Annotated in this window: 83 protein-coding genes (2 of these 83 cut by a window edge); 28 read left to right on the top strand and 55 right to left on the bottom strand. The window is 33.3% G+C overall.

Annotation, left to right across the window (positions count from 1 at the left end):
• The 14 genes from C8P67_RS01835 to C8P67_RS01770 form a co-directional block, all read right to left on the bottom strand.
• A protein-coding gene (locus tag C8P67_RS01835; RefSeq protein ID WP_115809766.1) for a glycosyltransferase crosses the window boundary here: on the bottom strand, positions 1-245 show its beginning. The gene continues 838 nt to the left of window position 1, outside the view; only the first 245 of its 1083 coding nucleotides appear in the window; the start codon lies at positions 243-245; the stop codon falls past the left edge of the window.
• A 63-nt stretch (positions 246-308) separates the two neighbouring features.
• Positions 309-1211 (bottom strand): hypothetical protein, encoded by a 903-nt coding sequence (locus C8P67_RS01830; RefSeq protein WP_115809764.1) that lies wholly within the window; start codon positions 1209-1211, stop codon positions 309-311.
• Position 1212: 1 nt separating this feature from the next.
• Positions 1213-2256 carry a glycosyltransferase gene (locus tag C8P67_RS01825; RefSeq protein WP_115809763.1) on the bottom strand — a complete coding sequence of 348 codons (1044 nt, stop codon included), beginning with the start codon at positions 2254-2256 and terminating at the stop codon, positions 1213-1215.
• Complete coding sequence (locus C8P67_RS01820; RefSeq protein ID WP_115809762.1) at positions 2253-2903, bottom strand: DUF1919 domain-containing protein; 651 nt, start codon at positions 2901-2903, stop codon at positions 2253-2255. Before C8P67_RS01820 ends, C8P67_RS01825 begins: the two co-directional genes overlap by 4 nt.
• A 3-nt stretch (positions 2904-2906) precedes the next feature.
• The gene (locus C8P67_RS01815; RefSeq protein ID WP_115809760.1) at positions 2907-3446 is read right to left on the bottom strand and encodes an acyltransferase; all 540 of its coding nucleotides are present in this window, start codon (positions 3444-3446) and stop codon (positions 2907-2909) included.
• 4 nt (positions 3447-3450) lie between these two features.
• Positions 3451-4311, bottom strand: a complete 861-nt coding sequence (locus C8P67_RS01810; protein WP_115809758.1) for a glycosyltransferase family 2 protein — start codon at positions 4309-4311, stop codon at positions 3451-3453.
• Positions 4312-4336: 25 nt separating this feature from the next.
• On the bottom strand, positions 4337-5692 hold the full coding sequence (locus C8P67_RS01805) for an MATE family efflux transporter (protein WP_245980356.1): 1356 nt from the start codon (positions 5690-5692) through the stop codon (positions 4337-4339).
• Positions 5671-6669 (bottom strand): acyltransferase family protein, encoded by a 999-nt coding sequence (locus tag C8P67_RS01800; RefSeq protein ID WP_115809756.1) that lies wholly within the window; start codon positions 6667-6669, stop codon positions 5671-5673. The genes C8P67_RS01805 and C8P67_RS01800 overlap by 22 nt, the downstream gene beginning before the upstream one ends.
• 72 nt (positions 6670-6741) lie before the next feature.
• Positions 6742-8154: a UDP-glucose 6-dehydrogenase gene (locus C8P67_RS01795; RefSeq protein ID WP_115809754.1), complete on the bottom strand. Its 1413-nt coding sequence runs from the start codon at positions 8152-8154 to the stop codon at positions 6742-6744.
• A 57-nt stretch (positions 8155-8211) separates the two neighbouring features.
• Complete coding sequence (gene gmd, locus C8P67_RS01790) at positions 8212-9333, bottom strand: GDP-mannose 4,6-dehydratase (protein ID WP_115809752.1); 1122 nt, start codon at positions 9331-9333, stop codon at positions 8212-8214.
• 99 nt (positions 9334-9432) lie between these two features.
• Positions 9433-10386, bottom strand: coding sequence for a GDP-L-fucose synthase family protein (locus C8P67_RS01785; protein ID WP_115809751.1), 954 nt, complete (start codon positions 10384-10386; stop codon positions 9433-9435).
• A gap of 80 nt (positions 10387-10466) precedes the next feature.
• Positions 10467-10805: a hypothetical protein gene (locus C8P67_RS01780; protein WP_115809749.1), complete on the bottom strand. Its 339-nt coding sequence runs from the start codon at positions 10803-10805 to the stop codon at positions 10467-10469.
• Between the two features lie 43 nt (positions 10806-10848).
• Positions 10849-11850 carry a mannose-1-phosphate guanylyltransferase gene (locus tag C8P67_RS01775; RefSeq protein ID WP_211319879.1) on the bottom strand — a complete coding sequence of 334 codons (1002 nt, stop codon included), beginning with the start codon at positions 11848-11850 and terminating at the stop codon, positions 10849-10851.
• On the bottom strand, positions 11850-12275 hold the full coding sequence (locus tag C8P67_RS01770; protein WP_115809745.1) for an adenylyltransferase/cytidyltransferase family protein: 426 nt from the start codon (positions 12273-12275) through the stop codon (positions 11850-11852). The genes C8P67_RS01775 and C8P67_RS01770 overlap by 1 nt, the downstream gene beginning before the upstream one ends.
• Positions 12276-12861: 586 nt before the next feature.
• Here C8P67_RS01770 and C8P67_RS01765 point away from each other — a divergent pair.
• Positions 12862-13329 (top strand): UpxY family transcription antiterminator, encoded by a 468-nt coding sequence (locus tag C8P67_RS01765; RefSeq protein ID WP_115809743.1) that lies wholly within the window; start codon positions 12862-12864, stop codon positions 13327-13329.
• A gap of 91 nt (positions 13330-13420) precedes the next feature.
• Here the strand turns inward: C8P67_RS01765 and C8P67_RS01760 are convergent, their stop codons facing one another.
• From C8P67_RS01760 to C8P67_RS01740, 5 genes are all read right to left on the bottom strand, one after another.
• Positions 13421-13624 (bottom strand): helix-turn-helix domain-containing protein, encoded by a 204-nt coding sequence (locus C8P67_RS01760; protein ID WP_115809741.1) that lies wholly within the window; start codon positions 13622-13624, stop codon positions 13421-13423.
• A gap of 135 nt (positions 13625-13759) precedes the next feature.
• Positions 13760-13990 (bottom strand): helix-turn-helix domain-containing protein, encoded by a 231-nt coding sequence (locus C8P67_RS01755; RefSeq protein WP_115809739.1) that lies wholly within the window; start codon positions 13988-13990, stop codon positions 13760-13762.
• Positions 13991-14639: 649 nt separating this feature from the next.
• On the bottom strand, positions 14640-16847 hold the full coding sequence (locus C8P67_RS01750) for a hypothetical protein (protein WP_115809737.1): 2208 nt from the start codon (positions 16845-16847) through the stop codon (positions 14640-14642).
• Entirely contained in the window at positions 16844-17581 is a 738-nt protein-coding gene (locus tag C8P67_RS01745; RefSeq protein ID WP_115809735.1) for a hypothetical protein, read from the bottom strand. The genes C8P67_RS01750 and C8P67_RS01745 overlap by 4 nt, the downstream gene beginning before the upstream one ends.
• Positions 17582-17588: 7 nt before the next feature.
• Positions 17589-18014 carry a T9SS type A sorting domain-containing protein gene (locus tag C8P67_RS01740; protein ID WP_170141388.1) on the bottom strand — a complete coding sequence of 142 codons (426 nt, stop codon included), beginning with the start codon at positions 18012-18014 and terminating at the stop codon, positions 17589-17591.
• 1168 nt (positions 18015-19182) lie between these two features.
• Between C8P67_RS01740 and C8P67_RS01735 the strand changes: the two genes are divergently transcribed.
• From C8P67_RS01735 to C8P67_RS01720, 4 genes are all read left to right on the top strand, one after another.
• On the top strand, positions 19183-24504 hold the full coding sequence (locus tag C8P67_RS01735) for a polyketide synthase (protein ID WP_115809731.1): 5322 nt from the start codon (positions 19183-19185) through the stop codon (positions 24502-24504).
• A 79-nt stretch (positions 24505-24583) separates the two neighbouring features.
• A complete protein-coding gene (locus tag C8P67_RS01730) occupies positions 24584-28543 on the top strand; it encodes a non-ribosomal peptide synthetase (protein WP_115809729.1) in 3960 nt (1319 codons plus the stop codon).
• A gap of 285 nt (positions 28544-28828) precedes the next feature.
• A complete protein-coding gene (locus C8P67_RS01725; RefSeq protein WP_115809727.1) occupies positions 28829-32782 on the top strand; it encodes a non-ribosomal peptide synthetase in 3954 nt (1317 codons plus the stop codon).
• Positions 32760-33563 (top strand): 4'-phosphopantetheinyl transferase family protein, encoded by an 804-nt coding sequence (locus tag C8P67_RS01720; protein ID WP_115809725.1) that lies wholly within the window; start codon positions 32760-32762, stop codon positions 33561-33563. Before C8P67_RS01725 ends, C8P67_RS01720 begins: the two co-directional genes overlap by 23 nt.
• 100 nt (positions 33564-33663) lie before the next feature.
• Here C8P67_RS01720 and C8P67_RS01715 read toward each other — a convergent pair whose 3' ends face one another.
• Together C8P67_RS01715 and uvrA are read right to left on the bottom strand one after the other, a co-directional pair.
• Positions 33664-33915: a helix-turn-helix transcriptional regulator gene (locus tag C8P67_RS01715; RefSeq protein ID WP_115809723.1), complete on the bottom strand. Its 252-nt coding sequence runs from the start codon at positions 33913-33915 to the stop codon at positions 33664-33666.
• Positions 33916-34606: 691 nt separating this feature from the next.
• Positions 34607-37402, bottom strand: a complete 2796-nt coding sequence (gene uvrA, locus C8P67_RS01710) for an excinuclease ABC subunit UvrA (RefSeq protein ID WP_115809721.1) — start codon at positions 37400-37402, stop codon at positions 34607-34609.
• A gap of 205 nt (positions 37403-37607) precedes the next feature.
• Between uvrA and C8P67_RS01705 the strand changes: the two genes are divergently transcribed.
• The 9 genes from C8P67_RS01705 (at position 37608) to C8P67_RS22020 (ending at position 52764) form a co-directional block, all read left to right on the top strand.
• A complete protein-coding gene (locus tag C8P67_RS01705; RefSeq protein WP_115809719.1) occupies positions 37608-40409 on the top strand; it encodes a triple tyrosine motif-containing protein in 2802 nt (933 codons plus the stop codon).
• Between the two features lie 244 nt (positions 40410-40653).
• Positions 40654-43701, top strand: a complete 3048-nt coding sequence (locus C8P67_RS01700; RefSeq protein WP_115809717.1) for a SusC/RagA family TonB-linked outer membrane protein — start codon at positions 40654-40656, stop codon at positions 43699-43701.
• A gap of 10 nt (positions 43702-43711) precedes the next feature.
• Positions 43712-45190, top strand: a complete 1479-nt coding sequence (locus C8P67_RS01695; RefSeq protein ID WP_115809715.1) for a RagB/SusD family nutrient uptake outer membrane protein — start codon at positions 43712-43714, stop codon at positions 45188-45190.
• Between the two features lie 12 nt (positions 45191-45202).
• Positions 45203-46810 (top strand): hypothetical protein, encoded by a 1608-nt coding sequence (locus C8P67_RS01690; protein WP_115809714.1) that lies wholly within the window; start codon positions 45203-45205, stop codon positions 46808-46810.
• Between the two features lie 14 nt (positions 46811-46824).
• On the top strand, positions 46825-48483 hold the full coding sequence (locus C8P67_RS01685; RefSeq protein ID WP_115809712.1) for a glycoside hydrolase family 16 protein: 1659 nt from the start codon (positions 46825-46827) through the stop codon (positions 48481-48483).
• A gap of 74 nt (positions 48484-48557) precedes the next feature.
• Positions 48558-50846, top strand: coding sequence for a glycoside hydrolase family 3 protein (bglX, locus tag C8P67_RS01680; RefSeq protein ID WP_449403981.1), 2289 nt, complete (start codon positions 48558-48560; stop codon positions 50844-50846).
• Positions 50847-50852: 6 nt separating this feature from the next.
• On the top strand, positions 50853-51608 hold the full coding sequence (locus C8P67_RS01675; RefSeq protein WP_115809710.1) for a glycoside hydrolase family 16 protein: 756 nt from the start codon (positions 50853-50855) through the stop codon (positions 51606-51608).
• A gap of 376 nt (positions 51609-51984) precedes the next feature.
• On the top strand, positions 51985-52569 hold the full coding sequence (locus tag C8P67_RS01670) for an RNA polymerase sigma factor (RefSeq protein ID WP_115809708.1): 585 nt from the start codon (positions 51985-51987) through the stop codon (positions 52567-52569).
• A 51-nt stretch (positions 52570-52620) separates the two neighbouring features.
• Positions 52621-52764: a hypothetical protein gene (locus C8P67_RS22020; RefSeq protein WP_170141386.1), complete on the top strand. Its 144-nt coding sequence runs from the start codon at positions 52621-52623 to the stop codon at positions 52762-52764.
• Between the two features lie 97 nt (positions 52765-52861).
• On the opposite strand, the gene C8P67_RS01665 is transcribed toward C8P67_RS22020, so the two are convergent.
• Entirely contained in the window at positions 52862-53515 is a 654-nt protein-coding gene (locus tag C8P67_RS01665; RefSeq protein WP_115809706.1) for an endonuclease III domain-containing protein, read from the bottom strand.
• A gap of 176 nt (positions 53516-53691) precedes the next feature.
• Here C8P67_RS01665 and bcp point away from each other — a divergent pair, with 176 nt between their 5' ends.
• Entirely contained in the window at positions 53692-54144 is a 453-nt protein-coding gene (gene bcp, locus C8P67_RS01660; RefSeq protein ID WP_115809704.1) for a thioredoxin-dependent thiol peroxidase, read from the top strand.
• A gap of 56 nt (positions 54145-54200) precedes the next feature.
• Here bcp and C8P67_RS01655 read toward each other — a convergent pair whose 3' ends face one another.
• From C8P67_RS01655 to C8P67_RS01645, 3 genes are all read right to left on the bottom strand, one after another.
• A complete protein-coding gene (locus C8P67_RS01655) occupies positions 54201-54965 on the bottom strand; it encodes a LytR/AlgR family response regulator transcription factor (protein WP_115809702.1) in 765 nt (254 codons plus the stop codon).
• Between the two features lies 1 nt (position 54966).
• On the bottom strand, positions 54967-56958 hold the full coding sequence (locus C8P67_RS01650) for a sensor histidine kinase (protein WP_115809700.1): 1992 nt from the start codon (positions 56956-56958) through the stop codon (positions 54967-54969).
• 336 nt (positions 56959-57294) lie between these two features.
• On the bottom strand, positions 57295-58758 hold the full coding sequence (locus tag C8P67_RS01645; RefSeq protein WP_115809698.1) for a TonB-dependent receptor: 1464 nt from the start codon (positions 58756-58758) through the stop codon (positions 57295-57297).
• A 97-nt stretch (positions 58759-58855) separates the two neighbouring features.
• Here C8P67_RS01645 and C8P67_RS01640 point away from each other — a divergent pair, with 97 nt between their 5' ends.
• Positions 58856-59620 carry an MBL fold metallo-hydrolase gene (locus tag C8P67_RS01640; RefSeq protein ID WP_115809696.1) on the top strand — a complete coding sequence of 255 codons (765 nt, stop codon included), beginning with the start codon at positions 58856-58858 and terminating at the stop codon, positions 59618-59620.
• 6 nt (positions 59621-59626) lie between these two features.
• Positions 59627-60127: a hypothetical protein gene (locus C8P67_RS01635; protein ID WP_115809694.1), complete on the top strand. Its 501-nt coding sequence runs from the start codon at positions 59627-59629 to the stop codon at positions 60125-60127.
• An 85-nt stretch (positions 60128-60212) separates the two neighbouring features.
• Here C8P67_RS01635 and C8P67_RS01630 read toward each other — a convergent pair whose 3' ends face one another.
• The 4 genes from C8P67_RS01630 to C8P67_RS01615 all read right to left on the bottom strand — a co-directional run bounded on the left by C8P67_RS01630 (position 60213) and on the right by C8P67_RS01615 (position 64587).
• Entirely contained in the window at positions 60213-60860 is a 648-nt protein-coding gene (locus C8P67_RS01630) for an alpha/beta hydrolase (RefSeq protein ID WP_115809692.1), read from the bottom strand.
• Between the two features lie 28 nt (positions 60861-60888).
• Positions 60889-61218 (bottom strand): hypothetical protein, encoded by a 330-nt coding sequence (locus C8P67_RS01625; RefSeq protein WP_115809690.1) that lies wholly within the window; start codon positions 61216-61218, stop codon positions 60889-60891.
• Between the two features lie 51 nt (positions 61219-61269).
• Positions 61270-62523 carry a dihydroorotase gene (locus C8P67_RS01620; protein ID WP_115809688.1) on the bottom strand — a complete coding sequence of 418 codons (1254 nt, stop codon included), beginning with the start codon at positions 62521-62523 and terminating at the stop codon, positions 61270-61272.
• Positions 62524-62658: 135 nt separating this feature from the next.
• The gene (locus C8P67_RS01615) at positions 62659-64587 is read right to left on the bottom strand and encodes a vWA domain-containing protein (RefSeq protein WP_115809686.1); all 1929 of its coding nucleotides are present in this window, start codon (positions 64585-64587) and stop codon (positions 62659-62661) included.
• A 110-nt stretch (positions 64588-64697) separates the two neighbouring features.
• Between C8P67_RS01615 and C8P67_RS01610 the strand changes: the two genes are divergently transcribed.
• Positions 64698-65891, top strand: coding sequence for a lactonase family protein (locus C8P67_RS01610; RefSeq protein WP_317125437.1), 1194 nt, complete (start codon positions 64698-64700; stop codon positions 65889-65891).
• A 94-nt stretch (positions 65892-65985) separates the two neighbouring features.
• Here the strand turns inward: C8P67_RS01610 and C8P67_RS01605 are convergent, their stop codons facing one another.
• The 6 genes from C8P67_RS01605 to C8P67_RS01575 all read right to left on the bottom strand — a co-directional run bounded on the left by C8P67_RS01605 (position 65986) and on the right by C8P67_RS01575 (position 76940).
• Positions 65986-67335 carry a DEAD/DEAH box helicase gene (locus tag C8P67_RS01605; protein ID WP_115809684.1) on the bottom strand — a complete coding sequence of 450 codons (1350 nt, stop codon included), beginning with the start codon at positions 67333-67335 and terminating at the stop codon, positions 65986-65988.
• A 160-nt stretch (positions 67336-67495) separates the two neighbouring features.
• Positions 67496-67921: a response regulator transcription factor gene (locus tag C8P67_RS01600; RefSeq protein WP_115809682.1), complete on the bottom strand. Its 426-nt coding sequence runs from the start codon at positions 67919-67921 to the stop codon at positions 67496-67498.
• A gap of 616 nt (positions 67922-68537) precedes the next feature.
• Complete coding sequence (locus tag C8P67_RS01595) at positions 68538-70763, bottom strand: DUF4838 domain-containing protein (RefSeq protein ID WP_245980355.1); 2226 nt, start codon at positions 70761-70763, stop codon at positions 68538-68540.
• Between the two features lie 23 nt (positions 70764-70786).
• On the bottom strand, positions 70787-72079 hold the full coding sequence (locus tag C8P67_RS01590) for a YaiO family outer membrane beta-barrel protein (RefSeq protein ID WP_115809680.1): 1293 nt from the start codon (positions 72077-72079) through the stop codon (positions 70787-70789).
• Positions 72079-75882 carry a sulfatase-like hydrolase/transferase gene (locus C8P67_RS22315; protein WP_245980354.1) on the bottom strand — a complete coding sequence of 1268 codons (3804 nt, stop codon included), beginning with the start codon at positions 75880-75882 and terminating at the stop codon, positions 72079-72081. Before C8P67_RS22315 ends, C8P67_RS01590 begins: the two co-directional genes overlap by 1 nt.
• Positions 75879-76940, bottom strand: coding sequence for a HEAT repeat domain-containing protein (locus C8P67_RS01575; RefSeq protein WP_115809678.1), 1062 nt, complete (start codon positions 76938-76940; stop codon positions 75879-75881). The genes C8P67_RS22315 and C8P67_RS01575 overlap by 4 nt, the downstream gene beginning before the upstream one ends.
• A gap of 202 nt (positions 76941-77142) precedes the next feature.
• On the opposite strand from C8P67_RS01575, the gene C8P67_RS01570 reads away from it, so the two are divergent.
• A complete protein-coding gene (locus C8P67_RS01570) occupies positions 77143-78504 on the top strand; it encodes a DUF2971 domain-containing protein (protein WP_115809676.1) in 1362 nt (453 codons plus the stop codon).
• On the opposite strand, the gene C8P67_RS01565 is transcribed toward C8P67_RS01570, so the two are convergent.
• Both C8P67_RS01565 and C8P67_RS01560 read right to left on the bottom strand, forming a co-directional pair.
• Positions 78481-79245 (bottom strand): TIGR02757 family protein, encoded by a 765-nt coding sequence (locus C8P67_RS01565; RefSeq protein WP_115809674.1) that lies wholly within the window; start codon positions 79243-79245, stop codon positions 78481-78483. The two genes, C8P67_RS01570 and C8P67_RS01565, sit on opposite strands and share 24 nt — an antisense overlap.
• Before the next feature lie 6 nt (positions 79246-79251).
• Positions 79252-79926, bottom strand: coding sequence for an ABC transporter ATP-binding protein (locus C8P67_RS01560; protein WP_115809672.1), 675 nt, complete (start codon positions 79924-79926; stop codon positions 79252-79254).
• A 136-nt stretch (positions 79927-80062) separates the two neighbouring features.
• Between C8P67_RS01560 and C8P67_RS01555 the strand changes: the two genes are divergently transcribed.
• Entirely contained in the window at positions 80063-80362 is a 300-nt protein-coding gene (locus tag C8P67_RS01555; RefSeq protein ID WP_115809670.1) for a hypothetical protein, read from the top strand.
• A gap of 9 nt (positions 80363-80371) precedes the next feature.
• On the opposite strand, the gene C8P67_RS01550 is transcribed toward C8P67_RS01555, so the two are convergent.
• From C8P67_RS01550 to C8P67_RS01525, 6 genes are all read right to left on the bottom strand, one after another.
• On the bottom strand, positions 80372-80677 hold the full coding sequence (locus C8P67_RS01550; protein WP_115809668.1) for a DUF6787 family protein: 306 nt from the start codon (positions 80675-80677) through the stop codon (positions 80372-80374).
• A 132-nt stretch (positions 80678-80809) separates the two neighbouring features.
• On the bottom strand, positions 80810-81244 hold the full coding sequence (locus C8P67_RS01545) for a DUF6146 family protein (protein WP_115809666.1): 435 nt from the start codon (positions 81242-81244) through the stop codon (positions 80810-80812).
• A 173-nt stretch (positions 81245-81417) separates the two neighbouring features.
• On the bottom strand, positions 81418-81978 hold the full coding sequence (locus tag C8P67_RS01540; protein ID WP_115809664.1) for a DUF937 domain-containing protein: 561 nt from the start codon (positions 81976-81978) through the stop codon (positions 81418-81420).
• A 110-nt stretch (positions 81979-82088) separates the two neighbouring features.
• Positions 82089-83039 (bottom strand): D-2-hydroxyacid dehydrogenase, encoded by a 951-nt coding sequence (locus C8P67_RS01535; protein WP_115809662.1) that lies wholly within the window; start codon positions 83037-83039, stop codon positions 82089-82091.
• Positions 83040-83153: 114 nt separating this feature from the next.
• Complete coding sequence (serC, locus tag C8P67_RS01530) at positions 83154-84224, bottom strand: 3-phosphoserine/phosphohydroxythreonine transaminase (protein WP_115809660.1); 1071 nt, start codon at positions 84222-84224, stop codon at positions 83154-83156.
• 178 nt (positions 84225-84402) lie between these two features.
• Positions 84403-85461 carry an acyl-CoA reductase gene (locus tag C8P67_RS01525; RefSeq protein ID WP_115809658.1) on the bottom strand — a complete coding sequence of 353 codons (1059 nt, stop codon included), beginning with the start codon at positions 85459-85461 and terminating at the stop codon, positions 84403-84405.
• A 145-nt stretch (positions 85462-85606) separates the two neighbouring features.
• Here C8P67_RS01525 and C8P67_RS01520 point away from each other — a divergent pair, with 145 nt between their 5' ends.
• From C8P67_RS01520 to ychF, 3 genes are all read left to right on the top strand, one after another.
• Positions 85607-85957 carry a 4Fe-4S dicluster domain-containing protein gene (locus C8P67_RS01520; protein ID WP_115809656.1) on the top strand — a complete coding sequence of 117 codons (351 nt, stop codon included), beginning with the start codon at positions 85607-85609 and terminating at the stop codon, positions 85955-85957.
• Between the two features lie 168 nt (positions 85958-86125).
• Positions 86126-87289 carry a hypothetical protein gene (locus C8P67_RS01515; RefSeq protein WP_115809654.1) on the top strand — a complete coding sequence of 388 codons (1164 nt, stop codon included), beginning with the start codon at positions 86126-86128 and terminating at the stop codon, positions 87287-87289.
• Between the two features lie 239 nt (positions 87290-87528).
• Entirely contained in the window at positions 87529-88623 is a 1095-nt protein-coding gene (gene ychF, locus C8P67_RS01510; RefSeq protein ID WP_115809652.1) for a redox-regulated ATPase YchF, read from the top strand.
• 90 nt (positions 88624-88713) lie between these two features.
• Here the strand turns inward: ychF and C8P67_RS01505 are convergent, their stop codons facing one another.
• Together C8P67_RS01505 and C8P67_RS01500 are read right to left on the bottom strand one after the other, a co-directional pair.
• Positions 88714-89853: an aldose epimerase family protein gene (locus C8P67_RS01505; protein WP_170141385.1), complete on the bottom strand. Its 1140-nt coding sequence runs from the start codon at positions 89851-89853 to the stop codon at positions 88714-88716.
• A 36-nt stretch (positions 89854-89889) separates the two neighbouring features.
• Positions 89890-91029: a glycoside hydrolase family 76 protein gene (locus tag C8P67_RS01500; RefSeq protein WP_115809648.1), complete on the bottom strand. Its 1140-nt coding sequence runs from the start codon at positions 91027-91029 to the stop codon at positions 89890-89892.
• A 481-nt stretch (positions 91030-91510) separates the two neighbouring features.
• Between C8P67_RS01500 and C8P67_RS01495 the strand changes: the two genes are divergently transcribed.
• From C8P67_RS01495 to C8P67_RS01475, 5 genes are all read left to right on the top strand, one after another.
• A complete protein-coding gene (locus C8P67_RS01495) occupies positions 91511-92032 on the top strand; it encodes an NADPH-dependent FMN reductase (protein WP_115809646.1) in 522 nt (173 codons plus the stop codon).
• 402 nt (positions 92033-92434) lie between these two features.
• The gene (locus tag C8P67_RS01490) at positions 92435-95962 is read left to right on the top strand and encodes a PAS domain-containing sensor histidine kinase (RefSeq protein ID WP_115809644.1); all 3528 of its coding nucleotides are present in this window, start codon (positions 92435-92437) and stop codon (positions 95960-95962) included.
• A 5-nt stretch (positions 95963-95967) separates the two neighbouring features.
• Positions 95968-96354: a response regulator gene (locus C8P67_RS01485; RefSeq protein WP_115809642.1), complete on the top strand. Its 387-nt coding sequence runs from the start codon at positions 95968-95970 to the stop codon at positions 96352-96354.
• A gap of 192 nt (positions 96355-96546) precedes the next feature.
• Positions 96547-98415, top strand: a complete 1869-nt coding sequence (locus C8P67_RS01480; RefSeq protein ID WP_115809640.1) for a DNA topoisomerase IV subunit B — start codon at positions 96547-96549, stop codon at positions 98413-98415.
• 189 nt (positions 98416-98604) lie between these two features.
• A complete protein-coding gene (locus tag C8P67_RS01475) occupies positions 98605-101319 on the top strand; it encodes a DNA gyrase/topoisomerase IV subunit A (protein WP_115809638.1) in 2715 nt (904 codons plus the stop codon).
• 101 nt (positions 101320-101420) lie between these two features.
• On the opposite strand, the gene C8P67_RS01470 is transcribed toward C8P67_RS01475, so the two are convergent.
• From C8P67_RS01470 to C8P67_RS01425, 10 genes are all read right to left on the bottom strand, one after another.
• Positions 101421-102155 (bottom strand): rhamnogalacturonan acetylesterase, encoded by a 735-nt coding sequence (locus C8P67_RS01470; protein WP_115809636.1) that lies wholly within the window; start codon positions 102153-102155, stop codon positions 101421-101423.
• Between the two features lie 20 nt (positions 102156-102175).
• Entirely contained in the window at positions 102176-103525 is a 1350-nt protein-coding gene (locus tag C8P67_RS01465) for a glycoside hydrolase family 28 protein (RefSeq protein ID WP_115809634.1), read from the bottom strand.
• A 12-nt stretch (positions 103526-103537) separates the two neighbouring features.
• A complete protein-coding gene (locus tag C8P67_RS01460; protein ID WP_115809632.1) occupies positions 103538-104548 on the bottom strand; it encodes a pectinesterase family protein in 1011 nt (336 codons plus the stop codon).
• Positions 104549-104560: 12 nt separating this feature from the next.
• Positions 104561-106192 (bottom strand): glycoside hydrolase family 43 protein, encoded by a 1632-nt coding sequence (locus tag C8P67_RS01455; RefSeq protein ID WP_115809630.1) that lies wholly within the window; start codon positions 106190-106192, stop codon positions 104561-104563.
• 69 nt (positions 106193-106261) lie between these two features.
• The gene (locus tag C8P67_RS01450; protein ID WP_115809628.1) at positions 106262-107497 is read right to left on the bottom strand and encodes a glycoside hydrolase family 88/105 protein; all 1236 of its coding nucleotides are present in this window, start codon (positions 107495-107497) and stop codon (positions 106262-106264) included.
• A gap of 87 nt (positions 107498-107584) precedes the next feature.
• Positions 107585-108553: a DUF4861 family protein gene (locus C8P67_RS01445; protein ID WP_115809626.1), complete on the bottom strand. Its 969-nt coding sequence runs from the start codon at positions 108551-108553 to the stop codon at positions 107585-107587.
• A 23-nt stretch (positions 108554-108576) separates the two neighbouring features.
• On the bottom strand, positions 108577-109512 hold the full coding sequence (locus tag C8P67_RS01440; RefSeq protein WP_115809624.1) for an alpha/beta hydrolase: 936 nt from the start codon (positions 109510-109512) through the stop codon (positions 108577-108579).
• A gap of 101 nt (positions 109513-109613) precedes the next feature.
• Positions 109614-111320, bottom strand: coding sequence for a RagB/SusD family nutrient uptake outer membrane protein (locus C8P67_RS01435; RefSeq protein WP_115809622.1), 1707 nt, complete (start codon positions 111318-111320; stop codon positions 109614-109616).
• Positions 111321-111331: 11 nt separating this feature from the next.
• Positions 111332-114538 (bottom strand): SusC/RagA family TonB-linked outer membrane protein, encoded by a 3207-nt coding sequence (locus tag C8P67_RS01430; RefSeq protein ID WP_115809620.1) that lies wholly within the window; start codon positions 114536-114538, stop codon positions 111332-111334.
• Between the two features lie 50 nt (positions 114539-114588).
• Positions 114589-115343, bottom strand: the 3' portion of a protein-coding gene (locus C8P67_RS01425; RefSeq protein WP_115809618.1) for a glycoside hydrolase family 28 protein. 694 nt of this gene lie beyond the right edge of the window; the window shows 755 of its 1449 coding nt (coding positions 695-1449); the start codon falls outside the window, past its right edge; its stop codon occupies positions 114589-114591.

Here is a 115343-nt window from a genome sequence, read left to right as displayed (position 1 = left end):
ATGTACTGTGTTACTTTAGTAAGACGAAGCTGTGATGAGGTACTAGCCGGTATACGTAAAACAGGTATAGCAGTGCCTTCACATTTCTGAGATTCTTCACTAATGACAATTTTACTATTATCGTTTAATGCTATAATAGCAGCTTGGTGTCCTTTCCTGATCAGTTCTCCAGCCAATCGACGGGTGTAATCTCCAACTCCATCAAATCCGGGTTCTAAAGAACCACATAGAAAAAGTATTTTCATTTGTGTTATTTAATTTTTGCTATAAGCAACAAAGCTCTTTTCAAATTACTTTTTAATGTGGTATTACCCAAGTATCCTTCCAATTATAGAAGCTAACTTAATATCAATTTTTTTCATCTTTAATTGTGATTCTGTATAAATCTTAATAGGATGCTGGCAGTAGTTAAAAAACATTTTTGCAGCAGTACTAGGTTTAAAACCATTTACAATTAATTGTTTGACAAAATTGTTTTTCCAGGGTTTTATACTTTCAACAGCATGTGCCATCAAATATGCGGGATCTGTAAATCCCATTCCTTCACTTCCTATGATGCTAAAAGAAATATCTGATGATATAGTCATTGCCGCATTCAGTAAATCCTGGTCTCCTTTAAAAGCACGAAAACCATCTTTTTCGAATTTAGATATATCTCCATTGCTGGCTTTATAATTGTCCGTAAGCAGAATCCATCGGTCTAATAATTTAAAACTATCTGCGTGTATGCCAATAAAGCCGCTGTTTACATAATAATTTAACTCAGATCTCGACTGATTATTTGCTAGTCTTTGCCATTCTTTTCTCCAAGGATGATTTTGGTGTACAAAGGGAAAACAATTATCAAGGCAGACTGAAACTCCAATATCTGTCCAAGAGGATATAAATGACCAAGGAGCATTTATCACAATATCAGGATCGAAATAATATATATTGGTCACATTAGGATTTTCTTGAATAACCTTTTTCATGAAGGAAGGTTTATAATATCCAAAATGCATATCAACTTCTAACAACTCAAAAACTAACAGAACATCATTGGAAGCCTTGAAATTTTGACCTGATTTTTCTAATTGATTTATCCATTGCGGTAGGCTTCCTCTATATCCGATATAAACAATTCCTTTAAAAGAAGACTGAATTAAAGAGTTAACTAAAGCTCCGACGCCTTTTTCATAATGCCCTTCAAAAAGTGTTGTAACAATCTCCATTTTAATTTGACGGTCTATATTGAGCGTTTAGTGCAAATAATCTAGTGTCCAAAAAGCTGTCTCTTTTATTATTTTTGACTCTAATAGTTGTTTTCAAACTGCCCAAATTCGTGTATAGCTCTTGTGTTAAATCTAAAATCTGGTACTCGCTTTTTTGAAGAATTTTCTTTTGATAAATGATTTTAACATACACTGAAATTATGTTTTTGATATTTCTTAAAGAGATGTATCTATAATCATTTTTAAAATTTATTGGTTTAATTTTATCTAAATCATATCCAATCAGAAGTGGGCTTGATAGGCCAAAACCCAAAAACAATTTTTTATAATAATTAATTTCGGTTCTGCTTCTAGGAATATAATGATGAAATTGTAATTTTTTTGTCCATGAAATTTTATAACCGATCATTATTAACGCTAAACACAGCTCATGGTCTTCGCCGCTTATTAATGATGTTCCAATTCTGCCTGTAGTTTGAAATTCAAATTGGTACTTATTTTTTAGTTCTAAAAAAGCATTTTTATTTAATATCATGCCTGCGGAATAAACCACTTTTCGAGTATTAGTTATGTCGCCTTCTTCTAAATACTGCGCACCAAGTGCTAATGTATGATATTGGTTTTCCCAAAAACAAGGAGGCTCTTGTCCTTCAAATACTGGTATGCCATACGCTCCAATTACCCCAATATTTACATCCTCTTTGATTAAGGTTAATGCTTCATATAAATATTTTTCAGAAAGCCAATTATCATCATCGCAAATTAATGAATAATCAAAAACAGAATTCTCTATTCCGCATAAAAGCGCTGCAGATTTGCCAGGGGTTAATTCTTTAAGGATTCGAAAATTTGGGCTGTTTTCTCTTTTTCCATTTTCCCATAAATTGCGGGCAAACTCAAAGGTGTCATCGGTTGAAGCATTATCTATCACTATTACCTCCCACTGATCTTTATCAATACCAACTTGATTTAATAAGTGTTCAATAGTTGGTTTTAATCTATTGACACTATTATAACAACAAACTATTACACTTATTCCCATCATGGTTTTCTCATTTTATATTTGAATTTGGCAAGCAAAAATCTCAAATAGCGTTTAGTTGAAATCTTCTTTACATTCCATAAATTCCCATTTGAATCTATCCATTTGTCAACATCAAAATAGTCTTTTGATAATTTATATAAAGCTTTTCCATCGGTAACATAATCATTAAAAGATTCACGAATCTGGATTAGATTATCAATTTCAATTCTTTTTTTGGCCGAAAAGAAAATTTTATTATAAGGAATTGAATTCCATAAACCGGTATATTCTGCCCAGTTATTAATTTCTCCATCACAAGCTTTGATAAACCAATTGGATGAATCTTTTGGCATTCTGTCCAATCGTCTGTTCCATTTTGAGATTGCTTCATTTTCATCTTTGTAGTGCAGAAAATGAATCTCAATATCATCTAGCAAACCAATAGGGTATTTCTCTTTTGAATGGAGCTTTTCGTATTCTTTACACTTTGTTTCTTTTACAAAAACTAATTCCTGATTAAGATATTCGGGCAGATCATTTGCCATTTTAGCAAACTGCAGGGGAGGAATAAATAATCCGACAAAGGGTGAATTATATTCGATATTTCGCTCAATATAAAACTCAGCGCCCCAGCAATTATTTGATATGATACAAAATTGACTATTCATGATTTATTGAAATAACCTTCTGTATTTTGCGCTATAATCAAACTTATCCGCTCTCATTTTAATAAATTTCGCAGGAATTCCGGCAACGACATTACAAGTTGCAACATCTTTTGTTACTGTTGCTGAAGCTGCTACAACTGCACCAAAGGCAATATTTGTTCCAGGTAATATCATAGCTCTTGTTCCTACCCATACATAATCTTCGATTGTTACCTTTTTATCACGTGCCTCAGTGATATCAAATAATTCATCATGATCTGCAGTTAAGATGACAACATCTTCAGAAATAGATACATTGCTTCCTATTTTTACACTGCCTCTGGTGTCAATTCTGCAGCCACCGTTTATAACAGAGTCAATACCTATTTCTAAACCTTTGGTCGAATCAAATCTGCAGTTCATATAAATTGTGCTTCCTTTCCCAATCTCAAATCCCATAGCCTTGCGATAGTAAAACAAACGTATGGAATGACTTGGAACATGAGATATTACATGATTACATACATACAGTCTAAATTCGGATAAAATATTTCTAATTTTCATAAAATCAAATTGTTGCAAATCGAACCATATTAGAAAAAAGTTTGTAATTCCAAGGGCTTCTGCCTTTTATAGTTGATTTTATGTAAAATATTGCTCCAATTAGAATGCCTTTTCTATATTTAAAACCAAATTTTTTAGAAAGCTTTGAATGCCATATAGGAAGGACATCGTTATAATAACTTTTTAATTCTCCCAGCGGAATGGTTGAATTGTTCGTTTCATGAATTCTGTAATATCCAATTACTTCATCACAATAATACAAAGTTCTGTTTTCCGCATATCGCAGCATTAATTCGGCATCGCAAACTTGAGTATCTAAAAATAGCTTACCATTCAGTTTAATTTCATCTAATTTTTGTTTTCTGAAAATTGTAAAAATTATATGAAAAGGATTCTCGAATGCAATTTTTTCAAATGCATTTTCAATATATCCCGATTTTATGAATTCATTTTTTAATGTGTATTTCGTAATGCTTGTTTTTTCAAAAAGCATTTTATACTTAAATGAAATAAAATCGATGTTTGAATCTGATAATTTTTCTACTCCTTTTTCGATAAATGTATTTTCATGAATATCATCGGCATTTGCAATGACAATATATTCGCCTGTTGCTTTATCATAAACATTATTCCAATTGGGACCAATTCCTAGATTTTTTTCATTTCTAAATAATTTTACTTTGGATTGCTGAGAAAATAAATTATTGAGTATCTCCCACGTTCCGTCAGCCGAATAATCATCTTGTATTATTATCTCAATGTTTTCATACGTTTGTGAAAGAAAACAATTTACTGTTTGTTCAATATATTTTGCTGCATTATAAACAGGAATGCAGATGGACACTAATGGAGCAGTATTATTCATATCACAAAAATTAAAAATTATGGAACTAAATTGATTTTAACTGCCGAATCTTAAATAGTGTATAAAATGAATATATTAAAGTTTGAATAACCGAAATAAATATATTGAAGCGCAATACACCAATCAAGCTTGAAACATCAAAAAGGAAAATACCAATTACGATACATAGTAAATTAGTTATAATATATATGTAAGGATTAATAAGCCAGCCTCGGCTTGAACTTAGAGAAAATAATAAACCAGTCATTAATCCCAAACAGCTTCCTATCACATTCAAAACTAGTGCAGCATCGAGACCTCTATAATTTCCGCCTAATATCCATAAGAATTGAGTCGAAAAGAGTGAAATTCCCAAAACAACAAACAGACATATTACTATTAAAATTAGGATATTCGATAAAAACTGATTCAATAGTACTTTGTATTCATTTTTCTGGCGGGCAAAACGAGGCACTAATAATGTGGAAAAGATTGTAGCAAATAATCCTAATAACACAGATACTCTTCCCAAGGCACCTACTTGCGCAACTGATGTGGCGTTTCCAAAAATTGAAATCAGCCAGACAGTAATCTGTCCAGATAAACAATAGTAGATTGCACCAGGCAATACACGTTTAACAACAGTTAGGATTTCTTTTTCGATAATTGGATCAGGAATCTGCTTATTATCGACAAAATTTTCTGCAATTTTTCGAAGCTTTATGTTTCCATAAATTCGGGGAATTCCTCCTGCCAAAACAGCAACAAACGTCCATGGAAAAATAAAAATTGTCAATCCTGTCAGAACAAGCCGTCCAATTCCTACTGATATCTGGTTCTTCTGTAATGGTAGTATATCCTGATGCAGTTTTGGAAAAATTTCCAGCAAAGAATCGGATAAGGCTGCAAAAAAAGCAGGAATTAAAGAAACAACAATTAATATAGCAGTTATCCAGTCTGCATCATTTCGCAATAACAGATAAATTAATATAGGAATTGCAAACAAGAGGCTTCCTAATGCAAACTTGCGCCGTAAATTTAACCCAGTAGCCAGAATAACACCCAGCTTTTCCTTGTCCTGCCAAACTTTTCCCCCTTGTGACAATACTCCTGTGCCAATTCCTCCATCAGCCAACAGCGTCATAGTTCCCAGCATAGTATTGGACAAGGTGTACAATGCATATTCATGAATGGGTAATAAGTGTATAATCAAAAGACCACTTGCAAAACCGACTCCTTGTACGATGATTTGTGCAGAGCCAGTAATAGTTATTAGCTTTCCCCATTGCAGTGCCTTATAATACTGTGGATGTCCTTTTATCCTATTTAGCATACTTCGATTTAAAATAAGATTCATTTGAAAAATATTCTGCTGTGTTTTTACATTCTCTTCGAAACCCATTTTTTTCTTAATTTATCTAGCGGCATATCATAATATTGATAGACTAAAATTGAAAATAAATAAGTAGCAAGCAGATAGCCCAATGTATAGGGAATTCTATCTATTTTGGTAAGGTCTTTTATATAATAGTTATATGGTATTATAAACATCCAATGGCTTAAATACAGGACATATGACATACCGCCTAATAAAACATCTTTGGAATCACTTTTTCTTACTACACTGTTTGCCAGCAGAGGTATTAAGAATAAAGAAATTAAAATATTGAAAAGTTCATTGTAACTAATATTCGATTTGACCATTGCAAATAAATCAGGAATTATATAATGCAATATTAAAATCCCTATGAATAAAGCATTGAATACAGTCTCTGTCTTTGGTTTAAATTCTATTTTAGATTTATAGATTTCTATTCCTATTAGAAAAAAAACTAAATATTTAAGTATCGTTTTACAGATGAATAATTCTGTGAATAAAAAGGAGAGTACCAATGTTAAAATAAAACTGATACTTATAAATAATATTCTTTTTTTTCTTTGCTGTAAAAACAGCAGAAAGATTGGCAGCAACAAATAAAACTGCAATTCAATATCCAGAGACCACGCTGGAACTAATGGTGCAAAATTAAGCTGATTGTAGCCTAACATAAAAATATTAATGAGGGCAAAACCAATGCCGCTAAATGATGTAAAATCTATTCTTTCTATAGATTGTATATCAAATATAAAAAGCATTATAAATGTTAAAACACTTATTAAGTAATAAACGGGAAGCAGGCGAAAAATTCTGCTGCAATAATAAACCAATAACGGCTGCTTTGTTTTGCTATATTTTGTCTCATACATTAAAGATACCCAGTATCCGCTCAGGATAAAGAAACAATATACAGCAAGATGTCCAATAAAAACGAACTTAGTAATATGAAAAAGGACCACTAAACTTGCTAAAGCAAAACGAACTAACCCTGGTTTTATCATAAACTTAATTTTATTTATCTCATCGTTAGAAACATCAAATCGTGATTTAATTAAAGGAGGTCTGCAGAATTCTTACCCTTTGCCGATTCCTTTAATTTCAAATCCTATGGCATGTAATTTTGCGGCATCTAAAATATTACGTCCATCGAATATAAATGCAGGCTGGTACATTTTAGTGTAAATAGTTTCCCAATCGTAGGTTTTAAATTCATCCCACTCAGTAAGAAGGGCAACAGCATGTGCTTCATCAAGGGCTTCCATCGGATTGTCGTAAACAAAAATCTGATTTAATTTAGAAGCTATTTTATGTTCTGAAAGTCCGTTTAATTCCCATAAATAGCGCATGTCAGCTTTAATTTTGGTTTCCGAAACTTTTGGATCATATACATGGATTTCGGCACCGTCTTCAATTAGATGATCTGCTACATAAATAGCAGCCGATTCGCGGGTATCATTGGTGTCTTTTTTAAATGCCCAGCCCAAAAACACAATTTTTTTTCCGCTTACGGTATTAAAAAGAGAGCTAATGACTTTTTTAGCAAAACGGTATTTTTGGTAATCATTTATAATAATTACTTGTTCCCAATAATGAGCCACTTCGGGTAAATTAAAATAACGGCACAAATACACCAAATTTAAAATATCCTTTTGAAAGCAGGATCCTCCAAATCCTACTGAGGCTTTAAGAAACTTTGGGCCAATACGGCTATCAGTTCCTATGGCATTTGCAACTTCATCTACATCAGCTTCGGTAACTTCGCACAAAGCAGATAATGCATTAATCGACGAAATTCTTTGTGCAAGAAATGCGTTGGCAGTTAATTTTGATAATTCCGAAGACCATAAATTCGTAGTTAAAATTTGTTTTGGCGACAGCCAATGTGCATAAACATCAACTAGGGACTGAATAGCTTTTTTACCGCTTTCTGTTTGTTTTCCGCCTATTAAAACTCGATCAGCATTTAATAAATCTTCTATTGCTGTTCCTTCTGCTAAAAATTCTGGATTTGAAAGTACTTCAAAATGAACACCATTTCCAGTTCTATCCAAAATTGTCTGCAATGTTTGTGCAGTTCGTACAGGAAGAGTCGATTTTTCGACTATAATTTTATCATTTTTAGCTATGCGGGCTATTTGTCTGGCACATAATTCAACAAACTTGAGATCTGCTGCCATTCCTTTTCCTTCGCCATAGGTCTTGGTAGGAGTATTTACCGCTATGAAAATCATGTCTGCAGCTTCGATTGCACTGTCTACCTCGGTAGAGAAAAATAAATTACGTCCTCTTGCCTGATGAATGACCTCGGCAAGTCCAGGCTCATAAACAGGCAATTTTTCTAAATTTTCGTCATTCCATGCCGCAATCCGATTTGTATTTAAATCTACAACGGTCACTTTAATTTCTGGACATTTTAATGCGATTACTGACATTGTTGGGCCACCAACGTAACCAGCTCCTAAACAGCAAATATTTTTGATCTTCATTTCAATATTTTTTTGAGAGGTAGAAATTGTATGTTATAAATTATTGGCTTTTATGTACTATTCAAAATAATTTAAAATAGTGTAACCTCCTTGTTTCAAATATTGGTCTTTTCTCATAAGTTTTAAATCAGACTGCATCATGTCTTTTACCAAGTCTGCTAAGTCATATTGACATTCCCAACCCAATTTTGTTTTGGCTTTTTCGGGATTGCCTATTAGTAAATCTACTTCTGTAGGTCTAAAATATTTTGGGTCAACTGCTAATACTTCTTTTCCTATTTGAACTTGATATTTTGGATTACTGCAGGATATGACATAGCCTTTCTCTTCGCTGCCTTCGCCTTTAAATTCCAATTCAATTCCCACTTCGGCAAAGCTCATTCTTGCAAATTCGCGGACGGGAGTAGATATTCCTGTAGCAATTACCCAGTCTTCTGCTTTATCAGCCTGCAAAATCATCCACATCATTCGCACATAATCCTTGGCATGTCCCCAATCGCGTTTTGCATCTAGATTTCCTAAATATAATTTGTCCTGCAATCCCAGAGCAATTCTTGCAGTCGCCCTAGTAATTTTGCGAGTCACAAAAGTTTCGCCGCGAATAGGTGATTCATGATTAAACAAGATGCCATTGCAGGCATACATCCCATAAGCTTCTCTATAATTTACGGTGATCCAATATGCATACATTTTGGCTACTGCATAAGGAGAACGCGGATAAAAAGGAGTCGTTTCTGATTGTGGAACTTCTTGCACTTTTCCATATAGCTCCGAAGTCGAGGCTTGATAAATCCGGGTTTTCTTCTCTAATCCTAATAAGCGAACCGCGTCCAAAAGTCTCAAAGTCCCTAATCCATCTGCATTTCCTGTATATTCTGGAGTTTCGAATGAAACCGCTACATGACTCATTGCTGCCAAATTATAAATTTCATCAGGCTGAATTTCTTGAATTAAGCGAGTTAAATTTGTACTGTCAGTCATATCACCATAATGCAGAATAAAGTTTCTGTTTTCTACATGAGGGTCCTGATATAAATGATCAATTCGATCTGTATTGAATAGGGAAGTACGTCTTTTTAAACCATGGACGATATAGCCTTTTTTTAATAAAAATTCACTTAAATAGGCTCCGTCCTGTCCTGTTACTCCCGTAATGAAAGCTGTTTTTTTTAGACTCATAATTTAATTATTAGACACAAGGCATTGTGGCGCAAAATCGCAAAATTTATAAAGTGATATAAAGGTATTTTGAAGGTAATAGATTGAGGAATTAAGCTGCTAATATTCCTTTTGTTTGAAATTTGTGATGTTTTCTAAAAACCAGGTGTAAGTTTTCTGGATTCCTTCTTCCAAATCTACCTGGTGTTTCCATCCAATTTCATTCATTTTTGAAACATCCATTAGTTTCCGCGGTGTTCCGTCAGGCTTAGTATCGTCCCAGATAATATCTCCGGTGTGGCCTACAATTTTTTGGATTGTAAGAGCTAAATCTTTTATGGTTAAATCTTTTCCGGTTCCGATGTTGTATAAATTATCTGGAAGTTCGTTTTCTAAAGCAAAAACTACTGCCTCTGCCATATCATCGACAAATAAAAATTCCCGCATCGGTGTACCGGTTCCCCATAGGACCACTACTGCATTATTGTTTTCTTTTGCTTCATGAAATTTCCGGATCATGGCAGGCAGAACATGAGAGCTGTTCAAGTCAAAATTGTCGTGAGTACCATATAAATTTGTTGGCATCAAACTCACAAAATCTTTATCGAATTGTCTGCGTATAGCTTCACATAATTTTACACCAGTGATTTTTGCCAAAGCATACCATTCGTTTGTTGGTTCCAAAGAAGCTGTCAGTAAATATTCTTCCTTTAGGGGCTGAGGAGCTAATTTTGGATAAATGCAAGAACTTCCTAAAAAAATGAACTTATCTACACCTAGTCGGTGGGCCTCATTAATAAGGTTATTTTGAATCTGCATGTTTTCCATCAAAAATTGAAACGGAAAATTATTGTTTGCCAGTATACCGCCAACTTTTGCAGCTGCATCGATAATAACATCAGGTTTTGTTTTTCGGATATAATCGCGGACTGCTTTTTGTTTTCTTAAATCCACTTCTTTGCTTGTGGCCCCGATTAGATTAGTGTAACCTTTCGCAGTCAATGTTCTCCATATGGAGCTTCCTACCATTCCGTTATGCCCGGCAATATAAATTATAGAATTTTTATCAATCATTGTCGGTTTTATTTTTTTAAAAGTAATCAATTCTAATTTAGAATTGCGATTTATGTCTTTAATCCATTTAGGAATTCTATTTATCTAATTGAATGAGAGATCATTAGTTTTTTTAGCAAATTCAATGACATGTGTTCATGTCCTTTTAAGAGCTTTATTTTATCATAGTCAATAGTTTCCAGAAGATGTCTGTCCATAGCCTTTAAATCTTCCCAATGGAGTGTCATGGCATAATACATCTGATAATATTTCTGGAGCACCCGAAAAGTATTTTCTTTGATATCTCCTTGAATATTGACTTTTTGATCCTTAGCTAAAACATCTTTTAATTGCTGGTCTAACTGCAGTTTATAATCTGCAATAAGGCGTATGGCTAAATCAAATTCTTCAGAGGTAATAATCTTTTTTTCTTCTGACATAGTAATTCCAAACTAATTTATTCACGAACCATTTACATGTGTTTTATAGTAGGGGAGAAGCAATAGATTCTAATTGCTGGTAAACTTGTTTTACCTCCTGAGAATTTTCCTTCTGTAAGACCATCAAAGCATCATCTGTATAAATCAAAATACAATTTTTAACACCAATAAAGGTGGTGTGCTTTGTAGTTCCAATCACAATATTTCTGTTTGCATCGGTTGGGTGGTCTTTCTGAATTAAATAATCATAAACTGATTCAAAAGAGCCTAAATCCGACCAATCAAAATGAGCAGCTACCACTTTAATGTTTTTACTGCGTTCCATTACTGCATAATCAATGCTTATTGAAGGAATATTTAGCGATAATTCATAGTCCAAAAAACCATTTTTATTCGCCTCCCACACAGCTTTCGATGCTAGATAAACTTCGGGTTCCTGTTTTTCGAGTTCTGCTAAAAACTTTCCTGATTTGAAACAGAAAAGTCCGCTGTTCCAGAAATAATTACCATTTTCCAGATAAGCCGCTGCTTTTTGTAAATTTGGTTTTTCATGAAATGCAACGACATTTTCATTTTCAAATTCTATATAGCCATACCCAGTTTCCGGTTTAGTAGGTTTTATGCCAAAAGTTACAAGATAATCCTGATTAGCTAATGCGATTGCCTGTTGTAAAGCAAAATCATACAATTCAGTTCCTTCTATTAAATGATCTGATGGTGTAACTAATAAAATATCTTCAGGTTTTGATGCAAAAGCAGCAAAAGCAATCGCAGCAGCTGTATTGCGCGGCACCGCTTCAACAATATGAGTAAAAGGTTTGTTGAATTTAGACATAATGGTATTACTCATTTCGTAATTTTCAATATTTCCTACAACTATCGTTTTATTGGAAATATTTTCATTGCGCGCCACTGTTTTTTCAAAAAGCGACTGACCATCAAAAAACTCAAGATATTGTTTTGGCTGGCTTTTTCTGGAAAGAGGCCACAATCTGCTGCCAATTCCGCCTGTTAAGATAACATGAGTAATGATGGCAGCTGACATCAGATTACTTTTAAAAGTTCTTTTTGATATACCTCTTGACGCAGGCCAGTACTCGAAAAGCGATGATCTCTAGTGTTAAAATAAAGCTCAATGCCTTTTTGTTCACAATATGATCTGCCTGTAAAATCTCTGTCTTTATATTCATCACCCACAATGCGTATATTAATTGTAAATGATCTTAAAACATCTTCTAAATCCTGCTCGGTAGCATAAGGAACTATTTCATCAACAAATTTGCACGCTTTTAATTGTATATAGCGCTCGACAACTGTTTGAGTCGGTTTGTTTTTTGTTGGGCGGTCCAAGGTTGGATCTGTCTGTAAACCAACAATTAAATAGTCACAATGCAGTTTCGCTTCTTCAAGCATTTTAACGTGCCCAGCATGTAATAAATCAAAAGCACTAAAAGTTATTCCAGTTTTCATCTGTTTAATGTTTTAAATTAAAAATCGGTTTTGATAATGTAGTTTGATTTGTAAAAAATATTGTAAACCATTTTAGTGAGGTTTTCATGTGTTTTTTTTGAAAAATGCATAAGGGTACCCCGTGAATAGTTACATTTTAACTATCCAAAAAAGAAAAATAAATGGTGTAAAAATTAAAAAAAATCATTTCTTAATTGCTACAATATGATCTAAACCTCTGGAATAAAAAGCAAGAAATTTAAATCGATATTATCATAATCTTAACAATGATAATAATGATAAAATTAATGCAGTGATGAGTATAAAGAACAAAATTTTAGTTGCTAAAAGTCCTTAATCAGGAAAAAAAAATATTAAAACAATAAACAAATAATGTGGAGTGAATTTAACTTTACAATGATAACTCCAGCGATACTTTTGATTCTAATCTTTTTAATAAAAATTGCAATACAATAATAGTCAGTGTGCAATAAAATAGAACATATAATTAGTATTCTATTTTTTCTATCAATTGAGAAAAGGAATTGTCCTTAAAAGTTAACTAAGAAATGTATGCAAGTAATTATGAACTAAAAAAATTATGATTATGAAATGGTACGTAGTTTACACAAAACCCAAATGGGAAAAAAGAGCCACAGAACAATTAACTAAATTTGGAGTGAATTGTTATTGTCCCTTAATCAAAAAAGTTCAACAACGATCAGACAGAAAAATAAAGGTAGAAGTTCCATTATTCGATCATTATATATTTGTACAATTAGCGCAAAAAGATAGAAATTTGGTGTTTCATTCTCCTGGAGTTGTTAGATATTTATTTTGGTTAGGAAGACATGCTATTGTAAGAGACCAAGAAATTGAAACGATCAAAGAATGGCTGAATTGTGGAGATACTGCCAAAGAAATATCAGTTATGCAGTATCAGATTGGGGACAGAATACATTTGAATTCGGGTCCTTTCTGCGATCAAAATGCTGTGGTCAAAGACATCACAAAAACGCATTACGTTTTAATTTTAGAATCTTTAGGATATGTTTTAAAAGTAAAACATCAATAAACGAAAAAATAGAGTTTAAAAAACAATCTAATATGCAACTTTTGAACTCTGTTTTTTTTCCGAAGATAGTAATGAATGTAGTATGAAAATATTAATTTTCCAATTTGAAAATTTCACTTTTTTTGACTCCTAATATCTTAACAAGTCTGTCAAGTTTAGATAATTTAAGATCAACCATTCCATTTTCAATATTTTCGTAATTTTTTATACTAATTTCCATTTGAATAGCTATATATTCTAGAGTATGGTTGTTTTGCAATCTATACTCTTTAATTTTTGAATAGTAGTTTTCCATAGTCTTATTTTTTACTTATTTAATTCATTTATTTGAAAAAGATTGTAAAAATTTCAAATGCTGAGATCTTATAATTGTCTGCAAAATTTAAAATACTATTTTGATAAATAATTACATTAATTATCTCAATGTATTTTATTGGGTCTCATTAAAAAAAATTGAAACATCGAACTTAAATATAAACTCAGTTGAAACCTGTAAAACTTTTGAAATTTCGATTAATTTAGAAACTGTTAAATCAACATCGCCTCTTTCAATTTTACCATAACCACTTGCGCTCATTTTTAATTCAGCCGCTACAAATTCTCTAGTTAAATTTTTTAATTCTCGGATCTTTTTAATATTTTGATATACACTATATTTCATAAAAACTAAGAATATAAATAATTCATATTTTTAATTACTCCTTTGATCTTTAAGATTGTTAATAAAATATAATCTGATAAATCAATAATTTGTTCTTGGTTTTGTCCGTCAAAAAAATAAACCTTTTGCAGTAATTATTTGACAACTTATAAAGCTGTATGACAGCTTTAATTCTTCAGCCCGTTTTAATTTTCTGTTAAAATTATATAAGGTTTTCAAATTTTAATAATAAATCTGTCCAAACGATTTTAAAAACCGATTAAGTACAATATATTAATTTAATGGCTGTCAGTTACTTATATTAATGAAAGAAAAGGTTTATATTGTCTGGTATTACTAGGGTTGATATATTTTTTTATAACACTTAAAGGATTTTTTTAAGACAGAATTGAAATTCGGATGTCAAATTCAGAATTGTTTTAGAGAGAAATTAAAAGCGGCAGTTAATTTTTGAGATGTTATATAATTACAGAAGCAGATTTTGAAAAAAATCTAAATGTATTTTATAATAGTCAACTCATGAATGGTAAAAGCGAGATGAATCTAAAAAAAAACAAAGGTCCAGATTAATTGTGCTTAATCTGAACCTTATTGTGTGGTATTTGTAATTGAATTATTTAGTTGTGCTTGCTTTTTTTGAGCATATTGTTTACTGAGTTACTAATATTTGCGGATACGGAGTTGAACTTGTATTTATGATAGTTGTCGGAACATTTTCCTTTAAGTTCACTAATAATTTGCTATACTCTGGGTATGATGAAAAAGTACTATTTACAAATATACCATGAGTTTTTACAGTTGCGCCTCCAAAACGCCCATTAACTGTTGAGTTTATTATATTGTGATTTTCTTCATAATATATTGTATTTGCAAATACTGTAATATTATCTAATAAGTTACAGCCTTCCATCGTTGTGCTTTTAGAATTGAATACAAAGGCAGCGGTATTATTTTTAAAATTACAAGAATAATAACTTAAATCACCATTGATAACGGCATTCTCTTTATAAGTATAATCTCCTAGGCTCCCACTAGGTGCTGATCCTTTGTTATTAGTGAAATCACAGTTGGCTGCAATCGCAAAATTCTGTCCTGAAGTATTTAAAGCTGTGTTATTGCCATCAAATTTACAATCTACCCAAGCATTTAAATTATCTGCTCTTGTTGCTCTCATAGAAACTGCCATTTCGCATTTTATGAATTGATTTTTATAAAACATAGTTTTGTCTACAAAACTTGAAGTATCATTATCATTTGCCCATGGAGTAAGCGGATCTTGAAAGAAGCCAATTTTACAGTTCACAAAGCCTAAATTTTCAAGGAAATTATTATCAAATCCTCTTATTCTTCTTAACTGTATACCGTAAGTTTGATTTCTGAATACTACAAACTTCATTTTTTGCAGTGCCATATGCTGTGTTCCAAATTCTTGCGAAGAATACACACCAACGCTTCCTCCTTGAAGTGTCAAATTAGCTAATGTAAAATTAGTATCCTGACCGCCAGTAAGAGATATTAGCGGAAAATCATCCGTTAAGCCGACAATAACTGTTTTGCCAGTTCCTTGACCTACAATACCGTGATTGGAATCTATTGGTAGTTTTAAAGTAGTTTTTATATAAAAAACGCCTTCTGGTAATTCTGCAATTCCTTTACTGTTAATTAAATCTTGGATATATTTTGTCTGGTCAGGTTTATTTTCTCTGTTTTTTTTCCAATCCGCTCCAAGTGGATCTGGTAATGTTTCCCAATTTGCTCTGGTCCATGGCTTGTATTGAGATCCTTTTATAGTATTTGTCAAAGTACTAACTAATGAAGTATTGCTTATAGCTGCTTTTTGTTCTACTCCATTATACTTTATTGCATTAGTTCCATCGAGATTTGCTAAAAGGTCAAACCCTGTAACGGTTCCAGGTTTTCTTACATAGTTGCCTAAACCAAATACTAAAAACATATTACTTCTTAAAGACAAAACATCTTTAGCAGTTCGTAGAAATTTATTGTAAAAGAAAACATTCTTTGCATCAATATCATAAGATGGAGTTGGATCAGATTCGTAACTGCCGCCACCAAAATCAGTTATTCTAACATCTCCCATGTTTTTAGCCGAAAACATTGCTTTTGTTCCTTCACTTAAAAGATTCCATCCTTCAGCATCTAAACCAACAAAAGTAGCAGACTGCAGTCCGTCAAGTTCAGTTGTGTCTCCATGAGGAGTTAGGAAATTAGTGTGTAAATGCACATTACCGTAGCTTGGCGTAGTAGTATTACCTTTCATGACAAGGAGATTGGAAACTGTCCCAGTCTGATGTTTGATTATCTTATTATTTCTAAAATAGCCTGACTGGCTGCAATCGATTCGTATTGGTCCTCCAAAGTCTATAAATGAATTTCCATCTATCGTTACATTTGTGCCCCGTAAAGTGGCCCATTTAATTGTTTTAAAAGTGCATCCCGAAATAATACCGCCTGATTCAAGTGTTATGAACTTATCAGATGGGAATAGATTCTCTAAACGAACATTCTTACTTCCTGCTTTAATTGTTATATTTGAAACTTTTGTTAATGATGGGTGTCCATAAAGTTTTTGACCATCTTTCATTATGATATCAACTCCAGAATAATCTCCCTTCTCCAATCGTACCGCACCGTATTTGTCTAATGCAGCCTGAATGGTTCCTTTTTGTGCAATTGGTAGTAAATATGCCTTAAAATATTCGATTTCTTCTAGTTGATTGCTAACTCCTGTCCCTGCCTCTGGAGGTGTAGGTACAACTGGTGCCTCGTCAATAGAATATTGATAGTTTTGTGAAAAAACTGCGGTTGTAAAAAATAAAAAATAAATTAAATGTTTCATTGTCCTGATATAATATAGGAATCGAGACCTGTTTTTCTAAGAAAACCAAATCTTACGTTTCCAGCAACACTGCTAAATTTTGCAGTACCCGTTGCATTATAGTTGATTGTCACGCCTGAAGATGCCTGTATTGTTAATACCGCACCATTATGAGCTTCTAAATTAATAGTATCACCAACCGCCATAGACCCAAACCCGGATGATAAGGTTAACGTGGCCGATGATGTACATTCTATTGTGTTATTTATATCTGCTGCTGTAATGTTTCTAGAAGCAGTAAAGGGAATAACAACAGCTTTATCATTTGTTGTTCCGCTTGCGCCTATAATTCTGTCAGCAGTTTTTGCATGTAATGCATAAGGTACACTCAACAGCTGTGTAACTCCTATAATATTATAATTAACACCACCAGCTACATCAACTTGCGTTTCTATAAAATATGGACCTTTTTCCCAAGCTATGGTACTAAAATTTCCTGTGATATTATTTCCTGTTCCAATTTCAAGAGAAACTAAACCATTATTATTTGTGCTAACGGTATGAGTTTCTTGGTACGTTTTAGTTCCTGTTGCTGTACCTTGATGTATAATAATCTTAAGACTTATGTTTGAGTTAGTTACCAAGGTGTTGTCTTGTGCTCTAATAATTGCTTGATAACTCATTTTTTCTGGTGACTGTGAAAATACGTTTAGTGTAACAGTCACAAATAATGCGAGGGTAAGTGCAAGTTTCATTGTTGTTTTATTTTTTTAATATTTTAAATGTTTTCGAAACTTTGTTGTTTATATTTACTCGGAGCATATAAATAGATGGACTAAGGCCATTTAAACTAATTTGAGTTTCGGTTTGATTAATTGTGTTTTGCTTTAAAAGCCTTCCTTGTATATCATAAAGCTGATAGGTACGCTTTTGATTATCATCTGCTTCAATTCCTTTCATGTTCACATTCACAAAATCTGCTGTTGGATTTGGGAAAATAACTATTTCTGTTTTAGGTTCAATAATTTCTGGAGTACCCAGAGTTTCTTTTATTTCTTGATGCTGTATACCTTGAGCCACATTGTAAACTGATTCTCCTATGTAAGTATAAAATATCTGTCCGATTGAGTAGGTTACAGTTCCAGAACTTCCTATAGCATTGCTGCCGGAGGTAATTATAGTTTCCATAATTTCATTATTAACGGTCTGAGTATTTTGGCTGATACTTTTAAAAGAAAAAAAGAACATCGTAATAAGTAGTAGGTTGAAAAATTTTAAATTGGGATGCTTCACAGTTTATTGACTTTTAATTAGTTGAAATTATTTCGGCGGCAAAATTATTTAAATAATGAAATAAAATCGAATAATTCCCATTTTTTTCGATAAACTACACAATATGTAATTGTTTAACGGTTAATTACTTACGTATACGGGGGAATTTACATGTTTTTGACGCTCAATAAATCTTGTGTAGAGTTTTTTAATAAGGAAATGTTTAAGGTTATAAATTGAAATTTTTATGTATTCGCTACATTTTCATGTATTTAAATAATAACGTCTGTTTATTTGATTAATTATTCGGACCTGTCCTTTTTATTTAATCTTTATAATACTGGGTCATATTATTTTTATTTTACAATTAATACTGCCTTTAATAGCATATTTGGTATTTAGTTAACACATATTTAGTTTATTTGAACGATTTGGATAAGATGAAAAGCACGAAAAATTATTTTTTGTAAGAATATGTGGTCGATAAAACCTTTTTACTCAAAAATAATATACCTTTTTAAGAAAATTAATTTAGAAACCTCCGTCATCTTCCTGGTCGAAGACTCCCACACTAGTAAAAAATCAATTGGATATAAAGAAATTATTTGTTTTAAAAACTTTGGGCAGCATTTTCATTCTTTAATTATATAATGAGTATGGAGTGAAGCTATTTAGGTGAGATGTAATTGCAAAAGTCTAATAATTGTTATAAAGCTTCGCTGCAGATAATTTATGCAAAAAGGCATTGTCAGATTTAACAAAATTGTTTTAACCAATTTAAAATATGCTATTCATCGATTATAAAAGCTTTATACAGAAAATGCAAGTTTTAGTGAAAAATTTTTCCTTTTTTTGATTAACTTATTGAATAATAGGGTGTAAAACTAATTTAAAAAACATCAAAGTATAGAACAAAACTAATTATAATTCTTTCTAGCTATTTATTGATTAAGTAGGTAATTGTAAATTAAAAATGTTTTCCTTCTGCACTAATTGAACTGAAAGGTTGAGATCTATTTAACGCTTTTATAAGTTTAACTTTAATTTTTATCACTTACCCAACTTTAATTTTAATCTACTTAAAATGAAAAGAACTGACAATAATAGTTTATATAACGAGATAAGTTGGACTAAAATGTCTTATCCCAAAAGTACATTGCATGAACTTTTTGCAGAGCAGGCTGCATTGTCTCCAAATTCGATAGCGACCGAATTTGAGAATAAAAAGTTCACATATGGGGAATTAGACAAAGTGATAAATCAAATGGCAAATTATTTTTTGGATCAAGGTTTGCGTCCTGGACAAATTGTTGCTGTTTCTCTCGATAGAACCCCTGAATTACTTGTAATTATATATGCAATTTTGCAATGTGGTGCAATTTACCTGCCGTTAGATACGGAGTATCCTGAAAAACGTATTAAAAATGTTATTTCAGATTCTGAGGCTTCATTTTTTATAAGCCGATTTTCGGAAGTTATCCCTCAAAATATTAAATTTATTGATATCGAATTGTTATTCAAAGAAATAAATAATTTTTCATCAGCTCCTCTAAAAATTAAGACTTCACCAGAATCTATTGCTTATATCATTTACACTTCAGGCTCCACAGGACAGCCGAAAGGCGTTCAGATTTCTCACAGCAATGTAGTAAATTTCAGCTATTCGATGAAAAAAACGATGGGAATAAATGAAAAAGACAGATTTTTATCTGTAACCTCTATTTCATTTGATCCAATGGTTTTTGATGTATTTGTTTCTCTGCTGCTGGGATCACGTGTTGTGTTTATTGATAGAGAATTGATAAAAGATGGCGGTTTGTTATTAGAAAAAATTATAGAAAATAAAATTACAGTAATTGCAGGTACTCCAAGTTTATGGCAGATTCTATTAGATTCTGGATGGAAAACGCAGCTGCATTTGAAGGCCATAACAGGAGGAGAAGTACTGCATAAATCTTTGGCAGATAGACTGCTTTCTAAAAGCAGCGAATTATGGAATCTATATGGACCAACAGAAACAACTGTAGCTTCTTTTGTTTCGAAAATTTCTAAAGATGATGAAATTGTAACAATTGGAAAACCAATTGATAACACTTTTGCATATTTATTAGACAATAATAAAATGCCTGTTGATTTTGGGGAAGTTGGGGAAATTGCAATTGGAGGAGATGGTGTTTCATCAGGTTATTTAAAACAGAAAGAGCTTACAGATAAGCAGTTTATTAAAAACACTTTCAATGATAACGCTTTTAATAAATTATACTTAACTGGTGATTTGGGGAAACTTTTACCTAATGGAGACTTACAATATGTAGGCCGTTTTGACCAGCAGGTAAAGATAAGAGGACATCGAATAGAATTAGGAGAAATTGAAAAAGCAATTGCATCACTATCAAATATAAAAACTACTGTTGTTTTAGTTAATAAAGATTTTGGAGAACCAAGATTAGTTGCTTATCTAGAATCTATAGGGGATAATCAAGATTCTAGTGAAGTTAGCAGAAATCTTAAAATTATTTTACCAGATTATATGATACCCTCAACTTTTATGTGGGTTGATAAATTTCCTATTACCAAAAATGGTAAGATAGATAAAGAAAAGCTTCCTAAGCCAGAATACATAAGATTGGATTCTGCACCAATTTTTAGAAAACCTAGAACAAAGTTAGAAAAGGATATCGAAGAGATTTGGAAAGAGCAGCTGCGGTTACCTTTGATAGGGATAGATGATAATTTTTTTGAAATAGGAGGGACTTCTATTTTAACACAGCGTGTTGCTACTAGTTTGAAAGAACATCTTGGCCAGCCGATAGCAGTTACAAAAATTTATCAATACCCTACTATTGCTGCCTTATCTGAATATTTAGAAGAAGATAATAAATCTACTAATCTATCTGGTTTTGAGAAACCGAAAGAAGATAGAAAATCAAGCGATGTCGCTATTATTGGAATGGCCGGGAGGTTCCCTGGAGCACAATCCATAGATGAATTATGGGATGTTTTAAGAGAAGGAAAAGAAACGACTTCGTTTTTCAAATCGGAAGAAATAGATCCTAGTATTTCAGAATCTTTACGGAATGATCCTTTGTATGTAAAAGCTCGCGGTATTTTACCTTCTGCAAAAACATTTGATGCTGAATTTTTTGGAATAAATCCAAAAGTTGCTGAAGCTATGGATCCTCAACAGCGCATCTTTTTAGAAATTGCATGGGAAGCACTTGAGTCTGCAGGGCATTTGCCAAAACATTATAAAGGCAGTATAGGAGTTTATGCTGGAACTGGAACTAATACCTATTTTAGAAATAATATATTTCCCAACAAAGATTTGCTTGACCAAGTTGGTGCTGCACAGCTTGAAATGGTAAATGAAAAAGATTATATATCCTCTAGAGTTTCCTATCATTTGAACTTGAAAGGGCCGGCCGTCAGTATTCATTCTGCTTGCTCAACTTCTCTGCTTGCTATCGCACAAGCAGTCGAAGCAATTAGAAATGGTCACTGTGATACGGCACTTGCTGGAGGTTCTAGTGTAACTGCTCCTATTTTTAGCGGAAATCTTTATCAGGAAGGTTCGATGTTAAGTTCTGATGGCCATTGCCGTGCTTTTGATGCATCGGCAAAGGGAACGGTGTTTTCCGATGGAGCAGGAGTTGTTCTTCTAAAAAGTCTGGATGCAGCCCAAAAAGATGGTGACAAAATTTATGGACTCATCAAAGGGATAGGAATTAACAATGATGGGGGAAACAAGGGCAGCTTTACTGCTCCTAGTACAGAAGGGCAGGCTGGTGCCATAATGAAAGCAATTCAAGACGCGCAGGTTTCACCTGATTCAATCAGTTATGTAGAAACGCACGGTACAGCAACACCACTAGGCGATCCTATAGAGATTGAAGGGCTTAAAATGGCTTTTGGCAAACAATCGAAAAAAAGTTTTTGCGCCATTGGCTCCGTAAAAAGTAATATGGGACATCTAACAGCAGCAGCTGGTGTAGCTGGATTGATTAAAACAATCTTGGCTATGAATAACAAGCTCATACCGCCTTCATTAGGTTTTGAGAAACCTAATCCGGTAATCGATTTTGAAAACAGCCCATTTTTTGTCAATTCTAAGTTACGCAATTGGCATACAGATGGACCATTAAGAGCAGGGGTGAGTTCCTTTGGCGTTGGCGGAACTAATGTACATCTTGTTGTAGAAGAATATCCCTTTGAGCAAAAAAAAGCAAGTCCAGTTCGGCCGCTTCAGTTATTAATGTGGTCTGCAAAAAATCAAAACAGTTTATTGGGATATGAAAATGCATTGAATGACTTTATAGATGCATCAAAAAACACAGCATTAGCTGATATAGCGTATTCATTGAATGTAACTAGAGAAGACTTTAGCCATCGAAGCTTTTTAGTAACGGATTCTGCGAATGATACTTCCGAAAAATTAATTTCTCAGAAAGCAAAAAATATTAAATCCTCAATAGTAAAGGTTGTACCCAGCGAAATGGGATTTCTTTTTCCAGGACAAGGGGCTCAGTATTTGCAAATGGGTAAAACACTTTATGATAACGAAAAAGTATATCGTGAAGCTGTAGATAAATGTGCGGAACTATTGATGGAAGATTTAAAATTAGATATCCGTGATATAATTTATCCAGAAATTAACTCTAGTCATGCTGAAGAGCTTCTAAAAGATACCCGCTTGACACAACCTGCTTTATTTGTTACAGAATATGCATTGTCACAGCTGTGGATGAGCTGGGGAATAAAACCAACTTTTCTTTGCGGACATAGTATTGGCGAATTTGTGGCTGCACATTTAGCGGGAATTATGAATTTACAAGATGTATTGCATATAGTTGCCGTGAGAGGCCGTTTGATAAGCGAACTTCCTGGCGGAGCAATGCTTGCAGTTCGCGTTCCGGTAGAGAGATTATATGAATTGCTTCCTGATACGCTTTCGGTTGCGGCAATAAATTCTAATCAGTTTTGTGTTGTATCAGGAACTAAACAAGATATTGATAGTTTTAATCAGAATCTTGATTCTCTGGATGTCCCAAACAAAATACTTCTTACAAGTCATGCATTTCATTCTTTCATGATGGATCCTATTTTAGATTCTTTTAAAGATGAGCTGGAAAAAATAAAACTAAATATTCCTCGATTACCGATTATTTCAACAGTGACAGGAACTTGGCTTACTGATATAGAAGCTACGCAGTCAATTTATTGGGTTAATCATTTAAAAAACACAGTAAGATTTGCAGATGCTATGGATACAGCATTTGAATTAGATGATTATATATTATTAGAAGTAGGTCCTGGCCAAACTCTTACTACTTTGGCTCGTCAGCAGGCTGTTGGTAAAGTTATATCTGCTTTTCCGAGTTTAACTTTTCCTAAGGAAGATAATGAAAATGAATATTCAACTTTGTTAAATGCTCTAGGAGAGTTATGGATTAGAGGTATAAGTCCTGATTGGAATTCCTTTTATAATCAGCAGCAAAGACAAAAAGTAAATCTGCCAAGTTATGTTTTTGATCGTAAACCTTGCTGGGTTGAACCCTTAAGCATCATAGAAACCACGGTTATACGAAAAGAAGTAATTTCAGATGTTCCTTTAATTTCAAACGCTTCTCTCGATTCAATACCGAAAGATAACACCATCAAAAAACATGATTCAAGAAAAGATTCTGTTCTTTTTAAGATATCAGATATTATAAAAAATGCCTCAGGTATCTCATATGAATCAGATGCAGTTTCTAATACATTCTTGGAATTAGGTTTAGATTCATTATCTCTAACTCAATTATCGGCAAGATTGAAGAAAGAGTTTAATTTGCCAATTACTTTTAGACAGCTGAATGAAGGACTTACATCTCCATCCCTTTTAGCTGATTACATAGATTCTAATCTTCCCGAGGAGAATCTTGCTGATTTTGTAGAAGGAAATGAAATGATTCCAAGTAAAACTGATGCATCTAATATTTTGGCAGAAACTGTACAATCAGAGTCAAATCAAAATCAGATTTCACTAGAACTAATTGCTCAGCAAATTCAGCTTTTGAACCAAAAATTAGGACAGTTACAAAATTATCAAGACACTTCATTAAATGGGACAGCTTCAGTTGATAGTACAAATGCAGCATCTTTAGATTCAATTAAACTGCATAATGGGAATGGGAAGCGAATTAAAACAAATGGAGCTTTAAAACTTGAAAATCCTTTTGACATTTCAAAGATTAACGGTCAGCAGTTAGTTGAGAATAATATCTCAGAAAAAAAATATATCATAATGGCTGATGAACCTCCTGTTCCTGGCAGTAAATTGGGACGGGATGAATACGGAAATCCTGCCTGGTTTATCGAAGATTCTAATCAAAAAGGAAAATTCGTGAAGGTTAAGTTATTAGAATAATATGAGCAAAATCCAATAAGTGACGTTTTTTTAGATTGTCAATTATAAACCTGTACAATTATATATTAAAAACTGAATAATGAAAAATCAATCTCAAATACAAGTCGAAACTGAAACTCAATTTAATCCGTTTTCATCTGAAATTGAAAGAATAATTTATTCGACAAATTCTCAATTGGAGATTTGGACAGATTGTATTTTTGGAGGGAGTGATGCCAGCAAAGCTTATAATTTATCTGTTTCTATTAAATTAAGAGGGAACTTAGAAATAGATTCGCTTGAATATGCTGTAAATACTTTAGTGCAGCGTCATGAATGTTTGAGAGCTAACTTTAGTCCAGACGGACGCTTTTTGTGTATTTATAACGATCGAAGCATAGAAATTTCTCATATTGATCTTTCAAGCTTAACAGCAGCTAAAAAGGAAGAAGCTATAGATACTTTGGCAAAGGAAGAAGTTAATTTTATTTTTGACTTTGTCAATGGTCCTTTACTCAAAGTCAGCTTAATTAAAATCGAGGAATTTGAATATATGCTGACCTTAACATTCCACCATATTATTGTAGATGGAGTAAGTTTCAAGATAATATTTGAAGAACTTGGTGTACTTTATTCTGCACATATTGAAAATAAAGAACCCAACCTGCCAGATCCAGAACGATTTAGTGAATATGCTGAAAAAGTAAATTCATTTATGGATAGCAGTGAATATAAATCCTTAGATGATTTCTGGCTTTCTATCTATAAAGAATCGGTTCCTATTGTAGAATTGCCAATAGAAAGTTCAAGACCTTCCTTGCGAACATATAATAGTCATTGTATTGATTTTCCTCTTGATGACAGCACTATAAACTCATTAAAAGATATTGGAATAAAAGCTGGCAGCAGTTTAACTACCACTTTATTTGCTGCATTTGAGGTTTTTTTATCTAAACTCACTGGTCAGAGTGATTTAGTAGTAGGATTTCCTTTTTCTGGAAATACATTATACGATATGAAGCAGTTAATTGGCAATTGTGTGAATATGCTTCCTATACGCAGTAAAATTAGTCCAAACATTAGCTTCTTTGATTACTTACAGCAAAAAAATCTGCAGTTTTTTGATGCTTATGAACATCAGCAAGTTAGTTTTGGCCATCTCCTTAAAAGTTTTGCTATTCCCCGTGATCCTTCGAGAATTCCTTTAATTCCAGTGGTATTGACAGTTGATTTGAATCGGGATATAGAAAGTGATTTTTCATTTACGGGTCTTTCTCATGAATATAAAATTAATCCTCGACAATACGGATCATTTGAAATTCAAATTCATGCTTTTAGAACTAAAAATGGATCTTCATTTCACTGTACTTATAATACCACGCTATTTAAGGAGGAAACAATAAATAAAATGATGATTGAATTTGGAGAGATAATTACTGAACTGTTATCTAATCCAGACAATCCTCTGTCAAATATAATTGGAGGTAATTATCTAGCTGATTATAATGCGATAAATAATACTGAAGTCTCTTATCCAAACGTGACCTTAACGGAATTACTTAGAAAGCAAGCAGTAATTACACCTAATAATAACGCTTTAGAATTTCATGATTCGAAAATTACTTATGTTGAACTGCATAAAAAAGTAAATCAGCTGTCACATTATTTAAAAGCACAAGGTGTTAAATCTGGTGATTTTATTGCAGTTTCTTTTGCACGCAGTCCGGAGCTGCTTTACACTTTACTGGCCATTATGCAATGTGGGGCGGCTTATCTTCCATTAGATCCTGAATATCCAACAGCTCGTTTGGAATTTATGCTCCATGATTCTGATGCAAAAATTTTATTAACTAATAAAAAACTAGCTGAATCGTTGCCAGCATGGCCTAATACCCTTTTTATAGAAGATGCCATGGATTCATTAAACCAGTATTCTATTCTGCCGGTTCTTTCTACGATCTCTTCAGATGATGTTGCATATATACTTTATACATCTGGATCAACGGGTAATCCCAAAGGCGTTACAATTACCCATAAAAATTTGGTTAATTTTCTTTACAGTATGGCTTTAGAGCCGGGTATTACTGAAAATGACAGATTGCTTTCAATTACCACTATCTCCTTTGATATTGCTGGCTTGGAATTATATTTACCCCTTATAAAAGGTGCAGCATTAATACTTGCTGACCATGAAACCGCTAGAGATGGCAGGCTGTTATTAGATTTAATAAAAAAGAAAAATATAAATTTTTTACAAGCTACGCCTACAACATGGTTAATGCTTTTAGATTCTGGCTGGTCTCTGCCATTACCGTTAAAGGCTCTTTGCGGAGGTGAAGCCATGCCCGCAGATTTAGCCAAAGAACTTCTAGCTAAATGTGATACTCTTTGGAATATGTATGGACCGACAGAAACTACAATTTGGTCCTCCATTAAGCAGATAAAAGCTGACGATTTTATAATTACTATTGGTAAACCCATTGCAAATACACAATTCTTCATAATTGATGAAAAAGGCCAGCTTGTAGCACCAGGAAAGGTTGGTGAAATTGCTATTGGCGGTGACGGTGTTGGAAAGGGCTATTGGAATAGACCTGAACTCACTTCGGAAAAATTTATTGAGAACAAATTTTCCGCTGCAAAAGGAGATATAATGTATCGTACAGGGGATTTAGGCAAATTGCTTCCGAGTAATGAAATCGAATGTTTAGGGCGTTTAGACCAGCAGGTTAAAATTAGAGGGCATCGTATTGAACCTGGTGAAGTAGAACAGGCTCTGGTATTGCTTGAGGGTGTAAAATATGCAGTTGTATTGGCTAATGAAAATTTTCTTGTAGCCCATATTGTACCAGATTCCAGTATAGAAAATGCTGAAATTCAAATACCATTATGGCGTGAAACTCTGTCTTCGCAGCTGCCAGCACAATTAGTTCCGCATGACTTTAATTTATTGGAGAAAATGCCAACAACGCTAAATGGCAAGATTGACCGCAATGAATTATTAAAATATAAAACTAATAAACAGCTCAAATTTACAGCGCCTAGAACAGAAGAAGAAGAAATAGTTGCAGACATCTGGAAAGAAGTCTTAAATATTGATGATATAGATGTTTTAAGTAACTTTTTTGTTATGGGCGGTCATTCGTTAATAGCTGTTAAGGTTATGAACAAATTAGAACAAAAAACGGGAAAAAGACTGCCGCTTTCTGTTTTATTTGAGCATTCAACTATTGAGAAGTTTGCTAAATTATTAAGTCCAGATAAGGAATTTTATTCTGATTGCCTGGTTCCAATAAAACCTAATGGAAAAAAGGCACCGCTTTTTATCGTTCATGGAGCAGGACTTAATGTTTTAAATTTTGTTAACATGAGTAAGTATTTTGATGAAGATCAGCCTATTTATGGTATTCAAGGTACGGCCAAGGAATATAATGAGTGGTATGAATCGATCGAAGCAATGGCAGCTCATTATGTAGAAGCTGTTGTAAAAATACATCCGGAAGGTCCCTATGCTCTTGCTGGTTTTTCTTTTGGCGGTATTGTTGCCTTTGAAATGACCCGTCAGTTAAAAGAACTTGGAAAAAAAGTCAGCCTGACAGCTTTACTCGATTCGTATGTTGATTCTTCTTATTATTATGAAACTTACAGACAAAAAAAACTAGTTAGGTACAAAGAAATGGTTTTGAGTTGGAAAACTTTCAAGATGCGTATCAATGAGAAAAAATATATATTAAAAAGGTTTTTTGGACATAATAACGCAATGATTGAGCAAAAAGTTTTGACACTTGAGGAACTTATAGAGACTGACGGCAAGGTTAAAAAAATCATTGACCGCTATCATCTTAAACCGCAAAACTTTAAAGTAGATTTATTTAGATCCAAAGATGATATGCATTATAAATTGGATCCTACGCATTTAGGATGGAAAAAAGCGGCATTAGAAGGAATCACAATTCATAATATTCCAGGCAATCATTATGATATTGTCGCACCGCCAAATGATAGGGTACTAGCGAGAATGCTTCAGGATATTTTAGATAATAGACATGAAAACTGCTGAACTGATTTTTGATTTTACAAAATCTTAATAAGCTGGAAATTATAAATATACGCGCCTTAAAATATAAATGTTATAAAAACTAAGCCTATAGAAATATAATTACTTAAAATAAACAATCCTTTATACACCTACTTATATGTGATTATTTATCAAATAATAGCTTTTACTATTTTACAAAATTTAACCATTTTGCTTTTAAACGAAATTTAAACAAATTAAAAATAATTTACTTTAAATGTATGTCTGGTTAAACGAGTAAAAATCCAACATAAAACTTATTTGAAAATGAAATATCAATCTCACAATCAAAATAAAATTCAATTCGATCCGCTTCATGCTGAAATTGAAAGTGTTATTCGTATAACAAACACTCAATTAGAAATATGGATGGATTGCTTAATTGGAGGTAATAATGCAAATAAGGCATACAATTTGTCTTATTCGATTAAGTTTATTGGCAGCTTAAGTTTTGAAGCATTAGAACATGCAGTAAATACCATAGTACTTCGTCATGAAAGTTTGAGAGCTTCGTTTAGTTCGGATGGAATTTTCATGAATATATATAAAGATCTTCTAACAGAAATTTCTCAGAATGATATTTCACAGCTTGAAACAGCTGAAAAGGAAAAGGCTAAGGAAACGATAATTTATGAAGAAGTTAATTCCCTTTTTGACCTTGTTAATGGCCCATTATTTAAAGTTAAATTAATAAAAATTGAAAATTTAGAAAACATATTAGTGATAACTCATCATCATATTATTGGTGATGGTTTAAGTATCAATATAATATTAGAAGAGCTAAGTTTACTTTATTCCGCATATATCGAGAATACAATACCAAATCTGAAAAGCCCTGGAACTTTTAGTGAATATGCCGAAAAAGTAAATTCTTTAATAGAATATAATGAATATGAACAGATAGAAGATTTTTGGCTCAATATTTATAAAGAATCAGTTCCTTTAATTGACTTGCCAATAGATTATTCAAGACCGCCTTTGCGGACTTATAATAACGAGCGCTTCGATTTTCCTGTCGAAAGCGATCTCATAAACGAACTAAAACATCTAGGGAACAGTGCAGGCTGCAGTATCGCAACAACTTTGCTCGCTGCATTTGAAGTATTTTTATATAAACTCACTGGGCAGAATGATTTAGTAGTTGGGTTTCCAGTTTCAGGAAATTGGAGATACGGCATGAAGCATATGATTGGAGACTGCGCCAATCTGCTTCCGTTACGAAGTAAAATAGACAAAAACATTAGTTTTTTAGATTATCTAAAACAAAGAAATCCGCAATTAGTAGAAGCTTATAAACATCATCAGGTTAGTTTTGGGCATCTGCTTCAAAAATTAGCAATTGCCAGAGACCCTTCAAGGGTTCCTATGGTACCAGTTACATTAACCGTTGATTTAAATCGGGATATAGAAAATGAGTTTTCATTTACTGGACTTACTTATGAATTCAATATTAATCCCAGAAAATATTCAGCATTCGAAATTAAAATGCATGCTTGTATAGCTAACAAAAAGCCGACTTTGCAATGTTCTTATAATTCTTCAATTTTCAAGGAAGAAACGATTAATCAAATGATGATTTCATTTGAAGAAACATTACATAAATTAGTTGCAAAACCAGACTTCCCTGTAACAGATCTTATAAAAAGTGATTATTTACCGGATTATAGTACTCTTAATGATACAGAAACATCATATCCGAATGTAGCTTTAATTGAATTGCTAAATAGACAGGTGGCAAGCACTCCTAATAATGTAGCTTTGGAATTTCACGATTCGAAAACTACTTATGTTGAGTTACATAACAAAGTAAACCAATTGTCACATTATTTAAAAGCACAAGGTGTTCAGTCTGGTGATTTTATTGCTGTTTCTTTTACACGCTGCAGAGAACTTCTTTATACTTTGCTAGCCATTCTGCAATGCGGTGCGGCCTATCTGCCATTGGATCCTGAATATCCTAAAAGCCGTTTGGAATTTATGCTCATTGACTCTAGTGCAAAAGTTTTATTAACCAGTAAAACACTCTCTGGAGTTTTACCATTGTGGCCGCATACTCTATATATAGAAGACGCCATGGATGCATTAAGCTATTATTCTACCATGCCGCTTCCTTTTTCTGTAAGTCCGGATGATCTGGCGTATATACTCTATACATCTGGATCAACTGGCAATCCAAAAGGTGTCGCCATTAGTCACAAAAATTTGGTTAACTTTCTTCACAGTATGGCTTTAGAGCCTGGAATTAGTGAAAAAGACAGACTGTTATCAATTACAACTATTTCCTTTGATATTGCCGGTTTGGAATTGTATTTACCTCTCATTAAAGGGGCTACATTAATACTTGCTGACCATGAAACAGCTAGAGACGGAAGGCTCTTATTGGAATTAATAAAAAAAGAAAATATAAACTTTTTACAAGCCACTCCTACAACATGGTTAATGCTTTTAGATTCCGGATGGTCTCAGCCATTACCGCTTAAAGCTCTCTGTGGAGGTGAAGCTATGCCGGCAGATCTTGCCAAAGAACTTTTAGCTAAGTGTGACACTCTTTGGAATGTGTATGGACCAACAGAAACTACAATTTGGTCATCTATTAAGCAGATAAAAGAAGATGATTCATTAATTACTATTGGTAAACCTATCGCAAATACGCAATTATATATAATCGACGATCATGGTCTGCTAGTGGCACCTGGAAAGACTGGTGAAATAGCTATTGGTGGTGACGGTGTTGCAAAAGGCTATTGGAATAGACCAGAACTCACTGCCGAAAAATTTACTGTAAATAAATTTTCTGACAATAATGATGAGATACTGTATCGTACAGGTGATTTAGGTAAATTGCTTCCGAATAATGAAATAGAATGTTTAGGGCGTGTAGATCAGCAGGTTAAAATCAGGGGCCACCGTATTGAACCTGGTGAGATAGAACAAGCTCTTTTATTGCTCGAGGGTATAAAATATGCAGTTGTATTGGCCAATGAAAACTTCCTAGTAGCCCATATTGTACCAGATTCCAGTATAGAAAACGCCGAAATTCAAATACCATTATGGCGCGAAACTTTGTCTTCGCAGCTGCCAGCACAATTAGTTCCGCATGATTTTAATTTATTGGACAAAATGCCAACAACGCTTAATGGCAAAATTGACCGCAATGAATTATCAAAATATAAAACTAATAAAAAACTCAAATTTACAGCGCCTCGTACAGAAGAAGAAAAAATCGTGGCATCCATCTGGAAAGAAGTTTTAAATATTGATGATATTGATGTTTTAAGTAACTTCTTTGAAATGGGCGGGCATTCTGTAATTGCAGTTAAAGCCATGAATAAGTTAGAACAAAAAACGGGAAAAAGACTGCCGTTATCTACATTATTTGAATATTCGAACATTGAGAAATTCGCTAAGCTGTTAAACCCAGATAAGGAAATTTATGCAGATTGCTTGGTTCCAATAAAACCTACCGGGCAAAAATCACCGCTTTTTATTATTCATGGAGCAGGACTTAATGTTTTAAATTTTGTTAACATGAGTAAGTACTTTGATGAAGACCAGCCTATTTATGGCATTCAAGGAACGGCTAAAAGATATGATGAATGGTATGAATCGATAGAGGCTATGGCTGCTCATTATGTAGAAGCTGTTGTGAAAATAAATCCGGAGGGTCCCTATGCTCTTGCAGGTTTTTCTTTTGGCGGTATTGTTGCTTTTGAAATGACCCGTCAGTTAAAAGAACTTGGAAAAAAAGTTACCCTGACAGCATTGCTCGACTCATATGTTGATTCCTCTTATTATTATGAAACTTACAGACAAAAAAAACTAGTCAGATACAAAGAAATGGTTTTGAGCTGGAAGGCCTTTAAAATGCGTGTTAATGAAAAGAAATATATATTAAAAAAGTTTTTTGGACGAAACAGCACAATGATTGAGCAAAAAGTATTGACACTCGAGGAACTTATTGAAATTGACGGAAAGGTTAAAAAAATCATTGACCGTTATCATCTCAAACCGCAAGACTTTAAAGTAGATTTATTTCGATCAAAAGATGATATGAGCTATAAATTAGACCCTACACATTTGGGATGGAAAAAAGCAGCATTAAAAGGTATTACAGTGCATAATATTCCCGGCAATCATTATGATATTGTAGCACCGCCAAACGATAAAGTGCTGGCAAGGCTGCTTCAGAATATTTTAGATGAAAAAAATGCAGACAGCTAAACTTTTTATTTCATTTTCAGATTTAATGGAGGTTAAATTAAACCTGGATAAAGAATGTTCTTTAGACAATAATGATGTCATCATTTACAGTATTTATTTGCCTAATTTCATGGACTTAAAAGCTGATTTAGTTCAGTTTCTTAATGCCAAAGAGCTGATTAAAGCCGAACGTTTTTACAAAGAAATAGATCAAAACCGATTCATTATATACAGGTCGATTTTAAAATTTATTTTGGCCGCTCATACTAAATTAGAGGTAAAAAATATTGATCTGGATTATCATCTCAATAAAAAACCATATTTAGCCTCTCATCCTTGGCTGCATTTTAATATTTCACATTCCGAAGATTTTGCTGCTATTGCTGTTTCTTATAAAAAAGTTGGAATAGACATTGAGTATATGTCGGGAGACTTTGACTTCACAAACATTCTTCCTGATATTTTTGACGATAATGAAATTTTTGAAATTAAAAATGCGTTCAATAAAAAACAAGCTTTTTATACTTCATGGACACGCAAAGAAGCTTTTGTGAAAGCACTAGGAAAAGGTATTGATGAAGATTTTAAATATATTCCGTGTTTAGATGGCCAGCATAATATTGATTCGATTTTGTTAAAGAATAAGGAAGACTGGCAAATGTATAGTTTTGCCCTTACTGAGCATTATTTAGGCGCAGTAGCTTTTGAAGGTTCTTCTGCTGTTTGTAAAAATTTAATGCATTGTAGTATGCCAAATACTATGAAAGATTTATTGGAAATGACTCAAATGAGAAACGGCTAATTTTTCAATAGAAACGCAATTTGGCTATTGTATTTACTGCCCTGATAAATTTTAAGCTTTGGTTATGTTAAATACATTTATTTTAAATACCATGGATTTTTTAACTTGCTTTGTGCGCTTGTTGCGCAGTATCGTTAAAAAAAATAGTAACATCAAATTTGAATATAAATTCAATTGAAACATCTAAAACCTTTCCAATTTGAATCAATTTATTTACTGTTAAATCAACTTCACCCCGTTCAATTTTTCCGTATCCGCTCATGCTCATATTTAATTCTTCTGCAACATATTCTCGAGTTAAATTTTTCAATTCTCTTATTTTTCGGATATTTAAATATACTGTAGATTTCATAACAAAAAAATAAATAATTAATTATTGAATTTAATTGAACAATATTCTGATTCGGATATAAACTAATTATTTGAATAAGAATATAGCATAATTATTGTCTGTGTTTAAACAAACAATTGCCATCTTTAAGTGAAATGTTATCTTTTTTCAAACCTAAAACACAAAGCATCCAGTTATTTTCTAAATTTTATAAGTTATTGAATCATTATTTTGCCTTTGTCTTCAACTTATTTAATTTAGAAACTTCAGTAATAAAAATATATTAATAATAAAAAAAGCATCTTCTTTTTTGTGTAATATCATTATAAAATAATAATATTAAATTGTTAACAAAAATGATTAATAAATGCCTGTTTTAATTTAAAATTCATTAAATTAAGTAAAATGATATTGAATTTTTAATTTTTTATAAAAATATGACAAATAGAGTAATGTGCAATGAATTAAATTATTAATCTGTTTAACTAACTATAATATCCGATTAAATACTTTTCTGAATGCCTTTCTCTTCTTTAAAAATTGAATTTGAAATACGTAAAATAAATGTGAATGAAAATTGGTTTTTAAACCATTATAAAGTGATTAGCAGATACTTTAAGAAAAGTTTTAAAAAACAAAAAAGTCTTTAAAATTATTTAAAGACTTTTTTCACAATTAGGTGAAAATAAAGTTTACTGGGACTAGGTCAGCTCTAGAGTTTTTCTTTTAAATATTTTGCCGTGATAGATTTTTTGTCTTTTACAATTTCTTCTGGAGTTCCTTTTGCAAGCAGTAATCCGCCGTTCTCTCCTCCTTCGGGACCAAGATCAATTACCCAGTCGGCACATTTGATTAAATCAAGATTGTGTTCTATTACCAGAATAGAATGTCCCTTTTCGATCAGAGCATCAAAAGAAGCCATTAATTTTTTAATATCATGAAAATGCAATCCTGTTGTAGGTTCATCGAAAACAAAAAGGGCTTTTTCTTTAATAGTTCCTTTGACCAAAAAAGAGGCAAGTTTGATACGCTGCGCTTCACCGCCGGAAAGTGTAGAAGAGGATTGGCCTAATTGTACATAACCCAAGCCAACATCCTGCAAAGGCTGTAGTTTTTGCGTGATTTTTGTCTGCTTGTTTTTTTCAAAGAAAGCAATAGAATCATCAATAGTCATCGTTAAGATGTCATTGATGTTTTTGCCATCAAAAAATACTTCTAGTACTTCTTTTTTGAAACGTTTTCCGTTACAGGTTTCGCATGGCAATTGAACATCTGCCATGAAAACCATTTCTACGTTTATGGATCCTTCTCCTTTGCAGGTTTCACATCTTCCTCCATCAACATTGAATGAGAAATGTTTGGCTTGGTATCCTCTTACTTTAGAAAGTTTTTCTTTTGCATATAATTCACGAATATCGTCATAGGCTTTGATGTAAGTAACAGGATTCGATCTGGAACTTCTGCCTATTGGATTTTGATCAACATATTCTATATGTTTTATATGTGAAAAAGACCCTAATAATTCAGTAAACTGGCCTGCCTTTTCACCTGCATTGTCTAACTTTTTTTGCATAGCAGGAAAAAGAATTTTCTTCACTAGCGTACTTTTTCCGCTGCCCGAAACTCCTGTAATTACAGTTAAAACATCAAGAGGAATTTTTACATCTATATTTTGTAAATTATTCTCTCTGGCACCTTTTATTTCAATGAAATTTTTAGATGACCGTCTTTTCTTCGGAACAGTAATTTCTAGTTCGCCATTTAAATATTTAGCTGTAAGCGAACTTGATTTTAAGATCTCGTCATAAGTGCCTTGTGCGACAAGATTTCCTCCATGTGTTCCGGCTTCGGGGCCAATATCGATAATCATGTCGGCAGCTTTCATAATATCCTCATCATGCTCGACTACAATCACTGTATTCCCTAAATCACGCAATGATATAAGCACTTTTATTAAACGCTCAGTATCTTTTGGGTGTAAACCAATACTTGGTTCATCTAGTATGTACATGGATCCAACGAGACTGCTTCCTAGTGAGGTAGCCAAATTAATACGTTGGGATTCTCCTCCAGAAAGTGTTGATGAGTTTCTGTTTAAAGTGAGATAATTCAGTCCAACTTCGGATAGAAAGGAAAGCCGATTGTTGATTTCTATTAATAATCGTTTAGCAATTTGTTTTTCATACTCATCAAGATTAATGTTTTTGAAAAATTCAATTAAATGTTTGATTGGTAAATCAACTAGATCAGAAACCGTTTTTCCATTTATTTTTACATAAGAGGCTTCGGCTCTGAGACGTTTTCCTTTGCAGACATGACATTTCGTTTTTCCTCTATAACGCGAAAGCATTACTCGGTTTTGAATCTTATAATTTTTTTCTTCGAGTTCTTTAAAAAAAGCATTAAGTCCTTGAAAATATTTATTTCCTGTCCAAATGATATCCTTTTGTTCTTCGGTAAGCTGAAAGAAAGGTTTGTGAATCGGAAAATCAAATTTATAGGCATGATTTACCAATTCATCTCGGAACCAGCTCATGCTTTCGCCTCGCCATGGAAAAATGGCATTTTCAAATACAGAAAGAGAAGTGTTTGGAATAACTAAATCACTATCAATTCCTATAATATTTCCATATCCTTCACAAGCAGGGCAGGCACCATATGGATTGTTGAAGCTAAATAAATGAACATTTGGTTCTAGGAAAGTGATTCCGTCTAATTCAAAATTATTAGAAAATGAAAGTCTTTTATCTGAATTTAATTCTTGTAAATAACAGATTCCTTTTCCTTCAAAGAAAGCAGTCTGCACAGCATCAGATAATCGGTTGTAAAATTCCTCTTCGTCTTTAACAATAATTCGGTCAATAATAAGCAGAATGTCTTTGTGGTCTAATGAATGCTGTTCTTCCAAAGTGAAATCATCTAAACGAACCATATCATTATTAACCAAAATTCTTGCAAATCCTTGCTGCAGCAATACTTTTAGTTTTTCTTCTAATTGTCTTCCTTCTTCGAGATGAATAGGAGCTAGGAGCAGCCATTTGCTGTCAAGTTCAAGATCTTTTACAGCGGAAACAACATCAGTAACTGTGTTTTTTTTGACTTCTTGTCCAGATACAGGAGAGTAGGTTCTTCCAATTCTGGCAAACAGCAGTTTTATGTAATCGTATATTTCGGTCGAAGTTCCTACGGTTGAACGTGCATTGGTTGTATTTACTTTTTGCTCAATAGCAATAGCAGGTGCAATTCCTTTAATATATTCTACTTTTGGTTTATCTAATCTGCCTAAGAACTGTCTGGCATACGAAGATAAACTTTCTACATAACGGCGCTGTCCTTCGGCATATAAGGTATCGAATGCTAAACTGGATTTTCCAGAACCTGAAAGTCCTGTTATAACAACGAGTTTGTTTCTAGGAATTGCTACGTCTACATTTTTTAAATTATGTACTTGTGCTCCTTTTATGATGATGTTTTTTTTCGGGTCGAGTGTGGAAATATCAATTGACATACTAAAAATGAATTTCTACAAAAGTACTCAATTTTGATCTGAGAATGCCCAAAGAATTATAATCAAAAATTCGATTTTTAGTCTATTTTTGTTTTTCAATTTGTATTTTAATAATAGTTGTGATTGCATTAAATTACTATTTTTTAATCTGTATGGATGAATTTTTTATTCATAATCAGTCACTAATCTAAATACCGCATCTCATTTGAAAACAAAAATTACTTTTCTGTTATTTTTTCTGTGTGCAAATGTTTTTTCACAGGAACTTCCACCAATTGTTAAGTATACTCCAAATTTATATGGAGCGGCAAATCAAAATTGGATGATCTCGCAATCGCAAAACCAATACGTTTTTTTTGCTAATAATGAGGGGCTTCTGGAGTTTAATGGTTCTAATTGGCAATTGTATGCTTCTCCGAATGAAACAATTATCAGGTCTGTAAAAGTGATCGATAATCGTATTTATACCGGCTGTTATATGGAATTTGGTTTTTGGACAAGACAGTCCAACGGCAGCTTAAAATATACTTCGCTTAGTGAATCCATTAAAGGTAAAATCTTGGATGACGAACATTTTTGGAATATTTTGAATTATGACCAATGGGTGATTTTTCAATCCTTAAATCGTATATATATTTATGATACTAAACTAAGAACATTCAAAATAATTACTCCTGACAGTACTATTACAAAGTCATACGAGACGAGTAATTCCATTTATTTTCAAACTGTAAATGGAGGATTGTTTGAATTGCAAAGCGGGAAAGCACATTTAGTTTCCAGTAGTCCGATATTAAAAAACAATAGAATTATAAATGTTTTTGCGATATCTGAAGGGCTGCTTATTCAAACTCAGCTGAATGGTTATTATAAAATAATAGGAACAGCGGTATCTAAGTTTATCACCGAAGCTGATTCAAAGATTGAAACCAGCAGTGTTTATAGCAGTTTAATACTTTCGGATGGAAGCTATGCAGTGGGAACTGTTTCTCACGGTGTTTTTATTTTGACTAAAGAAGGAAAATTGAAATACCATATTTCTCAAAATAAAGGGTTAAGTAACAATACCGCTTTATCATTATTTGAAGATGTGGATAATAATCTTTGGGTTGGCCTTGATAATGGAATAAACTGTATCAATTTGCAATCCCCAATTCAGAGTTATACTGATGATACGGGGGCTTTGGGAACCGTTTATACAACGAAATTGCATAATGGGAAATTGTATGTTGGGACTAATCAGGGATTATTTTATAAAAATTATAAAACTAAAGATGATTTTAAGTTTATTGCAGGCACTAAGGGGCAGGTTTGGTCTTTATTTATGTACAAAGGAACCCTATTTTGCGGGCACGATACAGGAACTTTTATTATTAACGACGGATCAGCCAAATGTATTTTTTCTCAGTCTGGGACTTGGAAATTTGAACCCATGCCAAAGCATGAAAACATGCTGCTCCAGGGGAATTATTATGGAATATCGGTACTGGAAAAAGTAAATGATCAATGGGTTTTTAGAAATAAAATAAAAGGATTTAATTATTCTTCTCGCTATTTTGAGGTCACAGATTCACAGGAAATTTATGTGAGCCACGAATATAAAGGCATTTTTAGATTTCAGCTGGATAATACATTGTCGAAAGCTAGTTCGTTTACAGCCTATTCTAATCCTGCAAAAGGAAGATATTCTAGTTTAATTAAATTTAATAATCAAATTTATTATGCTTATAAGGAAGGGATTTTTAAATTAAACCTCAAAACAAAGCAATTCAATAAAGATCAATTACTAAGTTCAGTATTTGAAAAAGACGAGTATACATCTGGTAAATTAATTGTAGATGATTCCAATAAAATCTGGCTGTTCTCCAAAAATTATATTCATTATTTTTCGTTAAGTAAATTAAGCAGTCAGTTTAGGAAAAATGTAATTCCGATTCCATCCTCATTAACAAATTCTATGCTGGGTTTTGAAAATATATCTCAAACATCCAATTCTGAGTATTTGATAGGAACTACAGATGGTTTCTATTCCATCAATATTAATGATATGAGTTTTAAAAGTTATTTAGTTGGAATAACGAATGTTGGGGCTAATAAATTAAATGAAGAAACTATAAACTTCGCCATCAATGAAGAAGGAAGTTTTGCATACGACGAAAACAATATCACCTTTGGCTATACTGTTCCAGAATATAATAAGTACATCAATGCCGAATACCAGTATTTATTAGAAGGTTTTCAAGATGAATGGAGCGACTGGAACTCGAAGACAACGGTCAATTTTAAGAATCTTCCTCCTGGAGATTATAAATTCAAAGTAAGGGCAAATTTTGCTAATACTACTTTGCAAAATATCGCCGCTTATAATTTTACAATCTCAAAACCGTGGTATAATACAAATCTTGCCGTTATAATTTATTTTTTATTATTTCTAAGTGCGGGTCATTTTATAAATAAAGCATATTTAAATTATTACCGCAAGCAAAGGGAAAAGCTGATCGAAGAAAATAATTTACTGCTGGAAATTCAAGGGCTAGAAAATGAAAAGCAGTTAATGAAATTGAAAAATGAACAGCTTTCTCAAGATGTCGATTCAAAAAATAGAGAATTGGCTGTTTCTACAATGAGTTTAAATAGTAAGAATGAATTATTGGCTTTCATTAAAGATGATTTAAAGAAAACGTCTGAAAGCGGGGTTAGTAATGTAAAATCGGTAATTACCACTATTAATAAAAATATTACAGAAGAAGATTCCTGGAGTATTTTTAAAGAAGCTTTTGATAGTGCAGATAAGGACTTTTTGAAGAGGATTAAATTGGCACATCCTTCTTTGACTCCAAATGATTTGAGACTCTGCGCATATTTAAGATTGAATCTTTCATCTAAGGAAGTAGCTCCTCTATTTAATATATCAGTTCGCAGTGTTGAGATAAAAAGATATCGTTTGCGTAAAAAAATGGATTTAACGCATGAGCAAGGCTTAGTTGAGTATATTATGGAGGTATAGGTCTCTCTCTATTTTAAAAAATCACCTATACATCACCACAACATTAATGTTATTGTTGTGGTTTTTTTATGTTTTATATAGAAATAAAGAGTCCTGATTTCTTTAAGTTTCTTTAGTTTTTTATGCGATATTGATAATTAAATTACGATTTTTTTAAATTGTATATTTTTTGTTGAGGTTCTTTTTACGATTTCTTTAACGCTTCATAATATGTTTGTAATTCACTAACTAAAACTTATAAATTATGAAGTCAAAACATTTATTAATTATCTTTTTGCTTTTTTCAGCTTTTGGGTTTGCCCAAAAAAAGGATCTTGCAGGAACAGTAAAAGAACGAAGTACAGGTTTACCCTTGTTTGGCGTGAATATCAAAGACAAGAATTCTGGGAATTCAGTGTCGACAGATTTTGACGGGAAGTTCACCATAAAAGGGGTTTCAGCTGGAAATATTCTGTTAGTTACCTATGTAGGTTACAAATCAACGGAGTATGTTGTCAATGCGGGCGATTCTAACATAATAATCAATATGGTAGATGAAGCTAAGACATTGAATGAAGTTGTTGTGATTGGTTATGGAAGCGTAACTAAAAAGCAAGTTACAGGAGCTGTAAGTGTAGTCGATAGTAAAACAATTGATGCGATACGACCTGTAAAGATAGAACAAGCTTTGCAGGGAACGGTAGCAGGAGTTAATGTTACTACAGTGGGTGGCGCTCCGGGAGCTGATATTAGTGTGCGTATTCGAGGTATTGCAACGAATGGAGAAAATAAACCTGTAGCAATTATCGATGGATATCAAGGAGATTTGAGTACTCTAAGTCCTAATGATATTGAATCGCTTACTGTTTTAAAAGATGCTCAAGCAGCTATTTATGGAACAATAGGAGCTAATGGAATTATTCTCGTAACTACTAAAAAAGGTAAAAGAAATTCCAAACCAAAAATTTCTTTTAATTCATCAACAGGTATTCAGGAAGCGAGCAGGGTATTGCCAGTACTGAATGCTACTGAATATGCTTTGTTATTAAATGAAAGTTATGCAAATGGCGGTAAAAGTCTGCCATATCCTAATGTTTCTGGACTAGGCGAGGGAACTAATTGGCAAAAAGAGATATTAAACCCGGCACCAATCATCAATTATGATTTGTCTATCTCGGGTGGTTTTGATAAAGCCAATTATTCAGCTAGTGCTTCACATCTAGAGCAGGATGGAATAATTGGAGACGACAAATCTGGTTTCTCAAGAAATACTGCTCGTATATCTTTTGGTGCAGATGTTTCGGATAAGCTGAAATTAAAGACCAATGTAATTTATACGAATCAGGCTCGAAAAACTTTAAATGATAATGGATTAGGATCTGTTTTATTTAATGCTTTGAATGTGCCTGCTACACAAAGCCCGTATGATATCTATGGAAATTATTCGTTAGTGCCAAGTACTACTGGATTAGGATTTGAAATTATTAATCCATTAGCCCAAATAGAGAATACCTATAATGAATATGAATTAAGTAAGTTTAATGGGAATCTTGGATTGGATTATAAATTGACAGATGCGTTTGTAGTATCTGGGGCATTTGGTTTTAACACTCAAAATGGACAATCTCGTACTTTTGCAAAACAATTAGATTATGGAAATGGTAAAGTTTTCAATGTTAATAGAAGTTCTGTAACTCAAAGTGCTGTTTTTGACAATAGTTATTCTCTTGATTTCTATGGTACTTATTCTAAGAAAATAGGAAATCATAATTTAGTAGGGACGTTAGGTACAACTATTTATAAAGAATTTGGAAATGGGCTTTACGCGACTGGTTATGACGTTCCTTATAATTCATGGGATTATGCCGATCTTAAATTAGCGATCGGATTGCCAACAACAGCACCAAATACTTCTTATGTTTATGATGAAAGAAGATTATCCTATTTTGCCAGAGCTCAATATGATTTTAAAGGAAAATATCTTTTGTCTGCCATGCTGAGACGTGATTCGTCAACTAAGTTTGGTCCTGCTAATACAGTTGCTTATTTTCCATCAATGACTTTGGGATGGATTATTTCTGATGAAAATTTCTTTGGAGGAAATGAGGGATTTGTAAATTTTTTAAAATTTAGAGGAAGTTATGGAGTGTTAGGAAATGATCAAATCCCAAACAATGGTTATAATTCTTTATTAAATGGTGAAGCAACTTACGTATTTAATGGTTCTATTGTTAGCGGTTTAGCTTCGGGTCAAATTCCAAATCCAAGCTTGAAATGGGAAGAAGCTAAAAAGTTTGATGTTGGTGTGGATCTTAAAATGTTTCAGAACAAGATTAATATTGTAGCTGATTATTTTATTGATACTAGAAACGACCTTTTGATTCCATATATTCCTGTTTCTGGTACTTTGGGAGCAGGAGCTCCTGGAGCACAGTCACCAACAATCAATGCAGGAACAGTTAGAAACTCAGGTATTGAGTTTGCTGTGGATTATAAAAATACATTTGCAAATAAACTTTCTCTGAGTTTAGGATATAATGTGACTTTCATTCAAAATGAAGTGACCGCAGTAAATAATGGAACGGGATTCTATGAAGGCGGTGCATTTGGAGTAGGTCAGCCTGCTCCTTCAAGAATGCAGGTAGGAAAACCAATGGGGTATTTCTACGGTTACAAAACCAATGGAATTTTTCAGAACCAAGCCGAAGTAGATGCTGCTCCTTCTCAAATTGCTCTCGGTGCCGAAGCTCAAGCAGGAGATATTCGTTATGTTGATGTCAATGGAGATGGTATAATCAATACCTCAGATAAGACAAATATAGGCGGTCCAATTGCTGCATCTACTATGGGATTCAATCTGCAGTTAGATTATAAAAATTTTGATTTTGTAGCTTATGCATTTGCCTCAATTGGAAATGAAATGGTAAGAAATTATGAAAGAACACTTACCGATGTAAATCATTTGGATTATGTTCTTGACAGATGGACAGGTGAGGGTACAAGCAATACAGTGCCTAGAGTTACTACAAGTGCAACTTCAAATAATGTTTTTTCTGATTATTTTGTTGAAGACGCTTCTTTTGTACGTATTCAAAATATACAGTTGGGTTATTCTGTAGATTCTAAATATTTTGAAAAGGCGGGAGTATCTAAATTTAGAGTTTACCTAGGAGCTAATAATTTGTACACTTTTACAAAATACAAGGGATATGATCCGGGTGCTTCTAGTGGAGCTCCTATTGGAGGGGGAATCGATTACGGTTTTTACCCAATTCCAAGAACTTATTTGTTAGGTGTAAATGTTAATTTTTAATAAGTAAAAAATGAAGAAGTATATATATAGTACAGTTATCTGTATGACACTTTTTTCTGCAGTTTTGGTTTCGTGCAGTGATAGTTTTGTAGATCGTGATGTTGAATATTCAATCGATTCAGAGAATTTTTTCAATGCTAAGGAAGATTATGATAAAGCTTTAATAGCAGTTTATGATCCTCTTCAATCTACCTATATTAATGTATTGATGGGAGAAATTGCTTCAGACAATACCTTAGCAGGAGGAGAGAGTCCTACAGATGTAATAGGTTTTCAGCAGATTGACGATATGATTCATACACCAGTAAATGATAATCTAAAAAATCTTTGGGATTGGATGTTTGGGGGTGTTCAAAGAGCGAACTATATTCTAGAGTTTAAAGATAAAATTGATTTTGAAGGAAAGAACCAAATAATTGCTGAAACTCGTTTTCTTAGAGCGTATTATCACTTCGAATTAGTAAAATGGTTCGGAGGAATTCCATTGAATGGTGATAAAAGATTTGTTCCAGGAGATGAGACAAAGATACCACGTTCTTCGGTTCCGGAAGTATACGCATCAATTGAAGCAGATTTGATTTATGCTGTGGCTAATTTATCGCCTGATGCTTCGCAGACTGGAAGAGTTACAAAGGGGGCGGCTCTTGCTTTATTAGGAAAGGCATATTTATATCAAAATAAATTTTCAGAAGCCGCTGCTGCTTTAGAGCAGGTAATTACATCTTCAAAATATTCTTTAGTTAATGATTATGCTTCGATTTTTGAAATGGCTGGAGAGAATGGACCAGAATCGATTTTTGAAGTACAGTATACTGATGTGGAAGGTGCCGGTTTTGGGTGTCTGCAATGTAGTGAGGGGAATGTGGCTGTTGGATTTAGCGGTGTTAGAAACTACACAGGACCAAAATATACATCTGGATTTAGTTTCAATGTGCCAACGGAAGAAACTTACAATTCATTTGAAATAGGAGATTCAAGATTAGATGCTTCCTTGCTGGATATTGCTGCGTGGGCAGCTGCAAATAATGCGACCTATGGTAAAGGAAATGAGGATACAGGTTACTTTAATCAAAAATATTTGCCAAGAGTTAGGAGCGGTGAGGCTGCAGGTGATTTGAATTTAACAAATCCTAATAATTACAGAGCAATCCGTTATGCAGATGTTTTGTTAATGGCTGCTGAAGCTCTTAATCGCGGAGGAATAAACGATAATAAAGCTTTAGGTTATTTAAATCAGGTAAGAGATCGTGCTTTTGGAGATACTAATCACAGAATAACTTCTGTTGGGGCTGCATTAACCGATGTAATTTGGAAAGAAAGAAGAGCTGAATTTGTTGGAGAAGGTTTCCGATTTTTTGATTTGGTCCGAACAGGAAAAGCGGCTGCTGCCATCACTGGTTTTAAAGCTGGTAAAAATGAATTATTCCCAATCCCTTTACAGGAAATTCAATTTTCAGCTGGTAATTGGAGTCAAAATCCTGGGTATTAAAAAACTATTATTATGAGAAAAATATATTATATTATAAGTCTTTTTGTCCTTGCAGTCGCAATTGGTTGTACTGATGACAATAGTTCGGTTGATTTAGATGCTGTAGCAGCACCAACTAATATTTCTGCATTAACTACCGTTACGCAGGATAATACAGGAAAAGTAACTTTCCTCCCAAAAGGAGAAGGGGTTACCCAATATGAAATTTATTTTGGAGATGGAACTTCAGAACCTGCAATTTTAAATCCAGGGGAAACATATTCTCATGTTTATAAGGAAGGAATATATCAAGCGAAAATTGTAGGTAAAACTTTGAATGGTAAATCAACAGAAGTTATGCAAGAAGTTGTAGTTTCTTTCAAGGCACCAGAAAATTTAAAAGTTGTTATTACAAATGATTTATCTGTTTCCAAAAAAGTAACAGTTACTGCTACAGCTGATTTCGCATTATTTTATGACGTGTATTTTGGTGAAGCTGGAAAACCAGAACCAATTTCTGCTAACAATGGCGAGTCAGTTTCTTATGTTTATCAAGCTGCTGGAGTGTATACCATAAGAGTGGTGTCTAAAAGTGCAGCTATCCAGACAGCAGAATTTGAACAGGAGTTTGAAGCTATTCTGATCGAGGGGCCAACTTCAGCAGCGCCGATTCCGTCAAGATCTGCTGCAAATGTCATTTCAATGTTTAGTGATTCCTATTCAAATGTTGCAATGAGTACATGGAGAACAGATTGGTCTCAAGCTACAAAAGGAGAGAAAGTTATAGGAGGAAATAATATAATACAATACTCAAATTTAAATTTTGTAGGTGCTGAACCTGCAGCAACGATTAATGCTGGAGCAATGACATTTCTTCACGTAGATGTCTGGTCTTCTGACTTTGCAGAATTCAGAATAAAATTAGTTGATTTTGGAGCTAATGGGGTTTGGGAACAAGGAGGAGATAATGTTGAACACGAAGTTAAATTTACTTCTCCTGCACAAGGAAGCTGGGTAAGTTTAGATATCCCTTTAAGTGATTTTACAAATTTAACCACGCGTGAACATATTGCACAGTTGATTTTCTCAGGAAATCCTAGCGGAAGCCATACTATTTATATTGATAACGTTTATTTTTATAAAGAGCCCGCTGCCTCATCTGCATTAGTGGGAACTTGGAAAATTGCTCCTGAAGCCGGCGCCCTAAAAGTTGGACCAAGTTACGGCAGCGGTGATTGGTGGGCAAATGATGCACAAGCAGTAATTGATAGAGCCTGTTACTTTGATGATACTTTTGTTTTCTCAGCAAATGGGGATTTTAGTAACGTTTTGGGAGCCGATACATGGCTTGAGAAATGGCAGGGAGTAGCGAGTGAGTCATGCGGAGCTCCAGTTGCTCCCCATGACGGTTCTGGAGCTGCAACTTACCTTTATGATGCGGGAGCAAAGACTCTTAAAATTAATGGGGCGGGAGCATATCTAGGACTTCCTAAAGTAAATAATGCAGGAGAATTACCCACTGTAACTGTTCCATCTTCTATTATATATAATGTAACTCTTACGGATAACAATAATACTATGAATGTGGTTATTGAGGCAGGTGCAGGAGTGTTCTGGTCATATAAACTAGTTAGAATTTAATTAAAAAATAAAAAATGAAAAAAATATTTATAAATATAGTAGCCCTTTTTAGTTTGCTATTAATGGTCAACTGTCAAGAAGATAATTTTTCTTTTGGTGATCCTAGCGCTCCCTCAAATCTTCAGGTTGCAGTAGATATTGTTGGAAAAACAGCCGATGCTCCAAATGGAGATGGGTCAGGTTTGGTAAAGTTTACTGCTAAAGCAAATAATGCTATTTCATATAAGTTTATTTATGGTGATGGAATAGTAGATAATACTTCGGGAGGAGTTGTCGAGCATCCATTTACAACTGTCGATGTAAATACCTATACAGTGACTGTAATTGCTTTTGGAAAAGGCGGAGTGTCAACCACTACTACTGTAGAAGTTACAGTTCTTAGTGATTTCAGTGACGAGAAATCTACATTATTGCTTACTGGCGGAACTGCCGCAGGTAAAAAATGGTATATAGCAGCAGCTGAGAATGGCCATTTTGGTGTAGGCCAAAATGACGCTGATGCAACCAAAAATTATTATCCAAATTATTATCAGGCAGGTTCTTTCGAGAAAGCCGCAACTTGTTTCTATGATGGTGATTATACATTTGCATTAGTAAACGGTAAAATCGAATACAAGCAGGACAATAAAGGGAATACTTTTTTTAATAATTCATACAAAAGTGTTGGAGGCGGTACAAATGGAGGTGATGACCAATGTTTAGCATACAATACTACTGCAACAAAAATTGTTGCTTTAAGTCCATCATCCTCTTTTGTTTCAAAGAATCCTGAAGCCAAAAAAGTAACTACAGGAACAGTGATGAATTTCTCAGATGGAGGGTTTATGGGTTACTACGCTGGTGCAACTCAATATGAGATTATGTCAATTACCGAAAACAGAATGCAGGTGCGTTTTGTTCAAGGAAATAATGCGACATTAGCTTGGTATATTACATTTACCACTACACTTCCAACAACTGATACTGACGATACAACAGATTACACAAATTTGGTATGGTCTGATGATTTTAATGTTGATGGAGCTCCAGATGCTACAAAATGGACATATGATCTTGGCAGAGGGGATAACGGATGGGGTAATGGAGAAAAACAAAATTACACTAATCTTGCCAAAAATGTAAAAGTTGCTGGAGGAAATCTTGTCATAACTGCGGTTAAAGAATCTTCTGGAGGAGCTGAATATTCTTCTGCAAGAATAAAAACACAAGGTTTGTATGACTTTAAATATGGTAAAATAGAAATGAAAGCCAAAATGCCTACTGGTGCGGGAGTATGGCCGGCTTTTTGGTCACTAGGAGCTTCAGCTGGATCATGGCCAGCTATAGGAGAAATTGATTTTATGGAATTTGTTGGTGCAAAACCATTGCAAACTCAATCGGCATTGCATTTTCCAGGAAGTTCTGGAGGAGATGCAAAATTTAAAACAACAGCAATTGCAAATGCTGCTTCGGAGTTTCATATCTATAAAACTATTTGGTCGCCTAAAACCATTCGATTTTTTCTAGATGATGTTTTGTATTTTACTTTTAATAATTCGGATACAGCATTGCCATTTCATAAAAATTTCTTTATGATTATGAATGTGGCGATGGGTGGTTCGCTTGGAGGAGCAATAGATCCAGCTTTCGCACAATCGTCTATGGAAGTCGATTATGTAAAAGTATACCAATAAAATTTTTGAATTAGTAATTGGGAATAAGAAGATTGGATATAATTCAATCTTCTTATTTTTTAAAAGAATAAGTTATGATGCAAATAATTAGAAAACCCTATTTGTTTTTAGCTGTTGGATTATTCGTAATAGGTTCTGTTGAAGCACAAACGAAGGTTGAAAATAATATTTCTTTAGATAAAAAAGTAGAATCACTTTTGAAGAAAATGACGCTTGAAGAAAAGGTTGGGCAGCTTAATCAGTATAACGGTTTTTGGGATGTAACAGGGCCCACTCCAAAGGAAGGTTTAGCAGCAAAAAAATATGATGATCTTAAAAAAGGACTGGTAGGCTCGATGTTGAATGTAAAAGGCGTAAAAGATGTAAGAGCTTTGCAGAAAATAGCTGTAGAGCAAACTAGATTAGGTATTCCGCTTCTCTTTGGTTTTGATGTTATTCATGGATACAAAACAATTAGTCCGATACCGCTTGCAGAATCGGCCAGTTGGGATCTAGAAGCTATTCGTAAATCGGCAGAAATGGCTGCAGAAGAAGCTGCAGCTGTAGGCATAAATTGGACTTTTGCACCTATGGTTGATATTTCCCGAGATGCCCGCTGGGGACGTGTGATGGAAGGCGTAGGGGAAGATCCATATTTAGGAAGCCGAATTGCCGAAGCCCGTGTTAAAGGTTTTCAAGGAGATCTTAGTTCTAATAAAAATATTTTGGCTTGTGCTAAACATTTTGCTGGCTATGGTTTTGCCGAATCTGGGAAAGATTATAATACGGTAGATGTGGGAGAATCAACATTGCAGAATGTTATTTTTCCTCCTTTCAAAGCATCTTCAGATGCTGGAGTTCGAACATTTATGAACTCTTTCAATGAACTTAATGGAATTCCGGCTACTGCGAATTCATATCTGCAAAGACAGATACTCAAAGGAGATTGGAAATTTCAGGGATTCGTAGTCTCAGACTGGGGTTCTATGCAGGAAATGAAAGCTCATGGATATGCCAAAGACGACAAACATGCAGCTGAATTAGCTATAAATGCCGGTTCCGACATGGATATGGAGTCTAACGGTTATGTTGATTACTTAGCGCAATTAGTTAGAGAAGGCAAAGTAAAAGAAAGCACTGTTGATGATGCTGTAAGAAGAGTTCTAAAAGTGAAATTTGAATTGGGTTTATTTGATAATCCATATAAATACTGTGACGAAACAAGAGAATTAGCAACCGTTGGAAAACCGGAATTTCACAAGGAAGTTTTAGATATGGCAAAAAAATCTATTGTATTACTAAAAAACAATAATAACTTATTGCCTCTAAAAAAATCTGGACAAAAGATTGCTTTGATCGGAGCATTAGCAAACGATAAAACAAGCCCGTTGGGAAATTGGAGAATTGCTGCTGATGATAATACGGCAGTTTCTGTTTTAGAAGGACTGCAGTCATATAAAGAGAATCAGCTGACTTATGCAAAAGGAGCTGATGTTGCTCTTGGAAATCCAAAATTCATATTTGAAACCAAAATAAATACTGCCGATAAATCAGGTTTTGAGGAAGCTATTACTGCTGCAAAAAGCGCTGATGTTGTAATACTCGTTTTAGGCGAGCATGGTCTGCAGTCGGGTGAGGGAAGGAGCAGGGCCGATTTAGGTTTACCGGGTGTGCAGCAGGAACTATTGGAAGCTGTTTATAAAGTAAATTCAAATATAGTTTTGGTGCTTAATAATGGCCGTCCGTTGGCTATTCCTTGGGCAGAAGAACATATTCCTGCAATCGTAGAGGCTTGGCAGCTAGGAACTCAAAGCGGTAATGCCATAGCACAGGTATTATATGGAGATTACAATCCTAGCGGAAAACTGCCTATGACTTTCCCTCGAAATGTTGCTCAAGTGCCTATTTATTACAATTACAAAAGCACAGGACGACCAGTTATGAATGAACCCGAAAGTGTTTTTTGGTCACATTATATAGATGAAAAAAATACGCCTTTATACCCTTTTGGATTTGGTTTGAGTTATTCTAAATTTGAATATTCGGATTTGAAGTTATCATCTGCGTCTTTTTCTAAAAATGGCAACATTGAAGTTTCAGTCTCAGTAAAGAATATTGGAAAAGTAATTGGTAAAGAAGTTGTTCAGTTGTATATTAGAGATTTAATAGGAAGTGTTACCCGACCGGTTTTAGAATTAAAAGGTTTTGAAATGATTGTAATAAAGCCTGGCGAAGAGAAGAAAGTGACTTTTGTTATTAGCGAAAAAACAATTGAGTTTTTTACTGCCAATTCTAAATGGGAAGCCGAAGCGGGAGATTTTAAAGTCTTCATTGGTGGCAATTCTGTAGAAACATTAAAAGGAGATTTTCAATTCTTAAAATAAAAAACAATGAATAAATTTATAATAATTTTATTGATCAGCGGGTCAATATTCGGACAGCAGACTGAACGAAAATTAGTTTGGGAAGAGAATTTTGATGGTAAAATCTTGAATGATAAAGTTTGGAATATTGAATTAGGTGATGGCTGTCCCAATTGTGGCTGGGGAAATAATGAGCGTCAGCTCTACACTGACAAAAATCACAGACTAGAAAACGGGAATTTAGTGATTACTGCCAAAAAAGATGAAAACGGCTATACATCCACTCGAATTACAACAAAAAATAAAAAAGAATTTCGATACGGGCGTTTGGAAGCTAGAGCAAAATTGCCTGTAGGTCATGGATTGTGGCCGGCTTTCTGGATGTTAGGGGCTAATTTTTCTGAATCAGGATGGCCTGTATGTGGTGAAATAGACATTTTAGAATACATAGGGCGTGAACCTCATACAGTTTATACAACTTTGCATACGCAGGATAGTCATGGAAATTCTGTTAACAGCAAGAAAACAATAATACCGAATATTGAAGAAGGTTATCATGTGTATGCGATAGAGTGGACAAAAGATAAAATAGACTTTTTTGTAGATAAAGATTTGATTTATACTTTCCAGCCAAAAAATAAAAACGAAAAAACATGGCCTTTTGACAAGCCTTTCTTTTTTTTAGTTAATATGGCCATCGGAGGGAATTTTGGTGGCCCAGATGTAGATGATACTATTTTTCCAAAGGAATTTTCGATTGATTATATCAAAGTTTATCAGTAAGAAAAAAGGCGTAGGGTTTTAATTTTTGAAGTTCAGGCAATACTTTTTTAATTTGTATTTTGTAAGTGGAATTCGCATTTTGTTATATAAGTATAAAAATTTATTGCCGTTTATTTTTATTTAGTGTTTGGTCATTAATATTGAAAAAGCCCATATAAAACAATACTTTATCTTCTGGATACATAAAGCATTTTATTTAAAAAAAGCGGTTTTTAATTTTTTAAAATAATATTTCTTGTTTTTTTTCTTGCTTCTTTTAATAATAATTTGTTAAATTTGGCAAATATCTAATCTTTAACAAAATTTTGTAAGCCTATCGCATAGAACTACCTTTTAGAACACTCCCCAAGTACTAACAATCTAAAAAGGAATAGATATGGCAAATTTACAAAAAACAGATGCTTTACTGGTAAAGGAATATATAGCAGGTGATGAAAACGCATTAGCTGCATTAATAAAAAGACACGAGTCCAAAGTGTTTGGTTTCATTTATTCAAAGGTTACAGATAGAGACGTTTCCAATGATATTTTTCAAGATACTTTTATAAAAGTAATCAAAACATTAAAATTAAATTCATATAACGAGGAGGGGAAATTCCTGCCTTGGGTAATGCGTATTGCCCATAATTTAATTATTGATCATTTTAGAAAGTCCAAAAAAATGCCGATGTACAGAGAGACAGAGGAATTTTCTATTTTTTCTATAATGTCCGATGATTCTCTTACAATTGAAAATCAAATTATTGCGGATCAAGTTGAGGTTGATATCCGAAGACTTGTAGAAGAACTCCCTTTTGATCAGAAAGAAGTTTTAATGATGCGCATGTATCAGGATATGAGTTTTAAAGAAATTTCAGAAACTACAGGGGTTAGCATCAATACAGCATTGGGCAGAATGAGATATGCTATAATGAATTTGAGAAAAATTATTGAGAAACATCAAATAGTTTTGACGAACTAATAATAAAAAGATAATTACTCCGTTATAATATAAATTAAACTTTATATTGATATGGAAAAGAATTACTCTAAAGAATTAAAAAGAATAAAAAAAATAAAACCGGATAAAGAAGTGGTTTCTTTTTTATTAAACTATTCTAAAGCATTGAAAATAGTTAAAATAGAAGAAAAGGTTTTTGAAATTATAGCTAATTAATTCTTGCAGGAAAAAGTACTCTAATATTAAAGTGATTGGAGTATACAAATTTCACTAGTTTTTGCATAAAGCTGGTGAAATTTGTTATTTATATACCTCACTGTTTTTTAGTAAATTCATTCAAAACTGATTTTCTTCCAATAGTTCTGGTGATAATATCTTTTTCCAGACTCCAGCCTCTTGCTGGTGAATATTCTCGGCCATACCAAATAATCTGCAGGTGTAAATCATTCCAGATTTCCTCTGGGAAAATCCGTTTCGCATCTCTTTCGGTTTGAACTACATTTTTGCCATTAGTCAAATTCCATCGGTACATTAAACGATGAATATGTGTGTCTACCGGGAATGCAGGGACTCCAAAAGCTTGAGACATAACCACACTGGCAGTTTTGTGCCCAACAGCAGGCAGTTCTTCCAAATGCTCAAAACTTTGCGGTACCTGTCCGTTGTGTTTGTCAATCAAAATTTGTGACAAGCCATGAATTCCTTTCGATTTCATTGGTGATAAACCGCAAGGGCGGATAATTTCCTTAATTTCTTCCACAGACATTTTAACCATATCATAAGGATTATCAGCCTTTGCAAAGAGCAGAGGAGTAATCTGGTTTACACGTACATCTGTACATTGTGCAGAGAGTAAAACAGCGATTAACAGTGTATATGGATCTTTATGGTCTAGGGGAATAGGAATACTTGGATAGAGTTCGTTTAAAGTATTTATAACAAATGTTACGCGTTCTTGTTTGGTCATTTTTTTCTCTATGTTACTAAGATTCTAAGTGGCTAAGTTACTAAGTTTTTAAAATTAAACTACAGAACATGATTCATATTTAAGGAACAATCTCAGAAACTTAGAGTCTTAGTAACTTAGCAACTCAAAATAATCTTAGTATCTTAGCCACTTAGTAACTTAGTATCTTAATAAAAATGACTACATTAAAAATAGGAGATCATGCGCCACAATTTTCTGGAGTAGATCAAGATGGGAAATCTCATAAATTAGCCGATTATACAGGTAAAAAATTAGTGGTTTTCTTTTATCCAAAAGCGTCGACACCTGGATGTACGGCAGAAGCTTGTGACTTAAGAGATAATTATGAGCGTTTTCAAGCTAATAATTACGCACTGCTGGGGGTAAGTGCTGATAGTGCCAAAGCCCAGGCAAAATTTAAGGATAAGTATGAATTTCCTTTTTCATTATTAGCTGATGAGGATAAATCTGTTATTAATGCTTTTGGAGTTTGGGGACCAAAAAAGTTTATGGGAAGAGAATATGATGGAATTCACAGAACGACTTTTGTGATTGATGAAAACGGAATTATTTCTGATGTTATTTCGGAAGTAAAAACAAAGGCTCACGCAGATCAGATTTTGAAATAAACTAAAAATGCCACAAGGAAAATACTTTGTGGCATTTTTTTTTAATTAGGATGATTCTAAAATAATCCGAAATACTCTTTTATGTTTTCTGAATAACTTCTTCCTGAAGTAATGCTAGTGTTTTTAACGTCATTGAGTGTAATAATATATCTGCTGTTAAAATATTTTTGTGCTTCTTTTACATAGTCTTTGTTAATTATAGTACTTCTATGAATGCGTAAAAAATTGTCGGGTAATTTTTTTTCCAAGCTTGAAATAGATTCAGTACTTAAGAACGTTCCAGATTGCGAATGTATTGCGGTATAATTAGTATCGGCTTCAAAATAGGAAACGTCTTCTAATTTTATAAAAATTAATTTGTCGTTTTTTTTGACGGTAATCGAAGTCATTTTTTTTTCTTCTTTCCTATTTGTAATGTCCTTTAAAACTTTTAAAATTTCATCTGAAGCATTTTTTACATGGAATGTTTTTAATTTCTGTACTGTTTTTTCAATACGTTCCAGTTTGACTGGTTTAACTAAATAATCGATACTATTGGTCTCAAAAGCTTCCAAAGAATACTGATCATAAGCCGTACAAAAAATAACCATCGGAATAGTTTCTAATCGTTCTAATAATTGAAAACCAGTACAGCCCGGCATTTCAATGTCTAAAAAAATAATATCAGGATTTAAAGCTTCTATTTTTTTCTGTGCTTCTGTTGCATTTTGTGCGATATCAATAACATCAAAAGTTTCAGGAAATTCTTTTAGTAAATTTTGCAGACCCAGTCTGGCAGGAGCTTCATCATCAATAATAATAGTAGAATATCGTTTGTTCATTTTATATTGTTTGAGGAATTGTAATGATGATTTTTTTCTCGGGTGTGTTGGTCCAGTTTAATGATGCTTTTTCTCCATAAGTTAATCGTAGCAAATCGAAAATGGTTTGTAATCCATGACCACTTATTAAACCTTCCGGGAAATCAGGACCATTATCGCTTACCGAGATATGAATTTCCTGTAATTCTTTCGAAATCTTTAAAACTATTTTGCCTTCGCCTTCGTTTTTCGAAATGCCATGTTTTACTGCGTTTTCAACTAAAGGCTGAATTAAAAACAATGGAATTTCATTATTTTTTAATTCTTTATCTACATCAATTGTAAACTGCAAACGATCTCCAAATCTAATTTTTTCGATTTCTAAATATGAATTTACCATATCAATCTCATCCAAAATTGTACTCATCTTTTTTCCTTTTCGGTTAATCGAATATTTAAAAAGATCGGATAATGAGTGTGCCATTTTCTGCGTTTTCTGAGCATCAATAGGAGCTAAACTCGCTATAGAATTCAATGAATTGTATAAAAAATGAGGGTTGATCTGGGATTGCAGTAATTTGGTTTCCGCTTCAGAGTTGATTTGTTTTAAACGACTTAATTCTAAATCTTTTTCTTTTACTAATGAATCTGAGTACTGGTTTAAATAGAGTAGAAGTCCTCTGCTTATAGATATTACAATTATGATAATAAAAACGGGGAGGTAAAATTCTAAAAAGCCATCATTCGTTGAGCTTATTATATACATTACTGTTATTGGTAAATTAAATAGAATAAAAGTAAAAATCACTTTGTAAATTAATTGAAAACTAAAATCTTTAATTTTATTAAGCCATACTTTTTCTAGCAACCATAGTAAAAATGAAATTATTAAAGAAGTTATAATGGCTATTGAATATAATTGTACAATAGACTCTTGATTAATGATTTGAGATATTCCTAAATCAGTTAAGTAGGCATAAATTTCGGTTAGATTTGCTACATATAATAGTATGAGCAGGATTGGTAAAAAATAGTTTAGAAAAGAAAACTTGAATTTTTTGTTTTGAAAAAAACTGAACGATATAAGAAATACAAATAATCCGATGCAAATTATCACCACCCATGCTATCATTTTTGCTAAATCCTTGTTTAAAAAATTATTGGCATATCTCCATGAATACGATGATGTTAAGTAATCTCTGAATTGTTTTAAAAAATCATCTTCATATAGTTTTTGCAATAAAAATTTATCTGAATCGTTGAATTCTGTTACATCAGGATTATAGCCAGGAGTAGAAAATATACCAAAATTTGAATTGTGTTCTATAAGAACAGTGTTGAAGGCATTATATGGATAAATGTAACAAAGTGTTCTTAATAACTCGTATTTTATATATTTGATTCTCTTATTATAGGGAAGATTTTCTTTTAAATTAAACCATACTTGGCTTGTAAAATCTATTTTATTGTTTTTTCTTGGAGGATTTGTTCTTTCAATGCTACTGCCATCGGGCAAAATGGTTTTAATGATGTCGTTAGAAATATAATCTTCAATTGCAGTTCTAAAATTTAATCGTATAGTTGAATACCTTAATTCTCCAATAGAAAAACCTTTAATTAAAGTCTCGTCATCGTTTGAGGAATAAAAATCATTATAGTCTTTTCCAGTGAAATTTTTATAATATTCAATTTTTCTATTAGGAATGATGGTTCTCAATTCTTTAATAATTGTAGCAACAGCTACACTGTCATTATGAGTAGCATCCTGAAGATTTACTAAAATAGGAGCATTTTTGATGTATGGATTTAGTTTATATACAAATTCCTCTTCTCCGTTTCCACTAAACAATCTATTTTTAATGTATTCCCAATTCACTTGAGTAATATGTTTTGAAATGTAATTTCCATTTTTAAGTTTAATGAGTTTATATTTAGAATCTGTTGAGGTAACCACTATATTAGTCACAACCAAAACAAGGGCAAGTAGAATAATTTTAAAAGCATCTTTTTTCATGATAGTAAATTTAAATATTTATACCACAAAAGAACTGTAATAGTTATAGTATAAAAATAACTTTCTTGTAAACTGCAAAATTGGCTTGCCAACTGCATTAATTGAATAATTGTAATGTTTTTTTTAAACGTCCATTTAGCTTATGATAAAGATTATAAATAACTTATAATGTTTTTGTTATAATACAAAATAGAGTGAAATAGTCTTTTTTTTGAATTATAGCGAAATCATATATAGTGGAAGATTGCAAAAAAAAAGAATTTTATTGTGCTAAAAAAAATCCAAGAAAAACATTTTGTCTTTCTTGGATTTTTTAAAATATAATGGGTATGATTTTTAGTTGTTAGCTTCCAATAGAGAGTTGGGCTGATAACCGAAAAGACCTTTTTCTTTAATGATTTCTGGAACTCCTGGAGGTAACATTGGTTCCCATCCTGGTTTTCCGGCACTAATCATTTTTAATACTTCGCGGGAGAAAACTTCTAATATTTCAGGGTTATAATCTTCAATATCCACTACTTTGCCATTGAATTTAAAGAATTTGTATAATTCTTTCATTCTAGGATGTACTTTTAAGTTTTTGGAAGTTATGATTTCTCCCTCTTCTCCAAGCATAGGATATAAAAATACTTTCATATCGCGGTAGAACAATTTTCCAAATGCTTCTAGTATTCCTCCGCTCAAATGGCGATAATATTTCTCGTCAAATATATCTACTAAATTGTTTACACCCATTGCAAGACCCATTCTGGCTTTGGTATAATTGGAGAAATATTCAACCACTTTATAGTATTCCTGAAAATTGGATATCATTACTGTTTGTCCTAATGAGCATAGCAGTTCTGCACGATCCATAAAGTCTCTTTCGTCTATTTCCCCATCAGATCTAAGATTAGATAATGTAATTTCGAAAATAACCAAAGTGTTTTCTTTTTCTACTTTATTTTCCTCCAGAAACATTTTCAATGAATTGGCATACATGTCCATATTTACTTTGGTAACTGGACGAAAACTTCCTCTGAAAGCAAGTAAGTTTTTTTTGTAAAGAATGGCAGCTGGCAGAACATTTTTACCTTTTGGGTTGAACATTACGGCATCAGTCATTCCATTTTTTACTAATTGTAAACTCATCAAGCGATTGTCAACATCAGCAAAACGTGGACCAGAGAAATTTATGGTGTCAATTTCTAATTGATCTTTGTCAAGATGGTCGTATAAATATCGCAGTAATTTTTTTGGGTCATTGTATTTGTAGAAGGCGCCATAAATAAGATTAACTCCTAAAACACCTAATGTTTCCTGCTGTAAACGGGAATCTGTTTCTTTGAAACGAATATGGATGATAATTTCGTTGTAGTCTTCTGCTGGGTCTAGCTGGTATCGAATTCCTACCCAGCCGTGACCTTTAAATTGTTTTGCAAAATCTATGGTAGCTACTGTATTGGCGTAACTGAAAAACATTTTGTTAGGGTGTTTTGTCCTGCTTAGCCGTTCTTCAATTAATTCGCCTTCAAAAGTCAGCATTTTTTTTAACCGGCTTTCAGTGACATAACGGCCGTCTTCTTCGGTTCCATAAACGGCATCACTAAAGTCTTTGTCGTAGGCTGACATTGCCTTTGCGATTGTACCAGATGACCCGCCTGATCTAAAAAAATGTCTAACTGTTTCCTGACCAGCTCCAATTTCAGCAAAAGTTCCGTATATATTTTCGTTCAAATTAATACGAAGTGCTTTATCCTTAAGGGAAGGAATCTGTTCGATAACTTTGTCTCCTTTTAGTTTTATCTTTTTGGCTTCCATTTTTTTTGTTTAAATTCGGCAATTATGTTACAAAGTTAACCAATTAGGGTTCTCATGAAAGAGAAATAATTCTATTTTTGTAAAAAAAACAAACAAATTGAAGGTATATTTTTTGGGTACAGGAACATCTCAGGGGATCCCAATTATTGGGATTGATCATGAAGTTTGCAAAAGTACTGATTTTAAGGATAAAAGGCTCCGGGTGTCGGTTTGGATTACATGGGAAGACCATTCATACGTAATCGATTGCGGACCTGATTTTAGACAGCAGATGCTGTCGTCTAACTGCAGAAAATTAGACGGAATTCTTTTTACCCATGAACATGCAGATCATACTGCTGGTTTGGATGATATTCGGCCTTTTAATTTTAAGCAGGGCGCAATTCCGATATATGCGCATAAAAGAGTGCTTGCTAATATTGAAAAAAGATTTGATTACATCTTCGAAACGGTTAATAGATATCCTGGGGCACCATCAGTAAAAACAATAGAAATTGAAAATAACATGCCTTTTTCAATTGGTAATAAAACGGCTATTCCTGTAAGTGTATGGCACGGAAATTTGCAGGTTTTTGGTTTCAGAATCGATGATTTTGCTTATTTAACCGATGTGAAAACGATCGACGAAGCAGAGACAGATAAGCTGAAAAATCTAAAAGTTCTGGTTGTTAATGCGCTGCGGGAACAGCCACATGATACTCATTTTAATCTGGAGGAAGCGCTTGATTTTATAGCTCTTCTCCAGCCCGAAAAAGCATATCTTACACATATCAGCCATATGCTTGGTTTTCATGAGGAAGTTCAAAAAAAGCTCCCTAAAAATGTTTTCTTAGCTTACGATAATTTAGAAATAACAATTTAATTTAAAATGAAAAAATCATTACTCCTTTACGCTTTAATTTTGTCTTTAGTTTTTAATGTTTATACCTACATGTATCTTAGTAAAGAGGTAAGCTTTGAGCAGGAAAAGTATAAAAAATCTACAGCTAAATTAAAAGACAGTCTGCAGGCAGTTACTAATAAATTGTTTGATGCAGATTATTTTACATTGGAAAAAAATGAAAATGCACAAAATTATTTCGAATCAGCTAAATCAGAAAAAATACGAAATTATGTGACTCTGATCCCATATGTTACTGGTAAATTGATTGATTTTAATACTAATCCAAAAGGGAATCCTTACACTGGACAAGAGCAGTTGGGATCTGGTAAGTTTGTAATTAATAAAGTAAAAGTGCTAAATCATAGATGGATAATCGCTGATTACTCTGATGGCGAATATTGGGGTGAAGTATTGCTGAAATATTTTATCAATGATAACGAAAGCGTTTCTTTTGAAGTAAATCAGTCTTTTATATATCAGAAATAATGTACTTGCCCAAGTGAATTTAAAACAAACAGCCCGTGATCTAAATCATGGGCTGTTTGTTTAAAGACTAAAGCTGACAATAAAATTAATTTTCGTTGATCCAATTCTTGAAGTCAAAAAAGTTTTGCGGAGCCACACCGTGACCCACAGGATATTCTTTATATGTGATTGCTACGCCTAATTTTTCTAAAATCCGAGGTGTTTTTCGAGCCCATTCCACTGGGATTACCTGATCGACAGTTCCATGGGAAGCGAATATTTTAAGTTTGCTTAAATTATTTTTTAAATAATCTTCGGATACAATTTCTAAATTGAGATAACCGCTCATTGCCACCACTTTATTTACTTTTTCTGGATACGAAAGCGCTACTGCATAACTCAAAATAGAACCTTGGCTAAAACCAATCAGAGTGACTTCATTTGCATCAATTGGATAATTGGCTGTCAATTCATCAATAAAACCAGCAATTACATCTCTTGAAATTCGTGCTTGTTCGTTGTCTGAAAATTTGTTTTGGTCGGCATCAAAATTGATGGCATACCAAGCATAACTTCCGTATTGTAAGTCATAAGGAGCTCTTGCAGAAATGATGTAGTACTCGTTTTGCAGCTCACTGGCAAATGAAAACAAATCGGATTCGTTACTTCCATAGCCGTGAAGCAAAAGCAATACTGGATTTTTATCTAAAATTACTTTCGGTTCGCGTATTTTATATTCTAAAGATAGATTCATTTTTTAGTATTCAATTTTGAAATTTATTTTACGAAATGCTTTTAAGCCATTTCTGAAAGTATTCTCCAAGCAGCGGTATTGGCTTTGTTTCGCCTTTTATAGCACTAAATATTCCGTATGTCCACAAAACAGAAATAAAAATCCACATAGGTGCAGAAATCATCAGGCTGTCAAAATTTCCTATGATTAATCCCAGTGAAAAAAAGGTAATTGTAAGTCCTAATCCCTGACGAATATGAAAGGAAGCAAATTCATTTTTGTCTTCTCCGCTATTCATGGACATTGCTATGAATACGCCAATACCCAAAATGTAACTGGTAATTGCGGCTGTTTTTCCGGTTTCGATTGTATTATTCATTTTTGTATTTATTAGATCTAATCGGTTTTTAAAACCTGCTAGGTCTGATTCTTATCCTAAAATTAATTTCCCCTGATTCAAAATTCCGTAAGCTCTGCCTTTTAAGGCAGTTCCAAGAAATGCTGAATTTTTGGATTTTGAAAGTATATTTTCATTTGTAAAAACGCTATTGCCTTCAGGATTGAATAAAGTAATATTGGCGGTTTCACCTTCATTGATGGTGTTTGCAGGAATACTGAAAATTGTTTTACCTGCTGTGAATTTTTCGATTACAGATTCTAAAGGAAGAACTGTTATTAAAGCTCCAAAAGCACTTTCTAAACCAATAGTTCCATTTTTTGCCAAATCAAATTCCATTTTTTTGTGTTCAATGTCAATCGGATTGTGGTCAGAAGTGATTACATCGATGGTTCCGTCAAGAACTGCTTTGAGTAAGGCTTGTCTGTCGTTTTCTGTTTTTAGTGGCGGGGTTACTTTGTATCTTGTATCGAATTCTTCCAGTTTTTCATCCGTTAAAACTAAATGATGAACGGAAACACTGCAAGTAACGTTCAGTCCTTTTGCTTTAGCTTCTCTAATTAATTGTATTGATTTTGGAGAGGAAATCGTTGGAATGTGCATTTTTCCTCCTGTATATTCTAATAAAAATAGGTTTCTGGCTATTTGAAGTTCTTCGGCTAAATCCGGAATTCCTTTCAGTCCTAATCTTGTCGAAACGATTCCTTCATTGGCAACGCCGTTACCTTTTATTTTTTCATCTTGCGCAAAAGCGATAACCAGTCCGTCAAAATCCTGTACATACTGAAGCGCAATTTTCAGAAGATTGGCATTGTCTAAACTTTTGGTATAATCACCGAAGGCAACAGCTCCAGAATTTTTCATATCATACAGCTCGGCCATATCTTTGCCTTCGCTGTCTTTGGTTAAAGCTCCTATTGGAAAAAGTTCGGTGGCAAAACCATTGGCTTTATTTTTTACAAAATTCACCTGCGCCTGATTGTCAATTACAGGGTAGGAATTAGGCTGTAGTGCGATAGCTGTAAAACCGCTTTTTCCAGCAATGTTAAGACCATTTGCGATAGTTTCTCTGTCTTCAAATCCAGGCTCTCCAAGAGAAACACTGCTGTCAAACCATCCTTGGGAAAGGTGAAGATTGTCTAACTTTAATTCGTCAATATTATCAGTATTTGGAAGTGACGTTCCTATTTTTTTAATAAAACCATCTGCAATTAAAAGATCTACGGTCTGATTATGAAAGGGACTTTTTGGATCAATAATTTTGGCGCTTCGGATGATTATTTTCATATGTAGATAATTTACTTTAATTGAAACAATAAAATTTATATTTAGAAATTTAAAACTTAATTTTCATGAACCATTAAGTAATTAGGTTAATAAAGAAAAACTTAATATTCTTAATGTCTTAATGGTGAAAAAAAATTATTTCACAAACTTGATAATTGCCATTTCCAATGCTAAAAATAACAGTGCAAAGATAATAAACCATTTCCAAATTTGATTATTGCTTCGGCTGCTTTGCAGTGTGTCAAAAATTGTAGAAATGGAATCACTTGTTTTATAGTCGGATAGTATGTTTTCGTTAACCTGATCTAGATTACTCTCGGTTCTTGGATAATTAAAACTGATGTTTTCTATTGGTTTTTGTGAATCATAAATAGTATAATTCCCAGCCTTTTCGGGATAATCATTAAAAAATAACTGCACTTTATTATTTAGTAACTGCTGTACTGGTGTAAAATTTCCATCTTGATTTTTTACTGTCAGTACTTCATCTTTTGCTAAATTGGCAGAAACGAGATAGGAGGTGCTGTTACCAATAATGGTTGAATTAACCCCGTTGTTTAGCTTACTTAAAGCCATTTTGTAAAAAACAGGAACAATCAGCGGAGATTGCTGGAAATTAGAATTTATTGCATTTAATGGAGCAGAAAATACATAAACGGATGAAATGGTATTTCGTAATCCTATTAAAAAAGGAGAATCATCCTCAAAATTTAAAATGGCTGGACTTGAACTGGAAATTGTAAAATCCTTTTTGACTTTAGGATATTGAAAATTATTCGTTTTGTTTTCGAAAACACCGGCAAATAAAGGATGACTGAAATTGATTTTGGTTATCTGTTTTTCATTAAGCTCTACTGATTCGAATTTTATACTGCCAAACTGATTTAATAGTGCATTTAGACTGGAAACTGACTCTGTTTCTGATGGAATTATAATTAGGTTTCCTCCTTTTTTTACAAACGCTTTCAAAGTCGTTTGTAAAGCTTGAGGGATTTCATCTAGCTCATTTAAAATTATGGCATCCTGTTTGTCGATACTGTTGTAGTCTAAAGAATTGAGAGTAAAAGAGCTGTAGTTGAATTCGTCACTAGTATAAATTCGGCTCAGGAAGTTGTTTTTTTCGGGTGTTCCAATGCTGATAATATTGTTCTTTTTACTATTTGAAATACTAAAAAACAATTTGTTATCATAAGCCAAGTCATTGTCTTCTATTGAAACATGGCCATGAAAAGCTTGCTTTGGAATAGTGAAATTAATGGTCTCCTTTTTGTTTTTAAAATTAATAATGGTTTTCGCAATCAGTTTGTTCTGATTGTATAATGCCATCGAAATGGGTTTAAAATCTTCACTATAATTCGTTGTATTAATACTTAATTCGTAAAAATCATCAAGAGTCTGGCGAATGAAAACACTGTCTATAGAGGTGTTATTCTTTTGTTCTGCCTTTGGAATAATAAAATAGGGAACGTTGTCAGTTTCAATATTTTTTAACTGGTTTGATTTTAAGCCTACGGCATCAGTAATAACAACAATGTCTTTTTTGAAGGCTGATTTGTGTGCTTTTACTTTTGCTAAAATATTATCTAATTGAAAAGGTACTGCACTGTATTTTAGATTCTGCAGTTCGTTACGGATGGTTTTAATGTCGGTTGCCCAATAAGTATCTGTATTGGTGAGCAAAGAAAAACTGGCATTTTCTGGAGTTTCTTCCAAGAGTTCCTGAACGGCTCTTTTTAGTAATTCTCCTTTTTTTCCTTTGGCCTGCATGCTAAAGGAATTATCCAAAATGATATACATTTCATTACTGCTGTTTTTACTGTCTTCGGATTCAAAAAAAGGCTGAGCAAATGCGATAACAATACATGTCAATAGAAGAAGACGGCAAGCTAAAAGCAGCCATTTTTTAATCTTTGAGCTTTTTCGGGTTTGTATTGAAAGGGCTTTTAAAAAACGTACATTAGTGAAATATTCTTTTTTGAAACGCCTTAATTGAAATAAATGAACCAAAATTGGAACAATCAGTAAGAATAGAAAGTATAGAATTTCGGGATGTTTAAAATGCATTCTAAGGTTTTGTTTGCTTCACAGATCTCACAATGGAATTCTTGAGTTTTGTGTGTCAAAAATACAAATTTGTTGGGAGTTTCTTATAATGTTGTTATAATTTTTCAAAAATGAATATAAATAGGGTAATTCTGAAAGATTATAAGTATTTTAGCTCTTCTGAAAAATTATTACATATGAAAAAAGTGTACTTATTGCTTTTATTTACCATTACTGTTACATCAATGCAGGCGCAAAAAAATATCCTCAATCTTATCGTTGGAACTTATACAAATTCCTGCAGCAGCAGAGGAATTTATGTATACGAGTTTAATACTAAAAAAGCTCAAATTAGATTAAAAAAGAGTTCTGACAGCATTACAAGTCCTAGTTATGTGTCACTTTCTAAAGATGGTAAGTTTTTATATGCAGTTAATGAAAATGGAAAAGAAAGTACAGTAAGTTCTTTTGCTTTTGATCCGGAAAGCGGAAAACCAAGCACCCTAAATATAGTAGATTCTAAAGGTGCAGATCCGTGTCATCTTATTAATGATGATAATAATGTGATTGTAGCCAATTATTCTGGCGGTAATATAGTTGTTTTTGGAAAAAACGAAGACGGCAGCTTGACCGAAGCTAAGCAGGTCGTTCAGCATTATGGAAAAGGTATAAATGCTGATCGTCAGGAAAAGGCTCACGTTCATATGGTTTATTTTTCACCAGATAAAAAATACATTTTAAGTAATGACTTAGGAACCGATAAAGTGTATGTATACAATTATAATCCAACAGCAGCTTCTGAAATTTTAACATTAAAAGACAGCGTCTCAGTAACTCCAGGAAGCGGCCCAAGACATTTAAAGTTTAGTAAAAATGGTAAATATGTTTATTTACTGCAGGAATTAAATGGTTCTATAACTTCTTTCAGTTATTTGGATGGGAAGTTAACGAAGGTATTTGAAACAACTATTCTGGAAAAAGATTTTAAAGGAACATTCAGTTCTGCGGATATTCAGATTTCTCCAAACGGTAAATTTTTGTATGCTTCAAATAGAGGAGAAGCTAATAATATTTCGGTTTTTAAGATTAAGAAAAAAGGCAGATTGGAGCTAAAAGGGCAGACAGGTACCTTAGGCAAAGGACCAAGAAGTTTTGTAATAGATCCTACAGGGAAATTTCTTTTGGTAGGACATCAGTACACTAACAATATTGTGATTTTTAAGATTCATAAAAAGAAAGGAACATTGACAGATTCTGGAAAAAGTTTTGATTTGTGTTCTCCTGTGTGTTTAATTTTTAGTGAACCATCCGAAGTTAAAAAGTAAATAGAGATTAAATAAAAGTAGCCAAAAGAAATAGCCTGTGATTTAATCGCAGGCTATTCTTTTTATAACTGAATGTAAGCAAAAAATGTTTAGCTTATTTTTTATCCTTACGTTTTTTAGCTTGGTTTTTCAGCATGTTTCTATTAACAGAACCATGTGTTTTTTTCTTAGTGACGCCAGGCCCGCCCAGATTAACTTTTTTATTCTTCTTACTCTTTTCGTGAAAAGCGCCGTCGCCTTCTAATTTTTGTTTTTTGAATAAGAGTTTAATCGGCTGTCTCTCTTTTTCAGGACCAATTAATTTATCAGATACCTCGACTTCTTCTGGGAAAGTTTCATAAGCCAATTCCATATCCATCAAAATTTCGATTGCAATTTTTGATTCTTCCTCGCGGGAAGTTACGAAACTGATGGCGGTTCCTGTGGCGTCTGCACGACCTGTTCTACCTATACGGTGCATGTACAGCTCTGGTAATTCAGGCATTTCAAAGTTGATAACATGCGTGATATTGGAAATATCCAGACCTCTCGCCATAATATCAGTTGTGATTAATCCGCGAAGATTTCCTTCCTGAAACTCTGCCATTGTGCTCAAACGATAATTCTGCGATTTATTAGAGTGAATTACCCCAAATTGATTTGGAAAATCCTCGTCAATTTGGTCAAAAACCAAATCTGAAATTTTTTTATTATTGACAAAAACCAAAACACGGCTCATGTCTTCATTGCTTTGTAATAAGTGTTTTAAGAGATTTATTTTGGTATTGAAATTAGGAACCTGATAAGTGATTTGTGTAATATTTTCTAAAGGTGTTCCCGATGGTGAAAGGGTAACTTCTTCCGGATAATCAAAATAGTCATTCAAAACGGTGTCAACTTCATCAGTCATGGTAGCCGAAAATAGAATGTTCTGACGTTTTTTTGGCATCATAGCCAAGATCGCTGTCAATTGTGTACGGAAACCTAAATTTAGCATTTCGTCAAACTCATCGATTACCAGCTTTTGCATTTCTTCAAACCGAATCACATTATCCAAAGTCAAATCCATGATTCTTCCCGGTGTTCCCACAAGAATGTCACAGCCTTGATAAACCGTAGTTTTTTGGGTATTGATATTAACACCTCCGAAAATCCCGATAGTACGAACCGACATATATTTAGTTAGTTTTTCTACTTCTTCTACAACTTGAACTACAAGTTCTCTGGTTGGTACAAGAATTACTATTTTAGGAGTATGTCCCGGGGTGAATTTATATAATTTCAAAAGAGGCAATAAATAGGCAAATGTTTTACCAGTACCCGTTTGCGCAATCCCCATCATATCACGTCCTGACATTATCACAGAAAAAGTTTTTTCCTGAATAGGAGTAGGAGTTGTAAAACCTAAATCGTCTATTGCTTTTTGTACTGATTTAGGAAGGTTGAATTGTTCGAAAGTACTCATCTGTATTTTAATTTTGTGCAAAGATAGGTTTTTTGAAACTAAGGTTAGAATATGATGTCAATTTGACTTTAGTAAGGAACTGAAAGTGTAAAAAAAAACCTCTATTTTACTTTTTTTTAGAAAGTTAATAGAGGTTTTGTGGTATTAGGATTAATTTGTTTTAGGCACTAATATTTATTGTAGAATTATCATTTGGCTTTATACTGTGTTTTGTTTTGGCGAAAAGTCTTTTGACTCTTAGAAGCAATTCAGTGGGATTAAATGGTTTAGATACAAAATCATCGGCTCCAAGATTAAACGCTTCAATAACCGTACTTTCTTCTTCGCCTAATGATGAAACCACTATAACAGGAATGTTTTCAAAATGTTCTTTTGAATAACCAATTATTTCTAATCCAGAACGAAATGGTAACATAATATCAGTAACAATTAAATCAGGTATGAGTACTGGAATTTTTTCGATTGCACTCAAGCCGTCTTTGCATGATGTAACTTGATATCCTTCTTTTTTAAGTATGAACTCAAGAATTTTGATCATCAATATATCATCTTCGGCAATTAATATTTTTAAATCTGACTTGTTCATAATCTTTTTCTTTTAATGTTTAACCCCTTAGTTTCTGGATTGAGATGTTTTAAAAAATAGAAAGAAGCTATTTTAAAAACTGTAGTTCCTTTAGTCAACAATTATGCCAAATGAATTTTTATGTTCTTTTTTAAGTTTAAATTGTTATTAATGAATGATTTGTGTTGTTAAATTTTGTTAAGGCCAGAATTAAATGTTTTTTATAAATTCATCTGACAGTAATAAATTATCGCATATAGTTTAAAAAATACATTTTCAAAAACTGTATTTGAAAATATTGTTTTGTAAAAATGGCAATATAAATGTTGTTGATTTTTTTAATAGCGCTTACAAAATGGGGGGAACTAATTCTTTACGGCCTCACTTTTGAAACGTATGTTTTTGAAACATATTTTCCTGAATTTGACATTAAATTAGATTTTTGTATGTTACTAAAGAATTCTATTTAATCTGTGAAATGTATTATTTCATCGTTAAAATTATGAATTTTAAATTTTTTATGCAAATTTATCTACAAATATTTTTCAATAAAGCAATTGTCTTTTTATAGTTTTACTATTGTAAAAATTAAACATTTAAAGTGCGGCAGATTTACTTTTAAAAGTACTAAATGATTTTATTGATTGTACAATTCAATTTCGTCAATCATTACCATTGCTTTTTTGTTTTTTCGATTCCTCCAGACGGGTAACTCTTTAAGGTTTTCAACTTCAATTTTTAGCAGGTCATAATTTTTAAAAGAATTAGATTTTAATTCCCATGTTTCAATATTTACAGCCGAACTTTCTATAAGATCTTTTTTTTCTAATTGGGTAATTAACTTCCATCTATTATTTTTAAAACCATAAATATTTATTTTTTTTGGTATAAAAATCCAATGCCTTTGATTGTTTAGTGTGTTTATTTTAAGAGTATTAAAGTTTAGTTTTTTTACTGAAAGTTCAATTTCTGGATTTTTTCCATACCAGCCAATCCAGTTTATAGCAGGATTTTTGTATCCTCTCACTCCATCAGTCAAAGCGTAAGTTCCTTTGCCTGTATATTCTTCGGCAGGAGCTGTCAAAAACCGAACTTCGTGTTTTTCTCCCAAATGATTACAAGCATTTTTTTCTATAGCAAGCCATTCCTGATAGTAATCATCTGGAGAAAGCCCGCCTTCACTAAGTTCGTAGATTCCAAATTCATTACAGCTTTTTGAGAAGTTAAGAACGCGGTTTCTCAGCTGTTTTCCTTCATCCTCTTTATTTTTGTCAGCAAACATTCCATGTTTGTCTTTACCGTAAAATTTAGACTGTTCAAAATAAACATATTCTAGAGCCAACCTTAGTTTTAAAATTCGCTTAGCTATTGCAGGCTCGTTTTTAGAAACCATTTCGGCCTGACTTATTAATTGATCGTATTGATCCATTGCCTCAGGAGATAGAAAAGTATTTCTGCTTTCGATCGGGTTGGTATAAATGTCTAGATATCGATTGCTTTTTTGCTGATTTTGAATAAGCAGCTCAATATATTTTTTAATAAAAGGAGAAGCATTGCCATAAAAGCCAGTTAGGAAATCATCCATTACAGCGTCAATATCTGTATTGGTGTCCCAAATTATTTTAGCCAAAAGATATTGTCTCAATTCATACAAATCACCAGGTAAATCTGCATATCCCTGTACAAAAAGACCTTTGACTTTGTTTTGTTCGTATAATTTATAATTCTTCGAAAAAGTATGAAGGTTTGGAAAAGGAGAAAGGTAATTGGTAAATTCAACGGTGTAATCCCATAGATACAGATTTTTTGTTGTAGTACTCCATTTGTGAATAATATTCAGGAAGCCTTTATTGTCAGCTGCGTCTTCTATAGCTTTTCCTCGATTCATTTCTATTGGACAAAAAAGCGTATAAATATTAGGTTCAATTTTAATATTTTCGGGAGCTCGATAAGTGTGAAGATAAGCTAATGTTGTTATTTTGGTTTTTGGAAATTGTACAGCAATTCTATTTAGAAAATAATATAAGGAACCTTGGGGACCTCCATGTTTTTCATTCTGAGCTTTACATTTAGAACATTCACAATAAACAACATCATCATTTTGGCTTATTGAAAAAAATTGTGCATTTGGATTTTGGCTTATAATTTCTTTCATTTTTTTTGATACAATCTTAACCACAGTATCATTGGTCATGCATAAAGATTCACTGTTTCTTTTACTTTCATATAATGCAAAAAAAGCTGGATTCGATTTGAAATATTCTTTGGCACTTACTAATTTATAAAATGAATGCCCCCAAAGTCCGAAATCATTAATGTGCCAATCTAGTTTGTGCCAATCTCTAAACTCTTCATCGTAGCAGTCGGGGTAAAATAATGCTCGATATTCGAATGATGGTTTGTAAGTTTTATTGAAGTTTTTGGGAAAGGTTATTTCTTTTAGTTTTGGAATAAAATTATCTCTTGCAGTGTATTTTCTGAAACCCAATGTTTCAAGTAAAGTATAAACAGCATACCGTAATGTTTTTTCATTATTACCGATTAAATAAATGTTTTTTTCATCGCTTTTAATGATAAAAGAATCGGAATCAATATTCTTTTTGTCGCCATTTATCTGAAGGATTATTTTTGAGTTATTAGTGTCTATTATATTACTGTCCTGAATTTTAAACGGATAATCAAAAGCCTTATCTAAATAGGTTTCTAAAAGAATAGATGCTTTTTTTGTATCATTGCTTAAAGAAACAATAATCAATTCCTGCTCTTTCGAATTTGTTAAATGCAAGGAGTTTTGAGCCATAATACTGCAGTTGAAAAAGAATATCAAAAAAGGAATGATTGTATAAATACGTTTGATTTTCAACTTTATCTGCTGTTTGGTTCATACTATTTAAATCGGATTTCCCATGACAATGTAAGCGTTGAAATCCAGAAAAAATTGCCTTGGTCAAATGGAATTTCCTGATGGATAATTCCAAGCTGTGCGCCCCAGGCATTTTGTTTATCGTTAGTAGAAAAATAATATCCTACATTCAGTTTTTGAGACTGCAGATTTACAATCCGTTTGTCATTTGCATAAAAGTAATTCTGATTAAGTTCTGGCGAAATTCCAACCCCAGCATTGATTCCGAAATAATTATCAGCATCACTTCTGTATTTTCTGAAGGTTAATGTTGCAGAAGAACTTAAACCATTATCGCCAGGCGTAAAATAAGGGCGCAAAGACCAATAGTTGTTTCCGTTGTACCAAGTCACAGACCCTGTATAAATCATAGTCGTTGTATCATATTGTAAAGCTCTAAGCCCTATAGAAGCCTCAAAACTTTTAGGAAGCGATTTAAAAATTTCTGCGCCATATCTGTAATCAGGAAATAAGGAAGAATTTGATACGCCAAAATTTAGATAGGCATACATTCCTTTTGCAATTTTTGGATATAAATCGACCTCAAACTGAGTTCCCACATCATCAAGTCTTCTATCAATATTTGCTCTTGCAATAATACTTCCATATTTGGTTTGGCGTCCATATTTTATCGCATTGTAAATCATAGGGTCGTATACTTCCGAGTAAATATCAATTTCAGAAGTAACACCAATTGTATTATTTCGAACTGTTTTTTCCAAACTTGATTCAGATTCTTTGGATATGGAATCGTTTGGAATTTTACTGGATAGTGTTTGCACTTTACCTGCGGTCGCAGTCGGAATCATAGTGCTTTCCTGAGCATTTTTCTGCAGTTCCAATATTTCTGGATCTTTTGGAAAATTTTTCAGTGCTTTTTTGGATAGTTTCAAAGCAAGAAAAGGAGAGTCTCCCCACATTTCGTTTTTAATAGCTCCTATCCACGTGGTTTTTCTATTGGTATCTTTGCTTAAAATTTTTTGAAATTCGGTTCTGGATTTTTTATAATCTCCATCCCATGCATAAGTCGAAGCCAAAAATTCACGGACATCATGATAATTTGGATATTTGGTTAAGATGTGTAACAGCGTGTCTTGTGCCTGCTTTCTGTTTTTGTTAAAAGCCAGATCACGGGCTGTTTTAAATGATACATCAGGATCGCCTTTGAATGCTTTTTCCTGTCCGGCCATTAGAAATGTTCCTGAAAATAATAGTATAATAAGAGAAATATAAATTTTTCGAAAATTGACGTATTCGTTCTTTATATGATTATTCATTATTCTGTTTTTTTTGAATTATTTATTATTTTTTGAGACCTTTCCATTTTTACCTGTATGTTAGGATTTTTGATCCCATTTGATAATGCAAGTTTACCTATTTCTATACTTTTCTCGTTTTGGCTGTCCCACCAATATACATCCATCAAAGTTAAATAACCCTCGTCATAAAAAGGTGTTTTTTTGATGACAATCAGTAATTCTTCTTCTGCTTTTTTATAGTTTTTTTCCCAGCCTAGTGTTTTGGCTCTTAATATTTGTGCATCAGCATAATTAGGCAGTTCACTGAGTATAGAATTGCAAAGTAACCGAGCGGTTTTATAATCTTTTTTGGCAGCCAAATCTCTGGCAGCTATGAAAATCTGATCACTATTCAGCCCTTTTGTCAATTTATTGATTGTGATTTGCTCTTCTTTGGTAAATTCAAGTTCATGCTGTTTGTTCAAATCCAGTGATTTTGGGATGATTTTATTTTTACTGGTCAAATAGGTGTTTAGCTGTTTAAAGGCAATAAATTTATTGGTTATTGTATTTAAAACCGCCTCATCAGTGGTTTTTTCAATTTCAAAATTGTCGTTTATCTTATACAGTTCTCCGCCGGAATAAAAATAATTTTTATAAACAAAGTCGTCAATAGTTCCTTTGTTTCGGGTCAAAGGAATTTCTTGAGTATTTCTGAATTCTTTTGCTGTATCAAGTCCTTTTCCCATCCAGGCGGTTTGGTCTAATTTGTTGAATTCATAATTATTAAACAAAAACGAAACTAAACTTGGCGTAACATCCCAGTGGGAAGAAACTGATTTAAATGATTCTGCCTTTTTCAGCATCGGACTAAAAATATATAATGGCACATGGAAACGGCATAATTTATCTTTCTGTTCAATAGGAATCAAGCGATGGTCACCAGTAATGATAAAAATAGTGTTTTTATAGTCGGGTCTTTTGGAATAAGCTTCCATATACTCTCTGATCGAATTGTCGGCATAGTTCAAACAGGCAAAAATATCTTTATACGAATTGATATTTTCTTTTTGAGAGTTTAAATTTGGATGCGCAGCAATAATGCCATCTAATTTTTTTAAATACTCATTTTTTATAGGAAAATCAAAAGGTTCGTGATTGGTAAGCGTTTGTATAATATCCAGACGCGGTGATTTTATTTTATTGGTTTCGATTAGCGCTTTCTTAAAAATTTCGGCATCAGGATACCCCCACGAAAATCCTCCTGAATTGGCTTTGGTTTGAGTATATCCAGGACCATAATTATTTTTGTCCACTACATTGTCGATATTTTCCTGATTTAAAAAATTAATCTTTCTGTCAAAATTAGAATCATCGCCAGAATAAAAGGAAGTGTTGTAGTTATTAGCTTTTAGCACATTTATCAGCGAAAGATGCGATGGCAGCGGATTTAAATCCAGAAACCCTTTTTCGCCGTAAGGCAGTGAACCTAATAACGAAGAAAGGACGGCATAGGTCCTTCCGCCGTTACTTAAAAAATTTTCCCAATACAATGATTTGGAAATCATCGAATCTAAGTAAGGCGTAAATCCTGCATATTCGTTTTTACCAATAAATTCAGCCCCTAAACCTTCTACGACAATAACGACAATATTTGGTTTTTCATTCGTAATAGTAAAATAAGGTGCCAAAACATCTGGAGTTGCTTTAAACGGCTGCAGCATCGGGTACTCTGATTTGAATTTAATGTTCTCTACATTATTGGCTATGCTTTTATCTCTTTCGAATCGAATAATATCCTTGGTTAAAAATGCCAGTTTGTTTTCATATTTTGAATCGGACAGGTCAGAAACGAAGAATTTCATACCGCCAGATATAATAACCAAAGCAATTGTGGTTATGAGTACTATTTGTTTTTTATTCGCTTTTGTAAAAGCAAAATAGATTCCTAAAAACAATAAAGGAATTATTATAAATGGCAAAAAGAATATGAACGATAGCGATTCAGATGCTGTAACCGTGAGGTACATGTCTGAGAAAGAATAACCTAATAAATCGGCTCCGAGGTTGACAAGCGTAGTACAGCTGTATTTTACTAATGCAAATTGTACAAGTGCCGTTAAGGCGAAAATTATGGTCATGAATCGCACTGCAAACGTTTTATGTATAAACCCAATAACTATAAAAAGTGGTAAAAGAACTATGCCCACAACTATGGCTGACCAAAAATCATTGAGTAATTTATAACAGATATCCAAACCAATATTTAGGCTTGCAATGCCGTTTGCTGTTTTCGAATAGATTTCGAACAAACTGGACAGCCAAAAGGTAAGAGCCAAAGATGTAGTGAGATACAAGTATTTTAAATGGTGAGAATTCATTTTTTTGATTTTATAGTCAGTAATATTTTGATTTTCTTTAATTGCTTCTGGACTAGTAAAACCCTGCCGCTGCATATTTCCCCAACTTTGTTCCTTTAGACTGAAAAAATTATAATATCCTTTTAACGAAGCGTAGACATTTATAGGATGATAGCAGAAAGGTTCTATAATAGCCATCAATACAAGAATAACAATCTCTTTGGCATTGGCATAATTTTTATAGATGACATCGTCCAGCAGAATGGATATAAATGTTACGATGATGTAAAATAAATAAACAGTCAGCGTTAGATAAAGGAAATTAACATAATCTTCATGTAAAAAAATAAAGCTAAGAATTAATACAACAACTCCAATTACTTCCAGTATAGGAATTAGAAATTCAAAGAAAAAGAAATAGGGGAATATTAGAAATCCTGTTTTTTGATATTTTGGATTAAAAAAAACATTTTTGTGCAGATACAATGTCTGCACTAATCCTCGTGACCAGCGTACACGCTGTCGAATAAAGACTTTTTTTGTGGTTGGAACTTCTGTCCAGCAAAGAGATTCCGGGATATATTGTATTGAAAAAGGCAGCTTATTATCATACATATACTTTCTCATTCGGGTTACAAGTTCCATGTCTTCTCCTAATGACTTGTGGAAATATCCTCCTGCTGCCACAGCAATTTCCTTGTCAAACATACCCAAAGCACCAGAAACTAACAATAGCCCATTGATTTCGCTCCAAGCCATTCTGCCAAACAGAAAGGCCCGGACATATTCAAGTTCCTGAAATCTGGGAAGCCATCCTTTTGGGAAATGAATTTTAACCAAAAAGCCATCTTTTACTTCACACGAATTTGATATTCGGATACCGGCGCCAGTAGCAATAACTCTTTTTTTTGATTCTATAAATGGTTTTGCTAATTTTATGATAGTATCATTTTTTAAGATACAATCTACATCAGTGCAGATAAATAAAGGATATTTGGTAGAATTTATTCCAACATTGACTGCATCAGCTTTGCTTTTTGCATTTTCTTTATCAACGACTAATAATTTGTAATATAACGGATTGGTAGATTTATAATGCCCTCTGACTGTGTGAGTCTTGATTTTTTCCTGATAATAAAAATCAACCTTTACCAGTTCGAATTCTTTAATCAGTTTTTCTAATGTAGTATCTGAACTCCCGTCATTTACCAATACAATTTCAAATTTTGGATACGTTAATGACAGCAGTGATTTAACATTGTTAACAACAGTGGCTCCTTCGTTGAAAGCGGGTGCTACAATAGAAACGCCGGGGATATAATTGGATTTAATAATAACATTGTTAGGAATAAAATGCTTGGTATTAAGGCTTTTCTTGATTGCATAATAGGACAAAGCAGCCAATATAGAATAGCAGATAATATAAGTGATGGAAAAGGCACCTATAAAATTAGCATATATGGACAGGATATCATCTATCATTTATTGATGGCTTTGACATGTTTAACCATTTTTTGTACATCTTCATTGTCTAAAAAATGATTGTTGAAATAATCGCGATTTATCTGGTAGAGACAGTATACTGCATCCAGTTTGATGTTTTCCTCTGTTTTGTTTTCTAATAATTGGGAGATAAATTTTTCGGATTCTGCCGATCCTATTTTGGAAAGAGTATTAAAAATTTCCAGCTTATTTTGTGTGTCTTCATAACTGAACTGCTGTATTAATTCAGATTCTGCTTCAAAAATAAATAAGAAATTAATAGCGGTAATAACTTCATAGCGTACCGTTTTATCCTCATGAAACAGCAGTTTTACTATATTTTCATTTTCATTTGTATAGTTGTAAAACATCATTAGTTTAATGCCGAGTTTAATGATTGATACATTGTCTGAAACAATCCAATATTTCAGATTTTGGGGCATTTTAGTTTTTTTCTGATGTAAAATGTCCATGATATTAATCTCTTCTGCAATTGTAATTTCATGAGAAAAATCTATCAATGATTCCAATTTATTTGGATGTAATGAAATCAGTGCCAAAAAAGCTCTGGATTTTATATCTCTGTTTTTATGATTCAATAATGGTGTAATGTAGTCCTTACCCTTTTTGTAATTTAAAGATTCCAGATGAAATAATCCCAGACATTTTAAATAAAAACGACGGCTTTTTAAAAGTTTTTGGGTATATCGAAATAGGTCAAATTGTTCGTAGATATAATGAAATTTATTAGTAACCCCTCCTTTTAGGTTTAGTTTCAAAAAGATAATTTCATTAAGTAATAATCTTTTGCACCAATTTTTTTCAAAAGGAATTACTTTCTTTAGCTGTTCCATTTCAGTTTGATGGACAGTATCATCAAAAGGAGAAAAAATCATATTGGTCAGGAAATTTTCAATTTCATTTTTTGCGGCTTCAAATTTTGGCCTAAATAAATCGTAACGATATCTGTTGATGATTAAAACTGCGATTAATAAAGCGCACCCGATAATTAGTATGGGTAATATAATCCGGATAAAGTAATGAATGAATACCTCCATTAATAAAAAGGGCGTTTGGTGTTAATGAAAAACTTAACAAATAATCTATTCTTTTTTATTAAAGATTACATAAAGATAATTAATATTCTAAAAGTAGAAAAATAAATGCAGTTTTGATAGGAAATGAAATTAATTCCAATCAAAAACAACATGAATAAATAATTAATTAAAAATATTATCTTTAAAATCAAAAAATGAATAAATGCTAGTTTACAAATATAGAGGCGGTGATGAAACTATTTTTGAAAGAGATTTATCTTCTATTAAAAATAATGTATTTTTTGCACCTAAACATGATTTATTAAACGATCCATGTGAAACTTTAGTTTGTACTGATAAATTTGTAACTCAAGCTAGATCATTAAGTTTCTTGTTTGGAACAGACAAAGAAAAAAAGATTTTGAATGTGCAAGATGCTGTACGTAATCTATTTCATGTTAGAAAAAAGACGCTTGGTATTTATTCTTTGTCCAAGACATATGTTGATGAATTACTGTGGGCGCATTACGCAAATTCTCACAAAGGATTTTGTATAGAATATGATTTGGACAAATTGCTTAATTGTGATAAATCGTTTGGTTTGTATGCGTTTGATATTGAGTATAGTAAAGAACCGCCTCAATATTCTATGAAAGACATTAATAATCATAGAACTGAATATATCGTAAAAAAAATTGCTGGTCATAAATCAATAAGATGGGAATATGAAAAGGAGTATAGAATAATTACTGATTTTTTTGGAAATCATTCGTATGATTTTGAAGCAGTAAAGGGAATATACTTTGGCTTGAATATGTCTGAGAATCAAAAAGAAATTTTAATGAATACTCTTGAGGGACGAGGAATAAAATTTTATCAAATAAAACAGATTCCCAAAACTTATCAATTTGAAAGAGAATTAATAAATGATGTTTTTAAAGAAGAAATCAGTTATTTTAAAAAAATCCCCAATATAATTTCAAGAATTGGAGATGTAAAAATTGATATTCTCGAAAAAAAGTACATAAGAGAAAGTAAAGCAAATATTACTATTGAAATTGAATCTTACATTGATGAAAAATCGATAAAGTGGTTAGCAAAAAAAATTAAAGAGGAAATGTTTAAAAATGCGGAAAGGGTCTTTATATTCTTTTACTTGAAAGGAGATTCAATTAAAAATCTTGCGTGGGCCACAGCACATTTTTCACCAGAATTTGAAATTAAAATTCTAGGTGCAAAAAAGGAAAATATTGAAGATTTAGATAAAGTTATAGTTATTGGAAATATTTTAGAAACATGGGAAGATAATTTTTCTGTTACGCCATGTAAATATTTCTTAGTTAACGAAAATGGAAAATTATTTATGAAATCATTTTTTGCTAAAAATGGGCTTTCAGATTCATATGAGTTAATTGAAGAAGTTATGGAAACAGATAACAAAGACTCAATAAGATTAGATTATGAAAATAATTATGGAGAATATTACATTGTTGAAAAAAATGGATATTTAGGAATTTATGGTGAGAATGGGAAATTTAGAGAGGCTAAAAAAAGAGATATTTTAAAACCCCTCAAAAACGCCTAATCCAAATAAAGCAAAATCGTATTTTACAGGATCGTTTGCGTCAAGTTCACGAAGTTTTATATCAAGTGCCGCTAATGCTTTTCCATCGTTTTGCTTTCTAGTAAGCAAACCTAGTTTCCGTGCTACATTTCCAGAATGGACATCGAGGGGACAAGACAGGAGTGAAGGTGATATGTTTTTCCATATACCCAAATCCACACCTTTGTTGTCCTGACGGCACATCCATCTAAGGTACATGTTAATGCGTTTTGCAGCAGAACCATTCATGGGATCTGAAATATGTTTTTGGGCTCTGTTTTGAAGCTGCATTTCGAAGAATATTTTTTTGAATTCAGAAATGCTTTTTTGCATCGAATCTGTTTCCTGATTTTTAGTAAAAACAGCTTCGAGTCCCCCGTGATTTTTATAAATGTGTTGTAATCCTTTAATAAAACTTATGAAATCCTGCCCATTAAAGGTTCTGTGGACAAAAGAATCTAATTGTTCCAGATTGTTTTCGCTGTGCGAAAGAACAAAATCATAAGGCGAATTTCCCATCAAATCTATCATTTTCCGGGAGTTTTTGATAATCATTTTGCGGTTGCCCCAAGCAATAGTTGCGCTCAAAAAACCTGCAATTTCGATGTCTTCTTTTTGAGAAAATAAATGCGGAATTTGAACTGGATCACTTTCAATGAAATCGAGTGTATTGTATTGAAGCACTTTTTGGTCAAGAAAATCTTTGAGCTCAGTCTGATTCATTATTTGTTACGGATTACTAATTTGGCCATCTACCATAATTAATTTTCTGTCGGCCATATTTGCCAATTCTTCATTATGAGTTACAATCACAAGAGTTTGTCCGAATTCATCTCGAAGCTGAAAAAATAGTTGATGTAAATTTTCGGCCGAATGCGTGTCGAGATTACCTGAGGGTTCATCTGCAAAAATAACATCCGGTTTATTGATTAACGCTCTAGCGACGGCTACACGCTGCTGTTCACCTCCCGAAAGTTCGTTTGGCTTGTGATTTATTCTGTGGGATAATCCTAAATACTCTAACAGTTTTTTTGCTTCTTTTTCGGTTTCAGAAACTTTTTTGCCTGCAATATAAGCGGGAATACAAACATTTTCTAAAGCAGTAAATTCAGGTAATAATTGATGGAATTGAAAAATAAATCCCAAATTTAAATTCCTGAATTTAGATAAAGATTTATCGTTCATTTTTAAAATATCCTCATTGTTTATAACTAACGAGGTTTCATTTTCTTTTACTGCCGAACTTGGTTTGTCCAATGTTCCTAATATTTGCAAAAGCGTAGTCTTTCCAGCTCCCGAAGCACCAACAATCGAAACAATTTCGCCTTTTTTAATATGTAAATCTACTCCTTTTAATACTTCAAGCTGATCGTAAAATTTATGTATATTTTTTGCGTGTATCATTGTTTTGAAACTGTTTTCACAAAGAAACAAAAGTTTCTGCCGATATTATAATGGCTTCGGCAATTTTTAACTTTTTAATTTTAATTGTTTTCCGATTTGGATTTTGTAGATTTATATCTGAAACAATTGTAATAAAATGGATAATTTAGAAACAGAAGCTAATTTTCAAAAACAAAAAGTAACCAAGTTTTTATTAGGTGTTCTTTTTGATGCAGTGGGAATGATATCATTTGTAATTCCGGGAATTGGCGAATTTGCAGATGTAGTTTGGGCACCACTGGCCGGTTTTTTAATGACCAAAATGTATGCAGGCCGAGTAGGAAGGGTAGCAGGTATTCTAACTTTTGTTGAGGAAATTATTCCTTTTACCGATGTAATTCCGTCTTTTACGATTACTTGGATTTACACCTATTGGATTAAAGGAAATGCCCGATGAGAAGTTATTTTATTCTTTAAAAATAAATCCCAATCCCATGCTTCTGAGCATTTTTTTTGAAAAAGGAAAAAAGAATTTTGACTGGCCAAATAGATAGCCAAAAACCATAAGTAAAAAGGGGTAGAGGGGCAATACTAAAAGAAGTAAAACAAGGTAATATAAAAACCAATGCATATTGTCTTTACTCCAGCCAAAACACCCCATAAAATAACCGGATATTTTTGCTGACAAAGAACCGTTTATAGCAAAAACGATAAAGATAATTACAAGGTCGTAATTAGAAGTAATTCCCCAACGCTGTTTTAATCTTTTCATTAATGATTTATTTCCTTTTTACAAATATAGCAGGTTTTGATCTTTAAATCATTAATGCAGATGAAAAACAAAGTCAAATTTCAGGAGATTTTTTTGTGTTTTCTCAGGTAAATATAAAATGACTGTGTTTTGCTATCGAGACGGTACATGACCATATAATCTTTGGTTGTATTTGTTTTGAAAATAGACCATATAGTTATAAATAAGATAATTTACTTCGTAACCGTAATTAATAGCTGGTTCATAATTAATGGTCATTTCGTATAAATTTGGAGGATAGATTTGTGGCTGGCGAACGCGGTTGTTCCATTCCAAAACATAAAAATTGTTTTTGTTCTCCAAATAGCTTTGGGTATAATAACCTCTGGGAAAAGCGGTCGACTGCAACCAAAAATCAAAACCAGGTTCAATGATAATGACTTCATATTCTAATTCTTCATTTACAATTTTTATAGTGTCATTACTGCTTGCTGCTTTTGGTTTATCAGTGTTTGAAACACTCGATTTGGAACTGCTACACGCAACAATTACAAAGAGAAAAAGCAATATGCAAACAGAATTTTTCATAAAAAATGATTTTCGGATGTATTGTAAAAAAGAAGAGAACGATATTTGATGAATTGTAATTGGTATATAAATTTACTAATTTTATTGATTATCAGTGCGCTTTAATAATGCAAAAAGACATTTACTCTTCTGCAAATGTCTTTTGAAAAAAGATTTTAGAATTCAATTAAGCCTTATTTTCCAAAGAGTTTTCCTAGAAACCCGCCAATACCGCCTTTATTCTGTGTTGCTGCAATAGCATCACTTAAATCTAGTTTTCCGTCAGCATTTTGATCTAGACCAAATTGGGTTCCATATTTTGAAATAGTATCCATAATTCCTGATGTTTGTGCGCCGCCACCAGAGATAGCCCCAATTAAATCGGTAATCTGAAAACTATCATTCGGATCATTTGCTTTATTTACAAGTCCGCCCAGAACTTTTGGTATTATACTTCCTGCAACACCAGAAGCGGTACTGCTGTCTAATCCAAATTTTTCTCCCAAGCTTCCAGTAAGCTGCTGGGTGATTTCCTGAACCGCTGGGTTAGAACCATTTTGAGCATTATTTCCTTGTAATAAGCCAGCTAATTTTTCAATTCCCTCGCCTTCAGAAGCCATTTTTTGTAAACTCGAAAAAATAGAACTTCCTGCTTCCTGCATCACTGCATCATTTTGTTCATTTGGAACCGCATTGTTTTTTACAACATCATCCTGACCAAACTGCTGTACTAATTGTGTTAATTGCTCAAACATAGTTTCTTGAATTAAGGGTTAAAGTTTACTATCAAATATAATCAAAAAAAAAGTTAGAAATTAGTAACGTGAGTTAATAATTTCTAACTATGTATTTTTAAATCAGTAACTTATTTTAGTAATTCAATGATTTGATGTGCAAGTTCGGTACCAATTCTATCTTGAGCTTCTGCAGTGGCGGCTCCAATATGCGGTGTTAATGAAATTTTAGGATTCATTAAAATAGTAATTTCTGGATTAGGCTCATTTTCATAAACATCCAATCCGGCAAATAATACTTTTCCGCTATCCAGTGCTTCTATTAATGCTACTTCATCTATAGCACCGCCGCGAGCACAGTTAATAATTCCGACGCCGTCTTTCATCAGCTCAAAATCTTTCTCACCAATTACATAATCGTCTTGTGCAGGAACGTGCAACGTAATAAAATCAGATGACGCAAATAAAGATTCCAGAGATTGCGAAGTAAGAGAAATGCTAATGGTTTGTCCATCAAAAAAATGGATTTTAAGATCTTTGTGAGGAATGTGCATATCACTGTAAATTACCTTCATTCCTAAACCTATAGCCATTCTTGCAACCGCTTTACCAATGCGTCCCATACCAATTATCCCAAGAGTTTTGCCTCTAAGTTCAATTCCATTGGCATAAGCTTTTTTCAGCTGTTCAAATTGGGTGTCGCCTTCAAGAGGCATATTTCTGTTCGAATCATGAAGGAATCGTACACCTGTAAATAAATGTGCAAAAACCAGTTCTGCCACAGATTCCGAAGATGAGGCAGGAGTATTGATAACATGAATTCCTTTGCTTTTGGCATATTCAACGTCAATATTATCCATTCCGACACCGCCGCGTCCAATAATTTTCAGGCTTGGGCAGGCATCAATAATATCTTTGCGAACCTTTGTAGCACTGCGGACTATTAGAATTCCAATGTCGTTTTTGTTTATAAAATTAGCAACTTGTTCCTGTGCTACTTTTGTGGTAATAACTTCAAAACCAGATTTTTCTAAAGCATCAATACCGCTTTTAGAAATTCCGTCATTTGCTAATATCTTCATTTAATGTTTATTTGTTTAATCATTTAATCGTTTAATCTTTTGTCGTTTAATCGTAATGTTTGCTGTATAATCGATTTCACGATTCACCAAATCACCAAATAAACGATTCACCGATTAAACAATGGTTTCCAGTTCCTTCATCACATCAGCAAGAACCTGCACACTTTCCAGCGGAAGCGCATTGTACATAGAAGCTCTATATCCTCCAACAGAACGGTGTCCTGGCAATCCATTTATTCCAGCAGCTTTACACATTTCGTCAAATTTGGCAGCATGAGATTCATCGTTCAATAAAAATGTTGCATTCATATTAGAACGGTCTTCAACAGCTGCAGTTCCTCTAAATAATGGATTTCTGTCAATTTCATTATAAAGTAAAGCTGCTTTAGCATCGTTTATTTTTTCAATAGCCTCAATTCCGCCTATTTTTTTTAACCATTGTAAAGTTAATAAAGATGCATAAACAGGGAAAACAGGCGGTGTATTGTACATACTGTCTGCTTTAATATGTTTTGCATAATCCAGCATACTCGGAATGGTGCGTCCGGTTTTACCAAGAATTTCTTCTTTGATGACAACCAAAGTAGTTCCTGCAGGTCCCATATTTTTCTGAGCTCCGGCGTAAATAATATCAAATTTTGAAAAATCAATTTTTCTAGAAAAAATATCAGAACTCATATCGCAGACAACCGGAATATCTGTTTCTGGAAATTCCTTCATTTGAGTCCCGAAAATGGTATTATTACTTGTACAGTGAAAATAATCTGCATCAGCAGGTATTGTATATCCTTTTGGAATATGATTGAAATTTTCTTCTTCTGAAGAAGCAACAACAGTAGTTGTTCCGAAAAATTTCGCCTCTTTTATTGCTCCGGAAGCCCAAGTACCAGTATTCAAATAAGCTGCTTTACCGTTTTCTTTCATTAAGTTGTAAGGGACCATCAGGAATTCTAAACTCGCTCCTCCTCCAAGAAAAATTGCTTGATATCCTTTGTCTTTTAAATCCAAAAGTTCTAAAACTAAAGCTCTTGCTTCTTCCATTACGGCGACAAAATCTTTACTACGGTGCGAAATCTCTAATAATGATAAACCAGAATCATTAAAATTCAAAATAGCCTGAGCTGATTTTTCAAAAACTTCTTGTGGTAAAATGCAAGGTCCTGCGCTGTAGTTGTGTTTTTTCATGGTGTTGTAACTTTTTTTTAGTTGTTTTCAATTGATAACTATCGAAAATATGCCAAATTTCAATTAATTATTAAATAAGACAAATTCCTATAGTTTAAAGTGAATTTTAAGACTGCTAATTTCGGAAATACGAGACGAATAACCATTAAATTTTTCGTAATAATATATAAAGATTGAATTATATTGTTAATAAGAAAGAAACGGTGTCAATGTTATCTGCATAATCCCATAAATTTGGTTTTTGTGTAGTTCCAAATGGAATGCTGTTTTTTACAAGATTGTTGCTTACAATGCATTGAATCTGTTCGTTTTCGTCTTCTAAACGCTTTTGTAAATCCTCCAGATTTTCATAATATTCATAAAAGACACTCGAAATAGGGGAGCTGTAACTCGAATCTTCTTTGATGGTCAAGAATCCATTGTCTAACAGCTTGAAATTGCTCATCAGGAAAACCGCCTTGTTGTAATCGTAGTTGTTTGCATATTTTTCATAATGAATGACATCTTGGTATTCAAAAATAGCTTCAAAAAAAGGTTCGAAAGAATAGTCTTTTGGAACAAATAATTTGGAAACATTTCGGCATCCCAATCCAAAGTATCTAAAAATATCTTCGCCTAATGCAAGTAAGTGTTCTTTGGTTTCTTGTCCATTCAATACTGCAGCAGAATTTCTGTTTTTTCGTATGATAGAAGGTTTATCTTTGAAATAATATTCAAAATAACGGGCTGTGTTGTTGCTTCCGGTTGCAATTACGGCATCAAAATTTTCCAGTTTTCCTTCAACAAATGTGATTTTGTTTTTAAAATCGGGTTCTGCAGCTATTAGATAATTGGCCAAAAAAGGCAATAAGTGCTGGTCGTTTGATGATGTTTTAACCAAAACATTATGTCCAGAAAGTAAAACAGACAAGAAATCATGAAAGCCTACCAGCGGAATATTTCCAGCCAAAATCAGGGCAATATTTTTAGGTGCTGCGACACTGAAATCATACTTAGAAAGCCATTTTGTTAGGTTTTTTTCGGTTAATGCTTCGGCCCAAGAGGCAATTGCAAAATGAACCTGTTCTGGAGTGTACCAGCCATTATGAGATTGAGAAAGCTGAATTAAATCGGTAAATTTTTCAAAAAATAAATCATTGCCAAATACAGTTTCATTCTTGGTGCAATTTTTATCTTTAAATTGGTTTAAGAATTCTCCTAGTTTAACAAATGCACTTTTTTTTGTATCTAATGTCATAATGTTTGTTTATGAAAAGTTTTGATTGTAGTTTTGCACAAAAATAAGCTTTTTATAAGCTCTAGGCAAAAGTTGTGCTGATTATTCGTATTTCGAATAATCGTACTTTTTGCTTTGAACTTACAATCTTAAAAATTAAACAGAAATGGCAATTATAATAACTGACGAATGCATCAACTGCGGGGCTTGTGAACCAGAGTGCCCAAACACAGCTATATATGAAGGTGCAGATGATTGGAGATATAAAGACGGTACAAATTTAAAAGGAAAAGTAATTTTGCCAGATGGTACCGAAGTAGATTCAGATGAGGCACAGACGCCAATCTCTGATGAAATCTATTACATCGTTCCAGGAAAATGTACTGAGTGTAAAGGTTTTCATGATGAGCCTCAATGTGCTGCCGTATGTCCTGTTGACTGCTGTATTCCAGATGATAATCATGTAGAAACTGAAGAGACTTTGTTGAATAGACAAGCTTTTTTACATAACGAATAATAGTTTTGATTACTATATTTACTAAACCTGTGTTTTTTAACGCAGGTTTTTTTTTATATCGAAACCTATTTTATTAATTCGTATCTTTTTCTGGAAAAATTGCTGTTGTAATTTTTTTTTATATTTTTAAATGCTTTTTTATGAATTAATTATTTATATTTAATAAATATGAAAAGAATTCTTGTTTGGTTTCCATTAATCTTTTGTTTTACTGTTTTTTCACAAACTAATGAAAAAAAAGTAATACTATTGGACGTAGATACAAATGAGCCAATTGGTGAAGCAGTTATTTTAGTCCTGAAAACAAAACAAGTCTTGATGACGAATGAGGAAGGCAGTGCTACATTCGAACTTAAAGGAGGATCAAATCTAAAAGTAACACATTCATCATACTTGCCAATAATCATTAAGTGGGCTTCGTTGACCCAGCCTGAAAATATTTTTTATCTCAAAAGTAAACTTAATACTCTGGACGATATTGTAATAACCAGCAGAGATCCGCATGAGATAATTAAAGATTTGGTTGCTAATTCTATTAAGACTCTAACTGTTCCTGCTAGATTGAAAGTCTATGCCAGAGAGTTTTTTAAATTAAATGGTAATTATACTTATTTTAATGATGGGCTGATCAATTTTCAATTATACAGAGAACAGAAGAAAGTCAAATCAATTTTACTATTAGAACAAAATAGGTCTTTTGGTTTAATAGATGAAGATATTTCATCTGATTTACTAGGCTATAATTTAAACTCTATGATGGAGAAGTATTATGTTTTCTCTGTTTTGAGACCTTTATTAGATGAAAAAACAAGTAAGAAATACAATTTTGTCGTAAAGGTAAATTCTATGAATCAGGAGTATAATGATATAATTGCAACCCCCATTCCTGTAGAAAAAACGTCTGATGTATTAGATGATTTTAAAATTGTTTATGATTTGAAGAAGAAATTGATAGTAGAGATTACCGCTGTCACATCTGCAGAAACTTTGGCATCAATTGATGAAAATACTGAAAAGGGGAGTGAAAATTTGATTAGATCTGTATTCAAAACAAATTACAGAATTGATCTTGGCAGTTATTATTTAGTCAGTTCCAATGAGGAAATAAATTACAGTGTTAATGCTGGTAATGAAATAAAAAACATTGAAATATTAAATAATTTAATTACAACTAATTTTAATATTCAAAATTTCACGTATAACGATAGTCAGGTTTTTAAGGACAAGACACTCTTTAATGCAAAAAATTCCATTTTGACTGATTATTGGAACTTTTCTGGTTTAACCCCTACTGCTAAGGAATTGGAAATTATAAATAAGATCAGCGAGTAAAAGCTGCAGTTTTTATTTACTTTAGATTGTTCTTTTTTTATTATTTACTTTAGAATAAAAGGTAATCGCATTCATAATTAATCTTCCCTATCTAAAGAAAATAAACTTAATCTTTGCAAAAGTATTAATCTCAAAAAAAATGTTTAACAAGCATTTTTAAATCTTATATTTGCAAACTTTAAAAAGGAATTACTAAAACGAGTGACAATTTATTAGGGTTACTTGTAAACATATATGTTATGAAAGCAGGAATTGTAGGATTACCAAATGTTGGAAAATCAACATTATTCAATTGTTTATCGAATGCAAAAGCGCAGAGTGCAAACTTTCCGTTTTGTACTATTGAACCTAATATTGGAGTTGTAAACGTTCCGGATCCAAGAATCAATAAATTAGAAGAACTAGTAAAACCAGAACGCGTTCAAATGGCAACTGTAGATATCGTAGATATCGCAGGTTTGGTAAAAGGAGCAAGTAAGGGAGAAGGTTTAGGAAATCAATTTCTTGGCAATATTAGAGAGTGTAATGCTATTATTCATGTTCTGCGCTGTTTTGACAATGATAATATCGTTCACGTTGATGGAAATGTGAACCCAATTCGTGACAAAGAGACTATCGATATTGAGTTACAGCTGAAAGACTTAGAAACTGTTGAAAAACGTTTAGAAAAAGTAAATCGTGCCGCTAAAACGGGTAACAAAGAAGCGCAGACTGAAAAAGCACTTTTGGACCGAATCAGAGAGGCCTTATTGCAGGCTAAATCTGCTAGAGTTATTACACCTCAAAACAACGATGAAGAAGTTCTTCTTGAAAGCTTTCAGTTAATTACGGCAAAACCGGTATTATATGTTTGTAATGTTGATGAAAGTTCAGCAGTAAATGGAAATAAATATGTAGATCAGGTTCGTGAATTGGTAAAAGATGAAGAAGCTGAAGTAATTATTCTTTCAGTAGGAGCTGAGGCTGATATCACCGAATTAGAAAGCTACGAAGAGCGTCAGGTTTTTCTAGAAGATATGGGATTGACTGAGCCAGGAGCATCTGTGTTAATTCGTGCCGCTTACAAATTACTGAAACAGCAGACTTATTTCACAGCTGGTGTAAAAGAAGTTCGTGCCTGGACTATCAATATTGGAGCTACTGCACCGCAAGCAGCTGGAGTTATCCATACTGATTTTGAAAAAGGATTTATCCGTGCTGAAGTGATTTCATACGAAGATTACGTACAATACGGTTCGGAAGCTAAAGCAAAAGAAGCTGGTAAATTCAAAGTGGAAGGAAAAGAATATATTGTAAAAGATGGTGACGTAATGCATTTCCGTTTTAACGTATAAACAGAAAATAGAACAAAGAGAACAGAATAAAGAAAAACCGCAAAGTAATTTTGCGGTTTTTTTGTTTCTAATCCAGATTAAAAATCAGCTTTATTCTTTACGAACAAGAAATTTATAAATTGTTTTAGAAGTAAAGGTTTTCCCTGGTCGCAAAATAGTATTTGGAAAAGCAGGGGTATTTATTGAATTTGGATAATGCTGTGTTTCAAGACAGAATGCGCCATTTTTAGTATACGGAACCCCATTTCGTCCCTTAACTTTTTCGCTTAACCAATTTCCAGAATAAAATACAACACCGGGTTCGGTAGTATAGACTTCTAATTCTCTACCGCTTAAAGGCTCGTAAGCTTTTGCTGCTAAAGCCAATTTGCCTGATTGGTTTCGCAATGAAAACGTAACATCATAACCATTGGTATATTGCTGGACTTTTTCTATATCTTTCCCTATGGTTTTTGACGAAGTAAAATCAAAAGGAGTATCTTTTACATTTAAGATTTTACCGGTTATCAAACTGCCATCTCCATATTCAAGATATTTATCTGCATATACAATTAGTTCTGTATTCAGTGCTTTTTTATCTTTTCCGCCAGAAAGATTAAAATAAGAGTGGTTTGTAAGTACAATCGGTGTTGCTTTATCGGTGTTAGCTTTATAATCAATAAGCAGATCATTACTATTGGTGAGAGTAAAAGTTATTGTAACCAATAAATTACCTGGAAAACCTTCTTCTCCATCTTTACTCAAATACTTCATTTCAACAGCAACTTCATTTTTATGGAATATTTCTTTAGCATTCCAAATGCGTTTGTCAAAACCCTTTGCACCTCCATGAATATCCGATGTTAGGTTGTATTCTTTTCCATCGATTATAAATTTTTTATTTGAAATCCTATTAGCAACGCGCCCAACAGTAGATCCCAGCAACTGGTTTTGCGAACCAGCATAATCCGAAAGTGAATCGAATCCAAATGCTACACTGCTTATTTCTCCAAATTTATCTGGTGTTAATATATTAGTAATTGCAGCTCCATAAGTTATTAACTGAACCTGCATTCCTGTTTTGTTTTGCAAAGTGTACTGAAAAACATCCTGTCCTTCAACTTGTCCAATCTTTTCGGTTTTGATAAATGGTTTTCCTGCCGAATTCTGCTTTTGAGAAAATGCATCTTCAGCCAATAAACAGGAAAGAATTAAAAATAATAAGTAAGCGGTAAATTTCAATTTAGTCATAATTGTATTTTTTGTCATTTGTGCTACTGAAATTATCTATTTCGAAATTCCTAAATCATATCGATCTTCCAGATGAGCAAATCGTGCTAATATTTCGAGCATTCCTCCGTGCTCTACTAAATTATATATACCATCTTTTGCAGCAAATAGGCCTTTATCATTTTTGTTTTCTTTCAAAGCATTATCTAAACACTTTTTAAATCCCAAAACGTATTTCATATCCTTATTATGATTTAAAAGCTGTTGATATCCTCTCAATAAAACAGCATTAAACCAATATCCATCTCTGAATTTTCCACTTCCATAAAAATACTCCAAAGAATTGTCTGCTATTTTATTAGCTCTTTCAAGATACTTTTTCTCCCCTGTTATTTCATATAAATAAACATTCGATTGAAGCATAGTCCCTGTATTATATGAAAATATTGCTTTGCCAATACTTTGATCTTTGATTTTAATATTGTCGTAAAATAATCCTTCGGGTGTTTGCAGTCTTTTATTTGTCCAGTCGTATATCTTTAGCGCAGTATCGAGATATTTCTTTTCTTTGGTTGCTTTATATAGTTTAAGCGCAACAAGTACACCAGGTCCATTTGAGCAGGTGTTTTTTGTTTCAAAATCATTTTCCCGCCAGTAAAGCCCGCCTCCAAGTGTTGTATCGGAAGCTGTCATCATAAAATCGTACATTGATTTTCCTAATTCAAAATATTTTTTATTTCCAGTTCGCTCATAAATATCCAAACCTGTAATTCCAATCCATTGATTGTCATCGAAATACCTTTGTCCTTTACTCAGTTTTACAATATACTCACCATATCCTGGTTTTGGAGGAGCCGGGTCGTAATAATATTGCATGCTTTTGAAAATGCCAGCAACTAAATGTGCATTTTTATCCACTTTTTCAATTTCGTTTGTAGCTTCAAACATGGCACAAAGTGCCCACAGCCAGCTATATTCGCGCTTATGCCCGAATTTTGTTTCTCTTTTTGCTGGATCTAAGTCCACAAAGTAATAACCTGAAACGGCATCGTGGAAATGATGCTCAATAGCAGTATGCAGATGCTGCATTTCATTTTTATAATAATTGTTTTCAGCGTTGGTTTTTTTTACCAATGTAAAACTTGAAAATATTACAATTAATGCAATAAGTACTAAACTTCCTTTTCTTCGATTCATAATATGTGTAAAATGGTTATTTATAAATTATTATTTTTTTATTTCGGGACCGCTTTTTTAATTAGGTATGAAAATATTTTACTTTTTTTTGAGGTGCTTTAAATCCTAACCGCCTCTTCTTTATAATAGTGATGTTTAAATTATTTGTTTTATCTCCGAAAAATATTTTTTTTAAAACTTAATCTGTCTTTTACTTTCAAATGAATTCGCTGCACTTCTCTGAAAATAAAATTAATCTGCTAATATCTGAGGCAAATCTTGATTTGTTTTAGTTCATTTTTAGTACTTTTAACCCGTTGGGTGCTATTATTTTTTTTAAAGACATTTTTTCTTGACCAATTGATTTTAAAATAAAATTGGAGATGGTAAATATAGTAAAACGTTTTAGTAAAAAAGAAAATATTTTAGCGCACAAATAATAATATAAAAATAAAATCATTAATTATACCGAAAGGTCACTAACAATAAAATTTAAATTGCTATGAAAATCATCGCCTTTGCCGGAAGTCCAAGTAAAAATTCTATTAATAAAAAACTGGCAGCTTATGCATCCAGTTTATTCGAAAATGCTCAAGTTGAGGTTTTGGATTTAAATGATTATGAAATGCCATTATTTAGTGTAGATAAAGAAACTGTTCTTGGGCAGCATACATTAGCGAAAGCATTTTTAGATAAAATTGCCACGGCTGATTTTTTGGTGGTTTCACTTGCTGAAAATAATGGCAATTACAGTGCCGCTTTTAAAAACACTATCGATTGGTGTTCGCGAATAAATGCAAAAATATTCCAGGAAAAACCTATGCTGTTAATGGCTACTTCACCGGGTGCAAGAGGCGGAGCAAGCGTGCTTGAAATTGCAAAAAATAATTTCCCAAGGTTTAATGCTGAAATTAAAGCTGTTTTTTCTTTACCGAGCTTCAATGATAATTTTGATGTTGAAAGAGGAAAAATTTCAAATGAAGAGCTAAACAATCAGTTAAAAGAAATTATTAAGAATATTTAAAATAAGACAAACTTACCCTTTTCTTTTTAGATCTTGCCTCTGTTCAGTATTGTCAAAATGCTGTTAAGATTCTTTAAAGCGTTGCAGTATTAAAGAGCTATATTTAAAAAAAAAATACAATGTAATTCTGTTTTTATAGCATTGTTTTTGTCGGTGCTGTTTAATTAATTTAGTTGAACCTATCTTTTAAGCTATTCAATTTTTATTTAAAAAAGAGAATAGAATCGTTATGTCGTTTAAATGAAATATTTTGTAAGTTTTTAAATATTTTATTTTTAAAACAATGTATTTTATCGGTTAAATTTGTGTTTTAAGCTGTGAGTATGTTTTTTTGAGTTCTTGGTTTAGAATACGTTTCTAATAGGTTTGCATAAAGCCTAAAAGAATAATTAATGCATTATTATGATAAATAAGATAAAAGTATCTATAGAATTTTCATTGCTAATCTTTGTGCTGGCTGTATTAATAGCTGGAATCACTGCTATTACCGTTTATGATACTTCAAAGCAGAATATTCTATTTTTAATGATCACAATTTTTGTTTTTTCAGCGCTTCTTTTTTATTTTCTGATTAAAAAAAAATTGTGGATTCAGAGGCTGAGTTATAAGGATGAAAAATTAGAAACAGCAGAACAGTATTATCATGACTTTATAGCTTACGCTGGAGATGCTATTCTCATTTTAAATAATAAAAATAAGATAGTAGACTTAAATGACTGCGCTTGTAATTTATTTGGATACTCAAGAGAAGAATTACTGCAGAAGGAATTTATAGAACTAATTTTTCAAGGCGAAGCAGATGCGTTAGAAAGTGCTGAATTCTGCGACCAGACTAAATCGAGATTAATTTACAGAAAAGTTAAAAGAAAAGACGGAGCATTAATTGATGCTGAAATAACCAATTGGTTAATAAAAGATAATGGATCCTTTGCTATAATCCGAGATGTTACCGAAAAGAAAAGCGCCGAAGCTATTATAAAAGAATCGGAGGAGAAATACCGGTATTTATTTGATAATAACCCTGCTCATATTATCATTTGGGATTTTGAAACCTTAAAAGTATTAGAAGTAAATAATACCATTTTGAAAAGCCATGGTTATAGTGAGTCAGAATGGGAAAACATGAGTATTCTCGATAATCGGTATGAAGAAAATTATCAAAAGTCCAAAGATTTAGCAATATTACTGCTGAACAGCGATGAGGCTGTATTTGAGACAAGGGCAAAATATTTAAAGAAAAACAGGGAAGTAATGTTTTTGGAGGTCACTTCATATAAAATTGACTACAATAATAAAAAGGCTGTTTTATCTATCGCACGTGATGTTTCGGAACAGATTAAGGCTGAAGATAAATTAAGGCAAAGTGAAGAGAAATACCATTCATTAGTTGAACATGCAGGAGACGCTATTTTTGTAATAGCACAAAATAAAAATATTATAGAGGTAAATTCGGCTACCTGCCAGCTGTTGGGATATTCAAGGGAAGAACTGCTGAATATTAATTTTCTGGATATGTATCCAAGGGATAGTTCAGATTATTTTTCTGCACGATGGGATTTAATTAAGGATGGGAAAAATTATTTAACCGAAACCAGACTTCAACGGAAAGACGGCAGTTTCGTAGAGGTCGAAATCAATAGAAAACAATTAGATGATGTTAGTTACCTTTCTATTGTTCGTGATGTTTCTGAACGGAAAAAGATTGAAAATGAACTCGTTGAAAATAAAGAAAAATTAAGATTATTTATTGAAAACAGCCCCGCTTCTCTTGCTATGTTTGATAATGATATGAGGTATATTTCCAGAAGCCGCAGCTGGATGGTAGATTATAATCTTTTAGGACAGGATATTATTGGTAAAAAACATTATGATATTTTTCCCGGACTTTCTCAAGAATGGAAAGATATTCACCAGAGCTGTCTAAAAGGCAATATTGAACAAAGGGAAGAAGACTTTTTTATAAGACCAGATGGTAATGTAGAATGGATTCGCTGGGAAATACATCCTTGGAAACTAGCTTCAGAAGAAATTGGCGGGATAATAATGTTTGTTGATATTATAACCGAAAGAAAGCATGCTGTAGAAATGTTTAAGCAGCAATTTGAAAACTCTCCAGATACTATTATTTATGTGAATAAACAGCTTAAAATCGAGTCTATAAATAGGGATACATTTCTAAATTTTGCTGTTGATGAGTTAATTGGCAGGGACTGTGTTTCGATTTTGCCAGAGAGCAGTCAGTCGTTTGTTAGAGAAAAGTTAGAAAAAAGCTTTGAGACAGGAAAAGAACAGGAGTTCGAATATGAAATAAGTAAGGGGTATTGGAGCTGTACCAGACTGGTGCCAATTGTTTTTAATGACGTAGTAACACATGTTTTGGTTTTTAGCACTGATATTTCTACGCGTAAAGAAGCGGAGCAGAAATTATTGCAAAGTGAGGAAAAATATCGTGTGGTAACAGAAAATATAAGTGATGCTATTCTTTTAGTTAATAAAAATTTCAAGATAGAATATTTAAGTCCATCAGCAGAAAGAATTTCGGGTTACAGTTCTGAAGAAGTAAATTCAAAATTGATTTTTGATTTTATCCATCCTGAGGATCTTGAAAAAGACCGAAATTTTTTTGAAAATTCTTTTAGTTCACCCGGCGTTTCTATGCAAAAACAACTTCGTACTATAAACAAGAAAGGAAAGGCTATTTGGATCGAAGGAACAATAGTTAATTTACTGGGCAAAAACAATGAAGGCTCATATGTAATAAATTATAGGGATATAACCAATAGAAAAAAGCTGGAAGAACAGCAGGCTTTAATGGCTTCAATTGTCAATTCTTCGGATGATGCAATTATTAGTAAAAATATAAATGGTATCGTTACTTCATGGAATGTGGGTGCTGAACGGATTTTGGGATATACCGCAGATGAAATGATTGGCAAAAATATTGGAATACTAGTTCCTTTAGGATGTAGAGATGAAGAAGTCAAAATTCTCAATACGATTAAATCTGGGCATTCTGTAGAGCACTTTGAAACTAGAAGAGTCAAGAAAAATGGAGATTTAATAGATGTTTCGCTGACTATTTCGCCTGTCAGAGATGTTTTGGGTAATGTTGTAGGAGCATCCAAAATTATGCGTAATATTACTGATCGTAAAGAAATAGAGCAGGAGCTTATTCAGAACAATGCTGAACTGAAAAAAGCAAATTCTGAGCTGGATCGTTTTGTTTATAGTGCTTCACATGATTTACGGGCTCCTCTTAAATCGATTTTAGGATTACTTTCTATAACAAAGGATTATGTGGATGCCAATAATACTGAGCTTTTGGAATGCTTATCAATGCTGAATAGCAGTGTGTTTAAACTTGATAGTTTTATTGAAGATATTTTGAGCTATTCAAGAAATTCAAGAATGGAATTGGATAAGGATGAAATTGATTTTCAAGAATTACTGGACAAAATTAAAGAAAAATACAAGTTTATTAACGGGGTAGAAAAACTAAAAGTCCAGATAGAAATAAACTCAGAATCGGTGTTTGTATCCGATTTTAAAAGATTAAGTATTATTTTAAATAATTTACTTTCTAATGCTTTTAAATATAGGGATGAGACTAAGGAAGAATCACATGTGAAAATTATATTTACTAATAATTCCGAACGTGCAATAATCAGGCTTGAAGATAATGGAATAGGAATAGCTGAAAAAGATATAGAAAAAGTATTTAGCATGTTTTATAGGGCAACTATGCTTTCTACTGGATCAGGTCTTGGTTTATATATTGTCAAAGAAACTCTTGATAAACTAGAAGGCAATATTAGTGTAGAATCTAAATTAGGAAAGGGAACCAGTTTCACTATTGAAATTCCTAATCAAATTAATAATTATAAAATGGTTCCTCCAAGCAGTGCCGAAATCAATGAAAATAATAAATAGAACTCATGATAAAGAAACATGTATTGCTTGTAGATGATAATGATATCGACAATTATGTAACAAATCATATTGTCAAAAAGAGCAAAATAGCTGAGAAAATATCAATTAAAAATTCAGCTGTCAAAGCTTTGGAGTTTTTAGAAACAATAAAAGATAATAGTGAAGAATTTCCAGATATGATTTTTCTTGATATATCAATGCCGATTATGAATGGTTTTGGTTTTCTGGATGAATTGATTAAATTTCCTTTGGTTGCTGGAAATCATTGTTCTGTCGTGATGCTAACTTCTTCAAGCGATCAGAACGATATTGACCGAGCGCTGCAGTATTCAGTAGTGAAAAATTATCTTACAAAGCCATTGAAGCTGGAAATGTTGGAATCACTTTCGTAAAAGAAAAAAAATGATTTTTTTCTTTTATTATTTCATTAGCAATAAACTTTAAATAGTACTGTAATTTTATTAATTCACATATAATGTTGAGTTTATATTTTAGGATAATATCATCTTGATAACTTTGGTTAGTAACTCTTTTAAAATATATCGAGAAGTCTTATATTAGCGCAAAATCGATAAATTTCCAAAATGTCCGATCAAAATCAATACAACGAAGATAATATCCGTTCACTCGACTGGAAAGAGCATATCCGTATGCGCCCCGGTATGTACATTGGTAAACTTGGTGATGGATCTTCGCCGGATGACGGTATTTATATTCTTTTAAAAGAGGTTTTAGACAACTGTATCGATGAATTCGTGATGGGTGCAGGTAAAACTATTGAAGTTACTATCAGAGACAAAGCTGTTGCGGTTAGAGACTATGGGCGAGGTATTCCGCTGGGAAAAGTTGTCGACGTAGTTTCGAAAATGAATACAGGAGGAAAGTATGATTCTAAAGCTTTCCAAAAATCGGTAGGGTTAAATGGTGTCGGGACAAAAGCAGTTAATGCTTTGTCTAGCAGTTTTCGTGTAGAATCTGTTCGTGATGAAAAGCAAAAAGCAGCTGAATTTTCAGCAGGAAATTTAGTTTCGGAAGAAGATATTATCGAAACCACGAAGCGAAAAGGTACTAAAGTAACTTTTACACCAGACGAAACTATTTTCAAAAACTATAAATTCCGTTTGGAATATGTCATCAAAATGGTGAAAAACTATTGTTATCTAAACAATGGTTTGACGATTATTTTTAATGGCGAAAAATATTATTCAGAGAATGGTCTTCGTGATTTATTAGAAGAAACCATCAATGCCGAAGATTTAGAATATCCAATAATTCATTTGAAAGATCATGATATTGAGATTGCTCTTACTCACAGTAAAACGCAGTATAGTGAGGAATATCACTCTTTTGTGAATGGTCAGAACACTACGCAGGGAGGAACGCACTTAGCTGCTTATCGTGAAGCAATTGTAAAAACCATTCGTGAGTTTTATAACAAGAGTTTTGAAGCTTCTGATGTTCGTAAATCGATAGTGAGCGCGATTAGTATTAAGGTGATGGAACCTGTTTTTGAATCACAGACCAAAACCAAATTGGGTTCGATGGATATGGGTTCAGATGATGGGACACCACCGGTTTCAGTTCGTACGTTCGTAAATGACTTTATTAAAACCAAATTAGATAATTATCTTCATAAAAATCCGCCGACTGCCGAAGCTTTACTTCGTAAAATTCTTCAGGCAGAACGTGAGCGAAAAGAGTTGTCAGGAATTAGAAAACTGGCTACAGACCGTGCCAAAAAAGCGAACCTTCACAATAAAAAATTAAGAGACTGCCGAGCGCATCTTCCGGATACTAAAAATCCGAGAAACCTTGAAAGTACGCTTTTTATTACCGAGGGGGATTCAGCTTCCGGGTCGATTACAAAATCCCGTGACGTGAATACACAGGCGGTTTTCAGTTTGCGTGGTAAGCCTTTGAATTCCTACGGAATGAGCAAAAAAATTGTTTATGAAAATGAAGAATTCAATTTACTGCAGGCAGCGCTTGATATTGAAGACGGATTGGAAAAATTGCGTTACAACAATATTGTAATCGCAACCGATGCCGATGTCGATGGAATGCACATTCGTTTGCTTTTAATTACGTTTTTCCTTCAGTTTTTCCCTGAATTAATCAAGGAAGGGCATTTGTATATTCTGCAGACACCGCTTTTCAGGGTTCGAAACAAGAAAGAAACCATTTATTGCTATTCTGAAGAAGAACGCGTAGATGCTATAGAAAAATTAAAACCAAAACCGGAAATCACCCGATTTAAAGGTCTAGGAGAGATTTCGCCTGATGAGTTCAAGAATTTTATTGGAGATACCATTCGTTTGGATCCTGTTATGATGGACAAACACACTTCGATTGAGCAATTATTGTCTTTTTATATGGGTAAAAACACGCCTGACAGGCAGGATTTTATTATCAAAAATTTGAAAGTGGAATTGGATGTGGTTGAGGAAGCTTAAAAATTAAGAGTATAATTGAATATCTTAAACACTGTCTACGATATTCAAATTTGAAAACCCTAATCATTAACTGGGGAATTAAAATTTAGAATTTCGTCGTTGCTGATGACGAAATTTAAAATTTAGTTTATGAATATTAAGTACTTTAGAAATAACTAAGTACTATAAAATAAAAATCGATTTCACTATATGAAAGACGAAGACGACGACAACATAATTCCAAATGACGACGAGAATATTTCAGATGAAAACCCGATTGATGACAATCAAGAGGAGGATGAAATTATCGAAGTTGAAGCAAAGCATTTTGAAGGACAGCATTTTTACGAAAACCAAGAGGAAGAGGGAGAAGATGTCATTACCAAAGTAACCGGAATGTACAAAGACTGGTTCTTGGATTATGCTTCATACGTAATTCTGGAGCGCGCTGTTCCTGCTATCGAGGACGGTTTCAAACCGGTGCAGCGCCGTATTATGCACTCTTTGAAAGAGCTGGATGATGGCCGTTACAATAAAGTTGCCAATGTTGTTGGTCACACCATGCAGTATCACCCACACGGAGATGCCAGTATTGGTGATGCTATGGTGCAGATCGGGCAGAAAGAATTATTGATTGACTGCCAAGGAAACTGGGGAAATATTCTAACAGGTGATGGCGCTGCAGCTTCCCGTTATATTGAAGCGCGTTTATCAAAATTTGCTTTGGAGGTTTTGTATTCGCCAAAAATTACCGATTGGGGTGTTTCCTATGATGGACGCCGTGCGGAACCTAATAATCTTCCGGTAAAGTTTCCATTGCTTTTGGCACAGGGAGCCGAAGGTATTGCGGTTGGTCTTTCGACAAAAGTATTGCCTCATAATTTTAATGAGCTGATTGATGCCTCCATTAAAATTTTGAAAGGAAAACCATTTACGTTATATCCGGATTTCTTGACGCAGGGTATCGCCGATGTGTCGAATTACAATGACGGTCTGCGTGGCGGGCGTGTTCGGGTACGTGCCAAAATTGGCCAGCTTGACAAAAATACTTTGGTGATTACTCAAATACCATTTTCGACAAATACAACAACTTTGATTGACAGTATTTTGAAAGCCAATGAAAAAGGTAAAATCAAAATCAAGAAAATTGAAGACAATACTGCTGCTGAGGTTGAAATATTAATTCACCTTTTCCCAGGTGTTTCTCCTGATAAAACCATTGATGCTTTGTTTGCATTTACGGCCTGCGAAACTTCGGTGGCACCTTTAGGCTGTGTGATTGAGGACAATAAGCCTTTGTTTATCGGTGTTTCCGAAATGCTAAAAATTTCGACACACAGAACAGTTGATCTGCTTCGTCAAGAATTGGAAATCCAGTTGGAGGAATTAAAAAACAAATGGCATTTCTCGACTTTGGAGAAAATCTTCATTCGTGAAGAAATGTATATTGATTTCAAGCTGTATTCAGACAGAGAATCGCTTTATAAATATTTGTACGATCGTTTTGAGCCTTTCAAAAAATCATTTGTAAGAGAAATTAATGACGAAGATTTACAGCGATTGACTCAGATTCCGATGATTCGTATCACTCGTTTTGATTCTGATAAAGCCGATGATTTTATCTCGAAGCTGGAAGACGAAATGAAAGAGGTTGAACATAATTTGGAACACCTTACAGACTTTGCCATCGCGTATTTTACCAAATTAAAAGAGAAATACGGAAAAGGAAAAGAGCGTCAAACCGAACTGCGTAATTTTGATAACATTGAAGCGACGAAAGTGGTTTTGAGAAACACCAAATTATACGTAAACAGGGAAGAAGGTTTCGTTGGTACCAGTTTGAAAAAAGACGAATATGTTGCTGATTGTTCGGATATTGATGATGTGATTTTGTTTATGCGCGACGGTAAAATGATGATTACGAAAGTTGATGCAAAGACCTTCGTTGGGAAAGACATTATCCATGTTGCAATTTTTGACAAAAGTGATAAACGCACGATTTATAACATGATTTACCGCGACGGAAAATCAGGTCCTTCGTATATCAAAAGATTCAATGTTTCGGGCGTGACCAGAGATAAATTATACGATTTAACAAATGAAACTAAAGGGTCACAAACCTTATATTTCTCCTGCAATCCAAATGGTGAAGCGGAAGTAATAACTATTTTATTGCGCCAAGTTGGAAGCATCAAGAAACTGAAATTTGATATTGATTTTGCGTCTTTGGCTATTAAAGGACGTGCTTCCAAAGGGAATTTAGTGACCAAGTATCCTATCAAGAAAATTGAATTAAAGGAAAAAGGTATTTCGACCTTACTGCCAAGAAAAATTTGGTTTGATGATACCGTGCAGCGATTGAATGTGGACGCAAGGGGAGAACTGCTGGGCGAATTCAGGCCAAGCGATAAAATTCTAGTGATTTCGCAAGGAGCAAAATTAAAAGTTATTACGCCTGAATTGTCAACTCATTTTGATGAAGATATGATCGTTTTGGAGAAATGGATTCCGAAGAAACCTATTTCGGCGATTTATTATGATGGAGAAAAAGAACGGTATTATATCAAACGTTTCTTGGTTGAAACTGAGAATAAGGAGGATTCTTTTATCACCGAGCATCCGAATTCGAGATTGGAAATCGTTGCAACAGATTACCGGCCTGTAGCCGAATTGGTTTTTACTAAAATTAAAGGCGTACAGAAAGAAAATATGACTGTAGATATTGAGTCTTTTATTGCTGTAAAAGGGTTTAAAGCACTTGGTAATCAATTAACAACGGATAAATTAAAGCAGGTTAATCTTTTAGAGCCTTTGCTTTATGAAGAACCTGAAGTAGTAGTCGAAGAAATTGAAGTACAAGAGGAAACGAATGCTGAGGATATTGATATTCAGCTGGATGATGACGGACAGGTTACTTTGTTTTAACATAAGAAAGACAGTTTAGAATTAATTCTAAACTGTTTTTTTATCATAATAGTGAATATAAATTCCTCTAGCGTTTTGTTTCCACCCCACCACAAAATAGGTTACACTTTCAAATATTTGACTAAATCCAGTTTTGTTTTCTTTAATTCTTCTGCTGCAATTTTAGCCATTTCAGTTGCTCCTTTTATAGAAAAATGGGTGTCGTCGGCTTTGTCTTCTTTGTAGTATGGAATTTCTCCGGCTTTGAAATGCAGGTGTAACTGTTTTGATTTTTCAGGTCCATACGACTGCTCTAATAGTTCGGAATAATATTCCATATCTATAAACGGAACATTGTATTCTTGGGCTACTAAGCGGGTTTCTAGAGTATATTCGCCATGAGTACTTATTAAGACTCCTTTTTCATTAAAATTTCTTCGGGTTACTGAAGAAAATAGGATAGGAGTTGCTCCTTTTTCTCTGGTTTCGGTAACAAAACGAATTAAATTATGGCGATATGCGGTGTGGGGATTTGTGTAGCGCAAAGAATCTTTGTCTTTCGCATCATTATGTCCAAATTGTATAAAAACATAATCTCCTTTTTTTAGGTCTTTGTAAACAGCATCCCAAAGTTTTTCGTTGATAAAACTGCGGGTGCTTCGGCCATTTACAGCTCTATTGTCAAACTTTATATTTTCGGTAAGAAACATGGGAAACAATTGTCCCCAGCCTCGTTCAGGGTTTTCATCTGGCTTTATTTTATCTGCCATAGTAGAGTCGCCAATGCCGTAGATTGTTGGTTTTTGTGCTAAACAATTAAGTGAAATCAGCACAAAAAAAGGGAGAATCCATTTCATAATTTCTAGGTTTAATATATTTATTTGGCAGCGGATGGTGTTGTGGCTTTTTGGCCAATGACAACTTCATTTATGGAGACATTTCCAGAGTTCACAGCTGTCATTCCATTTTTGGCAGATTGTATATTGATGTTGTCCAATTTGATATTGGTCACTTTTTTATCTGGAAAACCTTCAATTACAATTCCGGTATTGGTGGCTTCCGCACAGCTGATATTTGAAAACGAAATATCAGAAACATTTGAAGGATTCAATCCGCTTCCTTCTCCATGATAATTTGCTGTGATATACAGACAGTCTTCTACTTTTCCGAATGCCAGATTATTGAAATAAACATCTTTGATGTAACCGCCGCGATCCGAATTTGTTTTTATAAATATTCCTCTTTTCAGATAACCTCTGAATTTACTGTTCTCAACATATACATTGCGAACTCCCGCAGACATTTCGCTTCCGATGACAATTGCATGCAAACCTTTGAATTCACAATTTCGGATAACAATATTTTCAGAAGGAGTATTGGAATTACTTCGTCCTTCATCATCTCGTCCTGCTTTTATTGCAACGTTATCATCGGCATTGTCAAATAGGACGTTTTCAATTAAAATATCACTCGAATATTCAGGGTCAACGCCGTCGTTATTATTGTTGTGGGCATTGTATTTTACGCCCCGCACTGTTATGCTTTTGCTTTTTAGCAGATGAACGCACCAAAATGGAGAATCTTCAATCTGGACATTTTCGATAAGAATATTTTTAGAATTGATAAACTGAATAAGCTGCGGTCTTAAATAATGGCCTTCGCCAAAAATACGCTCCTTGATCGGAATGTTTTTATGGTTCATTTCTCTGCTCAATAACTTATCTTTTTCTTCAAGAGGTTTCCATTTTATCCAAGTTTTTTTTGCTTCACCGTCGATTATTCCGGTTCCTGTAATGGAGATATTTTCTACATTATTTCCATAAATCAGCGGGCTGTAATTATAAAGCATTGTTCCTTCCCAGCTGGTTAAAACTAGCGGATAATCTTTTGGATTTGATCCAAAACGGATTTTTGCCCCGTCTTCCAGATGTAATTTTACATTGCTGACAAAATGAATTGGGCCGTTTAAAGTATAAATCCCTTTAGCAACTATAATTGTACCGCCATTGTTTTTTTTGCAGAGTGCCATTGCCTTATCAAAAGCGGGTTTTGCATTGCTGACAGAATCTCCTTTTGCACCCAGTTTTGTTACTTCGATTTTGAATGAAGGAATCACCGGCAATTGAATACGCTTGATAATTTCGGTTACTTTATCAGATGGAAAATCATTTTTTTGAGCAAAACTGGATATCGATAAAAGGAATATAATGAGAAGTTTATATTTCATGATTTCTTAGATTTAATTTGTTTTCAAATACCATTGCTTTGTCGAAGGAGCAGCGTTGGAATCCAATATATTTTCAATAGTATATTTTTGGGCTTCAGAATCTTTTAATTGATGCGACCAAGCCACTCTTGTTTTAGGCTGAAAACCTTCACCAGTACATTTGTATTCGGCATAATAGGCATTCATTTCGGTATCTGATTTTGACCAAGCACTCCAGCCTTCCAGCAGAATATGTTTTCCCATTTCGCAATTGATAAAAACGGTTTTCGCATACGGTCTCCAAGGCCGTCCTAGGTATACTTTTGACACATTTTCATCAGCTGTGAGTTTACAGTTTTTAAAAACAAAGCCAAAAGAAACGTCTTTTGAAGTTGAAGCTGCGGTGATATACGAATCACTTTTGCTATTAATGGTACAGCTTTCAAAGAGTGCGGTAGCATTTCCAAAAATAAAGTCAGTAGTTCCTTCGATATAACAATTTTTAAAATAATTTTTATTTCCTTCTCCTGAAGTATAAAGAGTGTCATGATTCCCTAAAAAAGAGCAGTTGATAAATAGCACTCTATTTGCATTTACATTTAAAGCTACAGCTTGGCCAACTGGTCCGGAAGTATTTTTGATGGTGAGGTTTTTGCAGAAGAAATCATTTCCTTCTATCAAAACGGTGTAAGTATAAAAAGTGCTGTTTCGTCCAAGATTTATTTTATTGAAATGATCATCGTAGGTTATAATTGTTTTTTCACGGCTTTCGCCAATGAAAGAAATATTGGTATTCCAAGCATGAATTTTTACTTTTTCATAATAAATTCCATCTTTAATAAGTATGGTAATTCTTTGTGGCGGAAAAGATTTTGAAGCATTTACAGCTTCCTGAATAGTTGTAAAATCGCCATTTCCTTTTTGGTCTACGACAATATTAAATTCATCTTTTAGAGCGGTGTTAATTTTTTCTTTTTGTGCCTTTATATTTGTGCATAGCAATAGCAACAGAATTATTGGTAAATATGTTTTTATATTTTTCATTTCTAAAATATATTATTTTGTTACTCTAAACCAATCGATTTCTACATTTCCAGCATCATTTATAACCCCTTGTCTTAGTGCTGTAAAACCAATTTTGGCTCCAATCCATTTGCCTTCTTTTGCAGTAAATGGTTCGCCGATGGGAGTAAAATCTTTTCCGTTTTCACTAAAATAAAAAGTGCAGATTCCTCCTTGTTTGACTTTTACCTGTAGATAAAGACTCTGATTGCTTACTGGTATTAGAGTGCTTTCTGTTTCTGTTCCTTTTTTATCAATATTTTTGGCTGTTTTTTGAGAGAGATATAATTTGCCGGCCTGCTGTTTAAAACAGAGATAGCTGTAATCCAATCCCATGATGACTAATCCCATGCTTTCACCATCAAAACGAGGGTTGAATTTAATTTTTGCGGTAGCAGTAAATTCATTCGATGGGAATTTTTGTAATAGTAAATTGGGTACTTCATAAAGTGTTGATGCTTCTTTTGGAACCGGAATGCAGTTCAGACTGTAATATCCCATGGAGGTTGGAAATCCCCAAGTTATCTGAGGATTAGCGTGCCACTGCCACTGCAGTCCTAGTTTTGGAAGATTAAATTCGTCACTGTCAGGAGGTGTTTCAATGGGAAATGATTTTTTCCCGACGTTTGGTTTTTTATAAACCATTACAGGTTCACCAATGCCGTTTTGGTCTTCGTCGATTCCAATTACAGGCCAGTCTTTTTCCCATTTCATTGGCTGTAGATGCACTACTCGGCCATAAACAAATTGATCCTGAAAATGTATAAACCAATCTTCTCCAGTCTGCGTTTGAACCCATGCACCTTGATGAGGACCGTTTATTGCTGTTTTTCCCTGATCCATCACTTTCTTTTTTTCATAAGGGCCGAAAACACTTTTGGATCTTAAAACAGTCTGCCAGCCTGTTGCGACTCCGCCAGCAGGGGCAAAGATGTAGTAATAGCCATTGCGTTTATAAAATTTTGGTCCTTCAATTGTGGATTCATCAATATGTCCATCGATAATCACGACATCATCGTTATTAGCGATTGTCCCTTCGGGATTCATCGTGCAGACTGCTAACTGACTTTTGATGCCCGCACGGCTTCCTGCAAAGGCATAAGCGAGGTATACTTTTCCGTCTTCATCCCATAATGGAGTTGGGTCAATAAGTCCTTTGCCTTCTTTTACCATAATAGGTTCGCTCCAAGGGCCTTCGGCTTTTTTTGCTTTTATCTGATAAATTCCATAATCAGGATCTGGGTAATAAATGTAAAATTCATTGTTGTGGAATCTGATACACGGAGCCCAAACACCATTTCCGTGCTGGACTTTATTAAAGACTTCTAAAGGTTTTTGTCTGGAAAGTGCATAACCAATTAATTTCCAGTTTACCAAATCTTTGGAGTGGAGTATAGGCAAGCCAGGAATACAATTAAAAGAGGAAGCTGTCATATAAAAATCATCTCCAACCCGGATAGCGTCCGGATCAGAATAATCAGCGTACAGAATTGGGTTTTTATAAGTGCCATCGCCCTTGTCAGATATCCAGACTTTTGAATATTGTCTTTCATTCTTTTCTTGTCCCATTGCATTTGGAATGCCTGTAACGGAAATAAATAGCAATAAGAATTTTGTGAATTTCATGGAAAGAAGTTGTTGGTTGTCGGTTGTTAGTTGTCGGTTAACTGACAACCGACAACCACCAACTATTTTTTATCTATTTAATTCTAAGGCAGCTAGAATGAATGGTCCGGTAGCTTTGGGATCATTGTCTTTTTTTCTTTCATTAATATAGTATTCATACGATCCATCTCTATATGGATTACCTCCTAAGCCGGCAACTTGACAGGCCTGTGTCAAAGTAATTCCGCCGTCAGCATCTGTTTTTATTAATTGTTTGGTCAAACCATCAAATGCTTTGTTGGCCAGTTTTTTATATTTTGCAGGCAGATATCCTTTGTTTACTCCTTTTGCAAAAGCATAAGCAAACATTGAAGAGCCTGAAGCTTCTAGATAATTTCCTTTCTCTGCGCCTTTGTCTGTAACCTGATACCACAAACCTGATTTTTCATCTTGAAATTTGGCTAGACTAGCTGCAACATTATTTAAATATCCGACTATTTCTTTTTGTTTTGGATGGTCTTTTGGAAAATAATCTAAGGCATCAACCAATGCCATTACATACCAGCCTAAGGCTCTTGACCAGAAATTAGGCGAATTTCCAGTTTCTTTATTTGCCCAAGGCATTTGTTTGCTTTCGTCCCAAGCATGATATAATAGTCCTGTTTTTGGATCAGTTGCATGCAGTTGAATCAGTTCAAACTGCTTTGCTACATCATCAAGGCTTTTTCCATTTTCGAAAGTAACAGTATATTGAGCATAGAATGGTTCTCCCATGTACAATCCGTCCAGCCACATTTGGTTTGGATAGATTTTTTTATGCCAAAAACCGCCGCTTTGCGTTCTTGGCTGTTCCTCAATCTGTTTACGCAACAATTGCATTGCTTTCAAATATTTTTCTTCTTTTGAGTCAGCGTAAACATTAAAAAGTAATCGTCCTGCCACAACCATGTCAATGTTGTATTTTTCTAATTCATAAGTTTTAATAGTACCGTCATTTTGGACAAAATTATCGACATAGCTTTTTATATAAGTTAAATATCTAGGATCAGGATTTTTTTTATTTAATTCTTGAATTGCATACAAAACTAAACCGTGTACATAATCCCATTTTGGCTCTTTTGAATCGTCAATCATATAACTTTCAGGATGGCGTTTCATTATTGTTAAAGCCATTTTCTCTGACCATTTCGAGTCTTTTGAAATTGTTATTTGTGCCTGTTCAGTATTGCTTTTGGCTGGTTCCTGAGCTGTAGTTTTACAGCTGAGAAATGTAAATGAGATAAAAAGCGTTACAGCTTTAAAAGCCTTAGTTTTTCTGTTTATCATGATATTTTATTTTTTGTTTTCTAAATTTTTGCCTTTTGGATTGTTTTTTGATGAAAAACTTCCAGTGAAAAGATATTTCTACCTAACCTATATTTTATTTTTCTTGTTTAAAACAGCTAGTTTTTCATCTAAGTATTTTATAAACTCTTCTTTGTTTTTGATACCGTCTTTTTCCTGTTCCCAAGCTGCCAAAAAGTAAAATGAAGTTGGCTTTGCGGTAGGTCTAAAAACTAAAAGATAATCTAACGGAGTGTCTTCAATATTTTCAATAGTACTGATTTCATAAAAAACAGCCATTCCCAATTGATCAGGAATCAATGATTGCACGCCATAAGTCGCTATATAAGCCCACTTTTTATTTTGACTCTCTTTTTTTAATAATTCGGTGTTTTTTTGTTTAACAATTCCTGTGCAGATTCCTTTAATTTCTTTAGATGCCTGAAAGGTATGTTTGGTGTAGCGCTGGTCAGGAGTAATAATTAAATCTGATGTAAAATCAATTTTGTCAGAAGCTGTTTTCCAGCCGTAGTAGTTCACTTTTACAGCAGAATGTTTGGCTTGGTTTTCGACACTGGCAAAAGTTGAATCCACTTCATGAAAATGTAGTTTTTCACCATTCAAATAACGATTGATGGAACCAATTCCGATTCCTTTTCCAGAATTTAAAATATCGCAGCCCCAATCCTGCATTTCATGATAAGATGGAGAATTATCTTGTCCTACTTGCGGTAGAGTAATAGCTTCGGTTTTTTTTCCAAAAATGTCAATTGCATTGCGCCAGTCTAAGTATAAACGGTAAGCAATTTTGTTACTTTCCCAGCCTGGACCTTCATATCGTATGTCGAACGAATGATCGGTATGTTCTTTGGCAACTTTTAGTTTATTGACGTTTTTATAAGTTCCTCCAATGTATTTTCTGTTTTCCCATCTTCCGTCATTTTTCACCGAAATTTCGGCATATGTTTTTTCATTTGATGAAGCTGTGCTTTTATTCTGAGCATTGGCGTAAGTAAGACCCATTACTAATAATGCGGTAATTTTATAAACTGTTTTCATTGAGCTGAGTTATGATGTAGTTATTAATTAATTTTAAATATTTTGTTTAAAAACTGTACTGTTGTATCTACCGTTTCGTCAAACCAAGGATTTAAAAACCAAAACGAATGTGGTGAGTTTTCAAATGTTTTGACTTCGTTATAAATTTTATATTGGTTTAATATAACAATCATATTGTCTCTTCCTGCATGAAACCGTTTTTTACTGCTGTTAATAAATAGGGTAGGCGGTGTGTTCTTATCAGTATGTGTTAATGCAGATGCCTGCTGCCAAACTTCTGGTTTTTCCTGATAATTGCCTCCCAGCCATAATTCTGCTACAGTTCCTTCCTCTGATTCGGGATGTTTAAAAGCTAAGATACCGTCTATATCTACGATTGCCTGCACATTCGAAGTTATTTTTTGGTTGGTATCATTGTTTTCAAAAGTGCTATTGTTATTTGTTGCTCCTATTAAAGCCGCCATCTGTCCTCCCGAAGAGCAACCTAATATAGCAATTTTAGTACTATCTGCGTTGAACTGCTTAGCATTTATTTTGATAAACTGAATAGCTTTTTTTGCATCAAAAATACTTGCGGGATATTTTGCTTCTTGAGATAATCGATATTCTATTGTAAAACACGAAAATCCTTTAGAAGCCATTTCTTGCGCAAAAGTCTCCATTTGAGATTTATTTCCAGATTTCCAGCCTCCTCCGTGAAGAATTACAATAACTGGATTTTTCTGATTTGTATAATATGCATCTAAGTGAAGTTTTCTGTCATTTATTTTACAATAAACTATTTCTTTTTTTTCCAATACATTAGGATGACGTTTGCTCTGCGCTATACTTGTGAATGGGTAATTTTTTATTTCTTTATTGTAAACACTTTTTGGAGTATAAGTTGTGTCTGCATTATAGTTAGTTTGAGCTTGAACAGCAATTGAAGATAGAAATAATATTAATAGTAATTTTTTCATATTTATTATTGCAAAACCTTCATAATTTAAAATAGGAGTTTGATTTTTATGTCAAACTCCTATTATTACTAACTTATAAATAATAAAACTAACTCAAATGACTAATATGCAGGATTTTGAGGAAAATTTTTGTTTCTATTCAAATCTAAAGCAGATTGCGGAATTGGTCTTAGAATTTTCTTACTGCCATTTTTGCCTTCAAAAGCACTTGAATTAGTTATTTTTGGGTTGTACAGAACTGTTCTTTCTATCAAAGTTCCAGTACGTTTTAAGTCAAACCAGCGGTGGTACTCTCCTAATAATTCTCTCCCTCTCTCATCTAATATTGTGTTAATATTAATTGTCGTAAGTACTGGTATTACACCAGTTGTTCCACCTCCAGCTCTTCTTCTTACTTCATTCAAGTAAGTCAGAGCAGTTGCGGAATTACCAGCCTTGAAGTAAGCTTCGGCAGCCACTAAATAGGTTTCTCCTAGTCTTGCAATAATAAAATCACGAGTACTGCTTCTGTTTGAAGCTGGAGTAACAGGAGTTGAGTTGTAATTAGCACTCGAAGCACCGCTGTAAGGCGAAGCTGGATCATCAAATTTGCGGACACAAATAAGTTGGAAATCAGATGATGCTGTAACTGCAGATGAGTAAGAGCCCCATGGATGATATCCAGGAGGTAATGTCGCAGGAGCTTTAATTGCACCTAAATCAGGATGAGAAGCAATATACGTATCTCTTTCTGTAAGGGTGTACCATGCTGGCTCATAAAAATGATTTATTTTTAATTTTGTTCTATCAGCTGCAGTATAATATTGATAATATTCAGCAGCAATTTCAGTCATAAAAGTATTTTCCCAGCGTTTGTCTCCTTTTTCAAATAAAGACAGGGCATAAGGAGTAGGGCAAAGGGTATAACTTCTATTAGGATATTTACCAGTATTTGCTGGTCCTAAATATGCACCAAACCAGTAATTTTGAGAGTTTCCAAGTGAGGTAATACCAGCAGCATTAGAAGTTACAGAAAATTGAACTGAAAAGATAGTTTCAGGATTCATTTCATTTCCAGGTTTTACTACATTTTCAAAAGATACATTTAATGGCTGGCCTGCAATTACTGCATCTGCTAAAGTTGCAGCAGTTGTAAAATCTGAAGAAGTTCCAAAAGTTTCATACCCTTTTGTCAAATACACTTTTGCCAGTAAATTTTGAACAGCTCTTTTGTTTACTCTTCCGTTATAAGCTTCATTACCCACATCTGGAAGGGCTTCATTTAGGTCTTTTATAATTTGTGTATATACTTCTTCGGCTGAATTTCTATCAAAAGAGGTAACTGCTGTATTAATATTTTCTAATACAATTGGCACTCCTCCGTAGGTTTGAACTAATAAGAAGTAAGCATTGGCTCTCAAAAATTTAAGTTCTCCAATTCTTGCTGGTAAGCTGGTCGTTTTTTCGGTAATAGTTGAATAATAAATACCTTTATTTGCTTGCTGAATTGCAGAAAAGCAAGACCTATACAACTGATCAACCCCATAAGATCCTGAGGTAAGACTTGTATATGTACTTAATCCACGATCTGATGGTTCTTGATTTCTTCCATCCGAGTACATATCTGTACCTGATTCAAATAAATATGGATCAGCACCATATATTTCTTTTAGTGCGGCATAATTTACATTGACTAATGATTCAAAACCAGGTGCAGTTATGTAATATTCTTCTGCTGAGCCGTAGGAACGATTATCTTCTTCAATATAGTTTGAACAAGAACTTAGTGCCGTTGCTAGTATCCCTATAAATACGATTATTTTTTTCATTTTTTATAATTTTATAATTTTAAACTCAATCCCATTTGAATTGTCATTGTTGATACGCGATTAATTCCTAAAGAAGCAGTAGCCCATTCAGGATCATAACCTTCATAATCTGTAAACACAAACGGATTCAAAACATTTGCATATATACGCAAGCTTTTAATTTTTAGTTTTTTAAGCAAGTCATCATCTAAACTATAACCCACTGCTATATTTTGAATTTTAACAAATGAGGCATCTTTATAGAAGCTGGCATTACTAGTGTAAAGAGGTCCTACGCCTATAGCTCCTCCCAATGGATTTGTATTTGAATATTGGGCAGGAATACCAGCTCCATTAGCAGGGACATAGAAATCAGCAACATCCAGTTTGGAACGACCTCTATCAGCCATATCAGCAAAATTGTCATGAAAACTACTAAATACGGTCATTCCCTGATTAGTAATCAAAGATAATGATAAGTCAAATTGTTTTACTTTTAATGAAGTGGAAAAACTTCCAGACCATTTAGGGTCATAGTTCCCTATAACTTTTCGGTCATTTGTCGGGTCAATTTTACCATCACCGTTTAAATCTTTTACTTTCATTTGACCTGCTTGTTGTCCAAACGGATATTTAATTTTACCATCCAGTGGGTCTAATACTCCTTCACTTTCTTGTATTACTCCATCAAAAACGTAGTTGTAATACGAATGAAGGTTTTCTCCAATAAATAGATTATTTCCAATATCACTTACTTTGTCTTGACCGTAAATAGAAACTAATTCATTCATGTTTTTAGTGAAGGTAAAGCTCGTTTCCCAGGTTACATTTTTAGTTTGAATATTTTTTGTAGTCAAAGCAACTTCAATTCCTTTATTGCTAACTGATCCAACATTAGAATTGATTGTTGGAACTCCATTTTCTAGTGGCAATGCTTGTTGAAATAATAAATCTTCAGATAATCTATCGTACACATCCACACTACCAGAGATTCTGTTATTAATAAATCCATAATCCAGACCAAAATTCACCTCTCTAGTTTTTTCCCAGCCTAAATCTTTATTTCCTAGGTTGAGAGAAGAATAACCATTTGCTATAGTTCCATTAAAATCATAATAAGTTGGTGCTGTCAAAAGACTAAAACTAGAGTAAGCTGGTATATTGTCATTTCCTGTATAACCTATGCTTGCTCTTAACTTAAGATTAGAAACAAAAGTTAGATTTGTCATGAAATTTTCATTATGAATATTCCATCCTAAAGCTACTGAAGGGAAAGATGTCCATTTGTTTCCTTCTGCCAAAACAGAAGATCCATCAGCTCTTACAGAAGCAGTTAATAAATAACGTCCTTTGTAAGCATAATTGAAACGCGCAGCGTATGATTCTAGAGTGTTTTTAGTATATGGAAAAAATACTCCTGAAGGAATTAATGAAGGATAATTTCCATTTGCTGGGGATAAAGTGTAGGTAGACTGAACTCCTGAGCCAAGGTTGTAAAATCCTGTTTCAAAAGGATTTAGTCTAGAAGCTGAGAAATAAGTTTCTGTGGCATTAGAATATAAACTCATCAATCCTAAAAAGCTGAAAACATGATCTTCTTTTAAAGTGTAGTTGATGTTAAATTGATTATCCCAAGTATAATTAAAGTTAGTCATATTAGTTACATCACCAGATGCTAAATTACCGTTTTTACTTCCGAAGTCAGTTTGAGCACCTAAAGATCTGCCTTCTCTAGCACTTGTATAGCCTGCAGATAAAGTTGACTTGAACGAAAGCCATTTAGTAGCATTGTATTCTGCAAAAGCACTTGTTATAGATGTCCATCTGCTTATCTCATCACTCGAATTAGCAATTTCCAAGAACGGATTGTAAGATCCAGTTTTGTTAATTGCATCTATACCATTTGGATATTTTAGTGTACCTGGCTGTGGTGTATATGTACCTATTATTTCATTGCCCACATCATCAATTGCCCAAGGTGATGTAAATGGATTTTGTCTGAAAGCTTCTGTCATAGCAGTAGCACTACCTAATTGATCTACACTTTTAGACAAGGTAAGGTTTATTCCAAATGAGATTTTATCATTTACTTTGTGATTCAATCCTGCTTTGAAACTGTATTTCTCAATACTTTCATTGTCTATTACTCCAGTTTCTTTTTGAGCTCCAAGACCTATATTGTATGCTAATCCGTTATCTGATCGTCCTGAAACGTTTAAATAATTATTTTGAGTCATCCCGCTTCTTAGAACATTATCGCGCCAATCATAAGATTGATTTCTTGCTACTCTTTCGTACAAAAGAGGATTTTTTCCTTGTACCCCAACAAGATTAGTTAACTCAGCTGGGGTAGTATCCATATGAGTTGGATTTGCTGTTGAAATGTTATTTGCCAAATATGCTGATTGATGATAGTACCACCACTTTTCAGGACTCATCATTTTTGGTAATCGCACTGCTTCTTTATTACCATAAGAGGTATCAAAAGAAACGGTTAAACCAGATTTAGCCGATGCGCCACTTTTAGTAGTAACAATAATAACACCGCTTCCTCCTCTAGAACCATAGATTGCTGCAGAAGAAGCATCTTTTAAGACGTCCATTCTGGCAATATCTTGTGGGTTTAAAAAGTCTATATTATCTGTTGGTACTCCATCAACAACGAATAACGGTTTAGAACCATCTTTGTTAATAGAGTTACTACCTCTAATGACAACATTAAAACCATCACCAATACGTCCTGAATTTGAAGTAACCTGAACTCCAGCAATACTTCCCTGAATAGCATCCATAGGGTTGGTAACATTTCTCTCTGTGATTTTTGCAGAAGATAAAGTATTTACTGCTCCTGTAACATCAGATTTTTTAGTTGTTCCATACCCAACAACAACTACTTCTTTTAAGGTTTGTTCTTCAGATTTTAATTTAATTTCTAATGAAGTTCTTCCTGCAACAGAAACAGTTTGTGTTTGAAAACTTATAAAACTTACAACTAATACAGCATTATCTGTAGTTAATTTTAAATTGAATTTACCATCGAAATCAGTACTGGCTGAGTTAGAAGTTCCTTTTTCAACTATATTAACTCCTGGCATAGATAGTCCAGCATCGTCTTTTATAATACCGCTGATCGTAGTGTTTTTTTGAGCCGCCATCTCATTGGACATGAGAAGCCCCAGTAAAATGGCTAAGACATAGCAAAAGCTTATACCATTTTTTAATTGTTCTCTTATTTTCATAAAAATAATTGTTTGGTTGTTTATAAATAGTTAATTGTTGGTTTTTATATTTAATCTTTTACTAATTTTCCATTAATGAATGTGTTTACGAATTTTAGGTTATTTACATTTTCAATCGAATAGGTTTCTTTGACATTCTCTATAGTCACGTTTTTGAAGGTGATATTTTTGATCGGTGATTCTTTATACCCTTTTGCTAGAATGCTGTATTTTCCACCATTTTTTACCGTTACATTTTCCAGATAAATATTTTCAATTCTAGGAATAAATGTTCCATCTTGGTTACCGTGAACATTATAAAACATGTCTGCTTTTAATACGGCTTCTTTGACTTGGCCTATTTCTAAATTTCGGACATAAAAGTTTTCTATTAAACCGCCTCTTTTAGAATTTGTTTTTAGTCTAATGGCAATATCAAGATTTGGGCTGTTCATTTTGCAGTTTTCTACATAAACATTGCTTACGCCTCCTGATATTTCACTTCCTATAGTCACTCCACCATGGCCATCATACATGGTGCAGTTTTGTACAATAATATTTTCGCTTTTCATGGCTACTCTTCTTCCGTCTGCATCACGGCCAGATTTTATAGCAATGCAATCATCGCCAGTATTGAATGTGCAGTTTTTGATAATAACATTTTTTGAATATTCAGGATCGCAGCCGTCGTTATTCGGGCCATGACTATTAATGGTTACTCCGTCTACGATTACGTTCTCTGATTTTATAGGATGAATGACCCAAAAAGGGGCATTTATTATAGTAACGTTTTGGATCAGTACATTTTTGCATTCGAAAAATTCTA

It is taken from the genome of Flavobacterium aquicola (assembly GCF_003385115.1).
GTDB lineage: Bacteria > Bacteroidota > Bacteroidia > Flavobacteriales > Flavobacteriaceae > Flavobacterium > Flavobacterium aquicola.
This window is presented reverse-complemented; position numbering and strand designations above follow the sequence as displayed.

Coding starts and splice junctions, on each gene's coding strand:
- C8P67_RS01730 (WP_115809729.1), top strand. CDS start 24,584: ATGAAAAATCAATCTCAAATACAAGTCGAAACTGAAACTCAATTTAAT.
- C8P67_RS01720 (WP_115809725.1), top strand. CDS start 32,760: ATGAAAAAAATGCAGACAGCTAAACTTTTTATTTCATTTTCAGATTTA.
- ychF (WP_115809652.1), top strand. CDS start 87,529: ATGAAAGCAGGAATTGTAGGATTACCAAATGTTGGAAAATCAACATTA.
- C8P67_RS01445 (WP_115809626.1), bottom strand. CDS start 108,553: ATGAAAACAGTTTATAAAATTACCGCATTATTAGTAATGGGTCTTACT.
- C8P67_RS01535 (WP_115809662.1), bottom strand. CDS start 83,039: ATGAAGATATTAGCAAATGACGGAATTTCTAAAAGCGGTATTGATGCT.
- serC (WP_115809660.1), bottom strand. CDS start 84,224: ATGAAAAAACACAACTACAGCGCAGGACCTTGCATTTTACCACAAGAA.
- C8P67_RS01815 (WP_115809760.1), bottom strand. CDS start 3,446: ATGAAAATTAGAAATATTTTATCCGAATTTAGACTGTATGTATGTAAT.
- C8P67_RS01780 (WP_115809749.1), bottom strand. CDS start 10,805: ATGTCAGAAGAAAAAAAGATTATTACCTCTGAAGAATTTGATTTAGCC.
- C8P67_RS01635 (WP_115809694.1), top strand. CDS start 59,627: ATGAAAAAATCATTACTCCTTTACGCTTTAATTTTGTCTTTAGTTTTT.
- C8P67_RS01825 (WP_115809763.1), bottom strand. CDS start 2,256: ATGATGGGAATAAGTGTAATAGTTTGTTGTTATAATAGTGTCAATAGA.
- C8P67_RS01435 (WP_115809622.1), bottom strand. CDS start 111,320: ATGAAAAAAATAATCGTATTTATAGGGATACTAGCAACGGCACTAAGT.
- C8P67_RS01455 (WP_115809630.1), bottom strand. CDS start 106,192: ATGAAATTCACAAAATTCTTATTGCTATTTATTTCCGTTACAGGCATT.
- C8P67_RS01785 (WP_115809751.1), bottom strand. CDS start 10,386: ATGATTGATAAAAATTCTATAATTTATATTGCCGGGCATAACGGAATG.
- C8P67_RS01600 (WP_115809682.1), bottom strand. CDS start 67,921: ATGAACAAGTCAGATTTAAAAATATTAATTGCCGAAGATGATATATTG.
- C8P67_RS22020 (WP_170141386.1), top strand. CDS start 52,621: ATGGAAAAGAATTACTCTAAAGAATTAAAAAGAATAAAAAAAATAAAA.
- bcp (WP_115809704.1), top strand. CDS start 53,692: ATGACTACATTAAAAATAGGAGATCATGCGCCACAATTTTCTGGAGTA.
- C8P67_RS01495 (WP_115809646.1), top strand. CDS start 91,511: ATGAAAATCATCGCCTTTGCCGGAAGTCCAAGTAAAAATTCTATTAAT.
- C8P67_RS01465 (WP_115809634.1), bottom strand. CDS start 103,525: ATGAAATATAAACTTCTCATTATATTCCTTTTATCGATATCCAGTTTT.
- C8P67_RS01800 (WP_115809756.1), bottom strand. CDS start 6,669: ATGATAAAACCAGGGTTAGTTCGTTTTGCTTTAGCAAGTTTAGTGGTC.
- C8P67_RS01540 (WP_115809664.1), bottom strand. CDS start 81,978: ATGTTTGAGCAATTAACACAATTAGTACAGCAGTTTGGTCAGGATGAT.
- uvrA (WP_115809721.1), bottom strand. CDS start 37,402: ATGTCAATTGATATTTCCACACTCGACCCGAAAAAAAACATCATCATA.
- C8P67_RS01735 (WP_115809731.1), top strand. CDS start 19,183: ATGAAAAGAACTGACAATAATAGTTTATATAACGAGATAAGTTGGACT.
- C8P67_RS01690 (WP_115809714.1), top strand. CDS start 45,203: ATGAGAAAAATATATTATATTATAAGTCTTTTTGTCCTTGCAGTCGCA.
- C8P67_RS01745 (WP_115809735.1), bottom strand. CDS start 17,581: ATGAAACTTGCACTTACCCTCGCATTATTTGTGACTGTTACACTAAAC.
- C8P67_RS01765 (WP_115809743.1), top strand. CDS start 12,862: ATGAAATGGTACGTAGTTTACACAAAACCCAAATGGGAAAAAAGAGCC.
- C8P67_RS01740 (WP_170141388.1), bottom strand. CDS start 18,014: ATGGAAACTATAATTACCTCCGGCAGCAATGCTATAGGAAGTTCTGGA.
- C8P67_RS01490 (WP_115809644.1), top strand. CDS start 92,435: ATGATAAATAAGATAAAAGTATCTATAGAATTTTCATTGCTAATCTTT.
- C8P67_RS01750 (WP_115809737.1), bottom strand. CDS start 16,847: ATGAAACATTTAATTTATTTTTTATTTTTTACAACCGCAGTTTTTTCA.
- C8P67_RS01675 (WP_115809710.1), top strand. CDS start 50,853: ATGAATAAATTTATAATAATTTTATTGATCAGCGGGTCAATATTCGGA.
- C8P67_RS01650 (WP_115809700.1), bottom strand. CDS start 56,958: ATGAAAAAAGATGCTTTTAAAATTATTCTACTTGCCCTTGTTTTGGTT.
- C8P67_RS01515 (WP_115809654.1), top strand. CDS start 86,126: ATGAAAAGAATTCTTGTTTGGTTTCCATTAATCTTTTGTTTTACTGTT.
- C8P67_RS01485 (WP_115809642.1), top strand. CDS start 95,968: ATGATAAAGAAACATGTATTGCTTGTAGATGATAATGATATCGACAAT.
- C8P67_RS22315 (WP_245980354.1), bottom strand. CDS start 75,882: ATGATAGATGATATCCTGTCCATATATGCTAATTTTATAGGTGCCTTT.
- C8P67_RS01560 (WP_115809672.1), bottom strand. CDS start 79,926: ATGATACACGCAAAAAATATACATAAATTTTACGATCAGCTTGAAGTA.
- C8P67_RS01500 (WP_115809648.1), bottom strand. CDS start 91,029: ATGAATCGAAGAAAAGGAAGTTTAGTACTTATTGCATTAATTGTAATA.
- C8P67_RS01830 (WP_115809764.1), bottom strand. CDS start 1,211: ATGGAGATTGTTACAACACTTTTTGAAGGGCATTATGAAAAAGGCGTC.
- C8P67_RS01670 (WP_115809708.1), top strand. CDS start 51,985: ATGGCAAATTTACAAAAAACAGATGCTTTACTGGTAAAGGAATATATA.
- C8P67_RS01590 (WP_115809680.1), bottom strand. CDS start 72,079: ATGAATAATCATATAAAGAACGAATACGTCAATTTTCGAAAAATTTAT.
- C8P67_RS01430 (WP_115809620.1), bottom strand. CDS start 114,538: ATGAAAATAAGAGAACAATTAAAAAATGGTATAAGCTTTTGCTATGTC.
- C8P67_RS01620 (WP_115809688.1), bottom strand. CDS start 62,523: ATGAAAATAATCATCCGAAGCGCCAAAATTATTGATCCAAAAAGTCCC.
- C8P67_RS01505 (WP_170141385.1), bottom strand. CDS start 89,853: ATGACTAAATTGAAATTTACCGCTTACTTATTATTTTTAATTCTTTCC.
- C8P67_RS01725 (WP_115809727.1), top strand. CDS start 28,829: ATGAAATATCAATCTCACAATCAAAATAAAATTCAATTCGATCCGCTT.
- C8P67_RS01645 (WP_115809698.1), bottom strand. CDS start 58,758: ATGGAAGCCAAAAAGATAAAACTAAAAGGAGACAAAGTTATCGAACAG.
- C8P67_RS01450 (WP_115809628.1), bottom strand. CDS start 107,497: ATGATAAACAGAAAAACTAAGGCTTTTAAAGCTGTAACGCTTTTTATC.
- C8P67_RS01715 (WP_115809723.1), bottom strand. CDS start 33,915: ATGAAATCTACAGTATATTTAAATATCCGAAAAATAAGAGAATTGAAA.
- C8P67_RS01480 (WP_115809640.1), top strand. CDS start 96,547: ATGTCCGATCAAAATCAATACAACGAAGATAATATCCGTTCACTCGAC.
- C8P67_RS01665 (WP_115809706.1), bottom strand. CDS start 53,515: ATGACCAAACAAGAACGCGTAACATTTGTTATAAATACTTTAAACGAA.
- C8P67_RS01630 (WP_115809692.1), bottom strand. CDS start 60,860: ATGAATCTATCTTTAGAATATAAAATACGCGAACCGAAAGTAATTTTA.
- C8P67_RS01440 (WP_115809624.1), bottom strand. CDS start 109,512: ATGAAAAAATTACTATTAATATTATTTCTATCTTCAATTGCTGTTCAA.
- C8P67_RS01820 (WP_115809762.1), bottom strand. CDS start 2,903: ATGAATAGTCAATTTTGTATCATATCAAATAATTGCTGGGGCGCTGAG.
- C8P67_RS01795 (WP_115809754.1), bottom strand. CDS start 8,154: ATGAAGATCAAAAATATTTGCTGTTTAGGAGCTGGTTACGTTGGTGGC.
- C8P67_RS01775 (WP_211319879.1), bottom strand. CDS start 11,850: ATGTCAGCTGCCATCATTACTCATGTTATCTTAACAGGCGGAATTGGC.
- C8P67_RS01525 (WP_115809658.1), bottom strand. CDS start 85,461: ATGACATTAGATACAAAAAAAAGTGCATTTGTTAAACTAGGAGAATTC.
- bglX (WP_449403981.1), top strand. CDS start 48,558: ATGATGCAAATAATTAGAAAACCCTATTTGTTTTTAGCTGTTGGATTA.
- C8P67_RS01520 (WP_115809656.1), top strand. CDS start 85,607: ATGGCAATTATAATAACTGACGAATGCATCAACTGCGGGGCTTGTGAA.
- C8P67_RS01470 (WP_115809636.1), bottom strand. CDS start 102,155: ATGAAATGGATTCTCCCTTTTTTTGTGCTGATTTCACTTAATTGTTTA.
- C8P67_RS01575 (WP_115809678.1), bottom strand. CDS start 76,940: ATGGAGGTATTCATTCATTACTTTATCCGGATTATATTACCCATACTA.
- C8P67_RS01700 (WP_115809717.1), top strand. CDS start 40,654: ATGAAGTCAAAACATTTATTAATTATCTTTTTGCTTTTTTCAGCTTTT.
- C8P67_RS01555 (WP_115809670.1), top strand. CDS start 80,063: ATGGATAATTTAGAAACAGAAGCTAATTTTCAAAAACAAAAAGTAACC.
- C8P67_RS01685 (WP_115809712.1), top strand. CDS start 46,825: ATGAAAAAAATATTTATAAATATAGTAGCCCTTTTTAGTTTGCTATTA.
- C8P67_RS01605 (WP_115809684.1), bottom strand. CDS start 67,335: ATGAGTACTTTCGAACAATTCAACCTTCCTAAATCAGTACAAAAAGCA.
- C8P67_RS01805 (WP_245980356.1), bottom strand. CDS start 5,692: ATGGGTTTCGAAGAGAATGTAAAAACACAGCAGAATATTTTTCAAATG.
- C8P67_RS01460 (WP_115809632.1), bottom strand. CDS start 104,548: ATGAAAAATATAAAAACATATTTACCAATAATTCTGTTGCTATTGCTA.
- C8P67_RS01760 (WP_115809741.1), bottom strand. CDS start 13,624: ATGGAAAACTACTATTCAAAAATTAAAGAGTATAGATTGCAAAACAAC.
- C8P67_RS01755 (WP_115809739.1), bottom strand. CDS start 13,990: ATGAAATATAGTGTATATCAAAATATTAAAAAGATCCGAGAATTAAAA.
- C8P67_RS01475 (WP_115809638.1), top strand. CDS start 98,605: ATGAAAGACGAAGACGACGACAACATAATTCCAAATGACGACGAGAAT.
- gmd (WP_115809752.1), bottom strand. CDS start 9,333: ATGAGTCTAAAAAAAACAGCTTTCATTACGGGAGTAACAGGACAGGAC.
- C8P67_RS01810 (WP_115809758.1), bottom strand. CDS start 4,311: ATGAATAATACTGCTCCATTAGTGTCCATCTGCATTCCTGTTTATAAT.
- C8P67_RS01565 (WP_115809674.1), bottom strand. CDS start 79,245: ATGAATCAGACTGAGCTCAAAGATTTTCTTGACCAAAAAGTGCTTCAA.
- C8P67_RS01625 (WP_115809690.1), bottom strand. CDS start 61,218: ATGAATAATACAATCGAAACCGGAAAAACAGCCGCAATTACCAGTTAC.
- C8P67_RS01545 (WP_115809666.1), bottom strand. CDS start 81,244: ATGAAAAATTCTGTTTGCATATTGCTTTTTCTCTTTGTAATTGTTGCG.
- C8P67_RS01570 (WP_115809676.1), top strand. CDS start 77,143: ATGCTAGTTTACAAATATAGAGGCGGTGATGAAACTATTTTTGAAAGA.
- C8P67_RS01770 (WP_115809745.1), bottom strand. CDS start 12,275: ATGAAAACTGGAATAACTTTTAGTGCTTTTGATTTATTACATGCTGGG.
- C8P67_RS01615 (WP_115809686.1), bottom strand. CDS start 64,587: ATGCATTTTAAACATCCCGAAATTCTATACTTTCTATTCTTACTGATT.
- C8P67_RS01610 (WP_317125437.1), top strand. CDS start 64,698: ATGAATATAAATAGGGTAATTCTGAAAGATTATAAGTATTTTAGCTCT.
- C8P67_RS01550 (WP_115809668.1), bottom strand. CDS start 80,677: ATGAAAAGATTAAAACAGCGTTGGGGAATTACTTCTAATTACGACCTT.
- C8P67_RS01695 (WP_115809715.1), top strand. CDS start 43,712: ATGAAGAAGTATATATATAGTACAGTTATCTGTATGACACTTTTTTCT.
- C8P67_RS01655 (WP_115809702.1), bottom strand. CDS start 54,965: ATGAACAAACGATATTCTACTATTATTATTGATGATGAAGCTCCTGCC.